Below are 115,343 nucleotides of genomic sequence, written 5' to 3' on the forward strand. Positions count from 1 at the left end.
TATTTCAAGGTTGACTCCACGATATCTAGCGACACCGCTTCATAGTCTCCCACCTATCCTACACAAATCTTGTCAAAGTCCAATGTAAAGCTACAGTAAAGGTTCATGGGGTCTTTCCGTCTAGCCGCGGGTAGATTGCATCTTCACAAACATTTCAACTTCGCTGAGTCCCGAGAGGAGACAGTGTGGCCATCGTTACGCCATTCGTGCGGGTCGGAACTTACCCGACAAGGAATTTCGCTACCTTAGGACCGTTATAGTTACGGCCGCCGTTTACTGGGACTTCAATCAAGAGCTTGCACCCCATCATTTAATCTTCCAGCACCGGGCAGGCGTCACACCCTATACGTCCACTTTCGTGTTTGCAGAGTGCTGTGTTTTTATTAAACAGTCGCAGCCACCTTTTCACTGCAACCCCATCGGCCTTCGAGAGTAAATCTCTACAACCTACCGGGGCGCACCTTCTCCCGAAGTTACGGTGCTAATTTGCCGAGTTCCTTCTCCCGGGTTCTCTCAAGCGCCTTAGAATTCTCATCCTACCCACCTGTGTCGGTTTGCGGTACGGTCTCTATACAACTGAAGCTTAGTGGCTTTTCTTGGAAGCATGGTATCAATCACTTCACGTACAAGTACGCTCGTTATCACGCCTCAGCATTGACTCTCCGGATTTGCCTAAAGAATCTGCCTACACGCTTGAACCGGGACATCCAACACCCGGCTGACCTAACCTTCTCCGTCCCCACATCGCATTGTATACAGGTACAGGAATATTAACCTGTTTCCCATCAGCTACGCATCTCTGCCTCACCTTAGGGGCCGACTCACCCTGCGCCGATGAACGTTGCGCAGGAAACCTTGGGTTTTCGGCGAGGGAGCTTTTCACTCCCTTTATCGCTACTCATGTCAGCATTCGCACTTCTGATACCTCCAGCATTCCTCACAGAACACCTTCGCAGGCCTACAGAACGCTCTCCTACCATGCATACATTCCGAAGAATGCAGCATCCGAAGCTTCGGTTACGTGCTTAGCCCCGTTACATCTTCCGCGCAGGACGACTCGACCAGTGAGCTATTACGCTTTCTTTAAATGATGGCTGCTTCTAAGCCAACATCCTGGCTGTCTATGCCTTCCCACTTCGTTTTCCACTTAGCACGTCATTTGGGACCTTAGCTGTCGGTCTGGGTTGTTTCCCTCTTGACCACGGACGTTAGCACCCATGGTCTGTCTCCCGTAATTGCATTTCTCAGTATTCGGAGTTTGCAATGGTTTGGTAAGTTCTTATGAACCCCCTAGCCATAACAGTGCTCTACCCCCGAGAATGATATACGAGGCACTACCTAAATAGTTTTCGGAGAGAACCAGCTATTTCCAAGTTTGTTTAGCCTTTCACCCCTATCCACAGCTCATCCCCAAATTTTTCAACATTTGTGGGTTCGGACCTCCAGTACCTGTTACGGCACCTTCATCCTGGCCATGGATAGATCACTTGGTTTCGGGTCTACACCCAGCAACTAGACGCCCTATTCGGACTCGCTTTCGCTACGCCTCCCCTATCGGTTAAGCTTGCTACTGAATGTAAGTCGCTGACCCATTATACAAAAGGTACGCAGTCACGGAACAAGTCCGCTCCCACTGTTTGTATGCATACGGTTTCAGGATCTATTTCACTCCCCTCCCGGGGTTCTTTTCGCCTTTCCCTCACGGTACTGGTTCACTATCGGTCGATTACGAGTATTTAGCCTTGGAGGATGGTCCCCCCATGTTCAGACAAGGTTTCTCGTGCCCCGCCCTACTTGTCGTTACCCTAGTTCCACACACGGGATTTCGTATAAGGGGCTATCACCCTCTATGGCCGGACTTTCCATTCCGTTCTACTATCGCATGTGCTAAAAATAACAGGCTATTCCATGTTCGCTCGCCACTACTTACGGAATCTCGGTTGATTTCTTTTCCTCGAGCTACTTAGATGTTTCAGTTCACTCGGTTTGCCACCATCTCCCTATATATTCAGGAGCGGTTACCCTTGCGGGTGGGTTTCCCCATTCGGACATTTCCGGATCAAAGCTTATTTGCCAGCTCCCCGAAACTTTACGCAGGCTATCACGTCCTTCATCGCCTGTAATCGCCAAGGCATCCACCATATGCACTTATTCGCTTGATCCTATAACGTTAAAACCTGAACCCTTTTTAAATTCAAATTCCATGATGCATGAGACATCCGTCATAGGTGTTTCTAAAGCAACTTCGTCATTATTCCAAGGTTATAGAATAATGACTGGTTTATCTTACTTCGCTTGTTTTGCTTAATTTAATAAGCTTAAGAACTTTCATTCTTGAAACTGAGCAGAAGCAAAATGTTTCGATTTTGCAATCAATTACTACCCATTTTGAATACACACATATCATCACAATAATGTGTATTCACTTTACTTCTTCCATTTTGTTAAAGAACAGTCTAGTTAAAAACTAGAAGCAAAGATTGTTTTTACAAACAACACTTGCTTCTAATTTCTTACTTACAACATCAATACTTGGTGGAGGATAACGGGATCGAACCGTTGACCCCCTGCTTGCAAAGCAGGTGCTCTCCCAGCTGAGCTAATCCCCCATTTTCAGGTGAATCTGGTGGGTCTGGATGGACTCGAACCATCGACCCCCGCCTTATCAAGACGGTGCTCTAACCAGCTGAGCTACAGACCCTCAAGGTTTACTAGCGTTTCCGCCAATGTTTGGTCAATCATTGATGCTGCTGACTACTAACAACTGATAAGTGTGAATGCTTGCAAAGTAAAGACGTCTCTAGAAAGGAGGTGATCCAGCCGCACCTTCCGATACGGCTACCTTGTTACGACTTCACCCCAGTCATGAATACTACCGTGGTAATCGTCCTCCTTGCGGTTAGACTAACTACTTCTGGTAAAACCCACTCCCATGGTGTGACGGGCGGTGTGTACAAGGCCCGGGAACGTATTCACCGCGACATGCTGATCCGCGATTACTAGCGATTCCGACTTCATGTAGTCGAGTTGCAGACTACAATCCGGACTACGATCGGCTTTCTGAGATTGGCTCCCCCTCGCGGGTTGGCAACTCTCTGTACCGACCATTGTATTACGTGTGAAGCCCTGGCCATAAGGGCCATGAGGACTTGACGTCATCCCCACCTTCCTCCGGTTTGTCACCGGCAGTCCCATTAAAGTGCCCAACTAAATGATGGCAATTAATGGCAAGGGTTGCGCTCGTTGCGGGACTTAACCCAACATCTCACGACACGAGCTGACGACAGCCATGCAGCACCTGTGTTAACGTTCTCTTTCGAGCACCAATCCATCTCTGGAAAGTTCGTTACATGTCAAGGCCAGGTAAGGTTTTTCGCGTTGCATCGAATTAATCCACATAATCCACCGCTTGTGCGGGCCCCCGTCAATTCCTTTGAGTTTTAATCTTGCGACCGTACTCCCCAGGCGGTCTACTTCACGCGTTAGCTGCGTTACTCATGGATTTTACTCCACCAACAACTAGTAGACATCGTTTAGGGCGTGGACTACCAGGGTATCTAATCCTGTTTGCTCCCCACGCTTTCGTGCATGAGCGTCAATATTATCCCAGGGGGCTGCCTTCGCCATTGGTATTCCTCCACATCTCTACGCATTTCACTGCTACACGTGGAATTCTACCCCCCTCTGACATATTCTAGTCTTGTAGTTTCAAACGCAGTTCCCAAGTTGAGCTCGGGGATTTCACATCTGACTTACAAAACCGCCTGCGCACGCTTTACGCCCAGTAATTCCGATTAACGCTTGCACCCTACGTATTACCGCGGCTGCTGGCACGTAGTTAGCCGGTGCTTCTTATCAAGGTACCGTCATTAACACAGTTTATTCGACTGCATCGTTTCTTCCCTTGCGAAAGAGCTTTACAACCCGAAGGCCTTCTTCACTCACGCGGAATGGCTGGATCAGGCTTTCGCCCATTGTCCAAAATTCCCCACTGCTGCCTCCCGTAGGAGTCTGGACCGTGTCTCAGTTCCAGTGTGGCTGGTCGTCCTCTCAGACCAGCTACTGATCGTCGCCTTGGTGAGCTTTTACCTCACCAACTAGCTAATCAGATATCGGCCGCTCCATTAACGCAAGGTCCGAAGATCCCCTGCTTTCCCCCGTAGGGCGTATGCGGTATTAGCCAACCTTTCGATTAGTTATCCCCCATTATTGGATACGTTCCGATACATTACTCACCCGTTCGCCACTAATCATTCTAGCAAGCTAGAAATCATCGTTCGACTTGCATGTGTAAAGCATTCCGCCAGCGTTCAATCTGAGCCAGGATCAAACTCTTCAGTTTAATTTCTGACTATTACTTTTTCCTCTTGCGAGGTGGTTATTTCGCTTTTGCTTTATTACTTAAGATAATTAAGTAATGACTCAAATTCATTTCAAGGTCTGTGTGATTCTTGTTACCAAGAACCGTTACATATTTGTCATAAATTTAAGTGTAAGCACTTGTTTTTCTGAGTCTGAACTTAATGCCAATCAACTAAGTTAAATTTTAATGTAAACACTAAAACAAGTTAGTTGCGATTAAGTCAGCTGCTTTATTCACAAGCACCCACACTTATCAGTTGTTATATTGTTAAAGAACTTTTTGTTTCCGTCGTTACGCTTTGCGTTAACGAGGTGCGCATTATACAGAGCTTTTAACGCTCGTCAACCTTAATTTCGTAATATTTACTAATTAAAATTAACCGTACTTTTTACTACGCCTTCTACTACATTCTACTTTTCGCTAACGTTGTTTCGTCAGCGAGGTGCGCATTCTACAGCGCTTTAAACTTTGGTCAACCCCTATTTTGAATCTGTTACATAATTGTTACATTTGCGAATTTACGCTTACCTACTTGCGCAACCACAGCACTACCTTTTTTGACTGTCAAAGCCTTATCTGTCACTTTTTCACCGTCTAATTTAACACCACCTTGTTCAATAGACCTGAAGGCTTCAGAAGTACTCACTACCAGTCCGGCTAACTTCAACAGTTGAGCAATACCTATAGCATCCGACTCTGCGACAACCTCTACTTGCGGAATATCGTCTGGTATGCCGCCTTTTGACCGCGTTTGGAAATCCAGCAAGGCTTTATCTGCGTCTTCTTTACTGTGGAAGCGCGTAACTACTTCTTGCGCAAACTGAACCTTAACGTTTCTAGGGTTTGCACCTGCCGCCACATCAGCTTTCCATTGCGCAATGGTTTCCAATGACTCAAACGAAAGCAACTCTATATAGCGCCACATTAATTCATCAGAGATTGACATGATTTTAGCGAAGATGATTTCTGGGGCTTCTGCGATACCTATATAGTTACCTAAAGATTTAGACATTTTATTAACGCCATCCAAACCTTCTAGCAGAGGCATCGTAAGTACACATTGCGGACTCTGTCCTGCTTGCTTCTGTAGTTCACGTCCCATCAGCAAGTTAAATTTTTGGTCTGTACCACCCAACTCAAGATCAGCACTCAATGCAACAGAGTCATAGCCTTGTAATAAGGGATAAAGGAACTCATGAATCGCAATTGGCTGGTTACCTTTAAAGCGCTTAGAAAAGTCGTCGCGCTCTAACATACGTGCAACGGTGTGACTGGCTGCCAACTTAAGCATGCCAGCAGCACCAAGCTCAGTGAGCCATTTAGAGTTAAATACAACTTCTGTTTGCTCTGGCTTTAATATCTTAAATACTTGAGCAGTGTATGACTTTGCGTTTTCCTGCACCTGTTCAGCAGTCAACGGCGGACGCGTTGCGCTCTTACCTGTTGGGTCGCCAATCATCCCAGTGAAGTCGCCAATCAAAAACAATACATGATGCCCAAGCTCCTGCAGCTGACGAAGCTTATTAATAAGTACAGTATGTCCGAGATGCAAGTCTGGCGCCGTAGGGTCAAAGCCAGCTTTAACTCTTAATGGCTGACCTTTTTTAAGCTTCTCGACCAACTCGGCTTCGATTAACAGTTCATCTGCTCCGCGTTTGATTACTGCGAGCTGTTGGCTGATTTCAATATTCACGTTTTAACGTCCTTAAACTCTATTATTTTTTACCGCTAGTTTATTTGTATAAACTTAATTTTCTGTTAGTATCAAGAGCTGAAATAATTAAGTAAAGGTTAGCCCGTGTATATCAACGAGCCCAATCATCACCAATCAACCCAAGATTCTATTTTAACGCAAAACGCCAATAAAGCTGAACGCAAGTTGCAGCGCCTTACAGAGCGTAAATTTAAGTTGCGCTGGATATTGGCGATTTCTTGCTTACCATTATTTGGTATTTACACAGCTTTTGGTATTGCACCTCAAACCTTAACCACGAATATCGCCACTTCTATGGTGGTTGAAGAAGTGAGCTTACCAACACTTGACCAAGCATTAAATGATGAGGCCAACTTAGCAGAAAAATTTTGGTATAAAGATTATGTACGTAGAGATGACACATTACAGAGTGTTCTAACCAGACTCAACATTCGCAATCGTGATGCACTTGAGTTTATTCGCTCAGATAGCGTTGCTAGTGAAATTGCACGATCAATCATCCCTGGCCGCCAAGTAAAATCGGAAACCGATACGGATGGAAATCTGTTTCATTTTGAATATCAAATCAGTGCCGATCAGTTTTTAACGATTACTAAAACTGCTGATGGCTACGAGGCTCATCAAGATGAGCGCATTTTAGAAATTCGCCCAGTATTAAAATCAGCAAAAATCAATAGCTCATTATTTGGCGCAACCGATGCCGCCAACATTCCAGACCATATTGCTATCCAGCTCGCAGATATTTTTGAAAGTGAAATTAACTTTCATACTGATTTACGTCGTGGTGACCGATTCAATGTCATTTATGAAGGTAGTTACGATCAAGGTGAGTTGATTAAATCAGGTGAGGTGTTAGCTGCTGAATTTGTGAACAACGGCAAAGTGTACCGAGCTGTGGGCTTCCGAGATAGCAATAATCAAATGCAATACTACACACCAGAAGGTAAAAGTATTCATAAATCGTTTTTACGTTCACCTTTAGAGTTCAGCCGAGTGAGCTCTGGCTTTAGCGTAGCTAGGTTTCACCCTGTGCTGCAAAGAATGCGTGCACACAAGGGGGTAGACTTTGCGGCACCCACTGGCACACGTATCAAAGCCTCGGCTGATGCGGTTGTTGATTTTGTAGGCACTAAAGGTGGTTACGGCAATGTCATCATCCTCAAACATGATAATGGCATCAGTACAGTTTACGGCCATCTTTCACGCTTTGCGCCAGAGCTACGTCGCGGATCAAAAGTCACACAAGGTCAAATGATTGGTTTTGTGGGCATGAGCGGTGTGGCGACTGGCCCACATTTGCATTATGAGTTTTTAATCAATGGTAAGCATCAAGACCCAATGAAAGTGGCATTACCAAAGAACAATACAATTCAGGGCGGCAATAAGGCTCAATTTGAGACTATTAGCAACCAAATGATGGCTCAGCTTAGACTACTAGGCACAAGCAACATCGCCGCATTAGAATAGTTCACCTTAGTTAGACACCATCATGGCTAGCCAGCTTTTCATCGGGTTGATGTCGGGCACTAGCCTAGATGGTGTTGACGTTGCGTTGGTCACGTTCAACCACCTGCAACAACCCCAGCTACTTAAAACTCACTTTGTTGATTACTCAGCAGATTTACGCACACAAATTCTCGCATTACAACACCCAACAGATAACGAGTTAGAAAAAACAGCACTTATCGGCAATACGCTTGCTCATTTGTATGCGACGGCAGTCAATGAGCTATTGTCGGCAGCAAAAATTGATGCGACGTCTGTGAACGCGATTGGTTGTCACGGACAAACCATTAGGCATCGTCCAGAGCTAGGCTTTACCATGCAAATTGGAAATGCCGCATTACTAAGCGAACTCACGGGGATTACTGTTGTGAGCGACTTTAGAAGTAGAGATATTGCCGCTGGGGGCCAAGGTGCACCCTTAGTACCCGCATTTCATCAAGATGCTTTTGCTCACAATAAGCATAATCGAGCAATTATCAATATAGGTGGCATCGCCAACATTACCTACCTGAGCAATACTGGTGAGATATTCGGTTTTGATTCTGGTCCAGGCAATATGCTATTAGATGCATGGATTAAACAACATTTAGGCTTAAACTACGATGCCGATGGTCAATGGTCTAGCACTGGCAATATCATTGAACCTTTATTATCTACCATGTTAAGTGAACCTTATTTCTCGGCACAGCCACCTAAGAGTACAGGCCGCGATTTATTTAACGATGCATGGCTAAGCCGTTGGCTAGCCACACAAGAATATGCGCATAATGATGTTGCTCGCACATTGGTTGCATTAAGTGCGCACTCTATTGCAAATGCCGTCAAACAATACTGCGGTCAAGCAGACGAAATATACCTTTGTGGCGGTGGTGCTAAGAATAAACTACTGACTAGCGACCTGCAGTCACTCATGGGGTCAGTGCGCATAGAAACGACAGATAAACTAGGCATGGGCATTGACTGGGTTGAGGCAATTGCCTTTGCATGGCTGGCGAAAAAGTGTCTATCTCAAGAAAGCGCCAACTTACCAGAAGTCACTGGCGCAAGAGGCTTACGCATTTTAGGTGCGATTTACCAAGCATAGTAAGCTTTTATCATTCATCTGCCTGCGTTGATAAAGTATAATCACAGTAAATGATGATTAGAACTACAAAAACACCATGAAAAATAATACAAGTACAGCGACACTCAGCTTTGACAATGGCAAATCACCAATTGAATTACCTATGCTCTCAGGAACACTAGGTAATGATGTCGTTGATATCCGCACATTAGGCAAACATGGGGTATACACTTACGACCCTGGTTTTATGTCTACCGCTGCGTGCAACTCTAACATTACGTTCATTGATGGAGAGCAAGGTTTACTGTATCACCGTGGCTATCCGATTGAAGAGCTTGCTGAGCACTGTGATTACTTAGAAGTTGCGTACTTGCTGATGCATGGCGAACTACCAAACGTGACAGAAAAAAAACAATTTACTGACACGATTACTGGCAGCACCATGCTGCATGACCAACTCAGTAATATTTTCCGCGGATTCAGACGCGACGCACATCCGATGGCTGTCATGGTGGGCGTAGTTGGTTCACTATCAGCGTTTTATTTTGATTCGATGGATATTTTGAATCCAAAGCACCGTGAGATATCTGCGCATCGCTTACTAGCAAAAGTACCAACGATTGCTGCGTGGAGCTATAAATACAATATTGGCCAACCATTTATGTACCCGCAAAATCACTTGAATTATGCGGAAAACTTTATGTATATGATGTTTGCCACGCCATGTGAGCAATACGTGCCTAACCCTGTCTTAGCAAAAGCATTTGAGCGGATTTTAATCTTACATGCTGATCACGAGCAAAATGCGTCTACTTCAACCGTGCGTTTAGTTGGCTCTAGTGGTGCAAATCCATTTGCTTGTATTTCAGCAGGTATTGCATCGCTGTGGGGTCCAGCACATGGCGGTGCTAATGAAGCAACACTTAACATGCTTGAAGAGATTGGTGACGTTTCACGTATTGGTGAATTTATTAATCGCGCAAAAGACAAATCTGACAGTTTCAGGCTCATGGGCTTTGGCCATCGCGTTTACCGCAATATGGACCCAAGAGCTGCCATCATGAGAAAAACGTGCCATGAAGTGTTGGATGTACTAGGCCTAAACAATGACCCTATGTTTAAACTGGCATTAGCCCTAGAGAAGATTGCGCTGGAAGACGAATACTTCGTGTCACGTAAACTTTATCCTAACGTAGATTTCTACAGTGGCATTGTGATGCGTGCAATGGGTATTCCAAACAGTATGTTTACAGCGATTTTTGCGCTTGCAAGAACTGCAGGTTGGATTGCACAATGGTCCGAAATGCATTCAGACCCTGAAGCTAAAATTGGCAGACCGCGCCAACTGTACACTGGCTCAGCAAAAAGACCATTCGTTGAATTAAATAAAAGATAGCCACTCAACAGAATCAAGGTGCACTTTCGTCAATGCACCTTGAATTTATATAACTTAAGACCGTTCTAAGTCTAGATGAATGCTAGGCTAGATCACTAAGTCTGCTTATCTGCTCTACCAGCACCAGCTGTGATATGCAGTGCAGTTTTTGTAAGCAAATGTGCGCTAACTGGCGCAGTGATAAATAGAAATACTGTGGCTATTATTTCATGCAAACTAACCCCATCACCTGTGACACTAAAATAGATGGCCGATGCAATCACCATCGAGCCTACCCCTAGCGTAGTAGTTTTAGTTGGTCCATGCACTCGCATAAAAAAATCTGGTAGCCTTGCTAGGCCTATTGATCCTAGTAGCGTGAAGCCAGCCCCGACTATTATCAGAAACGAGATAAAATACTCTAGCCAGATACTCATTCGATTATGTTCCCACGCAACATATATTTGGATAAAGCAACTGTGCCTACAAAACCCATGATGGCAATCAGTAGAGCAGATTCAAAGTAAGCACTATTATTCATATCGATTCCAATGAGCACTATCAGCGCAACAGTGTTAATGTATAGGGTATCTAACGCAAGCAAACGGTCTGTCATATCTGGCCCAATTACCATTCGATAAAGGCTGAGCATCATCGCTAATCCAATCATCACAAATGCGATGGGTATGGCGGTATTTAGCATGAAAATATCTCCTTTAGAGGTTGTTCATAACGAGTCTTGATTGAGTGAATCAATGCCTCAGTGTCATCAACATTGAGCGCATGTACTTGTAGCACCCAGCGTGAACGATCTATATCAATAGAAACTGTACCTGGTGTCAACGAGACAATACTAGCGAGCAGAGTACCGACAAATGGGTCTTGCATATCTAGGGGAATCTCGACGAAGGCAGGTTTAATTTTATCTAATGGACCAAGCACCAACTTTGCCACATCAATGCTGGCCATCAAAATATCCCAAAGCACAATACCGAACAAACGAATAGCTGGTAATAATTTTATTTTCTCTGACCGCTCTGGCCAAAATCGCTGCGTTAATACTGGTAAGCCAACTGCTAAGATGAGCGCTAAAATAAAATGTGCGCGGGAAGATGCGTTATTCAGTGCTGTCCATACCAAAAAAATCACCACCGATAACGCTGGTCGAGGAATTAGTCGCCTCATGGCCTGACACCCCTTTGAATATCCGCATGGTGAGGAATGACTGCGTGAATATATTGCTCCGGGGCATGTAGTTGCTGTGCCGCGCGCAGTGTAAGGTCAGACAAAGGCTTTGCAAATACAATCAACAACAGAGAAATCGCTATTAAACCAAATGTTGCAAAATGCTGTCGTTTATTGTTTGGAGGTAAGCGCTCTTGCGACAATGGATCCCCATCAATTGGCATTTCCCAAAATAAACGACTACCCGCTTTAACAAGTGCGATAGTGGTAACAAGGCTGGCTATCAAAACAACTGCCCATATTGCCGGCATCATTACACTTTCCTTCACGGCGAAAAGCAACATGAGCTTGCCAATAAATCCAGAGAACGGTGGCAAGCCAGCCGCTGTTGCTGCAAGTATGAAGTACCCAAGCTTAAGTTTATTATCAGACACCCAAGTTGTCATCACAAACGCATCGCCAACTCGACCACGTGCATTGCTAATCAACCCAGCCATCATAAAGAATGCCGCGCCAACAATCGCTGATTGCACTAAATAATAAAGGCCAGCCGCTGTTATCACGACATTATTCAATGACGGTACAATCAATAACAGCCCTGCTGAACCCAAAATGAGCCAAGCAACCAACGACTGTAAACTTTTTGCGCTTAATATGCCTAATGCTGCAAACACTATCGTTACTAATGCCGCGACAATTAACCAGCTACCCAGCAAGCCATGCATCACTGGTGCTGCATTAAAAGCGATCATCTGTACATGCAGAATAGCGACAATCCCTACTTTAGTCATGATTGCAAACAAAGCGGCTACTGGCGCACCTGCCGCGCTGTAAGCATGTGGTAGCCAGAACGATAGTGGTAATACCGCAGCTTTGAGCAAGAACACAGTCATCAGCAACGCTCCAGAAAGCCTGACAAGCGAAGCTTCTGAAGCAGGCACAGTTTTAAGCTGTATTGCAATATCAGCTAGATTAAGCGTACCTAGCGTCCCGTAGATCAAGCCCAGTGCGATTAGAAAGACGGCAGAGCCTGCTAGATTAAGTATGACATAAGCAAAACCCGCGCGACTTTTAATAAGGCCACCACCATGCGCTAATAGAATATATGAGGCTAGCAACATAATCTCAAAGAATACAAACAGGTTAAAAACATCTCCTGTCAAAAATGCGCCATTAATACCAACTAACTGCAATTGAAATACGGCATGAAAGTGCCTACCTTTGCTGTCAAAACCACCACTAGCATATAGCAAGACCGATGCTGAAAGTACTGCCGTAGTTAGAACGGCCAAGGCTGCCAACCGATCAGCCACTAGCACTATGCCAAAAGGTGCTTGCCACTCACCCAATGCATAAACAAGTGGTGCAGACTGATCAGCAAGTAGTAACAAATTTATGGATACGGCCAACAATAGCGTGACTGACAATGCACTCACACCTCTCTGCCAGCTTAGCTGAGTAGCATTCATCATCAATAGCATAATGCTAGCAATGAACGGCACTATTATTGGCAAAATTGGACTGTGATTCATCAGTGACGCTTTTTTACTTGTGTAGACGAAGTGCTCTCAGCCTTTTCTACCATGTCGATATGATCATCACCAGACTCTGACAACCCACGTAATGCTAGCGTTAAAATATAAGCCGTCATACCGAATCCAATCACAATAGCCGTTAGCACCAATGCCTGAGGGATAGGGTCAGTATAGTGCTTAATATCCGCATGGATGATAGGCGGCGCATTTATCACTAATCTGCCGCTAGCAAAAAGAAATAAATTAACTGCATAAGAGATGAGCGCCAAACCAAGGATCACTGGGAGCGTGCGCGCACGCAACATGAGATAGACACCACACCCAAAGAGCAATCCAATTGCTACTGCTAGCATCGCCTCCATTAACCCCTCTCCCCTCTCACATTTAATCTTCCTAACTCAGTCAGAATTAGCAGGACTGTCGCAACGACCACTAAATAAACACCTAAATCGAAGATCATCACTGAAGCCAACTCAATATCACCTAGCAATGGAATTGCAATATGGCCGTGTGTACTGGTCAAAAAGGGCCGAGCAAAAAGCCAACTGAGAAGACCTACCCCAGCAGCAAAAGCAAGGCCTAGCCCTAGTGCAGGAGCGTAGGATCGCGGTAAACGATCTTCAGCGAATGAGAATCCGCCAGCCAATGATTGTAGAATCAATGCAACGCCAGTCACCAAGCCCGCTACAAAGCCACCACCAGGCAGATGATGTCCTCTCAAGAAAATATAGACTGCCACCGCTAACGCTAATGGTAATAATGGTCGCATTAGCATCTTCAAAAACAATGGATGTACATCATCAGCCCATAAACGGCCTGCACTATCACGTGCGGGTTGGACCATACGTAACTGATCAAGCAAAGCATGCGCACCTAGGGCCGCCATTGCTAACACGGATATCTCACCCAAGGTATCAAAACCACGAAAGTCGACTAAGATGACATTCACTACATTATGCCCACCACCCTCAGGTACTGACTGCTGAAGATAGAAATCAGAAATTGTACTAAATGAGCTTGTTAGCAGCGCAAAACTTACAAACGCCATCGCTAGGCCAACACCAACTGCAAGCAACACATCCCTCATCACACGTAAACTGATCGATTCTTTCGGTGTAGATTGCGGCAAATAATGCAGTGCAAGCAGCATTAGCACCGTAGTAACGACCTCTACTGAAAGCTGGGTCAATGCCAAATCTGGCGCAGAAAAACGTAAAAAGACTAAGGCCACGACCAAGCCTACAACACTAATTAAAATAATACTTAATAAGCGTCGATGATGCATAAACGTTGCGCCCAGCGCGCCTAACGCTAATGCAGATAAAGCGATGATGCTGGCAATGTCTAATCGCATGTGAGAAACACCACTGACTCTACTGCCGCCACTCACATACGCCCAACTGCCGTAAATTAACACGAAGACTAAGAACACAGCAATGTAACGCTGCAATGATCTATTATCAATCACAGACATAACCTTTTCAGCATTAATAACTAAGTGCTGGTGGGCTCGTTCAAAAAGCATACGGCTACTAAGCGTTGGTAATTGGTTATTCCAATGTACCAATGTACTACGCATCATATATAGGCCAACGCCGCCAACCAACGCTATCAAACTCATCAATAATGCGAGATTAAATCCATGCCATATTTTTAAATCATAAATTGGCAAAGACGATTGCAAGCTAGCACCTGCAGCAGAGGCTAACAAAGCACCCACAGACCAAGCGGGGAAAATACCAACAAGCAGACACAACACAACCAATATCTCCACTGGCACACGCATCCAGCGTGAGGGCTCATGAGGCTGACGCGGCAAATCGACAGGCTCTCCATTGAAGAACACGTCGTGAATAAAACGTGCTGAATAGGCTACCGCTAGAACTCCAGCGATGGTCGCAAATATTGGCAAAATCCAGTGCGAACCTCCGAATCCATCAAACACAATTGATTCAGTAAAAAACATTTCCTTGCTTAAAAAACCATTCAGCAATGGCACACCGGCCATCGAACCTGCTGCAAGCATTGCTAAGGTTGCAGTAATAGGCATCAACTTAAACAAGCCATTCACACGCCGCATATCACGCGTGCCACACTCATGGTCAATAATGCCGGCGGCCATAAAAAGTGATGCTTTAAATATTGCATGATTGATCGTGTGGAACACTGCCGCAACCACTGACATTGGCGTACTTAAACCAAAAAGCAAAGTAATTAAACCAAGATGACTAATCGTTGAGTAAGCTAATAGGCCCTTAAAATCATTACGATACATTGCCACATAAGCACCATAAACCAATGTAACACCACCGATGACACTCACGCTAAACAGCCACAAATCAGTTCCAGACAGCACTGGATAAAATCGTGCAAGCAAAAATACACCAGCCTTAACCATCGTAGCCGAGTGCAAATAAGCCGAAACTGGTGTAGGTGCTACCATTGCATTCGGCAACCAAAAATGAAATGGAAATTGCGCCGATTTCGTAAAAGCACCTAGCAAGACCAAGATGAGGATAGCAGGATATAAAGGGTCAGATTTAATTTGCGCAGCGGCTTCAATCACTTGCGTCAGCTCATAACTACCAGCAACCTTACCTAATAGTAAAATGCCCGCAAGCAGGGCCAAACCACCAGCACCTGTGACGACTAGCGCCATCCGCGCAGCAATTCTAGATTCATGTGAGGCTGACTTATAAGCGATTAACAAAAATGACGAGAGGCTGGTTACTTCCCAAAACACCACCATCATCAGCAGGTTTTCTGAGAGCACAATCCCTAGCATTGCAGCCATAAACAAAAGCAACTGTGCGTAAAAACGCCCTAATTTGTCATTATCTGGTAAATAGTAGTGTGCATACAGCACTACCAGCATGCCAATGCCAAGAATTAGTATAGAAAACAGCATACCCAAGCCATCGAGTCGGAACGAAAGGTTTAAACCAAAACTTGGCATCCAGTCATAATGTGCAATCACAGGCTGTCCACTCATTGCAAAAGAAAAAAGTGGAACTAGCAGTACAAGACAGGTCGCCATGACCGCACCCGCTGTAATAGCAGTTGCTTTACGACCAAAGCGCTCAACGATTAAGGGCAAAGCTAGCCCAAAGAATGCAGTAAAAAGCGTTAACGGCAACAATATAGGCAAGTATGCACTTTCAGTCATTACAATAATCAATCAAAAATATCATGCGCGATTATGTTCTCATGCCTAAAGTGCGAAGGTTGGCGGGATTCAAATGCAGAGCATCAATCAGGATGCCTATGTATTATTAGTATTTATTAGCGTTGATACTATTCAACACTCATTATTATTTAAGCTATATGTTTAGCCCATCAACAAAAAGTCTGGGCCAAGTGCAAACTAAAGCTATTAGCACTCTAGATAAACAAACACGCTTAGTCAATCGGAGCTCGTACTGACAAGCATCCCAATTAACACAAGCGTGTAAATTTGCGTTTAATTAAAGCTTAAGCGGAAAAAGATGAACCACAACCGCAAGTTGTTTGTGCATTTGGGTTACGAATCACGAATTGTGAACCTTGTAAGCTATCTTGATAATCGATCTCTGCACCCATCAAGTACTGCAAGCTCATCGGATCAATTAACAATGTCACGCTGTCTTTTTGCACTTGCGTGTCATCGTCGTTCACTTCCTCTTCAAACGTAAAGCCGTATTGAAAACCTGAACAGCCGCCACCGCTTACAAAAACACGTAATTTAAGATCTGGTGAACCTTCCTCTTCTATTAACTCTTTCACCTTTTTAGCCGCATTATCGGTAAAAACTAAAGGTGAAGGAATGTCTAATTCCTGAACTTCTGCAACTGTACTCATGGTGTACTCCTAAAATTTCAATTAAATATCTCTACTAATATGCGACCTATCGCAATAAATTTCAATAGCAAATGCTGTATAGCTTTACTTTACTCTGCTTTATCGTCCAAATAAACCAACTTTCCCTCAATCACCGCACCTGTGTGCATTTCAAGGGTGTTGTAATAAACATCGCCAGTGACACGCGCTTTAGTTTGCAGTTCTATAAACTGCGCAGCTTTTACTGGGCCGATGACTGCGCCATTAATCACCACTTTTGAAGCCGTGATTGCACCTTCTATTCTTCCTAGCTCACTAAGGATTAGTGTGCTAGGTTGGTCATTAGGTTCAGCAACTGCACCGATGACTGTACCATCAATGCGCAAACCGCCTGAAAAATGAATATTACCTTCAACACGGGTGCCCACGCCAATCAAAGTGTCTATCGTATTTTGAACGCGATTACTTTTTTTAAAAAACATCTTAAATCCTCTAAACTTTGGTAGCTTACTTACAGACAACAACTACTCATGGGACAACAATATAAAGATAATAGCTATTATCTTTTACCGTTCATCATATTTTTATAAAAAGCTAAATCCTCTTTAATATGAATATTTTCATCTTGAACCTCACGCAGCTCTTTAGTTAAAACACTCTGTGCTGCCTGTTCAATTTGTAACTGCCGTTCTACTTGGATCACCTTTGTATTTAAAGCCTGATTATCAAGCACAGTCTGCCGTAAACTCTCGCTGCCAGTCGCAAACTGCCAATAAGCAACTAAATAGCCGACACCCATAAATAGAAACGTAGCACCTAGCTGAAAATACCACGGGCGCTTAGACCTCACTGCAACTTGTTTAGCAGTTAATCCAAAGTGACGACGTATTCTACGGCGAACTGGCTTCATTTGATCAAGGCAGCAACGGTAAAACTTCTAAACCGCTGCGCTCATCAAAATCAAACATGATATTCATATTTTGCACAGCCTGCCCAGCAGCTCCTTTTACCAAATTATCCTGTACCACCACTAAGGTTAAGTAACCCGTCGTTTGCTGTTTATGCAAGGCAATACGTAATTGGTTGGAACCACGTACTGAGCGTGTTTCTGGCAAAGCACCTGCTGGCATCACATCTACAAAACGCTCATGTTGATAACGTTGCTCATACAAAGCTTGTAAATCTACCGTGTTACCAACATCAGTCAGTTTAACGTAAATAGTTGAAAGCATGCCACGTATCATCGGTATTAAATGCGGCACAAATATCAATTGCACATCAGCACCTGCCAATTGCGTAAGGTGTGCATGAATCTCTGGGTGATGACGATGTCCAGCCACGCCATATGCCTTCATACTATCACTCGCTTCTGCAAACAAAGTAGCCACTTCGGCTTTTCTGCCGGCGCCTGAAACTCCAGACTTAGCATCCGCGACAATAGGCGCAGAAAAATCAATGTAACCTTTCTCCAGTAGAGGCGCCAACCCTAACAACACTGTTGTTGGATAACATCCAGGGTTACCAATGACTTTAGCTGATTTAATTTTCTCACGATAAAGCTCAGGTATGCCATAAACAGCATCACGCAAAACATCTGGACAGCTATGTGGCAACTTGTACCACTTTTCAAAAACACTCGTGTCTTGCAAACGAAAATCTGCTGCCAAATCAATCACTTTAACGTTAGCATCCAACAGCGCTTGTGCCTGACTCATCGCAACACCATGCGGTGTTGCAAAGAACACCACATCACATGCACTTAAATTTGCCGTTGCTGGATCAGAAAATGCTAAATCAACATAGCCACGTAAACTAGGAAACATATCAGCAACCGGTAACCCTACTTCACCTCTTGAGGTGATCACCGTTAACTCTGCATGTGGGTGCATTGCTAATAGGCGCAACAACTCAACACCCGTGTATCCTGTGCCACCAACAATCCCTATTTTAATTTTCTTAGATACCATTTTATTTAATTTATTGACCAAGTGTTCTGATTATAAGCGCTCTATCTTTTTCATCCAATAAAAAAGGCCGCCAAAGCGACCTTTTTCAAATCCAACCGCCAAATAGCGTTTAACGTATTAGCGTTTAGAGAATTGTTTACGACGACGCGCTTTACGTAGACCAACTTTTTTACGCTCAACTTCACGTGCATCACGTGTCACGAAGCCAGCGTGTGACAATGCACTTTTCAATGTAGCATCAAAATCGATCAAAGCACGTGTAATACCGTGGCGAACAGCACCAGCTTGACCAGACTCACCGCCACCGATTACGTTAACCATGATGTCGAAGCTAGCTGTGTTGTTTGTTAACTCTAATGGTTGACGCAAAATCATGCGTGATGTCACGCGTGAAAAATATTCATCAACTGGCTTGTCATTAACAATGATGTTGCCTTTACCTGATTTTAAGAATACGCGCGCTACAGAACTTTTGCGGCGACCCGTACCATAATTGTATTTACCGATCATTTTTTATCCTTAGATGGTCAATGGTTGCGGTTGTTGTGCCGCGTGGTCATGCTCACTACCTGCATAAACCTTCATTTTTTTGATCATTGCATAGCCTAAAGGACCTTTAGGCAACATGCCTTTAACCGCTTTTTCTAAAGCGCGACCTGGGAAACGATCTTGCATTTTAGAGAATGTTGTTGTGCTGATACCGCCTGGGTAACCAGAGTGGCTATGGTAAAGTTTACCATCGGCTTTATTACCAGTTACTTTTAATTTGTCGGCATTAATAACAACTATATAATCACCTGTATCAACGTGAGGCGTATAAATTGTTTTATGTTTGCCGCGTAAACGGTGTGCAACTGCGCTAGCTAGACGGCCTAGCACTAGGTCTGTGGCATCAACCACAAACCAATCGCGCTTCACTTCGTGTGATTTTGCTGAAAAGGTTTTCATTGTGTTACCAATACTATGAGCTAAAAAAATTAAGAGGCGGATTTTATGCTAAAGAAATATGTTTTGTCAAACAGTATTATACTGATGACTTAATATTTTTAAGTTTATTACCAACTTGCAACCATATGCTTTAAGAACTATATCAAACAAATGGCATCCATATATTTGTTTGGTATCCATACCAATATCTATTGGCATGAATTGTGCTTTTTATTTATGGTAAAGTAGCATTGATTCACAATAGCTTTACCGCATTAATAAGCAAGTACAAGATTCTAACAGACCAGATTAACAATGCAATCAAAATTTAGTATAACAATTTGAAAACAAACATATTTTGAGACTATTTATACCCCTTATTTTAGCCTTCTACGCCAATGCGAGCTTTGCACTCAGCTTTGGGGACGCTACGCTTAAATCATATTTGGGTGAGTCACTGATTGTTAAATTAAATGTCACTGACGTCGAGAAATCACCAGATTCCAATTGTTTTACAATCACAGACACCAATGAGACCTCTGCTTTCAGAAAAGCGTTCTCGACCTTAACGCCTTACAAAGATGGCTATCAACTCACCATCACAACACAATCTGTTATTACTGAGCCTATTCTTGGCCTGCGTGTTTCATATCATTGCAAACCCCAGCTGGACCGTGATTACGTTTTATTGTTAGACCCAGCACCTCATCATGGCGAAGCCCTGGGCAACACAAACCATGCTACTCAATCTGACGAGCTTGGCAGGCAGCCAAGTGATAGCATCGATAAACCGAATTTAGCTAGCCAACCTAACAACATTGCTAATGTTGGCTTAGCTGACAAGGCCACTGGCAAAACACTGAGCAAAGCAAAACGGAAGTCAAAAAAACGCCCAACTAGCCTATCTAATAACACTGACACAAGTAGTGCTGACGATAAATTAATGGATGCTTATATTGGCAAACAAACAAGCGCTACCAAGCAAACAACATCGTCGACTGCAACGGATAAGACTGCGGAACAAACTCCGATCCAACCGAGTAGCTCTAGCAAGCCTTATCTGAGCATTTCTGGGGGAAGCGCGACATCTAACGCGCTCAACGGGCAAGCAAACTTAGGACTAAAATTTGAAACGCAAATTGATCTTAATCGCGCACCGCCTATTGCACCTATTGATAGTGCTGAAATGATGGATGAAGTGACGGTCATGTCAAACCGATTATCGCATCTAGAAAAGCAGATTATCAGCTTGCAGGCTCAAAATATCCAATTAAGAAACGAAGCAGCCCTTGCTAAAAATGAGTTAGAGAGTCAAAAATCCGGCTGGTTTGATTACTTATTACTTGTGATTGGCGTAGGTTTGCTGATAGTTGCGCTTGAGTGGTTACGCAGAACTTGGACTGCAAGACGGTCCATGAAGCAAGAAATGAACTGGCTGAATGCTGAAGACACAGAAGCGAGCGATGATGATGAGCAGTCGCTTTCCGCAACATCAACGTTACCTTCATATAATAGCAAACAAGCCAAAAATGACAGTTTCTCGCCATCTTTTCTTGATGATCAATCATATGATGATGAAAAAATTGAACCATCTAGGCCTACTTCGTTGTCCGTCACAGAGCATGTAAGTGACGAGCATGACAGCATCATCGACAATGCTGATGTTTTTATAGAGCACGAGCGTCCATTACTAGCGATTCAATTGTTACAAAATCATTTGAACGATTTCCCCAGAGAGTCACCCAAAGTTTGGCTTAAATTGTTATCACTGATTGCCTCCGAAGGTACAGAGGCCGAATATGAGGCTGCGGTGATTGAAGCAAAAAAACACTTTAACATCAGAGTACCTCACTATTTTGATGCTAAAAATGAGGATCTCTCTTCAATCGAAGATTATTCTAATATCGTTGCCAGACTTGAGGGTGTCTGGGGCTCGCCATTTGCAGTTAAGTTTTTAAATGACTTAATTTACGACCAACATGCACAGCCGGCCGAAGGCTTCTCTGCCAACAATTTTGAAGAGTTATTTTTCCTGAAAAAGATCGCAGAACTACTGAGCACTGGCGTTTCAACAAGCCAACGTACGCTATATAGAACAGCGACTGCAACGCTCACTAGCGGAGTTGAAAGCACTCCAACGACTACTAATTTAGATAACTTGGCGTTTAACGAAGCAGCTTTTGGTGAGGATATTTCTTTTGATCAAGCGTCTCCATCTGAAATGACAGAAAAGCCAAGCAACAATGCAATCAGTGATGAAGACTTCACCGTTGCATCACTTCTTGATACACCTGAGCAGGCAAAGTTAAATAAGCCGACCAAAGAAGAGTCGTATTCACAGTTTGAGAACTCTCCTTTCCAGAAAGTACCTTCTTATGATGTAGATATGCTAGTAGACTTTGATGATCATATTGAAAATGCTGAACCTGTAGTAGAGGCGTCAATGCCGCATGATGTCGCAGACACTGTCATCGCAGAAGACATCAAGCAAGCATTTTTGGAGAAAGATGATGACTCTCACGAAGTGGCAGAAGAGTTTCACTTCCCTTTAAATGTCTACCCTGAGGAAGCAGCAGCTGAAGACATCTCCTCAACAGAAACTAATGAAAAACCAACACCGAACAAGAGCAAAGATTCCAACATTATTGAATGGGATTTGCCAAAACTAGGCTCTTAGAAACCTAGCAATCAAGACTCATTTGGCATCTCTCGATGCTCCAGATTTTATTGAATGGAAAGATTTGGTACGTTTGTATATAGCTTGTTTAATAAGCTTTTATTAAATAGTGTGCCAATAGGCCAGCAAACACAGAAAAGCCAAACCAATTATTACCCAAAAATGCTTGAAAGCATTTTGCCCTATTGCGGCCTCTGATGAGGTAATAATGATAAACCGCGACAAGACCTGCAACAACCAAACCAGCGTAATAAGGGAACGATAGTTTTAGTTGATACCCCACGGTGCCAAGTAGCAGCAACGTAGCGCCATAACATAGCATAATGGCAACAACATCAAAGCGACCAAACGTGATGGCGGAGGATTTAACCCCTATGTTCAGGTCGTCGTCTCTATCCACCATTGCATATTCAGTATCGTACGCAATTGCCCAAAATACATTCGCCAGCAAAAGCAGCCAAGCAATGGTAGGTACATGATTGTCAATCGCAGCAAATGCCATTGGGATACCAAAACCAAAAGCGACACCTAAATAAGCTTGAGGTATCGCGAAAAACCGTTTCGTCAATGGATAGGTCAGCGCTAAAAATAAGGCAAGCACGGATAACTGTATCGTCAACGTGTTCAATAAACAGACTAATCCAAACGCTATCACGCTTAACCCTAAGGCTAAGCTATAAGCTTCTTTCTTAGTGACCTCTTGATTGGGTAAAGGGCGATTTTTGGTGCGCTCAACCAATCCATCATACTGACTGTCTGCAATATCGTTCACCACACAGCCAGCACTACGCATCAGCACTGTACCTGTAACAAATATCAATACAATAATCCAGTCAGGCTTTCCACCACCCGCAATCAGTAACGCCCATAATGTTGGCCAAAGTAATAACAAAATGCCAATTGGCTTATCTAAACGCATCAGGCGCTCATAACTGTTTATTTTTTTGACGATGTCTTGTGTATTCATGGGAGAAGGATATTGGGGAGAAAAACTTCAGTGACCATAATAGTAGCGCAGTTCAGGCTGAACACCGAACGCCTAGCCCATAAGCTTGCTGGTTTAGTCGTCAAATATTTGACTGCATGATGATATAGAGTATGGTTGGGTGATAGCTTCTTATAACTTAACGTTGTGCGCTTAACTCTAGGATTGGCAAATAAGGTTGCACCAAGTGGTTTATTACCAAGTTTACCTAAACCATGCCACACACCACGCAAACTTTTTCTGGGTAGAATGCTGTGTGCAAACACCACAGGACGTTGCCCTCCATATAACAATACGTCGCGAACCAGTACAATTTTATCTGCTGACACATTGAGTGGCGCCGCTTCATCATGGATTGGCTTGAGGAAGTTAACTGTTAATGGCGCTACGTAAAAGTCTAAGTAACGCTGCTGTAGCCTAGCCGTTAACGATTGATTATTAATCAGCCAGGTGCGATATGCATGACTTAGCAATGGCTTTGCTAACCAGCGATAACGAGCTTGGGAGTTATGCTTACGAGTCTTCACAGCCAGAATTATCGCATGTTGTTAATGAATTCGACTGTCATATCGCTAGACCTTCACCAACTCACCTGCACTACTCATCCAGCGCTCTAAATGTTGCTCTACTTCTGTTGGATAGTTTTTAAGTAGCGCGTCTGCCATGGTTTTTGCAGCTTCTAGCAAATCCACATCGCGTTCTAAATCAGCAATTTTCAACATCGGCACTCCACTTTGGCGCACGCCTAGCAATTCTCCGGGCCCACGAATCTGTAAATCAGCCTGTGCAATCACAAAACCATCATTACTTTCATAAATCACTTTTAATCTGGCACGTGCGGTATCCGATAGCTTATTTTGGTATAGCAAGATACATGTACTTTTTGCCGAGCCCCTACCCACACGCCCGCGTAGCTGATGCAGCTGAGACAATCCCATCCGCTCGGCATGCTCAATCACCATCAAGCTAGCATTAGGAACATCCACACCAACCTCGATTACAGTGGTAGCAACCAGAAGTTGTAAATGCCCTGCGCTGAACTCAGCCATGACGGCCTGCTTTTCTGATGGTTTCATGCGACCATGTACTAGGCCGACTTTCAATTCAGGGAACTCGTCTTGCATCAGCGTATAAGTGTCATTGGCCGTTGCTAACTGCAATGCTTCAGACTCTTCAATCAAAGGACAGACCCAATAGGCCTGATTGCCCTGCAAGCAGGCCTCACGCACACGCTGCAAGATTTCATCACGCCTAGCATCGGAAACTATCTTTGTGACGATAGGCGAGCGGCCAGGAGGCAACTCGTCAATCACGGAAACATCAAGATCAGCGTAGTAGCTCATCGATAAGGTGCGTGGAATTGGAGTAGCAGACATCATCAACTGATGTGGCTCTGGCTGGCCTTTTTGGCGTAACGCTAAGCGCTGATGTACGCCAAATCGGTGCTGTTCATCAATAATCGCTAAGCCAAGGTTTTTAAAACGTACCGCTTCTTGAAATAAGGCATGTGTGCCAACCACTAATCTTGCCTCACCGCTAGCAATAGATTGGAGTGCAGCCTCGCGATCTTTTTTGTTTTGACTGCCAGTGAGCCACGCAATCTTGATATTTAATGGCATGAGCCAACTTAGCATCTTACGATAATGCTGCTCCGCCAATATTTCAGTAGGTGCCATTAATGCCACTTGCCAACCATTTTCTATGCATTGCAATGCAGCCATACAAGCTACTATCGTTTTGCCACTTCCTACATCGCCCTGCAATAAGCGTTGCATAGGATGCGCTTGTGTTAAATCACGTTCGATTTCTAAAGCCACTTTTTGCTGTGCGCCAGTTAAAGCAAACGGCAAGCTCTTCAGTAGAGCAGACACTAGTTGTTTGGATGGTTTAAATTGCGGAGCGCTTACACTACGCCGCCGTGCATAATGTTTACGCATGGATAACTGCTGTGCGAGTAGCTCATCAAATGCCAAACGCCGCCAATGTACTGTGATCTTGTTATCTAAAGCGCGCAGATTGACATCAGGGCTTGGGTGATGCAACGCGATGAGGCTTGCTTTGAAGCTGGGCAAGTCTAAATGTGCGTACACTTGCGCAGGTAAAGTTTCATGCATATCAGCCTGCTGCAATGCAATGCGTATCGCTTTACGCAAACTTGCCTGACCAAGCCCTGCAACTGTTGGATAAACTGGCGTTAGGGTTTCAGCCACCTCCGACTTTTCACCTACAGCCTTACAGGTAGGGTGCACCATTTCATAACCAAAAAAGCCGTTGCGTACCTCACCATAAACACGTACCTTAGCACCAACTTTAAGTGCATTGATTTGGCTAGGATAAAAATGTAAAAAACGCAACGTGAGCTGGCCACTTGCGTCTTCTAATCTGGCAATGAGTGCTTTGCGGGGCTTATAGGTGACCTCTGCATGAACAATCTCGCCCTCTACCTGCGCGGATTCTCCCATGTGCAAATCTCGAACAGCTGTCACATGCGTTTCATCAATATAGCGCAATGGCAAATGCAACAACAGGCCCTGACAGCTGGCGATACCAAGCTTAGCCAAATTGGCGATTAAAGGCTTACTGAATGCTTTAATTTGACTGAGCTGTGTCACATTGAGATGTCTAGCCAAGAATAACTACATAATTTAAATACATATCACGCCTAATTAAATTAGCGTCAATCTGAATTTACTCTTGGCAAGGATGAGAAGTTAAAGCACCATCACAGCATCAGCCTCAACTAGCGCAGCGCGTGGCAATGAAGCGACACCAACCGCAGCACGTGCTGGGTATGGTTGGCTAAAGTATTCAGCCATAATGGTATTCACTAAGGCAAAGTGAGTTAGGTCTGTCAAAAAAATATTCAGTTTAACGACATCGGCCAAACTACCACCGGCAGCCTCAGCCACCGCTTTAAGGTTTTGAAATACGCGATGAATTTGCGCTTCAATACTATCCACCATTTGCATGGTTTCCGGGTCTAGGCCAATTTGACCAGACATATAAACGGTGTTGCCTACTTTTACTGCTTGAGAATAAGTACCAATAGCTGCTGGTGCACCTTGTGTTTGAATAATTTGTTTTGTATTAGCTGTCATTTAATAACCCACTCTTTGTTAAAAAAATAATGCGTAGCAATTATTGTGCTTTTGCATTCGAATTTTTGCCATTACCGGCAACATTACCTTTAGTACGATTAATACGCACCACATCAGGAATTTTACGCAGGCCTCGCATAAGCTCGGCTAAATGCACGCGATTCTTTACTTGCACGGTAAAGTACAAGTTGGCGTAGGCGCTGCCATCAGCCTCTTCAACACTGACGTTATCAATATTTGAACCAGCATCAGCAATGCCTGAGGCGATTTGAGCCAGCATACCAGGCTGATTCGCCACCGTTAAATTCAAATTGGTTTTGAATAGACGTGAGCTTTCCGGCTCCCATTCAACATCTAACCACTTATCTGGATCTAATTTAAACTTACGCACGCTAGGGCAATCGTGCGTATGAATCACCAAGCCCTTGTCTTTATTGATAAAGCCTAAAATTGGGTCGCCTGGGATAGGTCTGCAACAAGGTGCAAATTGTACAGCCATACCCTCTGTGCCTCGAATAGTAATCGTATCCAATGAGGCGGCTGGCAACTTGGTATGCTTCTCAGCATGGTCATCAGTCATCGCTACTAACTGGTGCGCCACCATCACATTCTGACGTTTACCAAGGCCGATGTCAGAAAGTATTTCAACTTTCTTTTTAACACCATAGTCACGAATCAGTTTCTGCCAATGTTCTTCCGAAATCTGGTTAGGGTCAACATGCAGGGCACGTAATGCCTGATTAAGCATGCGTTCGCCTAAGTGAGCAGACTCCGTAGATTGCTGTGATTTCAAGAAATGTCGGATGTGTGCACGTGCGCGCCCTGTGACGACGTAATTGAGCCAAGCTGGGTTAGGTTTAGCTAATGAACCAGTAATAATTTCAACGTGATCACCGTTATGTAGCTCCGTACGCAATGGCGCTAAATCGTGGTTAATCCTAACGGCAACACAACTATTGCCAATGTCCGAATGAACAGCGTACGCAAAATCAACAGCTGTCGCCCGCTTAGGCAATGCCAAAATTGAGCCTTTAGGCGTGAACACATAGACCTCATCTGGGAACAAATCAATTTTAAGATGCTCAAGAAAATCTAATGAATCGATGCTTTCACTTTGAATATCCAGCAAGCGCTGCAACCACTGATGCGTTTGTTGCTGCAATGCAGTAAGTTGGGCATCAGTCGCTTTATAAAGCCAATGCGCAGCTACACCCGCATCTGCAATGTTATGCATATCAGCGCTACGTATCTGCACCTCTATCGGCGTGCCAAATGGACCAAATAAAGTGGTATGCAATGACTGATAGCCATTGGCTTTGGGAATCGCTATGTAATCTTTAAATTTGCTAGGTATTGGCTTATAGAGTGCATGCAAGGCACCTAGAGCAAGGTAGCAGTTAGGCAAATCTTTAACTACCACTCTAAAACCATAAATATCATAAACCTGTGAGAACGGGGTTGCCTTACTTGTCATCTTTTTATAGATGCTATAAAGATGCTTTTCGCGCCCAGACACTTCTGCTTCGATATTAAAACCACTTAACTGCTGTTTGATTGAATCTAATATTTTGCTAATGACCTCTTTACGATTGCCACGCGCGGCCATAATCGCTTTGGAAATCGCGTTGTAGCGCATAGGGTAGAGGTATTTAAAGCTTAAATCTTCTAATGCTTGGTAGACTTCATTCAGGCCTAGCCGATTGGCAATCGGCGCGTAAATATCCAGCGTTTCTTTCGCGATGATTCTCTGCTTTTCAGGTCGCATGGCTTCCAGTGTTTGCATATTGTGCAAACGATCTGCCAACTTCACTAAAATCACGCGCACATCTTGCGACATTGCCAATAACATTTTGCGGAAGTTCTCAGCTTGCGCTTGGCTAGCGCTCTGAAATTCAATTTTGTCTAGCTTAGTGACGCCATCCACCAACTCAGCCACTTGTTGGCCGAACTTCTCTTTAATATCCAGTGTGGTAATGGCGGTATCTTCTACTACATCATGTAGTAGCGCAGCAAGAATGGTAGGCACATCCATGTGCAGATCGGCCAAGATACAAGCAACGGAGACAGGGTGTGTGATGTAAGGCTCACCCGTTTTCCGGACAACGCCATCATGGGCGGCATAGGCATAGCGATAGCCATCCCAGACTTGTTCGATATCTTGAGGTTTTAAATACTGTAAAAGACGTATGCTTAAGGCCGAGTCCTTGCTGTCCGCAGGCAGCAAGGGAGCCGATGTTAACTTTGATAATTCCGCTTTAAGATTGTTTGCGGTTTTTGGCATGCTAGTTTCACTATTTGTATGAAAAAATTAATAAATGCCAAGGTCAAACAGACTAAGCATGTCCGCGCGCTAAGATTTCCACACCAATTTTGCCTGCAGCAATTTCACGCAATGCGATTACCGTTGTTTTATCGCGTGTGTTTTGCACGTTAACTTGTGGCTCTGCGCCGTTATGTAACTGACGAGCGCGATAAGCAGCCACTAGAGTTAATTGAAAGCGATTTGGGATTTTTTCTAAACAGTCATCTACCGTGATACGTGCCATGATGGTATTTCCTAATGATAAACAAAATTAATAACTAAAGACTAAACAAACGCAATGAATTATGTGAGCGCTTGAATCAAACTGGCATAACGTTGCAACTGTGCAGTGCCTACTAAGCGCTGTGCGCGGATAATAGCGCGAATGTCCTGCAACGCTACGTCAAAATAGTTGTTAATTGTAACATAATCGAACTCGCTCACATGGCGCATTTCGGCACGTGCGGCTGCAACCCGTTTAGAGATTGTCTCTTGGCTGTCTTGGCCTCTGCTATTCAAGCGCTGCTCTAGTGTCTCAATAGAAGGCGGCAACACAAAGATGCTGATTGCATTTGGAAATAAACGACGAACTTGCTCCGCGCCTTGCCAATCAATCTCTAAAATCACATCATGGCCAGCTTGTAATGGTGCATCTACGGCAGACTGCGAAGTACCATAGCGTGCGCCATGCACCTCTGCACTCTCTAAGAATTTTGCTTCGCCTAACATCTGCAAAAACATGGCATCATCTACAAAATGATAGTCGACACCATCTTGCTCACCTGGCCGCGGCTTGCGCGTGGTGTGCGAGATAGACAGTTTTAAATGCGCATCTTCAGCAAGTAATGCCTTAATCAGACTAGTTTTACCTGCGCCTGATGCTGCGGTGATGATAAAAAGATTACCTGGAACCATTCAATTAAAGCTCTCTGTTATGTTCTGAAGATTAAAATAATCTAGTGAGCTAGATTAACACCAATCCGGACTTGGTAATGCGCTAAATACGGAGCGCAATCCATCTGCCCAGCCTTGGCGGATTTGTAAGTAATACGGGTCGGTTTCTGTAATACGCTGATGACAGTCAGCATGTAGGCTATCTACCCGATAAATCAGTAAATCAATGGGTGTTGCCACAGACACATTGCTGCGAATAGTAGAATCAAAAGAAATCAGCACACACTTCACCGTCTCCATGATATCGCTGTTTTGCTGTACCACACGATCAATAATCGGCTTCCCATATTTAGTTTCACCTATCTGGAAATAAGGCGTTTCTTGTGTGGACTCAATAAAATTACCTGCGGCGTACACATTAAAGAGCCGTGGTTTCTCACCTTTAATTTGGCCGCCGACTAGAATGCTGGCATTAAAATCAATGTTATGATTTTTAAAATGCTCTCCATCGCGCTCAAAAGCCGCTCTCAACTCAGCACCTACCAGCCCTGCCGCATCAAGCAAACTACCGACATTATGTAAGTGCTTACTATCCGTCTCGTTTTTTTCAACCTTAGCCTTAAGCGCATTGACTACTGATTGCGTAATCGCGAGATTACCAGCCGTTAACAACACGATAACACGCTCGTTTTTAAGCTCAAAAATATGCATTTTAGGCGTAGAGGCCACTTGATCCACGCCTGCATTAGTACGCGTATCAGAAGCAAACACTAATCCTTGTTTCAGCAATAAACCGACACAATAAGTCATAATTTTTGTTTAATTTGGAAGAAAGGTAATCATACCATTTTGCGTAATCGCTCGCCAAAAAACTACAGCGAAGAAATACATGCCTAAACATCATTAGACATGGGCAATATGCGCTGTTTATTAAACAAAAACGAAATTTACATAAAACCAGCCGCTTCAGTCAGTTTTGCCACATTCTCTTTAGTAAAGAATCCATCAAATCCGCCATAGCGTTGTACGTATTCGATGATGAGTGAAGAATGTTCAGAAGCGTTGGAGAATATCTGCTTTAGCCCCTGCTCTTTGGAGCCAATCACATCTAACAAAAAGCCTTTACCGTTCTGCGAAATCGCATCGACGACAATATCAATATGCTCTTTTCCATGACGTTCACCATCTTTTACTGAAATTGCCATGTGGTGCAAGCGCGGGCCATAGTTCCGTACAAAAGTCTCGGTGGGTGATGGCAAGTGTTCTAAATGATTAATAAAATAGGGTGTATTGTTAGCAGTAAACACTTTTGCTGGGCTTTTAGACTCTGGTATCGCATGCGTGCTTTTTGTCACGTTAGTCGATGAGTTTTGGTCTTTAATGTTATACGCACCCCAGAAGTAATAGCTAGACCATGATAGATATTCCAAAATGGCAACTTCGCGATTTTGGCTATACACGCGCGTTGCCAGATGGTCCAGCGGTAATAGTAAGTCGCTGATACCTAGTTTATTTTGCAAAGTTTTTGCTTTTTCGTAGGCAGCTTGCGCCTCGGGTGAAATAGTACTTAGCCCTAACGAATAGACACGCATTTCATCAGGCGCCCTTTCTAAATAGGCCACAATATTATGCGTATAGGGCGAGGGTTTGCTCACAGCAAGGTTGCCAGGAAAATCTAATTTACGTACTTCATCTTGGCTGAAAAATCTGAAATCACGCGCTTTTTGCAAATCTACTACGCTATGCAAGTTACTTACACGCAGAATCTCACCCATATAACGGCTATTAGGTTTTTTAGCGCCTATCGGATAAATTTCATTCAGGCTTCTAAAAATACCGCGGATATTAGGATCTTTTACCTCACGCAATAAAATGTCTGGTGAATTTAAATCAATCCGCAATATATGCGTTAAATGCTGCTCACTTTCTAGTGTGACTAGATAATGATAAGGCGTCATGAGGGCTAACTCAGCGATATACTGAATTGCATGACCAGGATCGACTGAAATCATGAGCGCATCAATTTCATGAATCATTGCGGTTAACCCTAAGGCATCACGCTCTTCTAATAAGCGGATCAGGTTTTCTTCAAAAAATGTGGAATTTTCTTTGTCGCCATGCCGTTCAAAGGCTAGCGACTTAACAGGGCTATTCATTCGTTGACTCATGCTTTCAATTGAAATTTTGTTTATTCAACACTTTAATCACTGTTGTTGCGCGTGCTGAGATTGCTTTGCTAATGCGGCTTGAGCAAGCGACTCTCGGCTTAATTGCGCCTGCGCTAACAATTGCGCTGCATTCATTTTTCGCTGCTGACTAGCCGCCAACCCTGCCTGATTAACAATCACACTCGATGCCATGCCTTCAACACCGCCACCAGAGCGCATACCGCTAACAGGGCTGGCGCTCCTGTAATCTAGCCCTGTCGCTAGACGCACATGTGTCTCACCCGCGCGGCAACCGTTAGACACATCAAAGCTCTGCCAACCTTCACCAGCCACATACACATCAGCCCACGCATGGGTTTGCATTAAACTGCCATCTTCTGTAAACAAATATCCGCTGACATAACGCGCTGGTAGACCTATGGCACGACAACAGGCAATAAACACATGTGCGTGATCTTGACAGACACCTTGACCTAAGGAGAATGCCTCAACAGCTGACGTGGTGACTTGTGTTGCACCTTTGATATATTGCACACGCGATAATAAAGCGTGCATCATTTCTTCTAGCGCATCATTTTGGCGATGCGCTTGTTGATATTGCTTGGCAAACGTGAGCATCTCTTCACTGCTTTGCGTAAGGGGGGTATCTCGCAAATAGATAGGTAAAGGCAGTGCCAAGTGCTGCGAAACTACATCAAGCCCTGTTTCAATCTGCCCCATCGCAATAATCAGTATTTCTGTATGCGGCTCATCCACTACCAGAGTATGTGTGGTGTTTCCATAAGCATCTTCTGATGGTTGCAACTCACCATTTACCTTAATTTCCCAGTGCCTGACATGCTGACCAAAACCATGTTGTGGCGTTAAGCGTAGCTCCTGTATGGTGTAATTCACATCTTCGCTATATGCATAACGTGTGTGATGTTCGATATTGAGTAACATGTTGAGCGCCTAAATTGGGTTAAGAAATGCTTAAAAAGGTTTTATGCACTTCGACACCAAGCTTGTTGTTTGCGGTGACAAACTCACTTAAAAACTCATGCAGACCATGCTGAAAAATGTCGCGCATCTTACCAAAGCGTAACTTGGCGTGTAGCTCACCTGCCATCCTTCTGCACTCGGTTGCACGCGAGCTAGAGAGTTGCTCTAAAATTGAAGTGATTTCATCAAAACAAGCGTGTAAAGACCTTGGCATATCGCGCCTCAGCACCAATAACTCTGCGACACGCCAAGGCTCAATCGTATCACTAAATATTTTCTGATATGCCTGAAAGGCAGACACTGAACGGAGTACCGCACTCCATTCGTAATAATCGACTGCCCCACCTACCTCTTCCTGCTCTGGCAACAATAAATGGTATTTCACATCTAGTAGACGCGCCGTGTTATCGGCACGTTCAATAAAAGTACCTAAACGCACAAAACTGAATGCATCATCACGCAACATCGTGCCAAAACACACGCCTCTAAATAAATGCGAGCGTGCTTTCACCCAATCACAAAACTCACTCAAACCGCTTTGCGATAAGTCTTGACCAAAGAACTGACCAAACTCTAACCACAATGAATTGATGTTCTCCCATGTTTCAGATGTCATCGCCACCCGCACTGCGCGAGCGTTCTCTCTAGCGCTACGCAATGAGCTATAAATACTGGATGGATTATTCATATCCATCGCAAGATAATGTATAACCCCTGCGGCCGTATATTCTTGCTGTGTTTCGTTAAAATAATCACGTTCATATGCCTCAACATTACCCGATATCTCTAGCGCGGGTAGCCACAAAGCTGCTTCGCTTTCTGCGGCGTTCGGCACTAAAGACATGTTATAGGTAACATCCAGCACACGCGCCATGTTCTCTGCGCGCTCAATGTAACGCGCCATCCAATAAAGATGATCTGCCGTTCGACTTAACATACCATCTCCTCTACTTGATTGACTTTAGCCTTACTGGGTGCTTCAACCTCTTCTTCCAGCACCCAAGTATCTTTGGTGCCACCACCCTGTGACGAGTTCACCACCAGAGAGCCTTCTTTCATGGCTACACGACACAAGGCGCCTGGTACTAAAGTGCAAGTTTTTCCAGAAAGTACAAACGGCCTTAAGTCCACATGCCGTGGTGCAATGCCCTCTTCTACCAAGGTTGGGCAAGTAGAAAGTGCCAATGTAGGCTGTGCAATATAACTGGCGGGGCTAGAGATAATACGCAAGCGGAACTCGTCTAACTCCTGCTTGCTAGCCGCAGGGCCTACCAACATGCCATAACCACCAGAACCTTGCACCTCTTTCACGACCAACTCATCTAGGTGCGCTAAGGTATAAGCTAAATCATCCTCCTTGCTGAGTTCGTAGGTCGGCACGTTTTCAAGTAACGGCTCTTCACCTAAATAGAATCGAATCATGGCGGGCACATGAATATACGTCGCTTTATCATCTGCAACACCAGTACCCACGGCATTAGCCAGTGTCACGCCGCCGTTTCGATACACTGAAAGCAAGCCTGGAACACCTAGCATAGAGTTCGAATTGAACACCAGCGGATCTAGATAATCGTCATCAATGCGGCGATAAATCACATCCACACGTTGCGGCCCTTCGGTAGTGCGCATATACACGGCATTGTTACGCACAAATAAATCTTGGCCTTCCACCAGCTCAATACCCATTTGTTGCGCTAAAAACGCATGCTCAAAATAAGCACTGTTGTATGCCCCTGGCGATAACACCACTACCGTTGGTTCTTGTACATTGGTTTGTGCAACGGCACGCAGATTATTAAGCAACACTTGCGGATAATGCTCAACAGGGGCAATCGGATACTGACGGAACAGCTCAGGAAACAAGCGCATCATCATTTTGCGATCTTCTAACATATAAGACACGCCAGATGGTGTGCGTAAATTGTCTTCCAACACATAAAACTGCGATTCACTGGTACGTACCAAATCAACCCCCGCAATATGCGCATAAATTTGATTAGGCACATCCACCCCAAACATTTCTGGGCGATATTGGCTGTTCGCTAAAATGGTCGCAGGCATTATGCCTGCCTTGATAATATCCTGATCATGATAAATATCGTGCAAGAACATATTGAGCGCACGTACCCGCTGAATAGAGCCGGTAGACAAATGTCGCCATTCTTTTGCGGACAAAATCCGCGGCAACACATCAAATGGGATCAAGCGCTCAGCGCCGTCATTTTCACCATAAACATTAAAGGTAATCCCCACACGGCGAAATAACAACTCGGCTTCCATGCGCTTACTATTCAACTGATGATGCGGCACATTTTTAAGCCACTGGTGATAAGCCTTATAAATCTCACGAACGCCGTCTGGGCTACTTGCAGCGAGGTCCAATTGCATTTCATTAAAAAATTGCGGTTGTGATTTTTTCATGATGTAAGCCTTCCCTTGATAGTTAAGACTTAAGCAAGGGTCGTACCAGATAATTAATGCAAAAAAATCATAAGGTTACAAAGCACGCCAAGAATTTATAGGCGACACCGCCCATAATAGGTGCATGAATAAATGGTGGATACAGATTACGCAATATAAATGTGCGAAATTTTTATGTAAAACAATGAAGTGGTGATGAAATAAAGCCTAGCGCCTGAGAATATAGGTAGTAAGTGACTAGATTAATCAACTGAATAAGGTGTGATTGTAGCAAGCCTGCTTGTACGGACATGGTGCCCGTACAAACAAACAAACGCAAGCTAGCTAAGGTATAGCTGAGCGTTTAGATAGTGCCCAGCTTTCATGCTTTACTCAATATTTTGAATCTGCTCGCGCATTTGCTCGATCAGCACTTTAAGCTCCATGGATACTTGTGTCGTATGCACTGACACTGATTTTGAACCTAAGGTATTCGCCTCACGATTCAGTTCCTGCATCAAGAAGTCTAAGCGTTTACCAGCAGGCACATTACTATTTAAAATACGTTTCACTTCTGAGATGTGCGCCGTTAAACGGCTAAGCTCTTCATCGACATCAATACGTTGTGCGAACAGCACTAACTCTTGCGCAATACGGTCTTGATCGATGGTCTTTAAAGTTTCATGCAATTTAGTTTCGAGCTTTAACTGATACTCTTTATTCAGCTCAGGTAATAGCGGCTTCACCTTAGCCACCAAGACTTCAATTTGCTGCAATCGATCTAAAATCAACGCTTTTAACTTTTCACCCTCGCGCTGACGAGATGCGTTCAGGTCTTGCAAACCACGTTCTACTAATTGTTTTACATCTTCGATCAATGATGCTTGGCTTAACTCATCATGCATCACTACACCAGGCCAACGCAAAATGTCTGCCACACTCAATGGACGACTTTCTGGGAACAATGTCTGCGTTCTTGCTTGCAAAGCTGCCAATTGCTGCATGAGTTGCTCGTCAAGCTTAGGAGCGTGATTTGATTGCGAGCGCTGTATTAAGTGCACTTTACATTCTAGCTTTCCACGGCTTAAATGCGCAGAGAGAAGCTCTCTTATCGTAGGCTCTAAGCTTCGAAGGCTTTCATCTAATTTGAAATGCACATCCAAATAGCGGCTATTCACGGCCCTTAACTCTAATAAAAGTGTGGCATTTTCTATCGGCTGTTCTAATGCGGCAAAACCCGTCATGCTAAAAATCATATTAAGATTTTCCAATGAATAAAATAAATTGGCACCATGGTATCAAATACTGGTCATTAATCACTAAAAAATGCAATCTCACCGCTGTTTATATGTGCAAAATACTGATGTTTAATCAAAACAATCTATCAAAAAACTTTAATTTCAGTCGATTACGCGCTATATTGCTGTAGTCAATCAGGACAAAAAGTTAGCTATCATTAAAATGTAAGATTGCGCGCAAGCTGCGTATAGGTTTAATGGTAAATATCATTAAAGAAATCAACTTAAAGTGACCTCTACAAAGAATTTAACCTCAGCGAATTTAGCGTTAACGGCTGGCTACCAGTTGCATGACTATGAAATTACCAAAGTGTTAAGCTCTGGTGGCTTTAGCTTTGTCTATTTAGCGCGTGATAAAGAAAAAAATGTGGTTGCGATTAAAGAGTATCTACCTACTTCTATCGCGGTACGTGCCGATAGTGCCACGGTGCAGCCTAATGCAGAAGATATTGCTTTATTTAGGCACGGTTTGAAGTGTTTTTTTGACGAAGGTCTAGCATTGGCTAAGATTGAGCATAAAAATATCGTGCGGGTGCTTAATTTTTTCAGAGCTAATGAAACCGTCTACATGGTGATGCAATACGAGCGAGGCAAATCCTTACAGGAGTATATACTCAGCCAATCAGAACCTGTTTCTGAAAAATTTATACGCCGAGTGTTTAGCGAGCTATCGAATGGCCTGCGTGAAGTCCACACACAAAAGCTACTGCATTTAGATATCAAGCCAGCAAATATCTATATTCGGCTAGATGGCTCCCCAGTATTGTTAGACTTTGGTTCATCTCGTCAGGCACTGAGTGAGAATCAAGCTAAAATCTCACCCAGTTACACCCCTGGATTTGCACCGCCAGAGCAATATTACGATAGAAAACTTTTAGGGCCGTGGAGCGACATTTACAGTATTGGCGCCACCATGTACTCATGCTTGACACGCACATCACCACTTGCCGCTAATCAACGGATCAAAAATGATTTACTCGTGCCTGCTGTTAAAATAGGTAAAGACCATTATTCGCAAGACTTACTGCAAACCATCGATAAATGCTTAAGTCTAGATTATCTTAAACGCCCTCAAAGTGTGTTTTCACTACAAAAATCGTTGTTGGAAAACATGCCCAAGACCGATAAAAAAGCAGGCATCGTCCATAGAGTGATGAATGTTCTCAATAAATCGATATCGCTTAACAGCAATAAATCACAATGAAATTTACAATTTTCCAGAATAGCCGCCAAGGCCCTCGGCCGTACAATCAAGATCGACTCGCTTACTCATATAGCAAGGATGCATTACTTTTAGTGGTCGCAGATGGAATGGGCGGTTATCGCCACGGCGAGGTGGCGGCACAACTTGCTGTTACTACCATGACAGATGCTTTTCAACGGCTAGCCATGCCTTCGCTATCTAGCCCGGCCAAGTTCTTAACCGATCATATTCAGCAAGTGCACGATATGATCGACCAGATTACACAAGAGCGAGAGATGTTGGAAGCACCGCGCACTACCATTGTGGCGGCAATCGTTCAACGCGGCATGCTGTATTGCGCCCATGTAGGCGACTCACGGCTTTATCATTTCCGCGATGGTCATTTACTCTATCGTACCGAAGATCACTCGGTGGTGCAGTCTTTATACAATCGTGGCATGATCGATAAAAGTGACATGTCAACGCATCCATACCGACATAAAGTTTATAGCTGTCTAGGTGGCGACGTGCCGCCAAAAATCACGCTGTCAGACAGACAAGAACTGTTAGAGGGTGACACAGTACTGCTCTGTACAGATGGCGTATGGGGTGCAATTACTGACGAACAAATCAAACACTTGTTGAATGGTCCTTCAATTTCAGACAACGTAACACTGTTACTTGATGAAGCCGAGGAAATCAGTAAAGAACAAGGCGATAATATGAGCGCAATTGGCTTGCAATGGGGCGACAAACTTCATAGCCAATTAGCAGTCTCAACCATTACTATGCCGATGGGCTCAACTACCACTATCATGAACCCCATCACGCGTCCGAACAACCCAGAAAACCTTGATCTTTCTGATGATGACATCGAAAGAACCATCGCAGAAATTCAGCAAGCACTACGCAAAACCAAACGCGTTTAAATATTTATACACTACTAGAAATCCAGGATTTACATCATGCAAGATAACATTAGACCAAGCCAACGCGCTTGCGACCAACTTAGACCTGTTGAAATCATCCGCCAATACACCAAACATGCAGAAGGCTCCGTCATGGTTAAATTTGGCGATACACACGTGTTATGCACAGCCAGTGTGGAGGAGAAGGTACCAGGCTTTTTAAAAGGCAAAGGTCAAGGTTGGGTCACGGCAGAATATGGCATGTTGCCACGCTCAACTGGCAGCCGCATGGACAGAGAAGCAGCACGTGGCAAGCAGTCTGGCCGTACCCAAGAAATTCAGCGACTAATCGGCCGTTCTTTACGTGCGATTATTGATTTAGAGAAACTGGGCGAACGTAGCATTCAAATTGATTGCGACGTGATTCAGGCCGATGGCGGCACCCGCACTGCCAGTATCACGGGCGCTTACGTTGCGTTACATGATGCGATTTCATTTTTGTTAAAAAGCGGTAAAATCAACGAATCACCATTAAAAGACGCTGTGGCTGCCATTTCTGTGGGTGTTTATAAAGGCACCCCAGTACTAGACCTAGACTACATTGAAGACTCTGACTGCGATACAGACATGAACGTGGTCATGACTGGCAAAGGCGGCTTTGTGGAAATTCAGGGCACCGCAGAAGGCGAACCTTTTGAACGTGATGCGATGAATGCTATGCTTGATTTAGCAGCACACGGTATTCAACAATTGATTATTGAACAAAACAAAGCACTCGGTTAAACACATGGCGCTACCATTTAATCAACTTGTGATTGCCACTGGCAACAAAGGCAAATTACGAGAAATTCAGCACTTACTTGGCTCACTAGAGCTTGAGATCATTCCGCAATCAACGCTCAATGTAACAGAGTGTGAAGAACCATTCTGCACCTTTATAGAAAATGCCTTGGCCAAAGCCAGACATGCCAGCAAACATACAGGCTTACCAGCGTTGGCGGATGATTCTGGCCTATGTGTTGATGCCTTACTCGGCGCACCTGGTGTACGTTCAGCCAGATACGCAGAAGCAGATGCACTTTCTACGCTTAGCCAAGATGCCCGTAACAACCTGAAATTACTAGATGCGTTACAGAACGAAACCAATCGTCATGCCCATTTCTATTGCGTCATGGTGCTGGTGCGTCATGAGCACGATCCTGAGCCTATCATTGCAGAAGGCCAATGGATTGGAGAGATTTTAAGTGAACTGCGTGGCACAGATGGCTTTGGTTACGACCCTTTGTTTTTAGATGCAAAAACTGACAAAACTGTGGCCGAACTGCCATTAGACATTAAAAGCCGTATTAGTCACCGCGGCCATGCCATGGTAAAACTGCTACAAAAGTTAGAAAGGCTCAGTCATGACTAAGCCAGAGCAAGCATGGCCTAAATGGTTACGGGATGATGGCAGCGTTGTCTCATGCACAGAAAAAGTAAAAGTGATGACTGAAAACTTTGATGAACTAAAGCAAATTGCGCAAGATGCGCTTGAAGATGGTTTACTCATGGAAGTATCAGAGCAACAAATGCGTGATGCACTCCATCAATTAGTCGATGCGCTCATCAACCCTTATCAAAAGTAATGCTGTACTTAAAAGAAACTTCCATTTAGAGAAGTTTCCATTCAAGGTGATTTTCCATTAAAAAGATTATTGAAATTAAAGCGGCTAGCGAGTTCAAGCCTCAATTAATTAACACCGTAGCGCCGCTAGCTGGCGCCGCAACCCTTTCTGGCTTAAGTAATCCGCCACCGCTTTCTTTATACATCCATATCCCTTGGTGTGTGCAGAAATGTCCTTATTGTGACTTTAACTCACACGAAAGTCGCCATAAAAACGGCGAACTCCCCGAAGCCGCCTACGTAGAAGCGCTCATTAAAGACCTAGAACTTGCTACGCCAAAAGTGTGGGGCAGAAAAATCAAAAGCATATTCTTTGGTGGTGGCACACCAAGCTTATTTTCACCTGAAGCGATTGATACCATTTTAAGCCAGGTTCGCGCACTGACGCCCTTGGAATACGATGCAGAAATCACGCTTGAAGCCAACCCAGGCACAGTGGACATAGCCAACTTCGCTGGTTATAAACAAGCAGGCGTTAATCGGCTGTCGCTAGGCATACAAAGCTTCAATGCTGGCTATTTAAAAGCGTTGGGGCGGATTCATGATGACAAACAAGCGATTTATGCAGCAGAGTTAGCACTTACTACCTTTGATCGCGTTAACCTAGATGTGATGTATGGCCTACCCAACCAATCACTAGCGGATGCTTTAGCCGATGCAAAGCAGGCCGTTGCCCTCAACCCCGACCACCTCTCTTTTTATCATTTAACCCTAGAGCCCAATACTCCGTTTTATCATACGCCACCGAGCCTGCCCGATGATGACACCAGCGCTGAAATGCAAATCGAGATTGAAAACTTATTGGCTCAACATAGTTACGAACATTACGAAACCTCCGCATTTGCCAAAAAGGGCAAACAAGCTAGACACAATCTTAATTACTGGCAGTTTGGCGATTACCTAGGCATTGGCGCAGGCGCCCACAGCAAATTAAGCTACCACGATAAAATCACCAGAGAAACTCGTCCCAAACACCCTAAAGCCTATATGGAGCAGGCGATTCAGGGCAACCCTGTTGAGCGTGAGTCTGTTATTAGCCGAGATGCGCTAGGGTTTGAGTTTATGATGAATGCGCTCAGGCTAACTGACGGGGTGCCAATAGGCTTATTTCAACAGCACACTGGGCTTAACCTCATGTCTCTACAGCCAGCCATCAAGCAAGCACAAGCTAAGCAACTGCTGATTATTCAAGATGGCTATATGAAGCCCACGCTATTGGGTCAGCGCTATTTAAACGAATTACTAACGCTTTTCTTAAATGATGAGTAAAAAAACTAACCTCGTCTCTAGCCACCCTAATAAAAATCATCTGTTAGTTCACTGAAGCCTATCTAAATCAAATTTTTTACAGCCAAAAGCGACAATATTGAAATCACTAAAGCTAACACTGAGCACATCAACGCTAGATTGGCCCTTACTTGACCGGAATGCTGAACTGTAGCACTCTCAACATCTGCTCTTGGTAGCAATGACCCTCCCTTAGCATTTGTTGGGTCATCTGCATAAAACAATTCATCCAAAAACTTACTGACCGTTTCTTCTGAAAACAAATATGGATCAAAACGCTCAAACCCATTTGCTTTAAGAAAACGTCCAATCTTTGCGTCAATCGGTGCAAACTTCATTGCCCAATCAGCAAACGATAGTTGATTAATATATTTCTTCGAAACCACTTTTAAATCTTGATGGCGTGGGTCTGCCTCTAATTTACTCATGAGCTGGTTAATCGTTGCCTCATCGCCTTCAAGACATTGAAAGAACACTCCATCACCAAAATACAATACACCCACTAAGCCATTTTTACGATTGTTGATTCTAGACTTTGCCAGAATTCTTGCGACGTTTGGCTCAATTTTGTTCAATGAATCAGTTGAATTAAATGTAGAACGGCTAATATAAATGATCTGCAAAAGTGTGCTCATCGTGGTTATTTCACTCTTATGATTAAGTTATTCAATTGTATAAAGACCAATCATCATGTTCAGTTGTTCAAAAATATAAATGATTATTTAAAATTATTGCGATTAGGATTTAGTCACCATCGCATTTTCAACAAATAATATTCCGCTGAGCATCGGTATCAGAGGTAAACACCCCCATTACCCCCACATAATCCATGGCATATATATTGCTTTGTATGAAATACAAAAAATTACAACCATTTATGCCATAGGTTATTTATGCAAAGAAATACTTGTTTAACCATCCTCACTATTTTGGGCCTTTCTTTAGGTCTGCTTAGCCCATCAGCATCTTTAGCAGGAGCGGTCACTAGCCAAGTCAGCAATGAAACGGTTTCGATATTGGCAATCAATAGTGTATGGGTAGTATTAGCTGGCGCTCTAGTATTTCTGATGCAAGCAGGCTTTGCCATGCTAGAAACCGGGATGTCTCGCTCCAAAAATGCGGTGAACATTATGATGAAAAACTACATGGATTTATGTGTAGGCACTGTACTTTTTTGGCTGGTAGGCTATGGCTTAATGTTTGGCACTAACGTAACTGGGTGGATAGGTACAGATCACTTTGCACTAGGCGATGGAGATGACTGGGAGTTCACCTTATTATTCTTTCATATCATGTTTGCCTCTACCGCCGCCACCATCGTGAGTGGCGCCATGGCAGAACGCACCAACTATCTCTCCTACTTATTTGGCGCTATTGGTATTACAGCGGTCATTTATCCAGTCTTAGGTAGCTGGATTTGGAATGATCACGGCTGGTTAAAACAAATGGGATTCATTGATTTTGCAGGGTCTACTGTTGTACATTCCCTAGGTGGCTGGTGTGCGCTTGCTGGCGTTATTTTATTAGGACCGCGCCTTGGTCGGTTCAGCGAAAGTGGTAAAGTCCATAGCATTCCTGGCCATAACATCGGCATGCTCGGTCTTGGTGGCTTTATTTTATGGTTTGGTTGGTTTGGTTTTAATGCCGGCAGTACATTAGAAGCAAGCACTAATATTGGGCTGATTGTGCTTAACACGCAACTATCTGGGGCAGCAGGTGCTATTGGTGCGGTGCTCATCAGCGTCATAATGCGTAAGCCTATTCTAATTAGCAATACCGTGAATGGCAGTATTGCTGGCTTAGTTGCCATTACTGCAGGTTGCGCCACCATGGATGTACCCTATGCGGCACTCACCGGTTTTATAGGCGGCATCATTTCTGTGCTGGGTGTACTTTTACTAGAAAAAGTAAGAATTGACGATGTTGTGGGTGCCATTTCTGTACATGGCTTTGCTGGGGTATGGGGCACATTAGCCGCTGGGATATTCCTGAAAGGTAATATGTTCAACAGTGACCAAATCGTCGTACAGCTAATAGGCATTAGCGCTACCTTCATTTGGGTTTTCTTTGCGGCACTCATCATGTATGGCTTAATTAAGGTAACCTTTGGTTTACGTGTTAGCACTATGCATGAGCAGCGTGGTTTAGATATTACCGAGCACGGTGAGATTGCCTACCCAGAATTTAGTCAAAATGTAGCTTATAGAGCTGAAAACCTAGAACAACTACAGAAAATATAAGAAGTATCAGATGAACTTACCATTAAGACGCCGCGCCATTTACACTGGGCTAAAACCATATTTAAATACGACAGAGATGGCGCAGGCATTAAGCATGTGGGAAACTGAGTTTTCATTGAAACCTCCCTATGCCTTAGCAAGCTTTGTTACCCGCTGCTGCACCACAGATGAGCTAAGAAGAGTTCGCACTCAAATTCTAAGGGCACTAATCACCGCAATAGAATCTCCCGAGAGTTTACTCCTTAGCGACCCTGGCTCTCAGGTTGGCAAACGTACATTAACTGATGAGGATAGCGACACTATCGTACTTGATGCAAAAAATTCCATATTTGTGGCACTGTCTGGTGCCTTATGGAATGCGGTCGATGAAGCGACTGAGAAAAGCATCATCGACTTTATCTTAAGAAACCTAACGCATCTCAAACTAAATGCTAAACAGTCGCAAAAAATCAAAGATTGGTTTATCAGCAGAAATATTGCATTTCCATGTAATTTTGAATTAGCAACCTTACAGAAGCTGACTAATCTAAACTACATTGCACTGTGCGAATATTACGGGCCAGTAAAAGCAGACAAGCTTTTATCACAAGCAACGCATGCAGTTGAAGCCGAAGCCGCTCGGCAACAGTTCAACTTACATGATTTGCTTTAATCAAGATGCGCCATTAAACATCATGTTAAATCCAACTAGGTAGGCTTGAAATAGCAGCACCCATACATACCTAGGAAATATCTGCTACTTATTTTCGATGAGCTTTCTTGCTCTGGCAATAGCCGCCTTTACCTGCTGAGGTGCGGTACCACCAATATGGTTACGGCTATTCAGTGATCCATCCAAAGTAAGTACTGCATATACGTCATCACTAATCTCTTTAGCAAACGATTGCAGTTTAGCTAAAGGCAAATCACTTAAATCTACTTTTTGGTCTACGGCATAACGGACAGCCAAGGCGACTGCCTCGTGCGCATCTCTAAATGGCATGCCCTTTTTAACCAAGTAATCGGCCAAATCTGTTGCAGTAGCAAAACCTTCGCTCGCTGCTTTACGCATATTTTCTTTATTGACGGTAAAGCCTGCTTTGACCACTACGCCATTTTCTAGCACTGGCAAACGTAGCATGTCTGCATAGATTTCCAATGTCACTAATAGCGTATCAGCAGTGTCAAACAATGGCTCTTTATCTTCTTGATTGTCTTTATTGTAAGCAAGTGGCTGCCCTTTCATTAAGGTCAACAACGCAGTTAAATGCCCATAAACTCGACCGGTTTTGCCTCGCACCAACTCTGGTACGTCTGGGTTTTTCTTCTGCGGCATAATGGATGAACCGGTACAGAAACGGTCAGCAATATCGATAAACGCAAACCTTGGCGAGCTCCATAAAATAAGCTCCTCTGAAAGTCGTGATAAATGCATCATCACTGTAGAGGCGGCAAAAGTAAATTCAATGGCAAAGTCACGGTCTGACACTGCATCTAATGAGTTCTCACATACGCCTGCAAAGCCTAAACTTGAAGCTACGTTTTCACGATCAATTGGGTAACTCGTACCAGCCAAAGCGGCTGCACCCAAGGGCAACATATTCAGACGTTTTTGACAGTCTTCAAAACGTGAAATATCACGTTTCAACATTTCATAATAGGCCATCAAATGATGGCCAAAAGTCACCGGTTGCGCTACTTGCAAATGGGTAAAACCAGGCATCACCGTATCAAAATTAGCTTCCGCCAAATCAAGTAAACTAGTTTGCAAGTTAAACAAACCTGCAATCACTTGCTGGCAAGTCGTCCGTAGCCAAAGCCTTACATCAGTGGCCACTTGGTCGTTACGGCTTCTCCCTGTATGTAAGCGCTTACCTGCATCACCGATTTTATCGGTTAAACGTTTCTCTATATTTAGGTGCACATCCTCTAAATCTAGCGACCACTCAAACTGGCCCGCATTGATTTCTCCAAGAATCTCATTTAAACCAGCTTCAATCGCATTGAAATCCTCCTGAGAGATAATGCTCTGTGCACTTAGCATGCGCGCATGGGCAATTGAACCCTCAATATCATAAGAGGCCAACCGATAATCAAAACCAATAGATGCCGTATATTTTTTCACCAACTCAGCCACTGGCTCGTTAAAACGCCCAGACCAACTGGTATCTTTTTTATTGAGCGCGCTTATTTTCTGTGTCACTTTATTTGCCTATCTAGTATTAACTTTTTTATGCCTATTCAGAGATAAAGTGTTAAAGAAAGGGCTAGCCCTTGCCTTAACCTCAAACGTTAACCTGAAATGGTTACGCCATTTTTCTCTGTCTAAAAGGAATTTAATTGCGATTGTCGTAAAAATTTTATTCAACATTAAAAAATGCTTAATAACAAACTACTTATATGCATTAGTATAATGCAAAATAAAGTCATTTAAGAAAAAGCGATTGCGCCAGACTACATAAATGCAGATAAAAACCCGATGAGAAAAACGAGCTGCCTGCCTAATTTACGCAATTTAGGGGTTGCCCTACGCATACTGATTATCGCTAACTCGGCGCTAATATTAGGCGCGCTTATTTTAAGTGACAGTATGGAGTCATTTACCCATCAACTGACAGGTATTTCTACGTTTGCTCAACCAACCCTGCTTGTTTGCCTGTTTTTACTCTACGGCTGCTATCACTTACTTGTGAGCATGTCTTACCGCAACGCCATTGTCTTTATTTTTATACTTATCACGCTAGGCACCGCAATTGTTCATGGTTTCTTCTCACAGTTCTGGATATTCAGTGACCTACCGTCATTCACACGTATTGTTGTTTATGCATGGCTGATGAGTGCAATTGTTCTGTATTACTTTAACTTACATCATCGCGCTTACTCTCCTGCAGTCACCGAAGCTAGGCTGCAAGCTTTGCAAGCACGGATTCGCCCCCACTTTTTGTTCAATAGTCTAAATGCCGTGTTGTCGTTGATTCGTGACCAGCCTAAACAAGCTGAAACTGCACTGGAAGACATGGCTGACCTGTTTCGGGTATTGATGGCTGAAAATCGAGAGTTAGTGCCGATCGCGCAAGAGATTGCCCTATGTCGCCAATATTTGGCACTAGAGAAACTACGCTTAGATGAAAGACTGAACGTAGAGTGGCTGATTGACGATGTACCTCCTGATGTCCTCATCCCACCCTTGTTGTTACAACCCTTGATTGAAAACGCTGTATATCATGGCATAGAGCCATTAACCGATGGTGGCACAATTACGATTCAGGTATACACCAAGCAAAATGAGGTGCACCTAATCCTCAAAAACCCATATACAGCACAAAGTAAGCATCTCAATGGCAACAACATGGCACTCAAAAATATTAAAGAACGCCTGACGCTCCATTTTGACCTCGAAGCCTCATTGAAATGCAAACAGGTAAACAACACTTACGAAGTACATATTTCATTGCCTAATCACACAAAAAAGATCAATGCTCAATCAATCTAAACTCAACATTGTGATTGCAGATGACGAAGCACCAGCTCGAAATCGGCTACGAGATTTACTAGGTGATATTGATAACACCCACGTACTCGCCGAGGCTAAAAACGGCAGAGAACTTCTGGAGCTAATCAATCGCACACAAAATGAGACAACGTCAGCAGACATTGTATTGCTGGATATACGCATGCCGGAAATGGACGGCATAGAAGCAGCACAACATTTACAAAAGCTGCCTAAACCACCAGCTATTATCTTCACCACTGCGTATGACAACTATGCAATACAGGCGTTTGATATGAGCGCTGTGGACTACCTATTAAAACCTATTCGTCTGGAACGACTGCAAACCGCTTTACAAAAAGCGCGCGCGCTTATACCAAGTCAACTTGAAGCGCTAACGCCATTAAGCCCAAAACGCAGTCACTTAAGCATTAACGAGCGTGGCCGTATTCTATTGGTGCCAATTAGCGATGTGATTTACCTGCGTGCGGAGCTGAAATACATTACGGTACGCACCGCCGAACGCGAATACTTAATAGAAGAGTCACTCTCACATCTAGAGCAAGAGTTCAGCAATCTTTTCACGCGACTACACCGAAACTGCCTAGCCGCCAACGCCTATATATTGGGTTATGAGAAACGCAATCATGATGAACATGCTGAAAAGCAATGGGTTGCCTTACTCAAACATGTGCCTGAAACAATTACTGTTAGCCGAAGGCAACAACATTTGATTCGCCAGAATACTCTTTGAGCATTATTGGACCAATGCAAGAACACCAAAACCGCATTGTGAAGTCAGTACAACTGAGTGCTAGTGCGGTTTGGTGCCAGAGCAACTAAACCTACTTACTTTTATTCCTGTTTGCATCCAATTCTGCAATCGTTTTAGCAGCCCAATCTTTACCACCTAAACCAAACGCCAAAGCCAAAGCTAAGAAAATTGCCCCAAACACAATGACAAATAACGAGTGAATCAACTGCATACCAATACCCAGTTGCTCTAACGCAACAAATATTGCCAATATTTGGATGCCATACTCAGCTGAGGTGCTGACGGTGAGTGCTGCGGAGAACTTAATACTGTGTAGCCATGCAAACATCAATTTATTGACAAATCGAGCAAGTAAAGTACCAAAGATAATCACAAGAATCGCTAGAATAATGCGTGGCAAATAGCCTGCTAGCTGCTGTAGCAGATTAGCTACTTCACTTAACCCTAAAGTGCTAGCACCTGTGGTAATAAACAAAATAATCACTAGCCAATAAACTACTTGGCTAATAATACCGCTCAGTGTCACATGCAAGCTACCGCTATTCATAAAAGCCTCTAGACCGGATCGTTGCGCAAATTTATCAAATTGCGTGAGCTCTAATAAACGTTTAACAGCAAGCCTGACCAATTTCGCAACGATCCAACCGAAAAACAAAATCACCACCACTGCCAGTAATTTAGGTACAAAACTAGCAAGTTGCAGCCAGAATTGATTAAGCGATGCCATAAAAACTTCAAATTGATATTGCATGTTAGCCTCCTTAACACTACTAAAAATTTAAATTTAATTTCAGCTTAAACCTAATTAAGCCATAAGCTTAACTCATCAATAAACACCATTTAAACACTAAACTGAAAATTTAGGTGCTTAATGCTTGCAAGCAAGCCCTGTGATAAAATCACCATATGCAAAATTTAGACCAACACACCAGCCCTAAAAAACTCGTCATCGCATCGCGTGAAAGCGCGCTTGCTATGTGGCAGGCTCGCCATATTCAAAGCCGTTTGCAATCACTCTACCCGGATACTGAAGTCACGATTCTGGGCATGACGACGACAGGCGACCAGATACTAGATACGCCTTTAGCCAAAGTGGGCGGCAAAGGTTTGTTTGTGAAAGAGCTGGAAACAGCGCTGGCCGATGGCAGAGCTGATCTGGCTGTACACAGCATGAAAGATGTACCAATGAATCTGCCAGAAGGCTTTATTTTGGCAGCCACAGGTGAGCGTGAAGACCCTCGCGATGCCTTTGTTTCAAACGACCACGCCTCACTGGAAGACTTGCCTGCAAACAGCATCGTTGGTACTTCAAGCTTACGTCGCCAGAGCCAGTTACAAGCACGCTTCCCTCATCTTAAAATTGAATCGCTACGTGGCAATCTACAAACACGCTTGCGCAAATTAGATGAAGGCCAGTATGCGGCGATTATTCTCGCAGCGGCAGGACTTATTAGGTTGGAGCTTGGCGACAGAATTCGCCAATTTATCGCACCAGAACATAGCATTCCAGCCGTAGGGCAAGGTGCTTTAGGCATAGAAATCAGCGCAGACCGCCCAGACCTAATTGCGATACTCGCACCACTGAACCACCCAGACACACAAGTATGTGTAGAGGCCGAACGCGGCATGAGCCGCACGCTGGCTGGCAGTTGTACGGTTCCACTTGGTGCTTATGCCGTGTGCGAAGCTGATAGCATCCGCATGACAGGATTTGTTGCGAGTGTTGATGGTAAACAAATGTTGGTAGAAACTGCGGTTGGCAGTAGAGTAAACGCTGAGGCGTTAGGCAAAGCGCTAGCTAATCAACTGATCTCAAAAGGTGCGGATAAGATTCTCGCTGCTTTGTAATCACATTACCTTAGGCTTACCCATGCGCGCCGACCATCTACTTAGCAACTTATGTATTGCGGTCACTCGGCCAGTCGATCAGGCAACAAGCCTGAATCTTGCCATTACGCAGCATGGCGGTACCACAATTCCGTTCCCTTTAATCGCCATCTCCGCGTTAGATGATTATCAACCATTTCAGCAACAACTTAACCGTATTGATACCACCGACTGGGCAATCTTTATCAGCTCAAATGCGGTTGATTACTCAATGCCGCTTTTAATCAAGAAGTTTGGCAGGATTCCAGATCATTTAAAGTTCGCGGCGATTGGTCATCAAACAGCCAAAGCGCTAGCAGTTTATGGCGTACATGAGGTACTGGTTCCGCACACCCGTTTTGATAGTGAAACACTACTTGCACTGCCTGAGATGCAGGATGTGTCCGCAAAAACTATCGCCATATTTCGTGGGGTTGGCGGACGGGAACTGATGGCAGAAACCCTTAAAGCAAGGGGTGCAAATGTCTACTTTGCAGAAAGCTACCGTCGCATTAACCCGCAAAAAAATGCTGAGTTGCTCGAAATGCAATGGCAACAAAACAAACTGGATGCAGTGATCGTGACCAGCAGTGAAGCCATGCGTCATTTGTTACAGATGTCTGAACATGCAGAATGGTTACGCCATGTTACATTATGTGTAAATCATGAGAGAATCGCAGAAGAACCACAACAGCTTGGTTTAAAAGTGCTAGTAGCAAAAGCACCAGGGGATGAAGCTATGCTGCAATGCTTATCACAACTTGTAAAACATCATGACTAATTCAACAGATTCAGAATTTGTAGCCAGACAAAAACCCTCGATGCTCACCATCGGCACGATGGTACTAGTGGTTATCGCCATTTTGACACTAGCTTGGCAATGGCTAAACACGCGCCATCGATTCAATGAAATTGAAAAATCACTTAGTTTTAAACTAGAGGAATACCATACGCTCAACCAACAAAGCTTAGCATTGGCCAAGCAAGCAGAAGAGCGTAGCACGCAAGCTAATGCGCGCACCGTGATTCTAGAACAAAAGTTGGCAGAATCACGCGACCAGCAAGAGGCATTACAAACGCTTTACACTCAACTCGCAGAGAACCGTGAAGCCACTGCTGTTGCAGAAGTAGAACAATTGCTAACGATTGCAAAACAACAGTTACAACTAGCTAGCAATGTTAAATCTGCACTCCTTGCACTTGAAGCAGCAGACCATCGATTACAGCCGCTAGACTTACCAAGAGCCGTGCAACTACGCGAAATCTTACAAGTTGAAATCGAAACTTTGCGCGACCTGCCACAAATAGATATGATTGCAATGAGTACGCAACTCACTTATCTTGCTGAGCTATGCAATACCATCCCACTCATTAGCGAGCGCCAACCAACACTCAACGTGAACGCCAATCTCAATCCAGCGCCAGTTCAATCGTTACAAGGCGTCCAAAAATTCTGGTGGGCAATCTGGGATGACATTAAGAACTTGGTCACAGTAGAGCGTATTGATAAACCAGAGCCACCTCTGCTTGCTGCAGAGCACGCATTATATTTACGTGAAAACCTTAAACTGAGGCTACTCACTGCCCGAATCGCCTTACTACAACATGATGAAAGCACCTACAAAGCCGACCTCAACATGGTGAACACTTGGCTTAATCAATATTTTGATACAAAACACCCAGATACCATCAAAGCCCTCGTATTGTTGAAAAAGCTCTCTAGTAACAACATTAGCCTAGAGCTTCCACAGTTAAGCGATAGCTTAGCGGCGGTAAGTAGTTACAAACTCATGCTTGAGAAGAGCGAGTAAGCGTCATGCTTAAAAACAGATTTTTTTGGTGGGCTTTAACATTATTCGGCATTATCCTAATCCTGTGGTTAGCCAGTAATAATCAAGGATATGTGCTGATTATTCGCTCACCTTACCGCATTCAAATCTCGTTTAACTTCTTTTTAGTTGTCTTCGTGCTAAGTGTTTTTGGCTTACATCACCTTCTCAGATTTTTAAGGTTTTTAAGGCACTTACCGGCGATCAGAAAAAATAAAAAAGAATCCCTGCGCCTAAAAGCAGGCAACACTGCCCTTTTAGAGGGTATGCATGCACTTGCAGAGGGAGACTTTGAGAAAGCAGAGGCTGCTGCCAAGTTAGCTCAGGACTTGATTCAAAATTCAGATCTTGAAACGCTGATACAGAAACTTGCTGCTGAAAAGAATAAACAATCGCTACTTTTCAAATAAGCTAACTATCTGCATATTAAAATACGCTTTATAAAATTAAACGCCACTATAAAAGTGGCGTTTAATTTTTAATTTATAGGTACTACGCTAAAAAACTCAAGCGTATCTATACACTTGTCGCAACGCTTGGCACTGGTTTCGCATAATTAAAAGCATCTGAATAGAATGCACCTTCAGGTAAACCAGCCTGCGCGAAGCTGGCATGTGCCACCTCCACCATGGCGGGTGCGCCACAGCAATAGACTTCAACATCGCTTAAATCACTAAAGTCATCCAACACGGCCTGATGCACCAGACCAGCACGACCTTGCCAATTATTCTCTGGCAACGCGTCTGACAGCACAGGGATAAACTCAATATTTGAGTGCGCTTCAGCCCATGCCTCAGGGAGTGCTGGCATATATAAACCCTCTAAGGTTCTAGCTCCCCAATACAAAGTTACTTTACGCTTAATATCATTGTGTATCATATGCTCAATAATCGCTTTAATTGGCGCAAAGCCAGTACCGCCAGCCACCATCACCATCGGCTTTTCTGAGTCGCTTCTGTAATAAAAGCTGCCAAATGGTGCTTCGATACGCAAAATAGCTTTATCTGGCATCTCATTAAAGACATACTCAGTAAACTGTCCACCCGGGATCAACCGTAAATGTATCTCTAATAAGCTATCTGCATGTGGTGCATTTGCCAATGAGAAGGCACGGCGCTTACCATCTTTAAGTAGAAACTCAACGTATTGCCCAGCCATAAACTGCAAACGCTCACTGCTCGGCAGTTTTAGAAATAACGCCATTACATCATGCGACAACTGCTCTTTACGCTCTACACGTGTAGGGAGAATACGTGGCGGAATCACCCCTGCATTAATTTCTCGACACTCGATGGTCAAGTCGGTCAACGGCCTGGCACAACAAAACAATGCTTTACCTGCGGCTTTATCAGCCTCAGTCAATGCGCTACTAGCATAATCACCATGGTCCACATCACCGCTTAATACTGTACCTTTACAGCTACCACAAGCACCATTTCGACAGCCGTAAGGAATATTAAAACCAGCCTCTATGGCTGACTCAAGAACTGTTTCATAAGCTTTTGCTTGATAAGTATGGCCACTAGGCTGAATAGTAATTTGATAAGTCATGTCGTATATTTCTGTTTATTTTCAATAAATTATTTTTAAATCTTGTGCAACTTAGTCTTCTCGGCGGAATTCGCCTTCAATTACGTCATCATTCGCAGCTTGTCTGGCTTGGTATGGTGACTGCGTGTTTGACGCTTGATTGTTTTTAATCGGAACCAGCAACAGAATCACTGCAATCATATCAGTAATCACACCCGGCAATATCAGCAACACGCCCGCAATAATATTACGTGCACTGCCAAATATCGCCTTAATCGGATGATCTCCTGTGCGCATACTTTGCAACATACGACCAGTAAATAACGACTTTTCATCCCGAATCAGTCGTAAGCCTAACAGGGCAATCCCGACTAAGTAAACTAACAACCACCAACCATACTCTTGGCCAAGCTCAATCAATAGCCATATCTCAGCGATTGGAAAAGCGAGTAAAATCAAACCTATCAATAAACGCATGTATTGCTATCCTAAAATAATGTCGAATCCAGAAAATATTTTACTAGTACTCACCAACGTACCGGATACTACGACTGCAAGCCAGTTGGCCGAAACATTGGTCACACAAAAATTAGCGGCGTGTGTCAACATCTTAAGCCCATGCCTATCCGTATATATGTGGGAAGGCAAGTTAGAACACACGAACGAAATACCAATGCTTATTAAAACAACTCAATTACAGTATGATGCACTTCAAGCGGCGATTATAAAAGTGCATCCTTATGAACTTCCTGAAATAATCTCTATCAACGTAGATGGTGGCTTACCTCAATATTTACAATGGGTAACTACGCAATTATCTGCTTAAGGAACACAATGTTTAAAAGATTTTCGTACTTCTTACTATTCGGCTTCTTCATATTATCTGCATCTGTCAGCAATGCAGGCAATGTCACCAGTGGTATCAAGAACTTGTTCACAGATGAATCTGCAGAAGATGAGTTTTTATCACCAGATGCCGCTTTTGGTTTGTCTATCAAACAAAATGGGCAAAGCGTTGACGCTAGTTTTACTGTCGCACCAGGATATTACCTTTATAAAACACGTACAAAGTTTGAGCTCACCCCCACGCAAACGTTCGAAATAAAATTACCAAAAGCAGACATTAAGAATGACCCAAACTTTGGCGAAATGGAGGTCTACCATACAGACTTTACCGCCACTTTGCTGATAAAAGATAAAATTAGCACGCCTGTTGATATTAAAATCACCTATCAGGGCTGTAGCGAGAAAGGTCTTTGCTATGCGCCTCAACAAAAAAACTTCACTGTTACGCCAGACACTAGCACCAGCCCAAGTCAAGCAACGACAACCGCTAACAACATAGCAGCGAATAACAATGCCTCAGAAAGTGACAGCCAAGCAGCCAATTTGCTGAAAAGTGGAAAATGGTGGCTGATTATTCTAGGCTTCTTTACAGCTGGGTTATTGCTCGCATTCACACCATGCGTATTTCCCATGATTCCAATCCTATCTTCCATCATCATCGGCAAAAATGCGCACGTTTCGCGCTTACACGCGTTTAACTTATCCCTCGCTTACACCTTGGGGATGTGCTTAACCTACACGCTAGCAGGCATCGCAGCAGGACTTTCAGGGCAAATGCTCAGTAGTGCATTACAAACGCCATGGGCATTGGGATTTGGTGCACTTATCTTTGCCCTGCTGGCACTTTCTATGTTTGGTTTCTACGAACTTAAGCTACCAAGTGGTATAGAAAATGGCCTAATGAACTTAAGCCGTCGTATTAAGGGCGGACGCTTTTTTAGTGATTTTCTCATGGGCGTACTATCTGCACTTATTATTAGCCCCTGTGTGGCAGCGCCATTGGCTGGCGCATTACTTTACATCAGCAAAACTAACGACGTTTTACTAGGTGGAGTCGCTTTATTTTCACTATCCGTAGGGATGGGTACCCCACTACTGCTCATTGGCGCATCGGCAGGCACACTTCTGCCCAAAGTAGGCAGTTGGATGAATGCGGTCCGTAATTTATTCGGCGTACTCATGCTAGCGGTAGCGATATGGCTGATTGCACCGGTCATTCCCATGCAAGTGCAACTGGCGCTATGGGCTGCGCTGTTAATTGTGCCAGCCATTTATATGCATGCACTAGATAGCCTGCCTACTGATGCAAAACCAGCACTCAAGTTCTGGAAAGGCATCGGAGTAATGATGGTCGTCATCGGTTTAGCCATGCTGATTGGCGCGCTCTCTAATGCAAAATCACCATTACAACCACTCAGTGGATTAGTTGCTAGTGCATCTAATGCTCAACAGCAGCATAAAAACCTGAACTTCCGATCCATCAAAAACATTAGTGAGTTAGACAATGCGCTTCAAAATGCACTAGGGAAACCCGTCATGCTCGATTTTTATGCAGACTGGTGCGTGGCTTGCAAAGAGATGGAACAATTTACGTTTAGCGATGCGCGCGTCCAATCAGCACTAAAAGACACATTATTATTGCAAGTAGATGTCACTAATAATACAGATGATGACAAAGCACTCATGCAGAGATTTAACCTATTTGGCCCGCCAGGTATTCTGTTTTTTAGCGCAAAAGCGACCGAAGAAACTCACTTAAAAGTGGTCGGCTATAAAAATGCAGACGCCTTTCTACAAATTCTAGATCAACGTGGTAGTTGCCTACCAGAAACCATTCAATGCTAAACAAGATACTAAAACCACTTTTCTTTATTGCTCTAATTGTTAGTGTAGTAGCCACAACGCTGGTATTAGTGAAAGGGCAATTTTCGAACGCCGACGCTGATAGCAAAATTAGCAGCTCGCCGCTGTATGCATCTAACTTGCCAGATATCTCTGGAAAAATGCAAAACTTCGGGGAATATCAAAACAAAATCATTATTGTTAACTTTTGGGCAACTTGGTGCCCTCCTTGCAAAGAGGAAATGCCTGAATTAATTGCACTGCAGCAATCTTATAAAGATAAAAATGTCATCGTATTAGGTATCGCCATTGATGATCCAGCAATGGTTGCCGAATATTTAAAAACATCGCCAGTTAATTACCCTGTTTTTGCAGACGAAAGCAAAGGCAGTTTGTTAGGAGAGCAGTTAGGTAATGATAAGGGCGTTTTACCCTACACCGTCATCATTAATGCAGATGGTAAAGTAGTTAATACGCACTTTGGGCGCATTAACAAAACAATCTTAGAAGCAGCGATCACCCCCTTACTCTCACTTTAATCGCTCTAGGCACAAATGCCATCTAGTCATTTGCAAGCGAATTCAAGACCATACTTTAGTGATGGGATTAGTAGAATTGAGCAAGGTAAATTCGCTTAAATTCTCTAAAGTTGCTGGACAAAACCCTTTAACTTCGGCAAACTCGCGTTTATGAATTATCGTAATTTATGCAAAAATCGTTTAAATCAGGTGAGTCGTCATGGCTACTAAGCACATTTTGGTATTACATGGCCCTAACCTGAACCTATTAGGACTGCGTGAGCCACAGCATTATGGTAACGCTACACTTGATAGCATTAATCAAACACTCGTTAATAAGGCAAAATCTGCCAATATCACATTAGAAGCTTTTCAGAGCAATGCGGAGGCTGATCTTGTCGATAAAATTCAGTCTATTGCCACTAAAAGTGTAGATTTTGTCATCATCAATCCGGCAGCGTTCACTCACACATCCGTTGCAATGCGCGATGCGTTGAGCGCGGTCAAAGTTCCATTTATAGAAGTACACTTGTCAAATGTGTTTGCGCGAGAATCATTTCGTCATCATTCATATTTTACAGATATCGCTGTTGGCATTATTAGCGGACTAGGTGCAAAAGGTTATGAGCTTGCTCTAGATTTCGCTATTGAAAAAATTAATCATTCTTAAAATAATAATTTATATCGAATTAGTTAGGGGTCGTCATGGATTTACGTAAACTTAAAAAGCTTATTGATCTAGTAGAAGAATCAGGCATTTCAGAATTAGAACTCACAGAAGACGGCGAAAAAGTACGTATCAGCCGCAACTTCACTGCCAGTATGCCTGCGCAAAATTACAATCACTACATGCCGCAACATGCGCCAGCACCTCAAGCAACACCTGCTGTAGCAGTTGAAGCAGCACCTGTTGCCGAAGAAGGTCATGCAGTTAAATCACCAATGGTAGGTACGTTCTACCGCTCACCATCTCCAGATGCCAAATCTTTTGTTGAAGTCGGCGATACGGTTGCTGTAGGCGACACACTATGTATTATCGAAGCGATGAAGTTATTAAACGAGATTGAATCAGATAAAGCTGGCGTCATCAAAAAAATCTTAGTTGATAACGGCCAAGCCATTGAATATGGTGAGCCACTGTTTATTATCGGCTAATCGTTTTAGCTTATTAAATTACCGCTTAATTAATTAGGTCTTACTTCAATACTAAGATATCAATTACTAAGGCCTAAATACTAGGATCTCACTTTCATGGCAATGTTTGACAAAATTTTAATCGCCAATCGCGGCGAAATAGCGTTACGCGTACAGCGCGCATGTCGCGAACTCGGTATCAGAACGGTTGCTGTTCACTCAGAAGCTGACCGTGAAGCTAAATACGTAAAGTTAGCAGATGAGTCAGTTTGTATCGGCCCTGCTCCTTCCAGCCAAAGTTACTTAAATGTGCCTGCGGTCATCAGTGCTGCTGAAGTCACAGATGCACAGGCAATTCACCCTGGTTATGGTTTCTTATCAGAAAACGCTGACTTCGCAGAACGTGTAGAACAAAGCGGCTTTGTGTTTATTGGCCCACGCGCTGAGACTATCCGCTTAATGGGCGACAAAGTATCTGCTAAAGATGCGATGCGAAAAGCTGGTGTTCCTTGCGTACCTGGCTCAGAAGGTGCGTTACCAGATGACCCTAGCGAAATCATTAAAATCGCCAAACAAATTGGCTACCCAGTGATTATTAAGGCGGCTGGCGGCGGCGGCGGTCGTGGTATGCGTGTAGTGCATACCGAAGCTGCGTTACTGACGTCAGTCAACATGACCAAAGCTGAAGCACAAGCAGCGTTTAGCAACCCCATGGTTTACATGGAAAAATACCTAGAAAAGCCTCGTCATATTGAGATTCAGGTACTAGCTGATCAACATGGTAATGCAGTGTTCTTGGGTGAGCGCGATTGCTCTATGCAACGTCGTCATCAAAAAATTCTCGAAGAAGCGCCAGCCCCATTACTCAATGCTCGCTTACGCGACAAAATTGGTGAACGCTGTGCTGAAGCCTGCCGTAAAATCAAATATCGCGGTGCAGGTACTTTTGAGTTCTTATATGAAAACAATGAGTTCTATTTCATTGAAATGAACACGCGCCTGCAAGTAGAACATACGGTGACAGAAATGGTCACCGGTATTGATTTAGTGCAACAACAGATTTTTGTAGCAGCAGGTGAAAAGCTGAAGTTCCGCCAAAAAGACATTCAATTACGCGGACATGCGATTGAATGTCGCCTAAATGCAGAAGATCCTTATAACTTTGTACCTTCTCCAGGCAAAATCACTAAATTCCATATGCCAGGTGGCCCTGGTGTACGTATCGATACGCACGCGTATGCTGGCTACACGGTTCCACCACATTACGACTCAATGATCGGTAAGTTAATTACTTACGGCGATACCCGCGAACAAGCCATTGCTCGTATGCGTATTGCATTGTCTGAAATGATGATTGATGGCATTAGCACCAACATTGCATTACATGCTGATTTAATGGCAGATGCAGCTTTTCATTTAGGTGGTACAAGCATTCACTACCTAGAGCAAAAGCTTGGTATTTATAACAAATAATTATCACTTTAAAGTAGCAATCTCAGATACGCGTTACCGTAAGTTTTGTACGGTTAACGCGTATTTGCATTAATATTGTTTAAATAAGATAAGTAACAGATAGGTTGAGTATGGCTTGGGTATCATTAAAAATTGAAGCACAGGATAATAATGCTGATTTAATTAGCGATACACTCATGGAGCTAGGCGCGCTGTCAGCCATTATTGAAGATGCAAATGCTGAGACCATTGATGAGCAGCCGATTTTTGGTGAGCCAGGCGACCCTCCTCCAGGTATTTGGCAGCAAAATCTGGTAAGTGCTTTGTTTGACGAAGGTGTTGATGTCACGGCAGTGGTTAAAGAGTTAGAGCAACTCGCGAAACTTAGCAAACTTAACTACACCACCGAAACGATTCAAGAACAAGATTGGGTGCGCGCTACCCAATCACAATTCGAGCCAATCAAAATTACAGATAACCTATGGATTGTACCTACATGGCATGTATCGCCAAATCCTGAGGCAATCAATATCGTATTAGACCCTGGTCTTGCCTTTGGTACTGGTAGCCACCCAACCACACACTTATGCTTGGGCTGGCTGACACAGACTGTGAACGCAGGAAACTCCGTGCTCGATTACGGTTGTGGATCAGGCATTTTAGCAATTGCGGCTAAAAAACTAGGTGCGGAAGAAGTTGTGGGTACTGACATCGACACGCAAGCTATTCAATCTAGCCTATACAACGCTGAGCAAAATCAAGTAGAAGCTAAGTTCTATGATGCGAACCAATATCAATCTAAAGAGTTTGATATTGTAGTTGCCAATATTTTATCCAGTGCATTGAGTGTTCTGGCGCCTGCATTAGCAAAGTCATGCAAGGCTGGGGGAAAAATTGCACTTTCTGGTATTTTACGTGAACAAGAATCCGCTGTTTCTGCCATTTATTCTGAATGGTTTGATATGGGCACACCACAGCATATGGATGCTTGGGTATTGCTCACAGGCACGAAAAAATGCGCGACATAACCCATTGCCCTAATTGTCAAACTCAATTCTTTGTTAGTGAAGCACAGCTCAATCAGCATGGTGGGCTAGTACGTTGCGGCCAATGTCTGCATGTATTTAATGCTAAAGAGCAATTTATCGCTCAAGCACAAGCTGATCAACCAATACACGAAAGTAGCACAGTCACAGAAGATACGAGCACTTCATCAGCACCATTCATTACCGAACAATCTAACACACCGCATTCATCCTCTTGGCCTACCCTTGACCATAGCACCATCGCAGAGGTCGCGTCATCAAATGATATTCAAAACCAAAACCATACACCAGAGAAGGTGCAACAATCCTTCTCTAGTACGCAAAATCAGACGGTAGAAGCGATTGAGTCAACGACAGCGCAACAAGAAGCGGTCTCCCATGGCTTAGAACGTTCAGAAGCGATACAAGCAGATTTGAATCAGCTTAGTACTGATGCTGACACGATTACTGACAAGTCAGACAGTCTTGCTCATCTAGAAGAACAGCCAGTCAATGACGTGACAAATCTGAGCTTCATCCCTGGAAATCAATCTCACTACTTTAATGATCTTGCAAAACACGCAAAGCTTGACGGAAAAAAGATTGCCAATAAGCGTCTTCGCTGGCTATGGATTTTGGGTGTGCTTCTTCTACTATTAATTGCTGCGAGCCAGAGCGTCTACTTTTTACGCAATACGATTGCCATTTATTATCCAAATTTAAAACCGCATTTGCTAGCCGCTTGCCAACAGCTACATTGCAGTATTGAGCTTCCTAAGCAAATAGAATGGATTATCATTGATGACTCTGATATGCAGGAAGATTTAGAACATACAGGCGTCATGCATCTTAGCAGCAGCCTTTTTAACAAGGCTAGCTTTGTACAGGCTTACCCAAACGTAGAGCTCACACTAACAGACACCAATGACAGTGCTGTGTTAAGACGTATATTTAAACCAGCAGAGTATTTACCACCAAAGACAGATATCGCTGCAGGATTCAGCGCTGGTAGAGAAATTAAGATTAAACTTGCCATTACCACGCAAGATGTGAGCGTTGCTGGATACCGGCTTTACGTTACTTATTAGCCTGCAAGCCTGCACATTAAAATCTGTGTTATAGATGTAGACTTGTCAAAGTAGACATTCTGTTTATGTTGCTATACCGCCAGCCCTTTTGATTTTAATCAAAAGATTTTGTAGTCTTAGGTATAGGATATGAATACAAAGTATTGAAAGCTAGGACTCACTTGAAACATACTTTAATCCCAATATTGCTCGGTAAGAAGAAATGGCATTTATGGCTGATATCTGTCATATCAGCCATTGCACTTACTTTACCTACTGTAGCAACAATGCAATTTCTGCTAGAAGGTAAAGTAACCACAAATTATCTCATTACTGGGTTTGTAAGTGCTGTGTTAGCCGCTTCTATTGTGAGTGGGCTTTTGATCTATCTGTTAAAAACCCTTCATCAACTCCATCAGCACAATGAACATCTAAATGCAATTATCGATGTATGTCCGGTGCCAATTGCTGTTTTTAAAGATACAGGCCAACTAATCAGGCTTAATCCACAATTCACTAAATCATTTGGTTATACGCATGCAGATATAACGACAATCAGCGATTGGTGGCTGAAGGCATACCCTGAGGAGCACTATAGAGCTTCAGTCATAGCATCATGGAACAATCATTTAAATGATTGTGCAATTAATCAAAGTTCGTTTGTACCTTTAGATCTAAAAATTCATTGTAAAAATCAAGCAGTGAAATCAATCATCGCCACCACTACCCCACTAGACAAAGGACTTTCAGGCTCTCAACTACTCGTGCTATTTGATGTTTCTGAAAAAGCTAATCTATTTGATGCGCTCACAGAATCTAGCAATATCTTGCAATCTATTATTGAAACGATTCCTATGCGAATCTTTTGGAAGGATAAAAACTCAAGATATATCGGCTGCAATAGCAATTTTGCAAGGGATGCCGGCTTCAATAATGTTAACGAAATTATCGGAAAATACGATGATGATTTAGCTTGGCAAGCACGCGCAGACTACTATCGTGCAATTGATCTTGAGGTGATGCAACGTGCAGTACCGAAAGCCTCTTATGAAGAGCTTGAGAAATCAGTAGATGGCTATGAAATGATTCTTAAATCCTCTAAAATTCCGCTACGTCAAGATTCTGGAGAAGTAATCGGCGTATTGGGGATTTACGAAGATATTACCCAAATAAAGAAATCTGAAGCTGAACAAATCATCAATCGTGAACGCTTAAACTTTGCATTAAAAGGTGCCAACGATGGCTTATGGGATTGGAATCTAGACACTAACGAGGTGTATTATTCCCCTCGTTGGAAGTCAATGCTTGGCTATCGTGATGACGAATTAGGTAACACCCTCGACACATGGTCCTCACTAGTCGACCCTAAAGACAGTGCAGCTACATTAGCGCATGCGCAGTCTTATATCAATGGTGATTGTGTGAGCTTTGAAACAGAGTTTCGTATGAAGCATAAGGATGGACATTGGGTTGATATACTTTCTCGCGCAAAGTTAGCCCTCGATGTAAATGGAGTAGTACTTAAACCAAAAAGACTCATTGGCACTCATGTCGATATCAGTCATTTAAAAAGTGTCGAGTCAGAGTTACGGAAAAAAGAGGGCTATCAACGTGCATTGTTAGATAACTTTCCTTTCATGGTCTGGCTTAAAGACCTGGAAAGTCGCTTTTTATCAGTTAATAAAGTACACGCCAATAACTTTGGTGAAAATAACCCTGAGAGCTTGGTTGGCAAGACAGACTTTGACTACTCGCCAATAGAGATTGCTGAAAACTATCGTAAGGATGACTTATCCGTATTACAGACAAGGCAACCAAAATCCGTTGAAGAAACTTATGTTGATACCAAAGGTAATCAACACTGGATTGAAACTTTTAAAGCACCAGTGACTGATCAGGATGGTAACTTATTGGGAACTGTTGGCTTCGCACGGGATATTTCAGACCGAAAGAAAATTGAAACCGAACTTCAAATTGCCGCGACTGCTTTCGAATCACAAGAAGGCATGATAGTGACGGATGCAAATGCCAATATATTAAAAATTAATCATTCTTTCACTAGAATTACAGGCTTTACGGCAGACGAAGCTGTCGGTAAAAAAATGAAATTGTTAAAATCTGGCGTACACGATGCAGCTTTCTATAAAGAAATGTGGGATAGCATCCAAAGCCAAGGCTCTTGGCAAGGCGAAATCTGGAACAAACGTAAATGCGGTGAGATCTATCCAGAGTGGCTGACAATTACTGCAGTGAAAAATAGGGACAATATTGTCACGCATTATGTTGGTACGATGATTGATATTACTGCGAGAAAGTCGATTGAAGAACGAGTCCACCATCTTGCACATTACGACCCGCTCACAGACCTGCCAAATCGGACATTACTGACAGACCGCTTGCATCAGGCATTAGCACAAGTTCGGAGAGAGAAAACGAAACTGGCGCTCATGTTTTTAGACTTAGACAAGTTCAAACCAGTCAACGACTTACTAGGTCATGACATTGGAGATTTATTACTCAAAGCAGTTGCAGAACGTCTGACTGCGCGCATAAAAAGACAAACCGACACTGTTGCCCGTATAGGTGGTGATGAGTTTGTCATTGTACTCTCGCAAATTGAGTCAAACCAAGATGCTGCGATGGTCGCTAACGAAGTGGTATTTGCTTTGACACAGCCTTTTCTGATTGAGCAACATAAGATTCATATTTCTTGTAGCATAGGCATTGGTATATACCCTCTTCATGGCAGTGATGTAGTCTCACTGATGCGTGTTGCAGACCAAGCAATGTATGAAGCAAAACGTGCCGGCAGAGGATGCTTTAGATTTTATACAGATGAGACCACTAATCAATCATCTCTAGACAGTCCGACGCAATCGCCTTAATTGCATCGGCTACACACATCACAGCAAGCTCTCTTGCATAACTCTTGCGCCATGCAATCGCCACCCTACGCACAGGAACAGGCTCAGAAAATGGAATGACTTTTACTAGTGGGTTTAAATACCGGTCTGTTGCGGCACTACATGGCAACACGGTAATGCCTAAATTGGAAGCTACCATATTGCGAATAGTTTCTAATGAGTTTCCTTGTAACACCTGACCTTTACGAGACAAATCTGGACAGGCCTGTAACACTTGATGACTATAACAATGCCCGCTATTGAGCAATAGGACATTTTCATCTGCAAGCTCGTCTGCACTTACTGACTTGCGGCTTGCCCATGGGTGGCTCACTGGCACCATCACCAAATATTTTTCATCATATAAAGGTAAGGTATTAATTCCTGGCACATCAAAAGGCAGTGCAACCACTGCCGCATCGATTATCCCGTTTTTCAATTGAGCTTCTAATTGAACCGTCAAATTCTCTTCAATATCCAGTGGCATTTCTGGTGCGCTCTGGCGGAGTATTGGAATGATCTCTGGCAGTAAATACGGTCCTACAGAGTAAATCAAGCCTAGTCGGAAAGAGCCACTTAATTGATTATTGCCTTGCTTAGCTAGCTCTCGAATATAGTTAACTTCTTCTATCGCTTTAATTGCCTGCTCGATTATTTTCTCACCGATGGGTGTTGGATTGATATCAGTTCGACTACGCTCAAAAATTTGTACGCCCAAATCCTCTTCTAGCTTTTTAATCGCTAAGCTCAAGGCCGGTTGGCTGACATAGCATTTCTCAGACGCGCGTCTGAAATTACGCTCTTTCGCTACGGCAACAACAAAACGCAGTTCACTTAAAGTCATGATTGATACTCCACTTATCTACTAATTACCTACCATTGATAAGTTTAGCATATCAATGGCATTTCGATATTCAATTATACAAATCAATATTCACGCTATACACTGCTCTAACTTGCTACACTAAATTGTTTTTCCAATATTCTGAAGTAGCAATCTGAATGGAGACTGAAATGAAAAACTATTTATACGAACTACAGGATATTTTTATTGAGCTATTTGCGCAATATGGATTAAGCCAATAGCAAAAAGCAATCTTACTTAGCACTTACATGCCTAAGTAAGTTGGCCCACTGCCACCCTCTGGCGGTACCCAAACAATATTCTGAGTTGGATCTTTAATATCGCATGTTTTGCAATGAATGCAGTTTTGAGCATTGATTTGTAAATAGCTCACCTCCTGCTGCCTAATAATCTCATACACACCTGCTGGGCAATAACGCTGCTCAGGTGCATCATAGTTTGCTAAATTAATACTGATAGGTACATTTTTGTCTATCAACTTCAAATGGCAAGGCTGATTTGCATCATGTGCAATATTGCTTAGGCTGATTGAACTTAAACGATCAAAGCTATAAACACCGTCTGGTTTAGGGTAATCGATTACGGGCATTTCCGATGCAGATTTTGTGCAGTCGTGGTCTGCCTTTTTATGCACCAAAGTCCATGGCAGACGAATTTTAAAAGCACTCAGCCACATCTCAACACCACCTAACAGTGTGCCACCCCAGCTACCAAACATTGATAGAAGCGGTTTCACATTGCGCACAGCGTCTAAATCTTTCCAAACCCATGAGTTTTTTAACGCATTCGGATAATCTAGTAGCACAGGTATTCTCTGCGTGCCTGATTGTATTAATGCGTGAAATACAGTCTCAGCCGCCAACATGCCAGACTTCATCGCGTTATGGCTGCCTTTGATACGTGGCACATTCACCATGCCCGCACTACAACCAATCAATGCACCACCAGGAAACACCAAATCAGGTAAAGACTGTAAGCCTCCTTCACTAATGGCCCTTGCACCATAACTCAAGCGCTTAGCGCCTTTCAGTAAAGATTTAAGCTGTGGATGAGTCTTGAAACGTTGGAACTCATCAAAAGGAGAAAGGTGTGGGTTGGCATAATCTAAATGCACCACAAATCCGATAGAAACCAATTGCTCACCATAATGATAAATAAAAGAGCCACCCCCAGTATCAGCAGTCAATGGCCAGCCAATACTATGTTGCACCAAGCCTATTTGGTGCTGCTCAGTTGGCACTCGCCATACTTCTTTGAAGCCTAAGCCATATTTCTGGGGTGAAGATTGTTTACGCAGACTAAATTTATTTTCCAGCTCGCGCGTTAATGACCCACGCGTACCTTCTGCCACCAATGTATATTGCGCCCTTATTTCAATGCCCTGCGTAAACTGTACGGTTTCCCCGCCTTGCGCATCACGCCCCATATCCCCCGTGATGACACCCACTACTTGTTGATGCTCATCATAAAGCATCTCTTGTGCGGAAAAGCCAGCATAAATCTCAACACCCAATGCTTCTGCCTGCTCACCTAGCCAACGGCAAACATCACCTAGGCTCGCGATATAGTTACCTTGATTATTCATTAAAGGTGGCATCAGCCAATGTGGAATTGACCAAGCTTTAGCTTGCCCTAGAATCAAGAACTCATCTTTAGTCACATGGGTCTTGAGTGGCGCACCTTTATCTCGCCAATCAGGAATAAGCTCATTCAAGGCGATGGGGTCTATTACTGCACCTGACAAAATGTGTGCGCCAACCTCTGCCGCCTTTTCAAGCACACATACGCTGATTTCTTGACCTTGGTCATTAGCAAGTTGTTTAAGTTTAATTGCTGCGGCCAAGCCAGACGGCCCTGCGCCTACAATCAACACATCATAATTCATTACATCACGTTGCACATTTATCATTTAAAGTCGGTCCTTTAAGGTATTTCTGGCAAATTAACTTGGTCACTGCGCTCGGCGCCAATGACCATTGCTTTACATAAAGCGATAAATTCACGCATTCCCGTTGTTTGATACTTCTGTTTATGCCAAAGAAAATAGAAATACCTTCCTAAGTTCAGGGATGGCGTAGCCAATTGCACTAGGCTACCACGACGAAAGGCATCTTTAAGGGCCAGACGCGATATGCATCCGATGCCAAGTCCAGACTCAACTGCGCGTTTAATCGCCTCGGTATGCTCTAATTCAAGCCTGATATGCAGTTTTGCATGATTGTTCTGAAAAGCGCGATCAAAAGTTGCCCGAGTACCAGAACCTTTTTCTCTTAAAATCCACTGTTCTTGTAAGAGCTGTTCCATAGTAATTTTCTTTACTGCCGCTAATGGATGATGAGGGGAAGCAAACACCACAAGTTCATCTGCCACCCACTGCTGCACCTCTATATCAGGATGATTACAATCTCCCTCAATCAACCCTAAGTCCAGTTCATGATTTGCAATCTGTTGTACCACTGTGCTTGTATTGTGCACTTGTAGTTGAATACTACTTTCAGGATGCTCTTGCAAGAACTTGGCAACAAGTATCGTGGCAAGATAATTGCCAACGGTTAATGTCGCACCAATTTTCATATAACCAAAGCCAGCATGTCCGCGCAAAAGATTTTCTATTTCATTGGCACGGTCTAATAAATCGACAGCTTTTGGCAACAATTGGCGCCCTGTTTCATTAATGCGTAGCGTTTTACCTACACGATCAAAAAGCTGCAGGTCGAATTGCCGCTCAAACTCACTCAACGCAGTGCTGGTTGCTGATTGTGATAACGACAACGCCTCGGCCGCACGCGAAACACTCTCCGTACGACTGATTGCCACAAAAATCTCTAGTTGCCTTAAGGTATATTTCATACATCCTCATATCTACAATACAGATATATATTATCTTAATAATCCATTTTATATATATTATATGCCGATGTAGAATGCACAGCAATTGCAGAGGAAACTGTCATGAAAATATTGGTCGCAATCAAGCGTGTAGTAGATTACAACATTAAAGTACGCATTAAGCCAGATGGCTCAAATGTAGATATCGATGGCGTCAAAATGAGCATTAATCCATTTGACGAGAACGCCATTGAAGAAGCCGTACGCCTAAAAGAAAAAGGCATTGCTTCAGAAATCGTTGTCGTTTCATTAGGCGGCGCCGCTAATCAGGATGTATTAAGACATGCCTTAGCAATGGGGGCAGACCGCGCCATATTAGTTGAAAGTGACCAAGACCTACAACCATTAGCCGTTTCGAAACTACTCAAATCTCTAGTTGATCGTGAACAACCAGCACTTACCATACTTGGCAAGCAAGCGATTGATGATGACGCAGGCCAAACAGGGCAAATGCTGGCCGCATTGCTTGACTACCCACAAGCAACCTTTACATCAACAATCAGCATCAACGGCAACGAAGTGGTCGCAATACGTGAAGTAGATGGCGGGACAGAAACCATAGGTTTCAATCTGCCTGCGGTGATTACAGCAGATCTGCGTTTAAACGAACCGCGCTTTGTAAAGCTGCCAAACTTAATGATGGCTAGAAAGAAATCTATTGAAACAATCAATGCTACAGATCTTGGTGTAGATACCAAGCCGCGTCTTCAGTTATTAAAAGTGTCAGAGCCGCCAGCAAGAAAATCAGGCATCAAAGTAGGTAGCGTACAAGAGTTACTTGCTAAGCTGCGTGCTCATGAAGGAATACAACTATGAAAACCCTAATTTTAGCCGAACATAATGGCGAGGCGTTAAATGCTTCAGTTTACCAAGCAGTGACAGCGGCCCAGTTTTGGAACGCGCCCGTTGAGATTCTAGTCACGGGCAACAATACCGACAGCATTGCGCAACAGGCCGCGTTAATTGCTGGCGTTGCTCGTGTTATCCACGTCAAAGCTGAGTATTTAGCACACCCATTGGCTGAAGATGTTGCCCAGATTATTGTCGACATAGCCAATGAGTATGCCGTCATTCTAGCTGCGCACTCATCATATAGCCGCAATATATTACCGCGAGCTGCGGCTTTACTTGATATCGCAATGATCTCTGATGTCCTGGAGATTCAGCCTAACAATACCTATGTGCGCGCCATCTACGCTGGCAATATACATACATCGATACAAAGTACGGATCGCATACAGCTGATTACCATACACAGTAGCAACTATAGTGCGGCAGATATTATTACTAACCATGCAGAAGTCGCCGTATTTCAAGCACCTGCACCACAGCAAAAATCACGTTGGATCTCTGAAACACGCACACTATCAGACCGACCTGCTCTGAGCACAGCAAAAGTGGTCATCTCAGGCGGCCGATCATTGGGCAGTGCAGAAACGTTTGAGCAAGTGCTATCACCACTTGCGGCAAGACTTAACGCGGCACTAGGAGCAACGCGTGCAGCAGTCGATGCAGGCTATGCACCTAATGACATTCAAGTCGGTCAAACTGGTGTAACTGTCGCACCTGATTTATATATCGCAGTGGGTGTGTCTGGTGCTACACAGCACACTTATGGCATGAAGGATAGTAAAGTTGTGGTTGCCATCAACCAAGACCCTGATGCGCCTATCTTCCAGATTGCAGACTATGGGCTAGTGGCTGACTTGTTCGAAGCCATTCCCGAGCTAACTGCCGCCATTCAAAAAAATTAAACTAAAGAAAAATCCATCATGAGCAAATATTCTACTGAACGTGTACTAAGTGTCCATCACTGGAACGACAGCCTTTTCAGCTTTAAAACAACGCGTGAAGAAAGCCTGCGTTTTGAAAACGGGCAATTTGTTATGATTGGCCTAGAAGTCGATGGTCGCCCACTGACACGCGCCTACAGTATCGCTAGCCCAAACTATGAAGAGCATCTAGAGTTCTTTAGCATTAAAGTCCCGAATGGCCCATTAACATCAATATTACAACACCTACAAGTGGGCGATGAGATATTAGTCAGCAGAAAACCAACGGGCACTTTAGTGATTCACGATTTAAAGCCGGCAAAAAACCTTTATCTACTTTCAACAGGTACAGGGCTAGCGCCATTCATGAGCTTAATTCAAGACATAGAAGTCTATGACCGTTTTGAAAAAGTAGTGTTAATACACGGTGTTCGTCACGTAAATGAGCTTGCTTATGCTGACTTTATTGAAAATGAGCTACCGAATAATGAGTTCTTTGGTGAGGAAGTGCGTAACAAACTGATTTACTACCCGACGGTGACCAGAGAGCATTTCCGCAACCAAGGACGATTAACAGACCTCATTAACTCAGGTAAATTATTTGAAGACATTGGCTTGCCACCGCTTGACCCTGCCAATGACAAAGCCATGATTTGCGGTAGTCCTCAAATGCTTAAAGACACCGAAGAACTGCTAGACTCAAGAGGCTTTATCGTTTCGCCGCGCGTAGGCTCACCAGGTGACTATGTAATTGAGCGCGCTTTTGTTGAAAAATAATCTGAACTATCTTCATCGCGTGATTGCTTAATCGCATTAATTCTCAAGCACGTGATTGCATCATATGCTTGAGAAACACCCAAACCGCAGGCAGGCTAGGAATAATAATCAAGGCCAAGGCCACCAGAGAAAAGTTGGCCTTTACCCACGGATGATTACCCACCAAGTACCCGATGCCAGTTAATCCACAGACCCAAATTAAACCACCAATCACGTTATAAAAAGCAAATCTCGGATAGGTCATCTGTGCAACACCCGCCACAAAAGGCGTAAACGTACGAATAAACGGTAAAAACCTCCCCACCACTATCGTAATCGGCCCGTGTTTCTCATAGAACGCATGAGTCTTATTAAAAGCGTCTTTATTAAACCATCGAGAGTTTTCCCACGCAAATACCTGATTACCCGTCCACCTGCCAATTGAATAATTCAAGGCGTCACCTGCAATGGCGGCAATTGATAGCAATGTCATTAAAACAGGCAAGCTCATACCACCAACAGCAGCAATCGCACCCGCCACAAATAATAAAGAATCACCAGGCAAAAAAGGCATGGCCACTAGGCCCGTTTCTATAAAAATAATAAGAAACAACAGCGCGTAAATCCATACACCCCAAGTGGCAGTCACAACAGCCAAATGCTTATCTAAGTGCAAAAATAGATCAATCATGTTTTGTAAATCCATACCTAATTTTTAGCCTTATTTTCTCTAAATATCAGCAAAGTAAAATACCTTACTCAACCCTATAACGCCGCTATCCCGTGCTAATAAAGCAGCGACATATCATCAAAAAACCTTTGAATCAACAACAATAGCTAGTTGAGTAACACAGCATGACATTGAATACACAAAATTAAAGGTGTCTGCATTATAGCGTTCGGATAATAAAAAACCCGCTAAAAGCGGGCTTTTTATTATTTAAAACTAACGACCAATATTACACTTCTAATTGCGGACGACCAGCTTCAGGCCAATCCAAGTGGTAGAACTGACCACGTGGCTGATCTTTACGCTCATAGGTATGTGCGCCGAAGTAGTCACGTTGACCTTGCAACAAGTTTGCAGGTAGGTCTGCACTGCGGTAGCCATCGTAATAAGCCATTGCAGAAGCAAAACCTTGCGCAGGAATACCGTTGGTAACTGCTAAAGCAATCACTTTACGCCAGCCTGCTTGACCTTCGTTCATCGCTTGTGTGAAATATGGATCTAACATCAAGTTTTTCAAACGTGAGTTCAACGCATAAGCATCAGTGATTTTTTGCAAGAAACGTGCACGAATAATACAACCACCGCGCCAGATTTGAGCAATCTCACCGAAGTTCAATTTCCAGTTGTAAGCTACTTGTGCTTTGTCGATCAATTGGAAACCTTGAGCGTATGCACAAATTTTAGAGCAATAAAGAGCATTTTTAATCGCTTCAATAATTGCTTTCTTGTCAGACTCAACTTTAATCACTGGGCCTTTAAGAATTTTGCTCGCTTCAACGCGCTCTTCTTTTAAGCTTGATAATGCACGTGCGTACACTGCAGCTGCAATCGCGTTAGCTGGTGCGCCTAACTCAAGCGCATTCGCTGCTGTCCATTGGCCTGTACCTTTTTGACCAGCAGTGTCCAAGATTTGATCAACCAAGAAACCTTTACCCATTGGGTCTTTTTGTTGCAGAATATCAGCCGTAATTTCAATCAAGAAGCTTGATAATTCGCCTTTATTCCACTCAGCAAATACTTTACCGATTTCATCTGCTTGCATGCCAAGCAGATTTTTCATCAACCAGTAAGCTTCGCAAATCAATTGCATGTCGATGTATTCAATACCGTTGTGCACCATTTTTACGTAGTGACCAGCACCGTCAGGACCGATGTATTCAGCACATGAGAAGCCGCCTTCTACTGGTTTACCAGGTTTGCCGCCTTCTAAAGGCTCGCCTGTGACAGGGTCTACTTTAGCTGCGATATCACGCCAGATTGGCTCTAAACTCGCCCAAGCTTTACGTGTACCTGATGGCATTAATGATGGGCCGAAACGTGCACCTGTCTCACCGCCTGAAACGCCAGAACCGATGAAATCAATACCTTTAGCCGCTAATTCTTTTTCGCGACGGATGGTATCTGTCCACAATGCATTACCACCGTCAATGATGATGTCGCCTTGCTCAAGGAATGGTAATAAAGCGTTGATAGTCACATCAGTTGCGCTACCAGCTTTAACTAGTAAAATAATTTTACGTGGGCGTTTGATACTTAAAACAAATGAAGCTAAATCAGCATGACCAACAACGTTAGCATGTGAAGGTTCATTTTTTTTGCATTCTTCGATGAAATTCACCATTTTTTTTGGGTCACGGTTATAAACCGCAATGGTGTAGCCATGATCGGCAATATTCAGAGCCAAGTTTTGGCCCATAACAGCTAGGCCAACTAGGCCAATATCAGCATTTTTCGTAGTCATTTATCTTCTCTTTTGGAGTTGTTTAATGGAAAGGTTTTTTGGTAGGCAAGATTATAGAACTTTTTCATGAATAAATTGCTGAAAATTGACGTAGATCAGAGAATTATTTTAAATATGTGACAATATCCATAACAAGCGATCCAATCTGCTTTACAGAAAGCAGTCGGCTGAGCTCAGTCCATAGTTAGAACCGATTGAATTTTTAATAAGAAAATAGATGATATTTGCGCTTTATATCACCAAGCGAAATACAAGACCTTAAAGAATATGGTCAGAGAGTACTATGGGAGTAATACTTTGGCGGTAATGATGGTGTATTCTAATAATCACTACTTCTGCCGGTTGAGTAACCAGCAGGCACATCATTTTGCCATGTTCCACAATCAGCACAACAGTGATCATGCATGGTTGGGCTTAACACAAGATGCGTGCTCTTGCAGACTCTGCAATGTGGAGCATCTTCATCAGTGAGCTTGTGATGCAGACGATGATGCTCTGTCGCAACCTTACTACTTCCTAATCCGTATTTATTATCCATGGCTAACTCCACGTTACTTCTGAACTGAATTTTTCAAACAGACTTCAGAACTTGGAATAACCAAGTTACGCCTTTTTTATAAAATCGGCAAGTACTTAATAAATGAGAATGATTAAGTATTAATAAGCTTAAATTTAATGGCAGGGTCCATTTCAACCTCTCAAAATAGACTAAAACTTACACAAAACCTTATTAAACTAACCCTTGAGTCCAACTAGGATCTTGCTGGTAAGCCTCTACCCAATTTAACACAGCATCGGCATGCATAGGGCGTGCAATACCGTAACCTTGAACGACAGAGCATCCCATCCGTAATAACCAAACACCCTGCTCAGAAGTCTCAACGCCTTCTGCAACAACTTTACGTTTAAAGTCTCGACTTAAGCTAATGACGCCAGCAACCACAGCCAAATCATCAACGTCTTGTAACATATCCCGCACAAATGACTGGTCGATTTTAATGGTCTCTACTGGCAAGCGGCGCAGATAAGTAAGCGATGAATAACCCACACCAAAATCGTCGAGAGCAAAGCTTACACCCAGTTGCTTGCAGCTATTAATGGTATTCGCCACCCCTGAAACATCTTCAATCGCAGCAGTTTCTGTAATTTCGAGCTCCAGCTTACGAGGCTCTACCTCAGGAAATTCGGCTAACAATAAGATCAATCGCTCTGTAAAGTTAGATTGCACGATATGTCTTGCTGCAATATTCACACTCACCTGAAAGTCTAGGCCAGCTGCTTGCCAAATCTTAATTTGACCTAAGGCTTCGCGGATTACCCACTCGCCTAATGGAATAGAAAAATCGGTATCTTCAATAATGGGCAAGAAGGTGATAGGGCCACGCAAGCCTAACTCAGGATGTTCCCAGCGAATTAAAGCCTCCATGCCAACCACTTTACCTTGGCGTAAATCTACTTTAGGTTGGTAATGCAAACGGAATTCGTCATTAGGTAGCGCAGCTTCAACACGCTCCCTGTCTTGACGCAAGCCTCTAAACTGACGATCATGATGCGAGTCAAATTGTTGTACGCGGCTACCGCCATTCAGTTTTGCTTGATACATCGCGTGATCTGCGTGCCGGAGTAAAGTGTCTGGCTCACAACCATCATCAGGGAAAATAGTATATCCAATACTGGAAGACACCGTCACGGTCTTGTCACCTAGGCTATATGGCGTTTTAATCACACTCAGTAAACGCTCTAAAGTTTGCGTACACTCATCGACACTTTGCAAGCCGCATAACAGCACCGCAAACTCATCGCCACCCAAGCGCGCAACGGTATCACTATCACGCAAGCAAGCACTCATACGAACTGCCAATTGAACTAGCAGGTAATCTCCAGCTTCATGCCCTAAGGTGTCATTGACAGGCTTAAATCCATCTAGATCCAGACAGCAAACTGCCAACAACTCGCCTGAACGTTCCGCCCTCGCTAGCGCTTGCTGCAAACGATCAGACAACAAAGCACGATTAGGCAATTGCGTAAGCGGATCATGATAAGCCATCCGCTCTAAGTTTTGCTGCTGCTCTTTGGCTTGGGTAATATCGGAAAATAGGCCAACAAAGTTTTTAATATGATTAGCTTCGTCTCGCACACAGAATATATCTAGCCATGCTGCGTAAACATCACCATTCATGCGGCGATTCCAAGTCTCACCACGCCATTCGCTGTTACTTTCAGCCTGTAGCCACAGCAGGTCAAGCAGACTTTCATCGTAAGTCACAAACCCCAGCGCTTGAGGCACATGGCCTAACGCCTCTTCTCTTGAATAGCCGGTAATTTGAGTAAATGCGTAATTAACTTCAACGATGTTTGCGTTGGCATCCGTAATAAAAATACCATCATGTGCATGGTCAAATACACTTGCAGATAAGCGCATACGCTCAGCATTTAACTGTAAAGTATCAATGGACTCGCGTAACTTTTGGCGCATCTCCAATACACTCGCCATTAAAGTATCAGGCTTTGCATTCAGCCCATCTTGCGCTAAATCGCCAGCGGCAATGCGCTTTACAACATCAATTGCTAATGCAGGATCGCCCCCTATCGGGTTAAGAATCAATCGTCTTAATTGCCACAGGATAATAAAGATTAACAAAGTACCAAGCAATATGCCGGCGAATACAACAAACCATGCATTAGCCAAACTGACTGCACGCGCCTCACTGATAGGATAAGCAACAACCACCTTAAAGCCCCATGTCGGCACACTTTCTGTGACGAACTCCCAGTTACCTGGCCGAGACTTCAACAGCTTCTCTGCTTTAGCATGGTCTACATGAGATGACAAAAAGCGAACATTATTTGTCTCATCTATTATCACGGCAAAACCTGTAGTGAGTTGACGCATATTTTCTACAGTGTCACGGAGTATCTTAATGTCTACTTTATAGCCAATATAGTAAGCACCAATCACCTGACCATTTTCATCGAATACTGGGTCATATCTCGTAATATAAGGCTGGCCAAGGATATCAACCACACCATGGTATTCCTTACCAGCTAGCAGTGCGCCGATCACTTTACCTTTGGGGTTAAGTACAGTCCCTACCGCGCGCGCGCCATCATCTTGTTTAACATTGGTCGCTATTCGAACAAAACCATCACCAGAACGCACAAACATGGTGGCAGTACCACCAAACAAATCGCTGACCCCATCAACCAAATTGAAATGGCCAGCAACTTCTGTTTCACCCATTTTAAGATTAGGTAAAGTCATGGCCTGGAACTGAACTAAACCGTCTATGTGAACTTTGCCTAGTTCCTGACTACGCTGTTTTAACAAGCGCATAGCTGCGTTTGCCTGCTCACTCACCAGCTCTTCTGTGACATCTAAAAGACGAACTAATGTATGCGCCTGCTCGCTTGCACCGGCATGAATATTATCTAGCTGCTGTGAAGCTTGCTGGCCCGTGAGTACAAAAGGCGCAACCGCCAACAGCACTAGTACGGGCAATAGGAAACGCCAAATTGTGGAAATCTTTTTCTGCATATGGAAACAATAAGGCTAGAGTGAAATTATCCTATCACAATTTAATAAGGGTTTAGACTAGGAGCAGCCTGAATTAACAACAAATTACATTTAACAACCCGTGCAAATATCAAAAACACATCACCTCTACTGGATGATTAAGTACTTTTGAATAGACTATTTCTTCAATTGCGGCTTGCAATTAAGGTAAGCTATTTTTTCGCCGTCATTAAGGGTGGTAGCGTCTCCATTAATCACCAGTGCTATCACGCCACTTGCGTAACGTCGATGATCGTCACTTGATTTTGGTAAGTTAACTTCATGGTCAGGATAAATTAACCAAGCATCATTACCATTGTTCAACATACGCACATGGAAGTGTTTATTACCGTCACAAATGTATTCTGTCGCATCTTTAGGATACTGCGATATTTCACTACTATCATCACGAAAGGGATTGGGCAACCCAATAGAACTACATGCTGGAATTGCTGCCACTAATAATGAGGCTAAAACAAACTGTTGTAATTTAATCATCATATTTCTAACCTAAATTGTGCGGACAAGTCGCTTAAACAAAGTTAAGCAATCAGTAATATACAACAAATCACCGGTATCCCGCGCGACTTAATCTATCCAACACCGCCAGCCATTCAGGCAATACAGGAGGCAACTCCACCAATAAACGATCCACTTTCATCGCATCTAGGTCATGTAGACTGCTATACAACAGCTCTGCAACCTTATCTGGGGAGTTTGGCAAATTGATAGTTTGGCAATTTAACTCAACATGATCAGAATCGCCAATCAGCATGATTGCAAAAGATAGCCCCATCGCTTGTAAAGCTTTGCTTTCTTGAATCAATGACAGCCTGTCTTTAAATAACATTAAGGGTGTGCGCGGTGAGTAATGCAAAGCATGCTGACCAGGCACTTTAGGTACCACTTGGCTTGCATCTGTACTCTCTGTAAATGGCGCTTGATGATGAGTGGTCGCTACCTTAGCAATCTCTTCTTCACTAATCATACCTGGGCGTAGTAATTGCCATAGTCCATTGGCTGATACGCTGACGATAGTTGACTCTATCCCTACATTACAAGGGCCGCCATCTAACACTGGAATTGATTCGCCCAAGCCTGCTTCAACATGTGCTGCGGTTGTAGGACTGAGCTGAGTGAATAAATTAGCAGAAGGTGCAGCCACACTTAAATTACCGTGCTTAAGCAATGCCAGGGCAACAGGATGATTAGGTACTCTGAGCGCGACAGTTGGCTCATCTCCACGCACGACACGTGAAACCTGTGGTTGCGCAGGTAGTACTAATGTTAATGGGCCGGGCCAAAAGGCTTCTGCCAACTTGATGGCAACTTCAGGAAAGCTCGTTGCCCAATCGCTCACTTGATTCACATCACCGATATGCACAATCAAAGGATGGTCTGCTGGACGTTGTTTAATCTCGAATATTTTTCTAAGCGCGCTATCATTGGTGGCATCTGCGGCTAAGCCATAGACTGTTTCGGTAGGAATCGCAACGACACCACCGTTTTTGAGCTCGGCAATTGCCTGTTCTAAACTAACACGCATAATATTTAATGATGACTAAGCAATGACTAAAAGTAATATTTTACTACTTTACGCGCATCAGCACTCAAATTAGAACATTTCAGCTTTATTGCTTCATGGGATAAAATACATTTTTTAAAAGGAATACTCATGACTCAAATCACTGTTGAAAAAAACCCAAGTCAGCAACGTTTAGATGCGCTAAATGTAAGTAAATGGCCAACATGGGAGAAAGAAGTTTCTGTTTTTCCATGGACATTTCCTGAGCAAGAAATTGCCTACATTTTAGAGGGTGAATGTGTGATTACGCCAACTGGCGGCACACCAGTGACTTTTGGCAAGGGTGATTTAGTGACTTTTCCAGCAGGCATGACCGCAAGCTGGGAAGTAAAAAAACCACTACATAAACATTACCAGTTAGATGGCTCTAAGCTTTGCCAGATCTACCGTCGTATTAAGCTTGCGTTAAAACTGTAAGGTTTTTCGTTACCCAGCTTTACGAAAAGTAAGATTGATTCGAACTGCGCCTAAAGCTGGGTGCATATTTGCCTTCAGTGGCAGTACGCCGTGATAGCGCAAACGCGCCTCCCCGCCCCACACCACCACATCTCCATGATAAAGCGGAACATTCAAGGCTTTATCAGTACGCTTTAAACCACCAAACTGAAATGTTGCAGGCACACCTAAAGAGACCGAAACAATAGGTTGCGTGAAATCACGTTCGTTTTTGTCTTGATGCAACCCCATACGCGCACCACTTTGATAACGATTAATTAAACAAGCGTCTGGCTTAAAGTCAGCGTATCCCGCCGCTAAAGCAGCCGCACGTGACAATACTAAAAAACTATCTGGGATTGGCGGCCAAGGCATATCTGTAAGCGGGTCTAAATTGGCATAGCGATAGCCTTGGCGATCCGTCACCCAACCTAATTCACCACAATTAGTCATGGCGACAGACATCGTAAAGCCACTAGGGACGACCATATGACGAAACGGCGCCTGTGTGATAATACTTTCTAAATCTGCGAGTAGCGTTGCTTCATCTTTAAGCGCAAATCCCTTAAGTAAATTCACTCCGGCCAGTGCGGTTTCGATAGGTGTTATGTTGCTAAATAAATCCAAGCTAAATCACTCCATCCATATATGACAGGTTTGTTTAATCAGAATACTGGCAATATTGAACAATATTACATTCAGATGCTTATAATCACTGCATGAAAGTCCCTTACCAACAAGCTGAAGAATTTTTGCGCGCGATAGACGATGACTGGTCACAATTGATTGACCACATTGGTGAATGCAAGTTTACAACAAAAAGTGAACGTGACCCTTACGAGGCATTAGTCCGCGCAGTGGCATATCAACAGCTAAGCACTAAGGCTGGTGACGCTATTCTAAAAAAGCTGATTAATCATTATGGGCAGTTTCCGGCGCCTCCACAGTTGCTAGCCTCAACATTTGAAGAACTACGTGCTGTGGGATTTTCTGGTAGAAAGGTAGAAACACTCCAAGGTATAGCCAATGCCGCGGTATCAGGATTAGTACCGCCTCAAGCAGTTGCTGACAGCATGAGCAATGAAACGTTAATTCAACAAATCACGACCATTAAAGGTATTGGTCAATGGACGGTAGAAATGATGCTGATGTTTACGCTAGCGCGCATGGATGTTCTGCCTGCCGATGATTTTGGTATTGTAGAGGGTTACAAAAGGCTTAAAAAACTTGAGATTGCGCCTAAACGCAAACAAATGGCAGAAATTGGCTTAGCTTGGAGCCCTTACCGAACAGTCGCCAGCTGGTATTTGTGGCGTGTACCTAAATAAGCAGCACTAATGACTTACCCAGTCGATAGTGATGCCCTGCTCCCTTGCGATTTCTTCATACAAAGGTATCGCATCTTGCAAATGTTTTAAATAAGAGAAGGCCGTTTCTTGGTGAAAACCCAACACTAGCACCCGCTTGTCATGTGAAATGAGTGTTTTAAATATCGTTAATAATTGTTGCGTATCTGTGTAATCAGCCAAGCTTCCATTATTGGGATACTCCATCACAGAGGCTGTTAACTGATACGGCTGATCCAACACCGAGGCCTCTGGGTGCAAGGCTTTCACCATCTGCACCAAACCGCTGCTCTCCGCCCACTTAGTCGTCAGCAAGTTGGCATCGGTACGTGAGCTATCAAACACAAATTGATTCGCTTCCAACGCGCTCGCTAATTTGGGCCCTAATTGCCAGCCACCTGCCCGAAAATATCGAGGACGAGCAAAACCCTGCGCTACTAACAAATTAGCGCTACAAGCTATTAATTTTGTTAAATCCTGTGCTGAGTACGCATATTCTAAGCTTACTGCGTATCCACAATCACCCGCCTCACACACGTCAGTTTGTGCTGTAAATGATGGAGCATTTTGAAAGGGTACCTCACATGCGTCGAGCAAAGACTTCCAACCGTGAACATGTAGCCCCATGCTATCTGAGGGTAAAAAAGTGGAACGTATCTTTTCAGCCTCCACTTTCGTATCAGCGCTAGGCCGTAACAGATAAACTGGATTTAATAACTGCATCATCGGGATGTGTGGATATTGCTTGCGAAAAGCCTGCATCACTTCGATGTTTTCCTCATCGAGTGACCATCCTTCCCAATCTACAGTGACGAATATTTTAATCGTAGGCTTGGCATTGGTTTCAGCATAGCTATTTAAATTAGCGAAGAAGCATACAGAGGCCATTAAGCAAAGACTCAGCAGTTTGAAGTAAGGATAAAAATGAATCATTAAACGCATCAATGGTTATCACTATTTGCTGAAAAATGCGAAGTTGAAAGCGGCGCATCATCACGAGGGATGCTCTCGATTGGTGGTTAGTGCGCCTAATCTATATCGGTAGAATCACACTAGGTCAATGATGACTCATCGGCAAGGTAAGATAAATCTTCAGCTTGCTTACTACCTTATTCACTGCACTAACTCGTGCATTCTATCCGTTTACATTCAAGTATTAAATGTTTTTATACGCGTGTAAGCGCCAATTCTAAACCACAAGCGTTAAAGCAATATGACGTTTGCACTTATAATGGGAGTCTATGGAATTATTTAAATATCATCAATTTGCATTCGCTAAACTTCTCGCATTCCGCATTCAGATCGTACTAGCTTACCAAATAATAGCAGTGGTCGTCGGCTGGCATATTTATCAGATAACCCACAACCCATTGTCTTTAGGGTTAATTGGTTTAGCCGAAGTGATTCCTTACTTCGCTTCTGCATTATTTGCTGGCCATGCGGTGGATCATTATTATTCACGCCGCATCTTTGCTGGTTTAGCCGCAGTGTTACTCACCATTAATGCAATCACGCTCACGGTAGTAGCGCTAGGTTGGCTAGATGGGAATATCACTTTCTGGATTTACGGCTCCATTGCATTTACTGGGGTGGCACGCGCCTTTATTGCACCTAGCTACAATACTTTATTTGCTATTATCTTGCCGCGTGAACAATATGCACGTGCTGCGGGCATCGGCACCTCTACATTTCAGGTAGGGTTAGTATTAGGCCCAGCGATTGGCGGACTATTAGTAGGATTTGGCAGTAAGTCTCTAGCTTATAGTGTTGCGACAGTATTATGTTTAGGTGCTGCCATTTCGATTGCTCTCCTTAAACTAAAAGAACCAGATAAAGCGGAAAGCATCCCTGTATTTACCAGCATTGCACAAGGCTTGCGCTTTGTATTTAGCAACCAAATTGTACTTGGTGCATTATCACTAGACATGTTTGCCGTCTTATTTGGTGGTGCAGTTGCCATGCTTCCAGCATTTATTCATGACGTTTATCACATGGGTCCTGAGAGCTTAGGTATTCTACGTGCAGCGCCTGCACTAGGTGCCATCGTCACTGGGATTTGGCTCACCAAACACCCCATTCACCTTAATACTGGGCGCTGGTTGTTAGGCACTGTAGCTGGCTTTGGGTTCTGCATCATCGGGTTTGGACTTAGTACTAGCTTTTGGATGGCAGCCATTATGTTGTTACTTTCTGGTGTGTTTGATGGTGTTTCTGTCATTACGCGACAAACTATTATGCAGCTTGCCACACCAGATGCCATGCGCGGACGCGTTTCAGCCATCAATGGCATTTTCATCGGCTCATCCAATGAACTAGGTGCATTTGAATCAGGCGTAACCGCACGCTTAATGGGCTTAGTACCGTCCGTTATTTTTGGCGGCTTCATGACGTTAAGTGTTGTAGGTATCACAGCCAAACTGGCACCCAAACTACGCACACTGCATTTGCACCAATTACACTGAGTTAAATAAAGCAACCATGAAAGATCTAGATAAGCTATTTGCAGCACTGGCTCAATCTACTTTCAGAAACAGCTTTCAATTACGTGATAAGGATTTAGCCTATTTGCAGCAGAAAGGCTTATCCACCGTACTGGATCATGCTGAAGATTTTATTGGCAAACGCTTAGCGCCCGCCATCATTAATAATGATGGCAAACAAACACCGATGCGTGGTCATCCAGTGTTTGTTGCGCAACACGCCACTGCTTGCTGTTGCCGTGGCTGTTTAGCCCAATGGCACCAAATACCGCAAGGGCGTGAGCTAACGTTGGCAGAGCAAGCTTATATTGTAGTGGTGCTAGAAAAGTGGCTACGCATCAGACTTGAAAGTAATTAAGGCTTATGATGCTTGAATACATAAAACAGATTCGGCTCACTCATAATGTAGATACTGCCATCAGGGCCGATGGCAATCCCCTCGGCTTGCGGCACATGACGACTTAAACCATGAAATCCTTTCCACAAAGCAAGCGCCCCTACCGCATGACCATGCTCATCATATTCTTTAATCAAGCGTGACTCGTCACTTAAGAGCACTAAACTGCCTGTTTCGTCGTGATAGGTGACTGAAGATAAGTCTCTTAATGACCATTTAATGGCGGCATCGTATTTGTCTAATCGCTTAATTTCTAAGGGTTCACCCACTTTTGCTTCAAAAAAACCTTGTACCGACAATATATATTTAGGATCACGCTCTTTCACGACCAATAGCCGATTATTTTTACCGTCCCAAGACACGCCTTCGAAATTCTTATTGCTTGTAAAATTAAGTCCTAGTTTAAGCTTGGGTGCGTTGGTGACATCAATACTTGTCGCATCATCATCCATTGTCACCAACACCAATCGATTGTCACTTTCATCGGCAATCACATAACGATTCTCTGTAACATGGGTAATGCCTTCCATATCTGAAACACCTGTGACATCTACCCTACGAATCACTTTGCCGGTTAAGCTCAACTCAATAATCTGCGCTTCTTTATTTAATACAGTAAAAAGCGTATTGCTTCGGGTGTTATATGTAAATCCTGATGCATTAGCTAAATCTGGAATTGACAATCCGTCGATTTCTACACGATAGTTTTTTAAGTCTAGCGTTTTGGCAGGAAGTGTAGAAGCTGACTGGTTGTTATGCCAAACATACCAACCTAGGGCCTCTAGCCTAAAGTAGTAAATGTTAGCGAATATCAGAATAAGCAGTGCGAATAGCCAACGACGTTTGTTTTTCTGAGACATGTGTAGATAATGATTAATCGGCATTGCGCCAACTTATCACATATAAATTTAAGAAGAACTAAACAGACTAAAGCTTAGAATAATAGTTCAGCAATGAATTCGACATTAAGTGCTCTGTTCTTTTAATATCAGCACTTTATCAACTCGTTCAGACAATGCAATTCATTCAATGAAGGTTAGCCAGGCGTACCATCGACCCTAGGCATCCATAATATGGGCGTATAAATCCACACAAAAACTGCAAACCCAACTATCCAGCATACAGCAGAAACAAATATCCAGCTGGTATAAAGTTGCATGCTAAACATCGGTGCAAATACCCGAAACAACACACTCAGCGTCATTGCAATAAACAGCAACACCAGCCAGCTAGATGATTTTCTGATATCCCGGCCAGTGTGCCCTAATGCCACGCGGGCCATCATCGCCACGCTCATTAAGCCAATCCCACCTATTGTAAAGAGGTGTAGCACCAATACTAACGGGATAGAAAACAACGCTTGCAAACCATACACCAAAAAACCCACATTAATCATCCATGCAGACAGATATAAGCTCCACAATAATGGTACACGCCATAGGCCACTGGTATGCCAGTGATACAAACGATAACCATTCATTAGAAACAAGCCACAAGCCAAATAAGGCGTTAGCTGATGGTTTCTATAAAAAATCTCATTTACAAACAAAGCGAGAAATGTCACTAAGATACTGATATCCACCCATTGATGATGGGTGATTTTAATTTTGTCTTGCACGCCGCGCTCAATAAAGAACGGAATCACGCGACGGCCTATCATTAAAATCAAACTAATCAGTAATAAAACAGCGCCGTTGATGGCGTACAGCATGCCATCTTGCAATATCCCGTAATAACCCAAGTAAAACACCGCATTACCTGTCCAAAGCAACGCTACTTTAACAATCACCGCAAGCTGCGGCCATTGTCTTGCACGGATAATCGGGTAACCAATAGACAGAATCAACACTAGACCAAATAGTAAATCTAAGATTGCAGCCCACAGCATCAAACTTGTACCAAACAAAAACAACACACGCGCCCCAACCCACAATGCAAACAATCCCATTAAGGGCTTGCCATGCAACGTTTGTATGCCAGTCCAATTTCTTACCGCCGTCAGCAAAAAACCTGCAACCACAGCCAAACTGTAACCATATAACATCTCATGCGCATGCCATTGAGCACTAGTAATCGATTGAATTTTCACAACGCTATGCGCGCTATAAATCAGCATCCACCAAACAATAGATACGATCGCAAAAATACCTGCGCCTAAGAAGAAGGGACGAAAACCAAGATTGAATAACGCGCAACCCTTTGCCGGGCTGGACTGACGCATCTGAATTTGCACAACGGCCATCGTGATATGCCTTTAATGAAGAAGTAAAGTCTATCCTAGCCTAACTTCAATATTATTAAATTGATTTAGCGCATTTTTTAAATTAAAAACTCAAATTAATTTAATGACTGTTTACTCCGCATTTCAAATAAAAACTGCATAAAGTCGTTAAAAGACTTTGGTCTAGATATCAAATATCCCTGACCATAATCACACGCAAAACTATTTAATAAATTTTGCTGTGCTTCTGTCTCAATCCCTTCAGCAATCACTTTCATACCAAGCTTGTGTGCCATGCTGATGATGGCTTCACAAAGAATGGCATCATAATTATTGGGCTGAAGATTTTGAGTAAACGACTGATCTATTTTTACATACTCAATATCAAATTTATTTAAGTAAGCAAGCGCAGAGTAACCAGTACCGAAATCATCAATAGAGAATTGAACACCAGCCTCCCGTAAATCAGAGATTGTATTGACCACATTAACACTCGGTTGCAGCAACAAACCCTCTGTGATTTCAATACAAATAGCACGGCCAGCGACTCCTTGCTTGGCTAACAACGCTTTCCAAGCCAGTAAACGTTCAGATTTAAGAAATTGATTAGGTGAAACATTCACGCTAATTTGAAACTCTGTCGAATATTGTGTGTGAATATGTTTGATATCACGAAGCGTTTGATTAAACACCCACGCGCCAATTTCATCGATCAACCCAATTTCTTCAGCTAGAGAAATAAACTCTATGGGGCTAATCAACCCTTTCACCGGATGGTTCCACCTGATTAACGCTTCAGCTTTTAATATTTCTTGCGTGCTTAAACTGATAATTGGCTGATAATAAAGCTCAAACTGTTGATGCGCGATAGCATTTCTTAAGTCATTTGTCAGTTCCAGTCTTTTAGTAGAGTCAGACTGCATAGATGCTTTGAAAAACTGAAACCTGTTTCGACCTAATTTTTTAGCCTCATACATGGCCTGATCAGCATAGCTAATTAACGCCTCAGGATTAGATGTGTCATTTGGATAGATTGTTAGCCCAATACTTGCAGAAATATAAAAAAGCTCACCACCAATTTGAAACGGTTTTTTAATTTCTGCCAAAATTTTCTGCGATGTTTTTTCCAGTGCCTGTTCGTTATCAAAATCAGACATGATGACCATAAACTCATCGCCACCGAATCGCGCGACTGTGTCGTAAGACCTCACACAATGTGTGATTCTACTAGCGGCCTCTTTAATCAACTTATCACCAATAGAGTGCCCAGCAGTGTCATTCACCTGTTTAAAGTTATCTAAATCAATAAACAAAATACCGACCGATGACAAAGATTCATCCGCTTTTCCCATCGCCTGCATTAGTCGAGTATCTAACAAGTGGCGGTTCGGTAAATCAGTTAAATAATCATAATTTGCCTGATGCCAAATTGTTTTTTTGGCTTCAACTCTCTGTCGCCTTAAAGTTTGCTTGAGCTTGAACACTCCAATCAGCCCAACAAGTAAAAACAGACTTGTAACAATAATGATTGGGATTAACCATCGACTATAATGGCTATCTGTAATCTGCCATTTCTCAAGTATCTCCTGATTGTTCTTGCCAATCGCCTGCAAGCCCTTATCCAATATTGAAGCGAGTTCAGGAAGGTCTCCCCTGACAGCCATTGATACATCAGTACTAAAAGGTGTCATCCCCACTTTTTCAACAAAATTTAGCCGGTGCACCACTATATGATAATCGATAATGATTTGGTTACCGACGTATGCGTCAACTCGCCCTAACCTAAGCTCTTCAAAAGCTTCATCTGCAATATCCACATGTAACAACTTAATGTTTGGGTAGTTATTCGCGATTTCTTTTGCAATTGGCCCGTTTTTAAATATCGCTACACGCTTATCATCAAGATCGCTCATGGATGTCACTTCGGGGCCATCATTTAATTTCTTATTCACATAGATTGCGAAGGGGACATTGAGGAACGGATAAGGTTGTTTCTTAAACTCGGGATGCTTAAGATTAGAGCTCACCACTCCTGAGATAACGTCTACAGAAGAGATGCTCATTGATTCTGAGTAATCTATAGGGATAAAACGAATATTAAAAATAGTACCGAGCGCATGTAAATAATCCACACTAATACCACGATGCTGATTACTTTCCAATTTAAACTCTATCGGCATCCAGCCATGTTTAACTGCAACACGTACTTCAGGATGCTCTTTAATCCACGCAAGCTCATTAGGTGTCAACTGAATATCGCCATACTTGCTATTAACTTTGAGACTGTCTTCGCTTTTAATTCCAACAGGGATAAGCATTACGCTCAATGCGATAAGAAGTATCAACACCCTGAGTTGCTTAACGCTGAGACGAAATCGCTCAATATAGCGCTGATGAATGAATGACTTTTTTATCACTTTCAGAGACTACTTTCTCAGTGGGTCTAGCAGACCCGACAAACCATTATGGTCTATTTCCTGCATTAATTGTAATAAACGACCCAAGTCACCAGCAGGAAAACCTTCGCGCGCAAACCAATTTAAGTAGTTACCTGGTAAGTCAGCAATTACCCTCCCTTTGTATTTTCCATAAGGCATGACTAATGCAACTAGTCGTTGTAAGTCATCCGGATTCATATTGATAGCGATTTTATTGCAAAATAATGGGCAGTTAACTGTCTTGCAGTTTGCCTCCGCTTAAGAGCAGATCTAACTCTTCTACCGGCAAAGGTTTACTGAAGAGATACCCCTGGAAGTAATCACAACGTCGCTCACGCAAGAAGTCAGCCTGTTGTGCGTTCTCAACACCTTCCGCGATACTGGTAAAGTTCATTGCCTGCGCTAAACCAAGTACCGCACTTGCAATCGCATTATCATCATTGTTATGCGGTAGGTTAAGCACGAAAGATTGGCATATTTTAAGTGTATCCACAGGAAAGTCTTTAAGATAAGCCAGCGATGATGCTCCAGTACCAAAGTCATCAATGGCAAGAGATACGCCCAAAGCTTTAAGCTGCGTGAGTTTATTTACGTCACTGGTCGCGCTGTCCATGAACATACTTTCGGTGAGTTCCAACTCCAACAGCGCTGGTGGCAGGCCACTTTCTGCCAAAATCTGTGCAACATCATCAACAAGACCCGGGTGTTTAAACTGTCGCACAGAAAGATTCACTGCTACACGGACTGGTGTGCCTGCGTCATACCAAACACGTCCTTGCTGACATGCTGTCTTTAATACCCACTTACCTACCGGAACAATTAAACCACTTTCTTCAAGTAGCGAAATAAACTCCCCTGGTGCCACTAATCCACGTTCTGGGTGCTGCCAGCGTATCAAGGTTTCAACGGCAGTGACACTGCCTCCTTCAACTGCAATTTGTGGCTGATAATATAAGATGAATTCGTTTCTATCTAAGGCATGCCGCAAATGATTTTCCATCACCAGCCGCTCATAAGCGACGGCATCCATCTCAGAAGAATAAAACTGGTAGTTATTACGACCACGTTCTTTTGCGTGGTACATCGCTACATCGGCTTTTTCCAACAAAACATCTCGATCACCATGGCCCGGGCGATAAAGTGTAATGCCGATACTAGCGCCAACAAACACCTCATGATCACCCACTACAAACGGTAAGCGCAAGGCATCGATAATCTTTTCTGCCACTATCGCGGCGTCACTTTCTTCTCTCACATCCACCAAAACGACGGCAAACTCATCACCACCCATTCTTGCTACGGTATCTGACTCTCGAATACAAAGTGCGATACGATTGCCGACCTGCTGCAATAATTTATCGCCGATCCCATGCCCTAAAGTATCATTGATATTTTTAAAGCGGTCGAGATCGATAAACATCACCGCAATCGTGTCACTGGTTCGATTAGCGTGCGTCTGTGCTTGGTGCAAGCTTTCATTAAACAATAGTCGGTTTGGTAGCCCTGTCAGCGTGTCATAGTGCGCAAGAAAATGTAGCTGCTGTTGTGTACGCTTGCTCTCACTGATATCACGGACAATGCACAGCACTTGCTCTTCACTAGCACGAATAAAACGGGATTCGTAGTTAGAAATACCCTGAGGTAAGGTCATCTGATATTCAAAAGAGGCAATGCCTTTACCTACAACGGCTTTTTCCAAACAGAGCATGGCCTGATCGGCTACCCCCTGTGGCAAAGCTTCATGTATCGTTTTACCCAGAAAATGCTCAGGCTCTATATGCGTTTGAAAGTCTTTAGCAGGCTTACACTCTAAAAAACGGCCTTCTAAATCAAGAAATAAAAGTAGATCTGGTACGGCTTCATATAGGGCACGAACTTTGGCTTCACTCTGACGTAATTGCAGTTCTGCGCGCTTACGTTCAATCGCATAGCGCATCACGCGTAGCAACCAGCGCCCATCTACACTACCTTTTACCAAGTAGTCTTGTGCACCCGCTTGTGCTAACTCATTCGCCAGCACCTCATCATCATGGCCGGTCATCACCACAATAGGCACATCCGAGACAACCTCATGCAAGCGCCAGAAAGTACCACTGCCTTGCGAATCTGGTAGTGACAGGTCAAGCAAAATGATGTCAAACTGCACTAAGCAGGCATGCGAAATGGCTTTCCCGAGCGTATCAGCGTGCGTAAGCGTGCATGCTGTCAGCACCTCGCGTAGCATGATATCTAATAAACGCGCATCACCTTGATTATCTTCTACCAGTAAGATTTTCATACAGAAGCTACCGCGACCGGGCCAAGATGCTGCCCGCGCTCGAGTAATGCTGTGGCTGCATCAGAAGGTAACGGATGGCAATAGAGATACCCTTGAGCGTCATCATAAGCAAGATTACGCAAAGTATTCAGTTGTGCTGCCGTTTCTACGCCACCCGCTAAGCCTTTCATGCGGAATACATGCGCCACCTGAATCACCGCACGCGCCATATCGGCACCGTCAGTTGAGGATGAAGCCGCCTGTGTCAGTCTGCGATCAAGCTTAATGGCGTGGAAAGGAAACTTGCGTAGGTAGTAGAATGAAGCGCGACCATTACCAAAGTTATCAAGGGCTAATCTAACGCCTAATTGATTAAGCTTAGTCACTTGTTTAAAAGCACATGCTTCGTCTTCCCATAAGGCATGTTCAGAAATATCAAGCTCCAAACAATGAGGTGGCAATCCTGTTTCAGCTAACACTGCAGCAACCTGCTCAGCAAAATCGTCCTGCAACAACTGACGTGGTGATAAATTAACTGACAGCACTAAAGGCGTGTCAGAATAAGCTAGCCACGCTTGGCCTTGCATGCAAACACTACGTAATACCCACAATCCGACTTCAAGAATGAGCGGGGAGCTTTCCAACACATTCATAAACGCTCCTGGCAACAGTAAACCACGTGTCGGGTGCTGCCAACGCAACAATGATTCCATGCCATTAATTTGGCTGGTCTTCACATCCACTTGAGGTTGGTAGTTAATGACAAACTCGCCCTGGTTAACAGCAGTTGCTAACTCCCCTAGCAATACTCGATCTTCAGTAGCCCTGTCATTCATATTCGCCGAGAAAAAACGGTAATTACTTTGCAAGCCGGTTTCTGCCTTGGCCTGATACATGGCAACATCTGCATTCCGTACTAAAGACTCTATGTGATCTGTATCAGTAGGATAAATGCTTATTCCGACACTCACGCCAATATCCAATGAACGCCCATCAATCAAGAAAGGTGGTCTCACGGCATCTATAATTTTACTGGCCGCCGTTGCTGCATCTTCTTCATCATAGATATCAGTTAATATCAGGGTAAATTCATCTCCCCCAATTCTGGCGACACAATCCGTTTCACGCATACATTCACGCAAGCGCAGAGCGACGCCCTGTAGTAGCAAATCACCCACATAATGACCTAATGTGTCATTAATGGACTTAAACCCATTCAAATCTAATAACAATAAGGCTAGCTTGGTTTCGTGCCTGCGTGCTAAGGCAATTGAATTTTTAAGCGTATCGTAAAAATGCTTACGATTGGATAAGCCAGTCAGACTGTCATAATGAGCAAGGTGATTTAACCGTTCTTCAGTGCGCTTGCGCTCAATTGCATAGCGTAAAGAGCGAGTCAGTTGGTGTGCGTCAACATGACCTTTGACCAGAAAATCTTGAGCACCCTGCTGTACGGATCGGACTGCCAACCCCTCATCAGCAATGCTACTGAGTACAACAATCGGTATCCCTGGCGCATTTGCATGTATTTTAAGTAGCGTATTAAGGCCACTGCTATCTGGTAGCTCTATATCGAGCAAAATGGCCGTAATGTCGTGGCTATCTAAGATGGCCAGTGCTGTTTCTTGGCGATCCGCCGTGACTAAAGTAAAACTTTCACTTTGGTCAGCAGCCAATAGCTCTCGTACCAAGCGGATATCACCTGGATTGTCTTCAACCAGTAAAATGGTCAGTGAAGTGCCACTCATACAGCCCCCATAACGCAGTTAATCTTTGACGTCTGATGGTAATTTAACGATGGTCAGCCAGAAGCTCTCTATCGCTTGAATTACTTTGATAAACTGATCTAAATCTACAGGTTTGCTTACGTAGCAATTGGCATGTAAATCGTAAGTGCGCAGGATATCTTTTTCTGCTTCGGAAGAAGTGACGATCACCACCGGAATGCGCTTAAGTTGAGGGTCTGATTTAATTTCAGCCAGCACTTCACGCCCATCTTTTTTAGGTAAATTAAGGTCTAATAGCACCACATCAGGAGTAGGCGCATTCACGTACTGCCCTTCTTTACGTAAGAATGCTAATGCCTCCACACCGTCTTTAACCACATTCAGGTTATTGCTTATCTTACTTTCGCGCAATGCTTCCTGCGTTAATCTAACGTCGCCAGGGTTATCCTCAGCCAATAAAAACTCAACCTGCCTGCTCACTTCACTCTCCATGATGTTTCCTTTCCCCATGATGTATAGGTAAAGTAAAATAAAAAACTGCTCCCTTGCCGACTTCTGATTCTATCCAAATCTTTCCGCCGTGTCGCTCAACGATTTTCTTGCATACAGAGAGGCCAATACCCGTTCCCGGATATTCATGCTTGCCATGCAAGCGTTGAAAAATAATGAAAATACGCTCAAAGAAATCTGGCGCGATACCGATGCCGTTATCACGTACTGAGAATAACCATTCACCCTCTTTTTTCTCTGCACCTACGTGGATAATTGGTGAGCTGTCTCCACGGAACTTGATACCGTTGCCGATTAAATTCTGAAACAACTGAGTCAGCTGCGAAACATCAGCCTCCAGTCTAGGCATCGGATCACGAGTCACGACTGCGCCTGACTCCTCTATTGCTAGACGTAGATTAGACTCAGCCCGCTCTAATGCAACGGAAGTCTCGCACATCTCCATCCGCTTACCATGCGTACCAATACGCGACATGGTCAATAGATCAATAATCAGTGCCTGCATCCGCGTTGCGCCATCTACCGCATAGCCAATAAACTCATTCGCATCCTGATCCAGCTTATCTTTATAGCGCCTTGCCAACAATTGTGTATAGCTAGCCACCATGCGTAGCGGCTCTTGCAAATCATGTGATGCCACATAAGCAAACTGCTCTAATTCACGATTAGAATTAGCAAGCTCTTCCGTACGCTCTGCCAACGCCTCTTGTGTCTGCTTAAAGGCTGTAATATCTGAAAACTCGGCAATCACTTGTGTTACTTTTCCAGCAGAGTCTTTAACGGCATTCATATTCATCCATGCCAGATAATCATCACCTTGCTGGTTCTTTAGCCAGATTTCCCCTTGCCACTGGCCACCAGCAGTCACCGTGGTCCAAAGGTCTTGATATAGTGTTGGCTCCAATTCTGCAAGTAAACCTTGCATCGGTTTGCCAATTAAAGCGTCTGAAGCATACCCCGTAATCTTTGCCACCGATTTATTCACGTGAAGCATATGGCCTTTCACGTCAGCAATAATCACCGCCTCTAAATTACTCTCAAACACCTGTGCCAATAAGCGCAACATTTCATGGTCGGCATGGAAATATGCAGAGAGTGAAAGCTCAGAGTCAAACATAGCGATTTTATTAATCGCTTTTGAATAGGCGAGAAAACGTTCAGCATCGTTATCCACCAAACGCATCACTTCTGGAAGCACCCAAGATAAATATTTGTTATACGCACCTAGATACCAGCGTGGCTCTAACCCTATTTGCTGATAGATGACACCCACGCGGAGACGGCTCTTGATGTAGTCAGGGCCGTAATCACCCGCAAATACTTGTTTAAAATACTCCCGCTGTTTTTGTTTAAGCTGTGATAATTGCTCAGGATTACTGAGGCTAGCAACTATTTGCGGATAGGAGTCTAAGTGCTGATATAGCAGATCGGCAAAAGTATCTTCAAGTGGCGCAAGTAAAGGCCCCAACTCTTTGAGCAGTCTGGAATCCTGCTCGCTGAACTCAAGAAAATCCTTACGCGACTGAACCTCATCGGCGCTCGGGGTCATGCTGTCGATCAAAGCATCAACGGTAGGCTGGTGCAATAACATGTTATCTCCCACAAAAGTACTAATCTCGCTCCTAAATCACTAAGGGAAACTGGCGATAGAATGGGAGTTACTGAAAGAAATACGGGGGATCCGCACATCTGGCACTCCCGCTATCCTAGAACTGACGCCCCTTAGACCGGTGATTTTGCGCCCTCGCTTTTCAGCAGAGTTTGCCTTTTACAAATGTAATGCTGCATGAGTATCAGTACATTTATAAAATCAGTCAACCACCCATTCCAGTGAATGGCTATCATGCGAATTTGATGCCAACATCACAATTGACCGATGTAAACCCACCTGACTTGATGCTTGCCATCACGCCAGATGATATGATGTATCCGTATCAACACTTAAGATGACATAACAAAGATAGGTGTGACTTTTGCCAGATAACGGGTACCGAATGATGTGGTACTAAAATCAGAAGTGTCCAGCACCCAGTGTTAATCACCGGCGGCGTCACAATCCATCAGGAAAAATCCATGCTCAACAAAATAGACCGCTTTGAAATGCTAAGGAAGCTTGATGAAAGCAAGCAAAATGCTGTTTATTTAGCGCGTGATCCGCATATGGGTCGTGAGGTGATGATTAAACTTCTGTTACAAAACGACCTGAGCTTAGACACCCTGCTACCGCAGGTACGTATTGTTGGCAAATTACAACATAAGCACATTGTTACTTTGTTAGATGCAGGTGAACATGATGGCGCTCCTTATCTAGTCTATGCATTTGTCAACGGCATCACTTTATCCCAGCAACTAAAATCATCACTACCATTCGCAGGGACTCAAGCAGCACAAATGATAGCGGACGTGCTTGAAGCAGTAAGCTATGCGCACGCCCAAGGTGTCATGCCTTTAGACTTGAACCCAGAAAATTTTATGCTTGCCGAAGATCAAACACCTATGCTGTTGGGCATCGGCATGGCTAATCTTGGAACAAAAAACCATCAGGCTCAGTTGGCTACTCCATACACAGCGCCCGAGCTAATCTCTGGTGACAAAGCCACCGCATCTGCAGACATTTTTTCACTAGGCGTAATGTTGAACGAAATGGTCACAGGGTTACCATTTATCGAAAAAGCAAAAAAACCAACAGCGCTCCCAACGACTGGTGTTACCCCTAAAAGCATACAGATTCATCTTGATGAAGCACTAGAAAGCATTATTCTTAAAGCAACGAGTAAGGCGCCAGAAGATAGATATGCTAACGCCAACACCATGCGACAAGCGCTGCAAGACTACCTAACACCAGTCCATGGTGAGCATAAGCCAGTGGATGCACACAGCACGATGGATTTCTTGCTGCGTCGCATGCGAAGCAAAAGCGATTTTCCAGCATTGTCCCATACCATTAGCGAAATCAACCGATTGGCAGATGACGACTCAGCCAGTAACAACGCACTAGCACAGAGCATTTTGAATGACTTTGCGCTGACTAATAAATTATTAAAACTGGTGAACACAGTCACTTATGGTCAATTTGGCGGCCATATTAATACCATCTCTAAAGCCGTGGTGATTTTAGGTTTCGAAACGGTACGCAATGTGGCAATGTCATTGATATTACTTGATTTTTTGCAAAACAAAGCACAAGCATCTCAACTTAAAGACGACGTACTAGCGTCATTCTTTGCGGGTATTGTGGCAGCACAATTAGCGCCATCCAGCCATGTTAAAAATGCAGAAGAAGCCATTATTTGCTCAATGTTCCGCAACTTAGGCAAGCTACTCGCGAGCTTTTACTTTTTTGAAGAAAGCCAGCAAGTTTCGCGCTTAGTTGATCAGGGCGACAGCGAAGACAAAGCTTCGGTAAAAGTATTGGGCATGAGCTATAACGAGCTGGGAATCGGCGTTGCCAAAAGCTGGAACTTTCCACCACGATTAATCGCGGGCATGCGCAAATTAAGTGGTGATAGAGTCATCAAACCGAATGGTGAGCTAGAAAGTTTGTCCCTGACAGTTAACCTGGCTAATGAATTATGTACGATTGCCAGTAACGGTAATATTGCTGACAAATCCAAAGCGCTTAAGCAACTAGCAACTCGTTACGAAAATGCGCTTAGCGTTTCAGAGCAACAGCTACGTCAATCAATGGAAAGCGCTTTAGATGAGCTCGCAGCACGCGCTAGAATCGTCGGCATCAACACCTCGCAAAGTATGCTAATGACGCGAGTTAACGCTTGGATAGGCGCTAGAGCAGAGGTATCACACAAGTCTGCTGAAGAGACTGAACTGGCATCATTAGGCATCAGCCTTGAAAAGCCTGATGAAAAAAGTAGCGAAACGGCAAAACTTGATTCTGAGTCTATCCTCACCGAGGGTATTCAAGAGGTCACCAACACCCTGATTGAAGAACATCAACTTAACGATATTATGCAGATGGTGCTTGAAACCATGCACCGCGGCATGGGCTTTAACCGCACTCTGCTATTCGTAAGAGATATCAAAAACAATCAAATGGCAGCGCGCTTTGGGTTTGGTCATGACATTGATGTTGCACTTAAGAAGTTTAAGTTTAGTTTAGATTTTGCGCCAGATGTGTTCCACCTTGCTATTAGCAAAGGCGCGGACTTAATGTTGGAAGATATTACGGCAGACAACGTGACTGCTAAAATTCCACAGTGGTACAGACAGACCGTTTCATCACAAAGCTTTTTACTATTGCCGATTATGGTCAACAACAAAGCATTGGGCATGTTTTACGCAGATATGGAGCAACCTAATAGCATGCAGGTTTCAGCTAGGCAGCTTTCCCTGTTACGTACTTTGAGAAACCAATCTGTACTTGCCATCAAACAAAAAGGCTAAGTTTAAGCCTCATCACTTTACTGTAGCGGCATGCAAATCACCTAAACTAGCCTTAAAACTATGACTGATTGACCTGAGTCAATGTCGGCGCCTGCGTTTACCGCAATCATAAGCAATATTTCTAACCCCAATATTTCTTGGTCAAATCATGATGAACTTCGATATTGTCATTGTTGGCGCGGGTCCAGCTGGCCTATGTTTTGCACAAGCTGTTGCAGGATGCGGCTTACGGATTGCTATACTTGAGCGCCAGCCAGAATCTATGTTAGCCAACCCAGCTTTTGATGGGCGTGAAATTGCACTGACACACCATTCTGCACAACTAATGCAATCCCTTGGCTTGTTGGAGCGCATTGATCAGCATGCCATCTCACCATTACGCGATGCGAGAGTGCTCAATGGGCCATCGCTTTATGCCATGAATATCGAACACGGCGACAGCAAAAAAGCATCATTAGGCTATTTGATCGCTAATCACCTTATCCGTCAATCTGCTTATGAAGCGGTAAAATCATCACCAGATATCACGCTTCTCACCGAGTCAGACATGACAGGCGTTAGCACAGATAATGAGGGCGCCTACATCAGCCTTGCTAGTGGAGAAAAAGTAAAATCACAACTTTTGGTCGCAGCAGACAGCCGATTTTCTGAAACAAGACGAGCGATGGGCATCCCCGCCAGCATGCATGACTTTGGCAAAACCATGATGGTCTGCGTCATGGAGCATAGTATCCCGCATCATCATGTGGCTTGGGAATGGTTTGACTACGGCCAAACCTTAGCACTATTACCGATGAATGGTATGCGCTCCTCTGTTGTCATCACCCTTCCCGCTAACGATATTCAACGGCTAATGTCGTTAAGCGAACCAGCGTTTAATGAGGATATCGCCATGCGCTTTAAGCATCGACTAGGTGCAATGCAATTAGCATCCACCCGACATGCTTACCCACTGGTAACAGCCTATGCCAGCCAACTTGTTGCAAAGCGCTTTGCACTGGTTGGCGATGCTGCCGTGGGCATGCACCCAGTGACCGCACACGGATTTAATTTTGGGCTATCTGGGATTGATGTACTTGCCCAAGAAATCAAAACTGCAAAGTCACGGGGTAGCAATATCGCTGCCACGGCGCTGCTCGAACGTTACGAAAGAAAACATCGCATCAAAACACGTCCTCTGTTTATTGCTACACATGCTATTGCAAAACTGTATGGAAACGACTCGATGCCTGCACGCCTCATTAGATCAGCATCGCTACGCATCGGTAATCGTGTCTCTCCCTTTAAACGTGCGGTGGCACATATGCTGACCGAAGCGCGTTAATGTCCTGTCAAATACATCTGTGATTTAACTAATAGATTGTAAAGTGAACCTGCATCAGGTTTAATTGACTATATATAAGTGCTCACAACACGACCAAGTCAATTAATTGCAAAGGAAACAGGATGGCGACAGCGTCTAAAACATTACGCGAAATTTCGGGCTTAGGACTATCGGCTACATCACTGGCATCTTCTGCCCTGGTGATGATTGATTGCCAAAATACCTATCGAAAAGGGCTAATGCAATTAACGAATGTGGAACCAGCAATCATTGAAGCAAAAAAACTACTTACACGCGCAAGAGTGCTCAACATTCCAATCATTCACATTCAACATGATGCTGGCGTGGGTTCGCCGTATGACATTACCGCCGAAATAGGCGCAATCTGTGATGAAGTGGCCCCTATCAATGGTGAAACTGTTATCGTTAAAAACTACCCTAACGCGTTTATCCACACAACACTTGATCAACATTTAAAAACACTAGGCATCAACAACATTGTGTTAGCAGGATTTATGACACACATGTGCATCAACTCAACCGCCCATGGTGGTTTTAATTTAGGCTATACAGTCACCGTAGTTGCAAGTGCCACCGCCACACGGCCACTAGAAGCCGCTAACGGAAAAGTATTGACTGCTGAAGAGGTGCATGAAGCCGCCATTGCCTCAACGCGTGATTTATATGCGGCTATTGTAGATAATGTAGATGCACTGAGTTGATTCAACCAACACTTAGCTAAATCTCCACAGCTTACTAAGCACTTAATTGGTAAGCTGTGATTCCGTGCTTCACGATTAAACCAGCTTAGTGATATCCACAACCGATCCATAATGCTTCATGAGCGCATCAAACTGCTCAATAGGTAATGGCTTACTAAATAAATACCCTTGATATGCCATACAGTCATGCTGCTTCAAGAAGGCCAATTGCGCTTCGGTTTCAACACCTTCAGCAATCACGTTTAAGCTAAAGTTCTGTGCCATATCAATAATGGTTTTTACCATCACTGCATCACTTTTATCGGTGGTGATATCTCGCACAAAACTTTGATCAATCTTGATCTGATCCAGTGGCAAACGTTTTAAATAAGAGAGTGAAGAAAACCCAGTGCCAAAATCATCTAAAGACAACGTAACCCCTACTTCTTGTCTTAATAGATTCTTTTTTGCAATCACATCAGCAATATCATCCAGCGCGACACTTTCTGTCAGCTCTAACTTAAGTCGTGATGGATCTATCCCATGTTTACGAATAGCCGATACGACCTGCTCAACAAAGTTTGCTTGCTTAAACTGCTGCGCGCTAATATTAACAGCTAACACCAAATTGCCCATTTTCTCATGCGCACTCCACACAGCAATCTGCCGGCAGGCCTCGTCTAGCACCCAATCACCAATATTTAGAATCAATCCACTTTCTTCTGCCACTGGAATAAAATGTGCTGGTGAAACCATGCCTCTTTGCGGGTGTATCCAACGAATCAGTGCCTCTGCACCTATTGGCTGATTTTCGTGGTCAACTTGTAGTTGGTAGTGCAACTCAAATTGTTCGGTTTCTAGTGCATGATGTAAATCAGACTCTAGCAAAGCACGCACTTCAACTAGCTTCTGCATTCGGGGGTCAAAAAAGCGGACTCTATTTCGGCCGCCATCTTTTGCCTGATACATTGCCATATCGGCACGTTTGATTAATTCCTCTACACTTTTATCCTGTCCGCAAAAAACCGACACTCCAATGCTTGATGAGCTATGTATATTCAATTGGTTGATTTGATAAGGCTCGGCAAGTGCTGCACGTATGTTTTCAGCAATTTTTGCCGCCATACGGGAAGCGTCTTCTAAATTTGCACCTAATCTTTCTACCAGTACAACAAACTCATCACCACCCTGACGGGCAACAGTATCCACCTCCCGCACACAGGCGTTGATTCTTTTTGCCACCTCAATCAGCAACAAATCACCATCACTATGGCCTTGCGTATCGTTAATGACTTTAAACTTATCTAAATCAAGAAACAACAAAGCCCCATATTGCATACTACGCGCAGAGGCTGCCAAAGCAATGTGCAGCCTGTCCAGTAAGTGTCTTCTATTAAATAAGCCAGTTAACGCATCTTTATAAGCTAGGTTCTGAATTTCCTCTTCTGCCCGTTTGCGGTCACTAATATCACGACCCACCGATTGAATTTCTGTCAGTTGTCCATGCTCGTCAAAAATCCCTCGGTTACTAAACTGCATCCAGTGAACCTGACCACTTGCAGACAACACTCTATTTTCAATTATCACCACAGGGTTAGCCTGAGACATCGTGGATAATTCAGCAATCACACGCTGCACATCTTCAGGGTAAACAACGGGTGTCCATGTGGAGCCAATCATCTCCTCTTCGGTTTTACCAAAGAACCGACAATAAACATCATTCACAAAAATATAGGTGCCATCAGCACGCAATCTCGAGATGACTTCCGTTTGATCTTGCACCACGGAACGAAAGCGCTCTTCACTTTGCCTCAGCACGGCTTCTGCCTCTTTAATGGCGCTGATATCAGTCACTAGAACAAAGAATCCATGCACCTCGCCATCTCTAATATCTGGAATGTAATGCGCTAATGAGTGACGCGAGCGGCTACTATCTGCATTAGGGATAATCCGCTCAAACTCCTGAAACTCGCCCCTTAAGGCACCTTCAATATAGGGCAGGTTTAAGCGATATAGATCTTCACCCAGTAGCTCCCAAATATATTTACCAACAATCTGACTAATATCTACACCAAACCATAGTTCATAAGCCTTATTTACAAAGCGATTCTTCAGGTCTTTGTCCCAATACCCTACCATCGAAGGTAAATAATCGAGTACAGTTTGAATCACTGAACTTGATAACATTGAGTCAGCGATCTGATCAGAGGCTTTAGAAAGTTTTGATAATTCTTCAGGCAAAATAAGATTGTCGGTAACACTAGCTTTTACATCTTCTGAATTAGCGAATACTGGCGGAATTGATGGAGATTTCATAAGCGAATAGTGCCATAACTTATTAAGGTTAAAAAGTAATTAGTTAACAATATCAATCATATGAGAATAAAAACTTTTGTTTATCATCGGGCTTGTTTCAAACAGTTCCATCTACTCACTAAAGTGTAAGTTAGCCGCGAAAAGCGCTTAATTGCTCAATCAATAAGCCGACAAAAACTAAAAAGGAGCCTGAGCTCCTTAAAAAATAAAACGCCTAAACTTTAGCGCTCAGACTAAATAACAAGTCTGCTTTATTAGAAGCTAGCGAGATACTTATTTCTTTGGTGCAGGTTTACTAGGAATGAGAGTAGAGCCCGACACAACAACTACTTTTTTGTCCTGTTTAGGCTTTTTCGTCTCTTTGTTTTTATGTAACTGCCCTTTTGCCATGATGTTTCTCCTAAAGTTTTCAACATCAAACTGATTAATCAATCATTAAACACTACGTGCTTAAAAATCACTCAGATATGTTTGATTCATATGGTGAATTGGACTGGTATCCTCACCAATGGTTTCATCATAGGCTGATGCGAAAATATAGGGTGATTATTTTTAACTAAGGCTATACAAGGCTATGTGAAGTAGCGCCTGCAAACTTAAATAAAACGCTAGCTAGAACAAGCAGTAAAGATAAGATTGGTCTGTGAGCCAATCATTGAAACCAATTAAATTGGTCGGCGTGGAGAGATTCGAACTCCCGACATCCTGCTCCCAAAGCAGGCGCGCTACCAGGCTACGCTACACGCCGAAGGTCGGCACTATACTGCTAACAAGCATACCCGTCAACTATTAACGCTTAGTTAACTACTACCACCTGATTTAATTGTATTGTTTTACACTAACAAGTGCCCAAGCTTGTATTGGCAGTGATTAAGCCGGCCGTTAGCTCTTGTCAGCTCGCCACTGTGCATTCAACAAGCGATCTTGGCGCTCATCTCCTAAGCGCCGAATAAAAGTACAAGTCTGGCGATGAATAGTCACGCCCCGATCGCATGTCACATAACCGACGATGGCATCTGGAAAAACTGGCTTGCAGCATTTAGCCATATTGGTCTGTAAGTTACCGATACCCTCTATCGTCACTTCTGTTGTGCTTAAATTTGTGGGTACTCTTTTTACCGCTACATGACTGACCTTCTCGGCATTTGGGTGCAACAACTCTTGAATAGCCGTGGCCATTTGATATTCGCTTACATCTCCTCGACCAATCGCATTTAAACAATCTTCAAGTTTATTAAAATGTAGCTTTTGGGCGATTTTTTCCTGATTCAACGAACCAGCACCCGCACGATGAATCTCCTTATCTAACCTTGCACGTCCGTGCGTGATATTTTCTTCTGCGTGCTGATGTTTAAACCAGTGTCTTACTTTCGCTCGTCCGCTTGCACTCTTTAAGTAGCCAAGTGTCGGGCTTAACCAATCGCGGCTAGGCGCACCATGCTTAGTGGTCAGAATTTCTACCCGCTCCGCATTCTGTAGTTTGTAATTAAGCGGTACGATATGACCATCCACTTTAGCCCCGCGCGTGCGGTGCCCTAAATCTGTATGTAAGGCATAGGCAAAATCAATAGGCGTCGCGTCTTTAGGTAAATCAACCACTCGCCCTTGTGGGGTAAATACATAGACATTGTCCTGAAACAATTCAGTCTTAAACTGCTCAAGTATGTCACCACTGTCTTTGGGCGCCTCTTTCCACGCCAATATTTGGCGTAACCATGCGATTTTCTCATCGAGTACGATGTCAGACTTGCCACCTTCTTTGTAGCGCCAATGGGCAGCGACACCAAGCTCAGAATATTCATGCATTTCAAAGGTTCGAATCTGCACCTCTAACGCCAAGCCTTCTGGCCCATTCACTGCAGTATGTAACGAGCGATAATTATTGCTTTTGGGGCGTGCAATGTAATCATCAAACTCACCTGGAATAGCCTGCCATAGCGTTTGCACCAAACTGAGTGCGGTGTAGCAGTCTTTCACGTCATCCACCAAAATACGCACAGCACGCACATCGAACAACTGCTCAAAATCAAGATTTTTGCGCCGCATTTTGTTGATAATGCTGTAGATATGTTTTGGGCGACCCGATACTTCAGCTTTGATACCAGCCTGCGCTAATTTTTGCTTAAGCGTATCCTCAACGTGCTTAATATATTGTTCACGGTCAACACGACGTGAATCCAGTAGCTTGGCGACTTCTTTGTAGAGTTGCGGCTCTAAATAACGCAGTGACAGGTCTTCCATCTCCCACTTAAGCTGCCATACTCCTAAACGATTTGCCAGTGGGGAAAAAACACCTTGGATACCCCGTGCAATCTGCTTTTGTTGTGTTTCACTAGCACCCGCTAAGTAGCGAAGCGTTTGCGTGCGTTCGGCTAGCTTAATCAACACCACACGAATATCTTGCACCATTGCCAACAGCATCTTGCGTAAGCTTTCAATCTGCTTGCTGTAGTCGCCATTTTCTTTATCCTGCGCTTGCAGATCTTCAAACTCACTGAACTCCTGCACTTGCTCTATGCGCAAAATACCTTCCACCAAACTGACGATATTACTACCAAACCTTGCTTTTAAAGTTTCCTGCCAGTTGTCGATATGCGCAGGTGCCGCATATAAAATGGTCGCGATAATGGTCTCCGCATCCATATTTAAACTAATCAGTATGGCGGCTGTGCCTGTTGCATGTTGCAACAAGGGCACGCCTGTTAATTCAGTATGTGATGCATAGGCCAAAGTCGCAAGCTCACAAGCTTGGCGAACTAACTCAACCTCACTAGGAGATAAATGCTTCGATAATGAATCTATCCATACTTGCGTATCATGATCAGATAAAGCTGGAATTTGTAATGAGCTGGAGCCATGAATCATTGTTATTTAATCTTCTATTCTAAAACCAACCTTAATAGTTACTTGATAATGCGCAATCTGACCATTCACAATATGGCCTCTAGTTTCCACAACTTCAAACCAATCCATATGTTTAACAGTTAACGCTGCTTTGGCAATTGCGTTACGAATAGCGTCATCTGAGCCAACTGTAGAGCTACCAACAAGTTCAATCAGTTTATAGGTATGTGCAGACATGTCATTCTCCTTGATTAAAAAATCTTAAATAAACCCTGATAATTATCATCATCTGCTTTTTAATGGAATATTACCAATTTAATTTGGTGCCATTTAATTGGCTTTCAAGATGGTTAATCAATATGCGATCGTTTAACTTGTAGCATCAACGCTAGATTAACATCCATCATTCTGTGAAAAGCTGCCTGTGGTAAGATTCCGTCACATTCAACTTGCTTAACCAACTCAATATCACCATGACAAATACAGAACAACTAACAGACGGCCTAAAAAGCATCACAGGCCTGACAGATCAAGAGTACGAAGCACTTAGCGCCGCGCTTGCAAAAATGAGAGCACCTAAATTGGAGGCTGGAGATAGCGGTGTTCATTCAAAAATGCTATCCGCAGTACGCCACCAACTTCAACAACGCTTAAATAACGGCAGCCATTTAAGTGACGATGAAAAAACAAAACTTATGCATGATATTGCAGAGCTTGATCGTAAAATGTACGCACTCTAACGCTTACAAACTCACTTATCCCTTAAATCATCATGACTCATTCAAGCATAACCATTGGAGTATAAAATGAAGCAATTTTTCATCACACTAAGCCTGACGTTGATCAGCTTTAACGTAGTGGCTGGATGGACTGAATTTGGTGGATCAAGCAGTGATGGCAATGTTAAGACGTATTTTGAACAAGTGACGGCTCGTAACAAAGACCATGTGATCAGAGTGTGGCAAATTAAAGACTACGCAAAACCTCAAGTAATCAACAATATGTCTTCTCTATCAGTGAAATCTCTGCTTGAAGTCAATTGTAAAACCAGAATGATCAGAACCTTGGCTTACACGCACTACAACCAAAATTTGGGTCGTGGCGAGCCTGTAATTAAGAACAGCAACCCTGACGAGTGGGGCAATATTGCACCAGACATTACCAATGAAGCGATGCGCAAGCGGTATTGTGGTCAATAATGCAGCCAGTGATGAAGTGCTAATCGTTAATCCTAACGAATAAGGCGCGATTCCTGAATGGCTAAACTTGGATAATTTTGACTGCCGCTAGCTTAAACGCCACACTCATCTCTTGCTAGCAACAGCAGTGTCTTCAATCGTTTAGACACGCCAACTTCTGATAATCAAATTACCTCAGTTCGGTTAACCACATATCAAGATAAATAATTAATATCTTTTGTGTGAATATGTGTATATTCAATCATGTGTATATCTCCATTGTGATTCTACAATGCTGAAAATTAATGGCAGTAGTTTTTCCCCTTAACGCTACACTTTTATTTTTCTTCGTATTATCAAAGTACAGCTTGCTGGAGATACCGATGTTGTTACAAAAAGTTTGGTATTTCAAGTTTCAGCAACTACTAGCAATGCTTAGCATTACATTGCTAGGCGGGTGCAGTGCAATCCCCACCATGGTGCCCGATATGGCAATGCATCCTGCCAAAGCGGTGCAACTGGACGGCGCACACGGCCCACTCTCCCCTAAACAGACTAAACAGATTCTCGCCAAACTAGAAAAGAATGGTGCAGACACCAATATATTTGATAAACACTTAGCCTTAGAAGCTGAGATTGTCGGCAGCCCATTAGTCGTTGGTAATCAGGTACAGCTACTGGTGGATGGCCCAAGCACCTATAACGCCATGTTTGCAGCGATTGAATCTGCAAAAGATCATATCAATATGGAAACTTTTATTATTGAAAATGATGAAATCGGGCAACACTTTATTGACATACTAGTCAGCAAGCAACGGAGTGGCGTTCAAGTCAATCTGATTTACGACAGTGTAGGCTCCATGAATACACCCAAAGAGTTTTTTGTTCCGTTGATAGAAAGTGGTGGCAACGTGCTGGAGTTTAATCCTATCAACCCGCTTAATTCGCGCAAAAGTTGGGAAGTCAGCCTGCGCGATCACCGTAAATTACTAATCGTAGATGGTGGAACCGCGTTTGCGGGTGGTATCAATATTAGCAGCGTTTATTCCAGTGGTTCGCGTGGCAGTGGCTCATTCAGAAAATCCAAATCAGGCGAAGGAAAAGTGCCTTGGCGTGACACTCACTTACGCATGTCAGGCCCAGTGGTGAGCGAATTCCAGAAACTGTTTATCGCCACATGGAATCAGCAAAAAGGCGAGCCACTAACCGTTAAAAAGTATTTCCCTGAAACAGGCAGTCAAGGTAACGAGGTGGTACGAGCGATCGGAAGCTCTCCCGATGAACCCTATAGTCAGATTTATTCCACCCTGCTATCTGCCATCAACAGTGCAGAAACTCAGGTCTTTTTAACTAACGCTTACTTTGTGCCTGATCCGCAACTGCTAGCATCCTTGAAAGATGCTGTTGAACGTGGTGTAGATGTAAGACTACTATTACCTGCAAAAACAGATTCAGCGTTGGTATTTTATGCCTCACGTTCTTACTACGACGAACTACTGAGTGCAAAAGTCAAAATATATGAACGACAAGACGCGCTATTACACGCAAAAACCGCGCTGATCGATGGTGTATGGTCAACGGTAGGCTCAACTAATCTAGATTGGCGTAGTTTCGTCCACAATCAGGAAATTAACGCCGTCATACTGGGCCAAAGCTTCGGCACACAAATGCAGGTGTTGTTTGAAAAAGACCTACAATCTTCAAAAGAAATCACGCTGGAAACATGGAGAAAGCGCTCAATCAGCACGCGCATTAAAGAAAGAGCTGCACGCTTATGGGCACGCTGGCTTTAAGCTGATAGCGGTTATTGGGTTTTCAATCTACAAGACATTAGACAAACCATCATCCGTCATTTAGCTTTACCCAAGCGATTGGGCTTGATTTGTCATTACTCGCCTTGCTCCTTTAGCCAGTCTAATGTGATGCCACATCAAATGGATGTTATGAGTATCGCTTGGCGACAAAGACGATATCTTGTCTACATCTCCACGTCTGGTTGGATAATTTGTATCGGACGAGAGCCAATTTTTGCCCCTGTCACTTCATCTAGCAGGACAGGTTTAATCTCTGTCCCTGCTTCTGCATCGAGGAAGCGCACTAATTTACCATCGCCACGGTATTTCCGCCCCCAGTCCCCTATCATAAAAAGTACAGGAAGGAAGTCTCTGCCTGCTGTTGTCAGCACATATTCATCACGCGGCGGGTGTTCTGAATAGACCCTTTTTTCAAGGATACCTTCCTCGGTGAGCGTCGCCAAACGTTTGGTGAGTATTGTCGGCGCAATACTGAGATTTTTACGAAACTGCTCAAAGCGCGTGAGGCCAGCATGCGCATCTCTAAGTATTAATATACTCCACGCATCACCAAGAAAATCGAGGCTCCTAGCGATTGGACAAGAATTTTTAGCATTAATTTTCGAGTTCATATCATTTTGATAGTGACATAGTATTCAACCAGTAGTAACATACTATCAAATTGATAGTGACAGTTACTTTCAGTTCGATAGTATCACTATCAAGTTAGATAATCCATCCTAAGGAGATTGATATGAGCAAGAAAGAATTAGGCGTTGCCATTGTGACAGGTGCGTCTTCAGGTATTGGCCAAGCTACAGCAGAGTTACTCGCCAATTCCGGGTATAAGGTGTACGGAACAAGCCGTAAAGAAGTGCAACCAGCTCAACGCTCTTATAAGATGATTACGCTAGATGTGAACAGTGAAGCATCGATTGAAGCTGCCATCAAAGAAATAGTCAACATTGAAGGCCGGATTGATCTAGTTGTAAACAACGCAGGATTTGGCGTAGCGCCTGGTGGTGCCGAAGAGAGCTCAATGGAACAAACCAAGATGATTTTTGACACCAATTTTTTGGGGATTGTCCGCATGACGCGTGCCGTAGTACCCTATATGAGAAAACAGGGTAAAGGGCGAATCATCAACATCGGCTCCATCCTTGGGTTGATACCAGCACCTTACATGGCCACCTATGCCGCCACTAAGCATGCAGTAGAAGGTTACTCAGAATCTTTAGACCATGAGTTGCGAACAAGAGGCATCCGTGTTTCTGTGGTTGAACCAGGCTATACCAATACGCATTTTGAAGCCAACACTTTAGAAGTAGACGCCAAAATAGATGAATACAATATTGCGCGGAAAGCACTCGCAAAATTGATGAAACTGGCTATTGCGGCAGGCGACGATCCCAAAGTGGTTGCCAACGTTGTATTAAAAGCTGCCAACGCTAAACATCCTAAGTTACGTTACGCTGCTGGTAAATTAGCGTGCCGGCTAAGTTTACTGAGAAGATTTGCCCCTGCGGCCTTAGTTGATATCGGCATTCGTCAAGAGCTAAAACTTGATTCACTTGAAAAAATAGCGAGTCAACCCTAGGCAACCATCATGAAATTATTCACCTTCTATCGCCTTTCAGTGTTCAGTTCAATCTTGTTTATATTGCTGGCCATCATCTTAATGTTTGCGCCGTCCCAAATGTTAGCCAGTTGGGGAGTGGAATTAACAACCTCAGTAGGGTTGATGGCAAGACGAATCGCAGCACTCTATATAGGTATCGCCGCGATGTTTTTCTTTGCAAGAAATGCAGAACATTCGGCAACCCGTACAGCACTTATTCACGGAACCATCATCTCTTGCTTGATATTGGCGGCGCTTGGCGCTTACGAGCTTTATGTAGGGCATGCATCTAGCGGCATATTGCCTGCCATCTTTGTTGAAATCGGTCTTGCGCTGGCGTTTACGTATGTAGGGTGCGCATGCAACAATACAAAAAGCCTCAATAAAAACCAGAGGAAAAAATGATGAAAGCACTTATCTTAAAGCGTTATGGCAAGTCTGATCAGCTCGCGTTTGCAGACATTTCCCCGCCTGTAATCAAGCCCGATGAAATGCTCGTCCAAGTGCATGCCGTGGGACTGAATCCGATCGACAATATGATTCCTAAGGGAACCTTCAAAGCCATTCTCAAATTAACACTACCCGCTACCATGGGCAGCGATGTAGCAGGTGTTGTGGTAGAGGTAGGAAGTCGCGTGACCCGCTTTAAAACGGGAGATGCAGTATTCGCCAGCATTTTCGATTTAGGTACCGGCGCACTTGCTGAGTTTGCTGTTGTGCCCGAGAACGTCGCCGCCATCAAACCAACCAACCTAGATTTCGTGCAAGCAGCGTCTATCCCAATGGTAGGGCTCACGTCTTGGCAAGCCCTCAAAGAGCGGGCAAATCTCAAGCCTGGTCAGAAAGTATTCATACCTGCGGGTTCTGGCGGGATTGGCACGTTCGCGATTCAGCTCGCAAAACATCTCGGCGCAAAAGTGGGAACAACAACCAGCACGGGTAACGTAGATCTAGTAAAACGCCTCGGCGCTGATGAAGTAATCGATTACAAGAAGCAAGCATTTGAAGATGTACTACAGGGTTACGACGCAGTGCTAGGCACTGTGAGAGGTGATGGAATCGAGAAATCACTTCGTATATTAAAACCAGAGAGTAAGGTCGTGTCGCTCATCGGCCCACCAGACGCTGCGTTCGCTCATGCCCGAGGCATGAACTTCCTCATGAAGTTTATATTTGGGCTGATTAGCTACAAGATAATTCGCCAAGCCAAGAAGCGGAATGTCGAGTATTCATTCTTGTTTGCACATCCTGATGGCCAGCAACTAGGAGAGATAGGAAAGCTTCTAGAGGCAGGCGTCATACAACCAGTCATCGATAAAATATTTCCGTTTAATCAAGCAAAAGAAGCACTTGCCTACCTTGAAGCAGGCAGAGCCAAGGGAAAAGTCGTGGTTAAAATTATTTGAATACGTCTACACTCAGTGGAACCCATCGCCACGCGACTTAGCTTCGTCATGATAAACTGGCTCCAGTCTATCAACTAAGATCAAATATCAAACAATGATTCAATACAACCCAAAAGACTGGATTATCTTTATCTTCCGTTTTCACGAGTCGGATACCTTTCGACGGCTCATCCCCATGATGATATTCATTGGGCTGTACGCTGGCGGCATTGCCTACTTAGAGTTAGAGTTTTGGCAACTTTCCGATAAAAGTCATGTGAAGAATATCCCGTTAATGCACACCACGGTCGGGTTTGTTTTGTCCTTACTATTGGCTTACAGAACCAACACCGCTTATGAACGCTGGTGGGAAGGCAGAAAAACATTTGGCGCACTCGTCAACAACAGCCGCAATCTGGCGCTCAAACTTTCCGCTTACTTATCTGAAGAAAGTGACCGCAACTTCTTTAGAAAAGCCATCCCGACCTATGCCTCAGTGCTCTCTAATCACCTATCCAACGAAGAAGTCGGCCAAATGCTGTTTGAAGGTTTAGCGTTACAAATCAACCAGCACAATCACGCCCCCAACCAAGTGGCTAAAATCCTGTTTCAAAAAGCCAACGAGCTATACACATCAGGCAAAATCACAGGCGACCAGTTCTATATCATCAACGACGAACTACAATCGTTTACCAGTATTTGCGGCATTTGTGAACGAATTAAAAACACCCCAATCCCCTACTCTTATAGTGCATTTATTAAGAAATTTATCTTCTTTTATGTCATGACACTGCCATTTGGCTACGTGTTCAGCTTGGGCTATTACGTGATACCCGTTGTCGTGTTTATTTTCTATGTGCTAGCCAGCTTAGAACTGATTGCCGAAGAGATTGAAGACCCATTTGGTAATGATGATAACGATTTACCTACCAAGAAAATTGCGGCGAATATTAAAAAGCATGTAGAAGAGTTGCTGTAAGCACCGATAGCCCATACAATTAGGGTGGGTGGGCAATGATTGCCCACGTAGCGCTTTATATTCATGCATGGGTAGCGAGTTATCCACCGACCTTAACTAAGCACGAATATACCCAATAATAAATGGTAATAACACGGCACTCAATACGCCATTTAAGCCCATTGCCATACTCGCATATGTGCCAGCTTCATCATTAATGCTAAACGCACGGGTAATGCCTAAACCGTGCGCACCCACACCAATGGCAGTGCCGCGCATCCACCAATGTTGGATATTGAGCGCATTGAAAATATACGGCGCTAAGATAGAACCCAACATGCCCGTAATCACCGTAAACACAGCGGTGAGGGTGGGTGATACATGAATGCGCTCGGCAATGCCCATGGCAATAGGTGCGGTGACGGATTTTGCATACATGCTGCCGACAATCGTACTACCAGCCCCCATGCTTTTCGCAATCATTACCCCTACAAAAATCGACACTGCACTGCCAATAGTTAATGCGAGTGTAATGGGGAATAGCTTACCTTTTAAATCATTAAAGCCACGATAAATGGGCACAGCTAACGCCACCGTTGCTGTCCCCAATAAAAAATGCACAAACTGCGCGCCTTCAAAGTATTTTTGGTAAGGCATATCCATGAATGAAATAATGCAAGTGACCAATAACACCGAAATGGCGACAGGGCTAAAAACAGGGTGGCGATTCACTTTAACGTAAATCATGTAACCTAGTTGGTAGGTCGCTAACGTGAGCACCAGCGCAAATAATGGGTCACCGGAAAGATACACCCAAATTTCAGAGATCGGTAAGCGGTCATTCGTCATGGGTCGCCTTCCAGAAAAACTTAAGCACCAATGCGGTGACAGCAATCGTCAGCACCACACTCACTAATAATGCCAAAGTGACCGCTAATCCATGCGTTTTCAGGTCGGGTAAAAATAACACTACACCCACAGATGCCGGCACAAACAGCAAACCCAAGTGTTGACGGAACGTATCAGCCACCATCCCCAACGGCTGGTTAACCTCGCCTTTAATCACCAAAAAGCTGAGTAATAACAGCAAACCAATCACAGGGCCCGGAATATCAGGAATAAAGAATTTAGAGATTAACTCCCCCATTCCTTGCCAGATTAAGATTTGTACTAGGCCGTCTATCACTGTTGAGAATTTCTTAAAAATAATTGTAGATAGATTGTAATGGGTTACTGATTTTTTTCAATGTAACCATCCCTATTTTAAGGGATGGTTACACGGGAAACATTAAAAAATGGTGGAGTTTTTTATATTCAAAGCAATTTTTTACCAATCAATGTCACTCTATCAAACGAATAAACATGCTCTCTTGGGCTCTCACCACACCTACCAACTATTCTTCTTGGAAATTCTGGCTCACCGTTTTCTAAATAAACCTTCGCACCACAGATATTGCATGTTGACACATACTTGGTTAATCGAACTTCTTTATGAGATAGCTCATCCTTTTCATTTTTAATAGTAACAAGTTCTTGAAGCACATTGGATTCTTTATACTTAACAAACCAATCAGAGGCCATGATGACTTTGTCCTCAACAAATCTATCCGCTCTGTCTTTATAAGATTTTGCAATTAAATACCCAATAAAAAATGATACTAATAAAGCCAATGTCTTAGTTGTAATTATGCTTGGATTTAAAAACCAATTTAAATAAACCAAATAGGCAACTGAGGTGATTACAATAATTGAAATGATTGGATAAAGAATCATTAACCATTTCCTTAACCCTGACATTGCCAACTCTCTGCTTAACATTATTTTTGCAAAAATTGTCGCTTGAATTTCTTTTACTGGGGTATATTCGATCTCCCCTTCCTTAGCTTCATATTTTTTTAAAAGATTACTTTTGGTTTCAAGTATAGGCAGCCCAACAAGTTTGTACTTTGAGGCGTTCCCCTGACCGCCGATAGTTGATGTCTTTTCAATCCATGGATAGCAATTTAATCCTTCTTGTTGGGCAAAACGTGAGAGAGGGCTCTCGATTTGAACTTTAATTTTATCTTCTAATTTTGTATAAATTGGATTTAACCAATTACTTGCTTTACTCTCCTCAGCTTCTGGCAAAACTCCTTTTTGTATCTCTTTTGATGTGAATGTGGGCTGGCTAAAAACTTCCTGACTTGAAATTCTTCTTAGCGTTTCTGTAGCAATAAATTGAAGAACATTGTAGTCATAGGTATTTGGATTGTCCTTAGATATAAATTTGATTAAACAATTTGCAAGTTGTTTTAATTGTTCTTGATTTTTCAACTCATCCATAACCTACACAACCTCCAATTAACATGTTTAAGGATTTTTGCCATCTCTAAAAAGACCTAACCTAACCCTACTTAATTATTAGGAGGGTAAAAATGGTACTTTCTAAATACTACTACATCAATAATGTCCCTGTTCAAATTAGGTACTTGCCATCAGGAGACATCGCAATATGGCATCCATGCAACCAAGAGATTGCATACATTATTGATGGTGTTTGTCGTAATCGCGGGCGCTGGAATAGTCATTACAACAATTGGATTGTATTTAGCCAATTCAAGCATAAAGTCATAAATGATATTAAAAGTAGAGGTAGTAATAATGGCTAATACCTCTCAGAATATTCCGTATGCTATTAATGTTGAAACTGGCCGAAGAATTAAGCCTGAAGAAGGTTCGAATAATGCAAGAAAGGGTTTGTATGAGTGCTTTAACCCAGAATGTAGAAATCATGTATTTGTTTCTATAAGTAAAAATGGGCGAGCATTTTTTAAACATTACCCAAATAAAAATGATGTAATTGATTATAAAAACGCACATTCAAAATCGCAGGATACTCACACACGAGCCATCGAATTACTTAGTCATTTTTTTAAGAATGGGCTGGAGAGAAAGTCACCCATGCCACTGCTATTGTTCGAGACACCAGATGGTGTACAAAAGATTTTACCTTTTTTACCTAAATGTATCATTAAAAAGGAGTTCACAATTGAAGCAATAAATAAACGAATTGACCTTGCGATTGTGGACGAAAATAACAACCCTATATTATTAATAGAAGTTAATCATAAACACCCAGTCCCGTTAGAAAAGGAGATTGCCTTGAAGCAATTTTGGTGGATAGAGGTCAATGCGAAAGATGTAATAAATGACCCGAGCAATCTTGTGGTTAGGAAGCACAGAAATTTCCCATACGAGTTTGACTTACTTGGAGCACAAGATATTCTTTTTTAATTTACGTTTGAGTTGCATATTTAATGCGAGTTTATCCGAGATTAACTCGTGTTGTAATCAAAATGATATTGCAAAAAATTAAGGTGTTTACGCCGTTAAGTTTTCGTGCTCGCATGGTTTGTATAACCCCTTTGCCGCACGTAGGCTTGAGCAAGCAAAAGTAAAGTAACTCAGCGAGAGGGAATGGTGAAGATTTAGATTATTACGCATCATACTTGGCTACGAGCTTGGCTTATTTTTGTTTACTCACCCCAAATGTGTGAAATAGTTACAACATGGAATAAATTGTAACAATTATTGACTTTAAAGTTGACATAAATTTTCTTTCCGTTTTTCAGGGTTATCGAGGCTACAAAAACTATCTGATAACCCTCTGGTATATCCAACGGCAACTTAAGTTGGCTCATTTGGCTTCACCCCCTTTCTGTTGCTTAAATTTTCGAGTTCCCGCTCGAATGCAACGGTTAAGGTTAATAAAACCAACAGCGTCCTAACAACAAACCTGAAATTTTCCCCTTAAGAAAATGCATTATCAAAACTAACTGGTTTTGATAGGAAAAATTTATTCAATTAAACTTTACTTCTCTTTACGCACACCTTTAAAAGGTGTGCCATTGGCTTTTTGATCCATAAACTGACCATTATTTAAATCTCGTTTAGTCCATTTATCATTTTGAGGGTTATAGACTTGTGAGCGGTCACGTACGGCACCATTTCTATGCCCATCACCTTTAGGTGGATTAGTAGCCATACAACTGTGGTTTAAGGCATAAGCTGCGATTTTAAACCGAGTGAAAACAACTATTCTTACAATCATATTTAACCAAATGTCGCTACTAGGTATAGGCAAATGTTGCGATTTTATAATGCACTGATATGCATAAATTGCGATTTTAATTTTTATATAAAACTTCCGCTTTGGGGGACAAAGCGGCTATTCCATTTTTGTGAATTGATCTCTATAGACTATCCAAAGCAGACGTTCAAAATACACTAGATATTGATTGAATAATTGTATTACCTCAAACGTAATGCATTGGTAATCACTGATACAGAACTCAAACTCATGGCGAGAGCTGCAATCATCGGTGATAGTAACCATCCAGTCAGTGGGTAAAGCAGACCAGCTGCCAAAGGTACACCTAGCGAATTGTAAACGAAGGCAAAGGTAAGGTTTTGCTTCATATTAATAATCGTCTGCTCCGAGATTGCTCTCGCTTGAGCGATGCCGCGCAGGTCACCTTTTACAAGAGTCACTTGGGCACTATTCATTGCAACGTCTGTTCCAGTCCCCATTGCGACACCTACATTCGCTTTAGCTAGCGCAGGTGCGTCGTTGATACCATCGCCCGCCATTGCAACGAAACGGCCCTCACGTTGTAATTTATCTACCAGCGCTAATTTGTCAGCAGGCCTGACTTCGCCATAGACCTCATCAATACCAAGTTTGGCAGCTACTGATTTTGCTGTTGCAAGACCATCTCCGGTTGCCATGATTACCCGAATATCAAACGATCTGAGAATGCTCAATGCTTCTAATGAACTTGCCTTAATTGGGTCAGAAACAGCTAGTAATCCGGCCATTTTCCGATCTACCGCCAATATCATGACACTAGCCCCCTCGGCTCTTAATGCTTCTGCCTGTGGCTTCAAATCTTCTACAAATACACCAATTTGCGTCATCAGTGCAGTATTGCCTAACGCAAGTGCTTTGCCGGTCACAATCCCTTTAACACCGATACCAGAAATTGAATCAAATGCTTCTACCTTATCCAGTACAAGCCCCTTTTCTCGCGCGGCTTGCACAATAGCATCTGCCAGAGGATGTTCACTTCCCTGATCTAAACTAGCCGCCAGACGCAGCACTTCATCCTCGGTGAACCCTTTGTTAGCAATAATACGGTCAAATCTAGGTTTGCCTTCTGTTAACGTCCCTGTCTTATCGACAATAATGGTGTCAATTTTTCGGAAGTTCTCTATAGCTGCAGCATCACGGAATAACACACCCTGAGAAGCCGCCTTACCCGTAGCAACCATAATAGACATCGGCGTTGCCAAT

At 43.5% G+C, this 115,343-nt stretch carries 106 protein-coding genes, 3 tRNA genes, 2 rRNA genes and 1 riboswitch (1 of these 112 running past the window's edge); of the genes, 47 read left to right on the forward strand and 64 right to left on the reverse strand.

Annotation, left to right across the window (positions count from 1 at the left end):
- The 5 genes from A391_RS0100005 to tyrS all read right to left on the reverse strand — a co-directional run.
- A 23S ribosomal RNA gene (locus tag A391_RS0100005) occupies positions 1 to 2,162 on the reverse strand; the annotation flags it as partial.
- Between the two features lie 371 nt (positions 2,163 to 2,533).
- A tRNA-Ala gene (locus A391_RS0100010) sits at positions 2,534 to 2,609 on the reverse strand.
- Positions 2,610 to 2,624: 15 nt separating this feature from the next.
- Positions 2,625 to 2,701 (reverse strand) — tRNA-Ile (locus A391_RS0100015).
- Positions 2,702 to 2,804: 103 nt separating this feature from the next.
- Positions 2,805 to 4,342: ribosomal RNA gene (locus A391_RS13515) — 16S ribosomal RNA — on the reverse strand.
- Between the two features lie 514 nt (positions 4,343 to 4,856).
- Positions 4,857 to 6,056 carry a tyrosine--tRNA ligase gene (gene tyrS / locus A391_RS0100025; protein WP_019896520.1) on the reverse strand — a complete coding sequence of 400 codons (1,200 nt, stop codon included), beginning with the start codon at positions 6,054 to 6,056 and terminating at the stop codon, positions 4,857 to 4,859.
- 105 nt (positions 6,057 to 6,161) lie between these two features.
- Here tyrS and A391_RS0100030 point away from each other — a divergent pair, with 105 nt between their 5' ends.
- From A391_RS0100030 to gltA, 3 genes are all read left to right on the forward strand, one after another.
- A complete protein-coding gene (locus tag A391_RS0100030; protein ID WP_019896522.1) occupies positions 6,162 to 7,544 on the forward strand; it encodes a M23 family metallopeptidase in 1,383 nt (460 codons plus the stop codon).
- Between the two features lie 22 nt (positions 7,545 to 7,566).
- Positions 7,567 to 8,667, forward strand: a complete 1,101-nt coding sequence (locus A391_RS0100035) for an anhydro-N-acetylmuramic acid kinase (protein ID WP_019896523.1) — start codon at positions 7,567 to 7,569, stop codon at positions 8,665 to 8,667.
- A gap of 76 nt (positions 8,668 to 8,743) precedes the next feature.
- Positions 8,744 to 10,042 (forward strand): citrate synthase, encoded by a 1,299-nt coding sequence (gene gltA, locus A391_RS0100040; protein ID WP_019896524.1) that lies wholly within the window; start codon positions 8,744 to 8,746, stop codon positions 10,040 to 10,042.
- A 95-nt stretch (positions 10,043 to 10,137) separates the two neighbouring features.
- Here gltA and A391_RS0100045 read toward each other — a convergent pair whose 3' ends face one another.
- From A391_RS0100045 to rplM, 12 genes are all read right to left on the reverse strand, one after another.
- On the reverse strand, positions 10,138 to 10,458 hold the full coding sequence (locus A391_RS0100045; protein ID WP_019896525.1) for a Na+/H+ antiporter subunit G: 321 nt from the start codon (positions 10,456 to 10,458) through the stop codon (positions 10,138 to 10,140).
- Complete coding sequence (locus tag A391_RS0100050) at positions 10,455 to 10,724, reverse strand: K+/H+ antiporter subunit F (RefSeq protein WP_019896526.1); 270 nt, start codon at positions 10,722 to 10,724, stop codon at positions 10,455 to 10,457. The genes A391_RS0100045 and A391_RS0100050 overlap by 4 nt, the downstream gene beginning before the upstream one ends.
- Positions 10,718 to 11,206: a Na+/H+ antiporter subunit E gene (locus tag A391_RS0100055; protein WP_019896527.1), complete on the reverse strand. Its 489-nt coding sequence runs from the start codon at positions 11,204 to 11,206 to the stop codon at positions 10,718 to 10,720. Before A391_RS0100055 ends, A391_RS0100050 begins: the two co-directional genes overlap by 7 nt.
- Positions 11,203 to 12,738, reverse strand: a complete 1,536-nt coding sequence (locus A391_RS0100060; RefSeq protein WP_019896528.1) for a monovalent cation/H+ antiporter subunit D — start codon at positions 12,736 to 12,738, stop codon at positions 11,203 to 11,205. Before A391_RS0100060 ends, A391_RS0100055 begins: the two co-directional genes overlap by 4 nt.
- Positions 12,738 to 13,103: a Na+/H+ antiporter subunit C gene (locus A391_RS0100065; protein ID WP_019896530.1), complete on the reverse strand. Its 366-nt coding sequence runs from the start codon at positions 13,101 to 13,103 to the stop codon at positions 12,738 to 12,740. The genes A391_RS0100060 and A391_RS0100065 overlap by 1 nt, the downstream gene beginning before the upstream one ends.
- A complete protein-coding gene (locus A391_RS0100070) occupies positions 13,103 to 15,907 on the reverse strand; it encodes a monovalent cation/H+ antiporter subunit A (RefSeq protein WP_157261307.1) in 2,805 nt (934 codons plus the stop codon). The genes A391_RS0100065 and A391_RS0100070 overlap by 1 nt, the downstream gene beginning before the upstream one ends.
- Positions 15,908 to 16,212: 305 nt before the next feature.
- Positions 16,213 to 16,578, reverse strand: a complete 366-nt coding sequence (erpA, locus tag A391_RS0100075) for an iron-sulfur cluster insertion protein ErpA (protein ID WP_019896533.1) — start codon at positions 16,576 to 16,578, stop codon at positions 16,213 to 16,215.
- An 89-nt stretch (positions 16,579 to 16,667) separates the two neighbouring features.
- A complete protein-coding gene (locus tag A391_RS0100080) occupies positions 16,668 to 17,039 on the reverse strand; it encodes a bactofilin family protein (RefSeq protein WP_019896534.1) in 372 nt (123 codons plus the stop codon).
- 77 nt (positions 17,040 to 17,116) lie between these two features.
- Complete coding sequence (locus tag A391_RS0100085) at positions 17,117 to 17,467, reverse strand: DUF6776 family protein (protein WP_019896535.1); 351 nt, start codon at positions 17,465 to 17,467, stop codon at positions 17,117 to 17,119.
- 4 nt (positions 17,468 to 17,471) lie between these two features.
- On the reverse strand, positions 17,472 to 18,524 hold the full coding sequence (gene argC / locus A391_RS0100090; RefSeq protein WP_029143899.1) for an N-acetyl-gamma-glutamyl-phosphate reductase: 1,053 nt from the start codon (positions 18,522 to 18,524) through the stop codon (positions 17,472 to 17,474).
- 117 nt (positions 18,525 to 18,641) lie between these two features.
- Entirely contained in the window at positions 18,642 to 19,034 is a 393-nt protein-coding gene (gene rpsI, locus A391_RS0100095; RefSeq protein ID WP_019896537.1) for a 30S ribosomal protein S9, read from the reverse strand.
- A gap of 9 nt (positions 19,035 to 19,043) precedes the next feature.
- Positions 19,044 to 19,472 carry a 50S ribosomal protein L13 gene (gene rplM, locus A391_RS0100100; RefSeq protein ID WP_019896538.1) on the reverse strand — a complete coding sequence of 143 codons (429 nt, stop codon included), beginning with the start codon at positions 19,470 to 19,472 and terminating at the stop codon, positions 19,044 to 19,046.
- Positions 19,473 to 19,809: 337 nt separating this feature from the next.
- On the opposite strand from rplM, the gene A391_RS0100105 reads away from it, so the two are divergent.
- Positions 19,810 to 22,128 (forward strand): type IV pilus assembly protein FimV, encoded by a 2,319-nt coding sequence (locus tag A391_RS0100105; protein ID WP_019896539.1) that lies wholly within the window; start codon positions 19,810 to 19,812, stop codon positions 22,126 to 22,128.
- Between the two features lie 88 nt (positions 22,129 to 22,216).
- On the opposite strand, the gene ubiA is transcribed toward A391_RS0100105, so the two are convergent.
- From ubiA to A391_RS0100170, 13 genes are all read right to left on the reverse strand, one after another.
- A complete protein-coding gene (gene ubiA / locus A391_RS0100110; protein ID WP_019896540.1) occupies positions 22,217 to 23,095 on the reverse strand; it encodes a 4-hydroxybenzoate octaprenyltransferase in 879 nt (292 codons plus the stop codon).
- Positions 23,092 to 23,640 carry a chorismate--pyruvate lyase family protein gene (locus tag A391_RS0100115; protein ID WP_019896541.1) on the reverse strand — a complete coding sequence of 183 codons (549 nt, stop codon included), beginning with the start codon at positions 23,638 to 23,640 and terminating at the stop codon, positions 23,092 to 23,094. Before A391_RS0100115 ends, ubiA begins: the two co-directional genes overlap by 4 nt.
- Positions 23,641 to 23,685: 45 nt before the next feature.
- Positions 23,686 to 25,725: an ATP-dependent DNA helicase RecG gene (gene recG / locus A391_RS0100120; RefSeq protein WP_029143900.1), complete on the reverse strand. Its 2,040-nt coding sequence runs from the start codon at positions 25,723 to 25,725 to the stop codon at positions 23,686 to 23,688.
- A gap of 99 nt (positions 25,726 to 25,824) precedes the next feature.
- Positions 25,825 to 26,211: a RidA family protein gene (locus A391_RS0100125; RefSeq protein WP_019896544.1), complete on the reverse strand. Its 387-nt coding sequence runs from the start codon at positions 26,209 to 26,211 to the stop codon at positions 25,825 to 25,827.
- A 40-nt stretch (positions 26,212 to 26,251) separates the two neighbouring features.
- Positions 26,252 to 28,492, reverse strand: a complete 2,241-nt coding sequence (locus tag A391_RS0100130; protein WP_019896546.1) for a RelA/SpoT family protein — start codon at positions 28,490 to 28,492, stop codon at positions 26,252 to 26,254.
- 52 nt (positions 28,493 to 28,544) lie between these two features.
- Complete coding sequence (gene rpoZ, locus A391_RS0100135; protein WP_019896547.1) at positions 28,545 to 28,757, reverse strand: DNA-directed RNA polymerase subunit omega; 213 nt, start codon at positions 28,755 to 28,757, stop codon at positions 28,545 to 28,547.
- A gap of 59 nt (positions 28,758 to 28,816) precedes the next feature.
- Entirely contained in the window at positions 28,817 to 29,428 is a 612-nt protein-coding gene (gmk, locus tag A391_RS0100140) for a guanylate kinase (protein ID WP_019896548.1), read from the reverse strand.
- Positions 29,429 to 29,482: 54 nt separating this feature from the next.
- The gene (locus tag A391_RS0100145; protein WP_019896549.1) at positions 29,483 to 30,217 is read right to left on the reverse strand and encodes a proteasome-type protease; all 735 of its coding nucleotides are present in this window, start codon (positions 30,215 to 30,217) and stop codon (positions 29,483 to 29,485) included.
- Positions 30,218 to 30,354: 137 nt separating this feature from the next.
- Entirely contained in the window at positions 30,355 to 31,563 is a 1,209-nt protein-coding gene (locus A391_RS0100150) for a hypothetical protein (protein ID WP_019896550.1), read from the reverse strand.
- A gap of 48 nt (positions 31,564 to 31,611) precedes the next feature.
- A complete protein-coding gene (locus A391_RS0100155; protein WP_019896551.1) occupies positions 31,612 to 32,517 on the reverse strand; it encodes a transglutaminase family protein in 906 nt (301 codons plus the stop codon).
- 19 nt (positions 32,518 to 32,536) lie between these two features.
- A complete protein-coding gene (locus A391_RS0100160) occupies positions 32,537 to 33,493 on the reverse strand; it encodes an alpha-E domain-containing protein (protein ID WP_019896552.1) in 957 nt (318 codons plus the stop codon).
- Positions 33,487 to 34,977 (reverse strand): circularly permuted type 2 ATP-grasp protein, encoded by a 1,491-nt coding sequence (locus A391_RS0100165; RefSeq protein WP_019896553.1) that lies wholly within the window; start codon positions 34,975 to 34,977, stop codon positions 33,487 to 33,489. Before A391_RS0100165 ends, A391_RS0100160 begins: the two co-directional genes overlap by 7 nt.
- 368 nt (positions 34,978 to 35,345) lie before the next feature.
- Positions 35,346 to 36,212, reverse strand: a complete 867-nt coding sequence (locus A391_RS0100170; protein ID WP_019896554.1) for a YicC/YloC family endoribonuclease — start codon at positions 36,210 to 36,212, stop codon at positions 35,346 to 35,348.
- 271 nt (positions 36,213 to 36,483) lie between these two features.
- Here A391_RS0100170 and A391_RS0100175 point away from each other — a divergent pair, with 271 nt between their 5' ends.
- The 6 genes from A391_RS0100175 (at position 36,484) to hemW (ending at position 41,277) form a co-directional block, all read left to right on the forward strand.
- Positions 36,484 to 37,458: a serine/threonine protein kinase gene (locus tag A391_RS0100175; RefSeq protein WP_019896555.1), complete on the forward strand. Its 975-nt coding sequence runs from the start codon at positions 36,484 to 36,486 to the stop codon at positions 37,456 to 37,458.
- A complete protein-coding gene (locus tag A391_RS0100180) occupies positions 37,455 to 38,366 on the forward strand; it encodes a PP2C family protein-serine/threonine phosphatase (protein ID WP_019896556.1) in 912 nt (303 codons plus the stop codon). Before A391_RS0100175 ends, A391_RS0100180 begins: the two co-directional genes overlap by 4 nt.
- Before the next feature lie 36 nt (positions 38,367 to 38,402).
- Entirely contained in the window at positions 38,403 to 39,128 is a 726-nt protein-coding gene (gene rph, locus A391_RS0100185; RefSeq protein ID WP_019896557.1) for a ribonuclease PH, read from the forward strand.
- 4 nt (positions 39,129 to 39,132) lie between these two features.
- Positions 39,133 to 39,756 (forward strand): RdgB/HAM1 family non-canonical purine NTP pyrophosphatase, encoded by a 624-nt coding sequence (gene rdgB, locus A391_RS0100190; protein ID WP_019896558.1) that lies wholly within the window; start codon positions 39,133 to 39,135, stop codon positions 39,754 to 39,756.
- Positions 39,749 to 39,970 (forward strand): hypothetical protein, encoded by a 222-nt coding sequence (locus A391_RS0100195; protein WP_019896560.1) that lies wholly within the window; start codon positions 39,749 to 39,751, stop codon positions 39,968 to 39,970. Before rdgB ends, A391_RS0100195 begins: the two co-directional genes overlap by 8 nt.
- Before the next feature lie 107 nt (positions 39,971 to 40,077).
- Positions 40,078 to 41,277 (forward strand): radical SAM family heme chaperone HemW, encoded by a 1,200-nt coding sequence (hemW, locus tag A391_RS0100205; RefSeq protein WP_029143902.1) that lies wholly within the window; start codon positions 40,078 to 40,080, stop codon positions 41,275 to 41,277.
- 62 nt (positions 41,278 to 41,339) lie between these two features.
- Here the strand turns inward: hemW and A391_RS0100210 are convergent, their stop codons facing one another.
- Complete coding sequence (locus tag A391_RS0100210; RefSeq protein ID WP_019896562.1) at positions 41,340 to 41,930, reverse strand: BLUF domain-containing protein; 591 nt, start codon at positions 41,928 to 41,930, stop codon at positions 41,340 to 41,342.
- 258 nt (positions 41,931 to 42,188) lie between these two features.
- Here A391_RS0100210 and A391_RS0100215 point away from each other — a divergent pair, with 258 nt between their 5' ends.
- Both A391_RS0100215 and A391_RS0100220 read left to right on the forward strand, forming a co-directional pair.
- Positions 42,189 to 43,535: an ammonium transporter gene (locus A391_RS0100215; protein WP_019896563.1), complete on the forward strand. Its 1,347-nt coding sequence runs from the start codon at positions 42,189 to 42,191 to the stop codon at positions 43,533 to 43,535.
- A gap of 10 nt (positions 43,536 to 43,545) precedes the next feature.
- Positions 43,546 to 44,187, forward strand: a complete 642-nt coding sequence (locus A391_RS0100220; protein WP_019896564.1) for a hypothetical protein — start codon at positions 43,546 to 43,548, stop codon at positions 44,185 to 44,187.
- Positions 44,188 to 44,271: 84 nt separating this feature from the next.
- Here A391_RS0100220 and argH read toward each other — a convergent pair whose 3' ends face one another.
- Positions 44,272 to 45,717 (reverse strand): argininosuccinate lyase, encoded by a 1,446-nt coding sequence (argH, locus tag A391_RS0100225; protein ID WP_019896565.1) that lies wholly within the window; start codon positions 45,715 to 45,717, stop codon positions 44,272 to 44,274.
- 276 nt (positions 45,718 to 45,993) lie between these two features.
- On the opposite strand from argH, the gene A391_RS0100230 reads away from it, so the two are divergent.
- Together A391_RS0100230 and A391_RS0100235 are read left to right on the forward strand one after the other, a co-directional pair.
- A complete protein-coding gene (locus A391_RS0100230; RefSeq protein ID WP_019896566.1) occupies positions 45,994 to 47,007 on the forward strand; it encodes a sensor histidine kinase in 1,014 nt (337 codons plus the stop codon).
- Entirely contained in the window at positions 46,991 to 47,758 is a 768-nt protein-coding gene (locus A391_RS0100235; RefSeq protein WP_019896567.1) for a LytR/AlgR family response regulator transcription factor, read from the forward strand. The genes A391_RS0100230 and A391_RS0100235 overlap by 17 nt, the downstream gene beginning before the upstream one ends.
- A gap of 91 nt (positions 47,759 to 47,849) precedes the next feature.
- Here the strand turns inward: A391_RS0100235 and A391_RS0100240 are convergent, their stop codons facing one another.
- Entirely contained in the window at positions 47,850 to 48,530 is a 681-nt protein-coding gene (locus A391_RS0100240) for a mechanosensitive ion channel family protein (RefSeq protein ID WP_019896569.1), read from the reverse strand.
- A 155-nt stretch (positions 48,531 to 48,685) separates the two neighbouring features.
- On the opposite strand from A391_RS0100240, the gene hemC reads away from it, so the two are divergent.
- The 4 genes from hemC to A391_RS0100260 are packed head-to-tail and all read left to right on the forward strand — an operon-like array spanning position 48,686 to position 51,884.
- Entirely contained in the window at positions 48,686 to 49,627 is a 942-nt protein-coding gene (hemC, locus tag A391_RS0100245) for a hydroxymethylbilane synthase (protein WP_019896570.1), read from the forward strand.
- Between the two features lie 22 nt (positions 49,628 to 49,649).
- The gene (locus A391_RS0100250) at positions 49,650 to 50,426 is read left to right on the forward strand and encodes a uroporphyrinogen-III synthase (protein ID WP_019896572.1); all 777 of its coding nucleotides are present in this window, start codon (positions 49,650 to 49,652) and stop codon (positions 50,424 to 50,426) included.
- Complete coding sequence (locus A391_RS0100255; protein ID WP_019896574.1) at positions 50,419 to 51,456, forward strand: uroporphyrinogen-III C-methyltransferase; 1,038 nt, start codon at positions 50,419 to 50,421, stop codon at positions 51,454 to 51,456. Before A391_RS0100250 ends, A391_RS0100255 begins: the two co-directional genes overlap by 8 nt.
- A 5-nt stretch (positions 51,457 to 51,461) precedes the next feature.
- Positions 51,462 to 51,884 (forward strand): heme biosynthesis HemY N-terminal domain-containing protein, encoded by a 423-nt coding sequence (locus A391_RS0100260; RefSeq protein ID WP_019896575.1) that lies wholly within the window; start codon positions 51,462 to 51,464, stop codon positions 51,882 to 51,884.
- A 106-nt stretch (positions 51,885 to 51,990) separates the two neighbouring features.
- Here the strand turns inward: A391_RS0100260 and A391_RS0100265 are convergent, their stop codons facing one another.
- Together A391_RS0100265 and A391_RS0100270 are read right to left on the reverse strand one after the other, a co-directional pair.
- Positions 51,991 to 53,025 (reverse strand): CDP-6-deoxy-delta-3,4-glucoseen reductase, encoded by a 1,035-nt coding sequence (locus A391_RS0100265; RefSeq protein WP_019896576.1) that lies wholly within the window; start codon positions 53,023 to 53,025, stop codon positions 51,991 to 51,993.
- A 51-nt stretch (positions 53,026 to 53,076) separates the two neighbouring features.
- Positions 53,077 to 53,481: an FxsA family protein gene (locus A391_RS0100270; RefSeq protein ID WP_019896578.1), complete on the reverse strand. Its 405-nt coding sequence runs from the start codon at positions 53,479 to 53,481 to the stop codon at positions 53,077 to 53,079.
- Positions 53,482 to 53,500: 19 nt separating this feature from the next.
- On the opposite strand from A391_RS0100270, the gene cutA reads away from it, so the two are divergent.
- The 9 genes from cutA (at position 53,501) to A391_RS14080 (ending at position 63,773) form a co-directional block, all read left to right on the forward strand.
- Entirely contained in the window at positions 53,501 to 53,830 is a 330-nt protein-coding gene (gene cutA, locus A391_RS0100275) for a divalent-cation tolerance protein CutA (RefSeq protein ID WP_029143903.1), read from the forward strand.
- Positions 53,831 to 53,838: 8 nt separating this feature from the next.
- Positions 53,839 to 55,695: a protein-disulfide reductase DsbD gene (gene dsbD, locus A391_RS0100280; protein WP_019896580.1), complete on the forward strand. Its 1,857-nt coding sequence runs from the start codon at positions 53,839 to 53,841 to the stop codon at positions 55,693 to 55,695.
- Positions 55,689 to 56,231: a TlpA family protein disulfide reductase gene (locus A391_RS0100285; protein WP_019896581.1), complete on the forward strand. Its 543-nt coding sequence runs from the start codon at positions 55,689 to 55,691 to the stop codon at positions 56,229 to 56,231. Before dsbD ends, A391_RS0100285 begins: the two co-directional genes overlap by 7 nt.
- A 199-nt stretch (positions 56,232 to 56,430) precedes the next feature.
- The gene (aroQ, locus tag A391_RS0100290) at positions 56,431 to 56,880 is read left to right on the forward strand and encodes a type II 3-dehydroquinate dehydratase (RefSeq protein ID WP_019896583.1); all 450 of its coding nucleotides are present in this window, start codon (positions 56,431 to 56,433) and stop codon (positions 56,878 to 56,880) included.
- 35 nt (positions 56,881 to 56,915) lie between these two features.
- Positions 56,916 to 57,365 carry an acetyl-CoA carboxylase biotin carboxyl carrier protein gene (gene accB / locus A391_RS0100295; protein ID WP_019896584.1) on the forward strand — a complete coding sequence of 150 codons (450 nt, stop codon included), beginning with the start codon at positions 56,916 to 56,918 and terminating at the stop codon, positions 57,363 to 57,365.
- 102 nt (positions 57,366 to 57,467) lie between these two features.
- Positions 57,468 to 58,817, forward strand: coding sequence for an acetyl-CoA carboxylase biotin carboxylase subunit (accC, locus tag A391_RS0100300; protein ID WP_029143904.1), 1,350 nt, complete (start codon positions 57,468 to 57,470; stop codon positions 58,815 to 58,817).
- A gap of 110 nt (positions 58,818 to 58,927) precedes the next feature.
- On the forward strand, positions 58,928 to 59,824 hold the full coding sequence (prmA, locus tag A391_RS0100305) for a 50S ribosomal protein L11 methyltransferase (protein ID WP_019896586.1): 897 nt from the start codon (positions 58,928 to 58,930) through the stop codon (positions 59,822 to 59,824).
- Positions 59,812 to 60,909: a DUF3426 domain-containing protein gene (locus A391_RS0100310; protein ID WP_019896589.1), complete on the forward strand. Its 1,098-nt coding sequence runs from the start codon at positions 59,812 to 59,814 to the stop codon at positions 60,907 to 60,909. The genes prmA and A391_RS0100310 overlap by 13 nt, the downstream gene beginning before the upstream one ends.
- 161 nt (positions 60,910 to 61,070) lie before the next feature.
- Positions 61,071 to 63,773: a PAS domain S-box protein gene (locus tag A391_RS14080; protein ID WP_019896590.1), complete on the forward strand. Its 2,703-nt coding sequence runs from the start codon at positions 61,071 to 61,073 to the stop codon at positions 63,771 to 63,773.
- Here the strand turns inward: A391_RS14080 and A391_RS0100320 are convergent.
- The 3 genes from A391_RS0100320 to A391_RS0100335 form a co-directional block, all read right to left on the reverse strand.
- Positions 63,733 to 64,635, reverse strand: a complete 903-nt coding sequence (locus tag A391_RS0100320) for a hydrogen peroxide-inducible genes activator (RefSeq protein ID WP_019896591.1) — start codon at positions 64,633 to 64,635, stop codon at positions 63,733 to 63,735. The genes A391_RS14080 and A391_RS0100320 overlap by 41 nt on opposite strands.
- Positions 64,636 to 64,900: 265 nt before the next feature.
- Complete coding sequence (locus A391_RS0100330; protein WP_019896592.1) at positions 64,901 to 66,565, reverse strand: 4Fe-4S dicluster domain-containing protein; 1,665 nt, start codon at positions 66,563 to 66,565, stop codon at positions 64,901 to 64,903.
- 14 nt (positions 66,566 to 66,579) lie between these two features.
- Entirely contained in the window at positions 66,580 to 67,506 is a 927-nt protein-coding gene (locus A391_RS0100335) for a LysR family transcriptional regulator (protein ID WP_019896593.1), read from the reverse strand.
- A gap of 102 nt (positions 67,507 to 67,608) precedes the next feature.
- Here A391_RS0100335 and A391_RS0100340 point away from each other — a divergent pair, with 102 nt between their 5' ends.
- From A391_RS0100340 to A391_RS0100350, 3 genes are read left to right on the forward strand one after another with little or no spacing between them, the layout of a single operon-like run.
- Positions 67,609 to 68,361, forward strand: coding sequence for an electron transfer flavoprotein subunit beta/FixA family protein (locus tag A391_RS0100340; protein ID WP_019896594.1), 753 nt, complete (start codon positions 67,609 to 67,611; stop codon positions 68,359 to 68,361).
- The gene (locus A391_RS0100345; RefSeq protein ID WP_019896595.1) at positions 68,358 to 69,299 is read left to right on the forward strand and encodes an electron transfer flavoprotein subunit alpha/FixB family protein; all 942 of its coding nucleotides are present in this window, start codon (positions 68,358 to 68,360) and stop codon (positions 69,297 to 69,299) included. The genes A391_RS0100340 and A391_RS0100345 overlap by 4 nt, the downstream gene beginning before the upstream one ends.
- Positions 69,300 to 69,317: 18 nt before the next feature.
- On the forward strand, positions 69,318 to 70,094 hold the full coding sequence (locus tag A391_RS0100350; RefSeq protein ID WP_019896596.1) for a ferredoxin--NADP reductase: 777 nt from the start codon (positions 69,318 to 69,320) through the stop codon (positions 70,092 to 70,094).
- A gap of 43 nt (positions 70,095 to 70,137) precedes the next feature.
- Here A391_RS0100350 and A391_RS0100355 read toward each other — a convergent pair whose 3' ends face one another.
- The 6 genes from A391_RS0100355 to A391_RS0100380 all read right to left on the reverse strand — a co-directional run bounded on the left by A391_RS0100355 (position 70,138) and on the right by A391_RS0100380 (position 77,643).
- Positions 70,138 to 70,779: a DedA family protein gene (locus A391_RS0100355; RefSeq protein ID WP_019896597.1), complete on the reverse strand. Its 642-nt coding sequence runs from the start codon at positions 70,777 to 70,779 to the stop codon at positions 70,138 to 70,140.
- Positions 70,780 to 71,032: 253 nt separating this feature from the next.
- A complete protein-coding gene (gene gndA, locus A391_RS0100360; protein WP_019896598.1) occupies positions 71,033 to 72,544 on the reverse strand; it encodes an NADP-dependent phosphogluconate dehydrogenase in 1,512 nt (503 codons plus the stop codon).
- 319 nt (positions 72,545 to 72,863) lie between these two features.
- Complete coding sequence (locus tag A391_RS0100365; RefSeq protein ID WP_019896600.1) at positions 72,864 to 73,082, reverse strand: hypothetical protein; 219 nt, start codon at positions 73,080 to 73,082, stop codon at positions 72,864 to 72,866.
- A 192-nt stretch (positions 73,083 to 73,274) separates the two neighbouring features.
- Positions 73,275 to 76,079, reverse strand: a complete 2,805-nt coding sequence (locus A391_RS0100370) for a bifunctional diguanylate cyclase/phosphodiesterase (protein ID WP_019896601.1) — start codon at positions 76,077 to 76,079, stop codon at positions 73,275 to 73,277.
- 156 nt (positions 76,080 to 76,235) lie between these two features.
- On the reverse strand, positions 76,236 to 76,598 hold the full coding sequence (locus A391_RS0100375; protein WP_019896602.1) for a hypothetical protein: 363 nt from the start codon (positions 76,596 to 76,598) through the stop codon (positions 76,236 to 76,238).
- A 67-nt stretch (positions 76,599 to 76,665) separates the two neighbouring features.
- Entirely contained in the window at positions 76,666 to 77,643 is a 978-nt protein-coding gene (locus A391_RS0100380; RefSeq protein ID WP_019896603.1) for an L-threonylcarbamoyladenylate synthase, read from the reverse strand.
- 129 nt (positions 77,644 to 77,772) lie between these two features.
- Here A391_RS0100380 and A391_RS0100385 point away from each other — a divergent pair, with 129 nt between their 5' ends.
- The gene (locus tag A391_RS0100385; protein ID WP_019896604.1) at positions 77,773 to 78,099 is read left to right on the forward strand and encodes a cupin domain-containing protein; all 327 of its coding nucleotides are present in this window, start codon (positions 77,773 to 77,775) and stop codon (positions 78,097 to 78,099) included.
- Positions 78,100 to 78,108: 9 nt separating this feature from the next.
- Here the strand turns inward: A391_RS0100385 and alkB are convergent, their stop codons facing one another.
- Positions 78,109 to 78,744, reverse strand: coding sequence for a DNA oxidative demethylase AlkB (gene alkB, locus A391_RS0100390; RefSeq protein ID WP_019896605.1), 636 nt, complete (start codon positions 78,742 to 78,744; stop codon positions 78,109 to 78,111).
- Between the two features lie 92 nt (positions 78,745 to 78,836).
- Between alkB and A391_RS0100395 the strand changes: the two genes are divergently transcribed.
- The gene (locus tag A391_RS0100395; protein ID WP_019896606.1) at positions 78,837 to 79,445 is read left to right on the forward strand and encodes a DNA-3-methyladenine glycosylase family protein; all 609 of its coding nucleotides are present in this window, start codon (positions 78,837 to 78,839) and stop codon (positions 79,443 to 79,445) included.
- Between the two features lie 6 nt (positions 79,446 to 79,451).
- On the opposite strand, the gene A391_RS0100400 is transcribed toward A391_RS0100395, so the two are convergent.
- Positions 79,452 to 80,396, reverse strand: coding sequence for a hypothetical protein (locus A391_RS0100400; RefSeq protein WP_198291920.1), 945 nt, complete (start codon positions 80,394 to 80,396; stop codon positions 79,452 to 79,454).
- A gap of 308 nt (positions 80,397 to 80,704) precedes the next feature.
- Here A391_RS0100400 and A391_RS0100405 point away from each other — a divergent pair, with 308 nt between their 5' ends.
- Both A391_RS0100405 and A391_RS0100410 read left to right on the forward strand, forming a co-directional pair.
- On the forward strand, positions 80,705 to 81,925 hold the full coding sequence (locus A391_RS0100405) for an MFS transporter (protein WP_019896608.1): 1,221 nt from the start codon (positions 80,705 to 80,707) through the stop codon (positions 81,923 to 81,925).
- A 16-nt stretch (positions 81,926 to 81,941) separates the two neighbouring features.
- A complete protein-coding gene (locus A391_RS0100410) occupies positions 81,942 to 82,301 on the forward strand; it encodes a DUF4186 domain-containing protein (protein WP_019896609.1) in 360 nt (119 codons plus the stop codon).
- Here A391_RS0100410 and A391_RS0100415 read toward each other — a convergent pair.
- The 8 genes from A391_RS0100415 to A391_RS0100450 form a co-directional block, all read right to left on the reverse strand.
- Positions 82,298 to 83,200, reverse strand: a complete 903-nt coding sequence (locus A391_RS0100415; RefSeq protein ID WP_019896611.1) for an SdiA-regulated domain-containing protein — start codon at positions 83,198 to 83,200, stop codon at positions 82,298 to 82,300. The two genes, A391_RS0100410 and A391_RS0100415, sit on opposite strands and share 4 nt — an antisense overlap.
- A gap of 176 nt (positions 83,201 to 83,376) precedes the next feature.
- On the reverse strand, positions 83,377 to 84,582 hold the full coding sequence (locus tag A391_RS0100420) for an NnrS family protein (protein ID WP_019896613.1): 1,206 nt from the start codon (positions 84,580 to 84,582) through the stop codon (positions 83,377 to 83,379).
- Positions 84,583 to 84,677: 95 nt separating this feature from the next.
- On the reverse strand, positions 84,678 to 86,879 hold the full coding sequence (locus A391_RS13525) for an EAL domain-containing protein (protein ID WP_019896614.1): 2,202 nt from the start codon (positions 86,877 to 86,879) through the stop codon (positions 84,678 to 84,680).
- A 108-nt stretch (positions 86,880 to 86,987) separates the two neighbouring features.
- Positions 86,988 to 87,197, reverse strand: a complete 210-nt coding sequence (locus A391_RS0100430) for a DUF3820 family protein (RefSeq protein WP_019896615.1) — start codon at positions 87,195 to 87,197, stop codon at positions 86,988 to 86,990.
- A gap of 34 nt (positions 87,198 to 87,231) precedes the next feature.
- On the reverse strand, positions 87,232 to 89,277 hold the full coding sequence (locus A391_RS0100435; RefSeq protein WP_019896616.1) for a putative bifunctional diguanylate cyclase/phosphodiesterase: 2,046 nt from the start codon (positions 89,275 to 89,277) through the stop codon (positions 87,232 to 87,234).
- The gene (locus A391_RS0100440) at positions 89,274 to 91,004 is read right to left on the reverse strand and encodes a putative bifunctional diguanylate cyclase/phosphodiesterase (RefSeq protein ID WP_019896617.1); all 1,731 of its coding nucleotides are present in this window, start codon (positions 91,002 to 91,004) and stop codon (positions 89,274 to 89,276) included. The genes A391_RS0100435 and A391_RS0100440 overlap by 4 nt, the downstream gene beginning before the upstream one ends.
- A gap of 18 nt (positions 91,005 to 91,022) precedes the next feature.
- On the reverse strand, positions 91,023 to 91,475 hold the full coding sequence (locus A391_RS0100445) for a response regulator (RefSeq protein ID WP_019896618.1): 453 nt from the start codon (positions 91,473 to 91,475) through the stop codon (positions 91,023 to 91,025).
- On the reverse strand, positions 91,465 to 93,084 hold the full coding sequence (locus A391_RS0100450) for a sensor histidine kinase (protein WP_019896619.1): 1,620 nt from the start codon (positions 93,082 to 93,084) through the stop codon (positions 91,465 to 91,467). Before A391_RS0100450 ends, A391_RS0100445 begins: the two co-directional genes overlap by 11 nt.
- 97 nt (positions 93,085 to 93,181) lie before the next feature.
- A riboswitch (cyclic di-GMP riboswitch) is annotated at positions 93,182 to 93,269 on the reverse strand.
- Here A391_RS0100450 and A391_RS14410 point away from each other — a divergent pair.
- The 4 genes from A391_RS14410 to A391_RS0100470 all read left to right on the forward strand — a co-directional run bounded on the left by A391_RS14410 (position 93,255) and on the right by A391_RS0100470 (position 97,940).
- Positions 93,255 to 93,443 carry a hypothetical protein gene (locus tag A391_RS14410; protein ID WP_157261308.1) on the forward strand — a complete coding sequence of 63 codons (189 nt, stop codon included), beginning with the start codon at positions 93,255 to 93,257 and terminating at the stop codon, positions 93,441 to 93,443. Its footprint overlaps the riboswitch before it by 15 nt.
- A gap of 123 nt (positions 93,444 to 93,566) precedes the next feature.
- Complete coding sequence (locus tag A391_RS0100460; RefSeq protein ID WP_019896621.1) at positions 93,567 to 95,894, forward strand: HDOD domain-containing protein; 2,328 nt, start codon at positions 93,567 to 93,569, stop codon at positions 95,892 to 95,894.
- Positions 95,895 to 96,042: 148 nt separating this feature from the next.
- Positions 96,043 to 97,218, forward strand: coding sequence for a 5-demethoxyubiquinol-8 5-hydroxylase UbiM (ubiM, locus tag A391_RS0100465; protein WP_019896622.1), 1,176 nt, complete (start codon positions 96,043 to 96,045; stop codon positions 97,216 to 97,218).
- Positions 97,219 to 97,340: 122 nt separating this feature from the next.
- Complete coding sequence (locus tag A391_RS0100470; RefSeq protein ID WP_019896623.1) at positions 97,341 to 97,940, forward strand: cysteine hydrolase family protein; 600 nt, start codon at positions 97,341 to 97,343, stop codon at positions 97,938 to 97,940.
- Between the two features lie 75 nt (positions 97,941 to 98,015).
- Here A391_RS0100470 and A391_RS0100475 read toward each other — a convergent pair whose 3' ends face one another.
- The 4 genes from A391_RS0100475 to A391_RS0100495 all read right to left on the reverse strand — a co-directional run bounded on the left by A391_RS0100475 (position 98,016) and on the right by A391_RS0100495 (position 103,316).
- On the reverse strand, positions 98,016 to 100,235 hold the full coding sequence (locus A391_RS0100475) for a bifunctional diguanylate cyclase/phosphodiesterase (protein ID WP_019896625.1): 2,220 nt from the start codon (positions 100,233 to 100,235) through the stop codon (positions 98,016 to 98,018).
- A gap of 671 nt (positions 100,236 to 100,906) precedes the next feature.
- Positions 100,907 to 100,983: transfer RNA gene (locus tag A391_RS0100485), tRNA-Pro, on the reverse strand.
- A 134-nt stretch (positions 100,984 to 101,117) separates the two neighbouring features.
- Positions 101,118 to 103,100 (reverse strand): RelA/SpoT family protein, encoded by a 1,983-nt coding sequence (locus A391_RS0100490; RefSeq protein ID WP_019896627.1) that lies wholly within the window; start codon positions 103,098 to 103,100, stop codon positions 101,118 to 101,120.
- Between the two features lie 6 nt (positions 103,101 to 103,106).
- A complete protein-coding gene (locus tag A391_RS0100495; RefSeq protein ID WP_019896629.1) occupies positions 103,107 to 103,316 on the reverse strand; it encodes a dodecin in 210 nt (69 codons plus the stop codon).
- A 236-nt stretch (positions 103,317 to 103,552) separates the two neighbouring features.
- Here A391_RS0100495 and A391_RS0100500 point away from each other — a divergent pair, with 236 nt between their 5' ends.
- The 3 genes from A391_RS0100500 (at position 103,553) to cls (ending at position 106,050) form a co-directional block, all read left to right on the forward strand.
- Positions 103,553 to 103,819, forward strand: coding sequence for a hypothetical protein (locus tag A391_RS0100500; protein ID WP_019896630.1), 267 nt, complete (start codon positions 103,553 to 103,555; stop codon positions 103,817 to 103,819).
- A 66-nt stretch (positions 103,820 to 103,885) separates the two neighbouring features.
- Positions 103,886 to 104,278, forward strand: a complete 393-nt coding sequence (locus tag A391_RS0100505) for a surface-adhesin E family protein (RefSeq protein WP_019896631.1) — start codon at positions 103,886 to 103,888, stop codon at positions 104,276 to 104,278.
- Between the two features lie 362 nt (positions 104,279 to 104,640).
- Positions 104,641 to 106,050, forward strand: a complete 1,410-nt coding sequence (gene cls, locus A391_RS0100510; protein WP_019896632.1) for a cardiolipin synthase — start codon at positions 104,641 to 104,643, stop codon at positions 106,048 to 106,050.
- A gap of 185 nt (positions 106,051 to 106,235) precedes the next feature.
- Here the strand turns inward: cls and A391_RS0100515 are convergent, their stop codons facing one another.
- Complete coding sequence (locus tag A391_RS0100515) at positions 106,236 to 106,682, reverse strand: winged helix-turn-helix transcriptional regulator (protein ID WP_019896633.1); 447 nt, start codon at positions 106,680 to 106,682, stop codon at positions 106,236 to 106,238.
- 122 nt (positions 106,683 to 106,804) lie between these two features.
- Between A391_RS0100515 and A391_RS0100520 the strand changes: the two genes are divergently transcribed.
- The 4 genes from A391_RS0100520 (at position 106,805) to A391_RS0100535 (ending at position 110,032) form a co-directional block, all read left to right on the forward strand.
- Positions 106,805 to 107,647, forward strand: coding sequence for an oxidoreductase (locus A391_RS0100520; RefSeq protein ID WP_019896634.1), 843 nt, complete (start codon positions 106,805 to 106,807; stop codon positions 107,645 to 107,647).
- 9 nt (positions 107,648 to 107,656) lie between these two features.
- The gene (locus A391_RS0100525; protein ID WP_019896635.1) at positions 107,657 to 108,073 is read left to right on the forward strand and encodes a hypothetical protein; all 417 of its coding nucleotides are present in this window, start codon (positions 107,657 to 107,659) and stop codon (positions 108,071 to 108,073) included.
- On the forward strand, positions 108,070 to 109,074 hold the full coding sequence (locus tag A391_RS0100530) for an NADP-dependent oxidoreductase (RefSeq protein ID WP_232416121.1): 1,005 nt from the start codon (positions 108,070 to 108,072) through the stop codon (positions 109,072 to 109,074). Before A391_RS0100525 ends, A391_RS0100530 begins: the two co-directional genes overlap by 4 nt.
- Positions 109,075 to 109,168: 94 nt before the next feature.
- Entirely contained in the window at positions 109,169 to 110,032 is an 864-nt protein-coding gene (locus tag A391_RS0100535; RefSeq protein WP_029143906.1) for a bestrophin family protein, read from the forward strand.
- Between the two features lie 96 nt (positions 110,033 to 110,128).
- On the opposite strand, the gene A391_RS0100540 is transcribed toward A391_RS0100535, so the two are convergent.
- From A391_RS0100540 to A391_RS0100550, 3 genes are all read right to left on the reverse strand, one after another.
- Positions 110,129 to 110,860 (reverse strand): LrgB family protein, encoded by a 732-nt coding sequence (locus A391_RS0100540; protein WP_019896638.1) that lies wholly within the window; start codon positions 110,858 to 110,860, stop codon positions 110,129 to 110,131.
- Complete coding sequence (locus A391_RS0100545) at positions 110,850 to 111,197, reverse strand: CidA/LrgA family protein (RefSeq protein ID WP_029143907.1); 348 nt, start codon at positions 111,195 to 111,197, stop codon at positions 110,850 to 110,852. The genes A391_RS0100540 and A391_RS0100545 overlap by 11 nt, the downstream gene beginning before the upstream one ends.
- A 128-nt stretch (positions 111,198 to 111,325) precedes the next feature.
- Entirely contained in the window at positions 111,326 to 112,333 is a 1,008-nt protein-coding gene (locus A391_RS0100550; RefSeq protein WP_019896640.1) for a hypothetical protein, read from the reverse strand.
- Positions 112,334 to 112,425: 92 nt separating this feature from the next.
- Between A391_RS0100550 and A391_RS14530 the strand changes: the two genes are divergently transcribed.
- Positions 112,426 to 112,659 carry a hypothetical protein gene (locus A391_RS14530; RefSeq protein WP_019896642.1) on the forward strand — a complete coding sequence of 78 codons (234 nt, stop codon included), beginning with the start codon at positions 112,426 to 112,428 and terminating at the stop codon, positions 112,657 to 112,659.
- Entirely contained in the window at positions 112,652 to 113,284 is a 633-nt protein-coding gene (locus A391_RS0100560) for a hypothetical protein (protein WP_019896643.1), read from the forward strand. Before A391_RS14530 ends, A391_RS0100560 begins: the two co-directional genes overlap by 8 nt.
- A gap of 577 nt (positions 113,285 to 113,861) precedes the next feature.
- Here A391_RS0100560 and A391_RS14480 read toward each other — a convergent pair.
- Both A391_RS14480 and A391_RS0100570 read right to left on the reverse strand, forming a co-directional pair.
- Complete coding sequence (locus A391_RS14480; protein WP_088177629.1) at positions 113,862 to 114,035, reverse strand: hypothetical protein; 174 nt, start codon at positions 114,033 to 114,035, stop codon at positions 113,862 to 113,864.
- Between the two features lie 266 nt (positions 114,036 to 114,301).
- Positions 114,302 to 115,343, reverse strand: the 3' portion of a protein-coding gene (locus A391_RS0100570; RefSeq protein WP_370867186.1) for a heavy metal translocating P-type ATPase. The gene runs 1,208 nt beyond the window's last position; only the last 1,042 of its 2,250 coding nucleotides appear in the window; its start codon lies beyond the right edge, outside the window; its stop codon occupies positions 114,302 to 114,304.

The sequence above is a fragment of the Methylotenera mobilis 13 genome, from assembly GCF_000384255.1.
Classification (GTDB): domain Bacteria; phylum Pseudomonadota; class Gammaproteobacteria; order Burkholderiales; family Methylophilaceae; genus Methylotenera; species Methylotenera mobilis_B.

Excerpts from the sequence above, each read along its gene's own strand:
- A391_RS0100195 (WP_019896560.1), top strand. The coding sequence starts at position 39,749 with ATGACTAAGCCAGAGCAAGCATGGCCTAAATGGTTACGGGATGATGGC.
- A391_RS0100445 (WP_019896618.1), bottom strand. The coding sequence starts at position 91,475 with ATGGAGAGTGAAGTGAGCAGGCAGGTTGAGTTTTTATTGGCTGAGGAT.
- A391_RS0100060 (WP_019896528.1), bottom strand. The coding sequence starts at position 12,738 with ATGAATCACAGTCCAATTTTGCCAATAATAGTGCCGTTCATTGCTAGC.
- A391_RS0100450 (WP_019896619.1), bottom strand. The coding sequence starts at position 93,084 with ATGTTATTGCACCAGCCTACCGTTGATGCTTTGATCGACAGCATGACC.
- A391_RS0100055 (WP_019896527.1), bottom strand. The coding sequence starts at position 11,206 with ATGAGGCGACTAATTCCTCGACCAGCGTTATCGGTGGTGATTTTTTTG.
- A391_RS0100495 (WP_019896629.1), bottom strand. The coding sequence starts at position 103,316 with ATGTCTGCACATACCTATAAACTGATTGAACTTGTTGGTAGCTCTACA.
- A391_RS0100370 (WP_019896601.1), bottom strand. The coding sequence starts at position 76,079 with ATGCAGAAAAAGATTTCCACAATTTGGCGTTTCCTATTGCCCGTACTA.
- ubiA (WP_019896540.1), bottom strand. The coding sequence starts at position 23,095 with ATGAATACACAAGACATCGTCAAAAAAATAAACAGTTATGAGCGCCTG.
- A391_RS0100065 (WP_019896530.1), bottom strand. The coding sequence starts at position 13,103 with ATGGAGGCGATGCTAGCAGTAGCAATTGGATTGCTCTTTGGGTGTGGT.
- A391_RS0100070 (WP_157261307.1), bottom strand. The coding sequence starts at position 15,907 with ATGACTGAAAGTGCATACTTGCCTATATTGTTGCCGTTAACGCTTTTT.
- A391_RS0100490 (WP_019896627.1), bottom strand. The coding sequence starts at position 103,100 with ATGATTCATGGCTCCAGCTCATTACAAATTCCAGCTTTATCTGATCAT.
- cls (WP_019896632.1), top strand. The coding sequence starts at position 104,641 with ATGTTGTTACAAAAAGTTTGGTATTTCAAGTTTCAGCAACTACTAGCA.
- A391_RS0100130 (WP_019896546.1), bottom strand. The coding sequence starts at position 28,492 with ATGCCAAAAACCGCAAACAATCTTAAAGCGGAATTATCAAAGTTAACA.
- A391_RS0100240 (WP_019896569.1), bottom strand. The coding sequence starts at position 48,530 with ATGCAATATCAATTTGAAGTTTTTATGGCATCGCTTAATCAATTCTGG.
- A391_RS0100355 (WP_019896597.1), bottom strand. The coding sequence starts at position 70,779 with ATGGATTTACAAAACATGATTGATCTATTTTTGCACTTAGATAAGCAT.
- A391_RS0100460 (WP_019896621.1), top strand. The coding sequence starts at position 93,567 with ATGCTCAACAAAATAGACCGCTTTGAAATGCTAAGGAAGCTTGATGAA.
- A391_RS0100320 (WP_019896591.1), bottom strand. The coding sequence starts at position 64,635 with ATGACTTTAAGTGAACTGCGTTTTGTTGTTGCCGTAGCGAAAGAGCGT.
- A391_RS0100255 (WP_019896574.1), top strand. The coding sequence starts at position 50,419 with ATGACTAATTCAACAGATTCAGAATTTGTAGCCAGACAAAAACCCTCG.
- A391_RS0100440 (WP_019896617.1), bottom strand. The coding sequence starts at position 91,004 with ATGAGTGGCACTTCACTGACCATTTTACTGGTTGAAGACAATCCAGGT.
- dsbD (WP_019896580.1), top strand. The coding sequence starts at position 53,839 with ATGTTTAAAAGATTTTCGTACTTCTTACTATTCGGCTTCTTCATATTA.
- rdgB (WP_019896558.1), top strand. The coding sequence starts at position 39,133 with ATGGCGCTACCATTTAATCAACTTGTGATTGCCACTGGCAACAAAGGC.
- A391_RS0100430 (WP_019896615.1), bottom strand. The coding sequence starts at position 87,197 with ATGAATCCGGATGACTTACAACGACTAGTTGCATTAGTCATGCCTTAT.
- A391_RS0100220 (WP_019896564.1), top strand. The coding sequence starts at position 43,546 with ATGAACTTACCATTAAGACGCCGCGCCATTTACACTGGGCTAAAACCA.
- A391_RS0100505 (WP_019896631.1), top strand. The coding sequence starts at position 103,886 with ATGAAGCAATTTTTCATCACACTAAGCCTGACGTTGATCAGCTTTAAC.
- A391_RS13525 (WP_019896614.1), bottom strand. The coding sequence starts at position 86,879 with ATGCTTATCCCTGTTGGAATTAAAAGCGAAGACAGTCTCAAAGTTAAT.
- A391_RS0100150 (WP_019896550.1), bottom strand. The coding sequence starts at position 31,563 with ATGAATAGCCCTGTTAAGTCGCTAGCCTTTGAACGGCATGGCGACAAA.
- erpA (WP_019896533.1), bottom strand. The coding sequence starts at position 16,578 with ATGAGTACAGTTGCAGAAGTTCAGGAATTAGACATTCCTTCACCTTTA.
- accC (WP_029143904.1), top strand. The coding sequence starts at position 57,468 with ATGTTTGACAAAATTTTAATCGCCAATCGCGGCGAAATAGCGTTACGC.
- A391_RS0100250 (WP_019896572.1), top strand. The coding sequence starts at position 49,650 with ATGCGCGCCGACCATCTACTTAGCAACTTATGTATTGCGGTCACTCGG.
- rph (WP_019896557.1), top strand. The coding sequence starts at position 38,403 with ATGCAAGATAACATTAGACCAAGCCAACGCGCTTGCGACCAACTTAGA.
- A391_RS0100285 (WP_019896581.1), top strand. The coding sequence starts at position 55,689 with ATGCTAAACAAGATACTAAAACCACTTTTCTTTATTGCTCTAATTGTT.
- A391_RS0100180 (WP_019896556.1), top strand. The coding sequence starts at position 37,455 with ATGAAATTTACAATTTTCCAGAATAGCCGCCAAGGCCCTCGGCCGTAC.
- A391_RS14530 (WP_019896642.1), top strand. The coding sequence starts at position 112,426 with ATGGTACTTTCTAAATACTACTACATCAATAATGTCCCTGTTCAAATT.
- gltA (WP_019896524.1), top strand. The coding sequence starts at position 8,744 with ATGAAAAATAATACAAGTACAGCGACACTCAGCTTTGACAATGGCAAA.
- aroQ (WP_019896583.1), top strand. The coding sequence starts at position 56,431 with ATGGCTACTAAGCACATTTTGGTATTACATGGCCCTAACCTGAACCTA.
- A391_RS0100530 (WP_232416121.1), top strand. The coding sequence starts at position 108,070 with ATGATGAAAGCACTTATCTTAAAGCGTTATGGCAAGTCTGATCAGCTC.
- A391_RS0100045 (WP_019896525.1), bottom strand. The coding sequence starts at position 10,458 with ATGAGTATCTGGCTAGAGTATTTTATCTCGTTTCTGATAATAGTCGGG.
- A391_RS0100345 (WP_019896595.1), top strand. The coding sequence starts at position 68,358 with ATGAAAACCCTAATTTTAGCCGAACATAATGGCGAGGCGTTAAATGCT.
- A391_RS0100400 (WP_198291920.1), bottom strand. The coding sequence starts at position 80,396 with ATGATTCATTTTTATCCTTACTTCAAACTGCTGAGTCTTTGCTTAATG.
- A391_RS0100470 (WP_019896623.1), top strand. The coding sequence starts at position 97,341 with ATGGCGACAGCGTCTAAAACATTACGCGAAATTTCGGGCTTAGGACTA.
- A391_RS0100415 (WP_019896611.1), bottom strand. The coding sequence starts at position 83,200 with ATGTCTCAGAAAAACAAACGTCGTTGGCTATTCGCACTGCTTATTCTG.
- A391_RS0100270 (WP_019896578.1), bottom strand. The coding sequence starts at position 53,481 with ATGCGTTTATTGATAGGTTTGATTTTACTCGCTTTTCCAATCGCTGAG.
- A391_RS0100330 (WP_019896592.1), bottom strand. The coding sequence starts at position 66,565 with ATGATAAATGTGCAACGTGATGTAATGAATTATGATGTGTTGATTGTA.
- ubiM (WP_019896622.1), top strand. The coding sequence starts at position 96,043 with ATGATGAACTTCGATATTGTCATTGTTGGCGCGGGTCCAGCTGGCCTA.
- A391_RS0100210 (WP_019896562.1), bottom strand. The coding sequence starts at position 41,930 with ATGAGCACACTTTTGCAGATCATTTATATTAGCCGTTCTACATTTAAT.
- A391_RS0100525 (WP_019896635.1), top strand. The coding sequence starts at position 107,657 with ATGAAATTATTCACCTTCTATCGCCTTTCAGTGTTCAGTTCAATCTTG.
- rplM (WP_019896538.1), bottom strand. The coding sequence starts at position 19,472 with ATGAAAACCTTTTCAGCAAAATCACACGAAGTGAAGCGCGATTGGTTT.
- A391_RS0100350 (WP_019896596.1), top strand. The coding sequence starts at position 69,318 with ATGAGCAAATATTCTACTGAACGTGTACTAAGTGTCCATCACTGGAAC.
- A391_RS0100160 (WP_019896552.1), bottom strand. The coding sequence starts at position 33,493 with ATGTTAAGTCGAACGGCAGATCATCTTTATTGGATGGCGCGTTACATT.
- rpoZ (WP_019896547.1), bottom strand. The coding sequence starts at position 28,757 with ATGGCACGTATCACGGTAGATGACTGTTTAGAAAAAATCCCAAATCGC.
- rpsI (WP_019896537.1), bottom strand. The coding sequence starts at position 19,034 with ATGATCGGTAAATACAATTATGGTACGGGTCGCCGCAAAAGTTCTGTA.
- A391_RS0100145 (WP_019896549.1), bottom strand. The coding sequence starts at position 30,217 with ATGACTTATTGTGTCGGTTTATTGCTGAAACAAGGATTAGTGTTTGCT.
- A391_RS0100500 (WP_019896630.1), top strand. The coding sequence starts at position 103,553 with ATGACAAATACAGAACAACTAACAGACGGCCTAAAAAGCATCACAGGC.
- A391_RS0100235 (WP_019896567.1), top strand. The coding sequence starts at position 46,991 with ATGCTCAATCAATCTAAACTCAACATTGTGATTGCAGATGACGAAGCA.
- gndA (WP_019896598.1), bottom strand. The coding sequence starts at position 72,544 with ATGACTACGAAAAATGCTGATATTGGCCTAGTTGGCCTAGCTGTTATG.
- A391_RS0100085 (WP_019896535.1), bottom strand. The coding sequence starts at position 17,467 with ATGAAGCCAGTTCGCCGTAGAATACGTCGTCACTTTGGATTAACTGCT.
- A391_RS0100265 (WP_019896576.1), bottom strand. The coding sequence starts at position 53,025 with ATGACTTATCAAATTACTATTCAGCCTAGTGGCCATACTTATCAAGCA.
- A391_RS0100420 (WP_019896613.1), bottom strand. The coding sequence starts at position 84,582 with ATGGCCGTTGTGCAAATTCAGATGCGTCAGTCCAGCCCGGCAAAGGGT.
- A391_RS0100560 (WP_019896643.1), top strand. The coding sequence starts at position 112,652 with ATGGCTAATACCTCTCAGAATATTCCGTATGCTATTAATGTTGAAACT.
- A391_RS0100550 (WP_019896640.1), bottom strand. The coding sequence starts at position 112,333 with ATGGATGAGTTGAAAAATCAAGAACAATTAAAACAACTTGCAAATTGT.
- A391_RS0100335 (WP_019896593.1), bottom strand. The coding sequence starts at position 67,506 with ATGAAATATACCTTAAGGCAACTAGAGATTTTTGTGGCAATCAGTCGT.
- A391_RS0100365 (WP_019896600.1), bottom strand. The coding sequence starts at position 73,082 with ATGGATAATAAATACGGATTAGGAAGTAGTAAGGTTGCGACAGAGCAT.
- gmk (WP_019896548.1), bottom strand. The coding sequence starts at position 29,428 with ATGGTTCCAGGTAATCTTTTTATCATCACCGCAGCATCAGGCGCAGGT.
- A391_RS0100515 (WP_019896633.1), bottom strand. The coding sequence starts at position 106,682 with ATGAACTCGAAAATTAATGCTAAAAATTCTTGTCCAATCGCTAGGAGC.
- accB (WP_019896584.1), top strand. The coding sequence starts at position 56,916 with ATGGATTTACGTAAACTTAAAAAGCTTATTGATCTAGTAGAAGAATCA.
- A391_RS0100080 (WP_019896534.1), bottom strand. The coding sequence starts at position 17,039 with ATGTTTTTTAAAAAAAGTAATCGCGTTCAAAATACGATAGACACTTTG.
- A391_RS0100165 (WP_019896553.1), bottom strand. The coding sequence starts at position 34,977 with ATGAAAAAATCACAACCGCAATTTTTTAATGAAATGCAATTGGACCTC.
- A391_RS0100435 (WP_019896616.1), bottom strand. The coding sequence starts at position 89,277 with ATGAAAATCTTACTGGTAGAAGATAATCAAGGTGATGCGCGTTTATTA.
- A391_RS0100155 (WP_019896551.1), bottom strand. The coding sequence starts at position 32,517 with ATGTTACTCAATATCGAACATCACACACGTTATGCATATAGCGAAGAT.
- A391_RS0100260 (WP_019896575.1), top strand. The coding sequence starts at position 51,462 with ATGCTTAAAAACAGATTTTTTTGGTGGGCTTTAACATTATTCGGCATT.
- A391_RS0100475 (WP_019896625.1), bottom strand. The coding sequence starts at position 100,235 with ATGAAATCTCCATCAATTCCGCCAGTATTCGCTAATTCAGAAGATGTA.
- A391_RS0100385 (WP_019896604.1), top strand. The coding sequence starts at position 77,773 with ATGACTCAAATCACTGTTGAAAAAAACCCAAGTCAGCAACGTTTAGAT.
- A391_RS0100380 (WP_019896603.1), bottom strand. The coding sequence starts at position 77,643 with ATGCGTGTTAGTTTAGAACAGGCAATTGCCGAGCTCAAAAACGGTGGT.
- A391_RS0100340 (WP_019896594.1), top strand. The coding sequence starts at position 67,609 with ATGAAAATATTGGTCGCAATCAAGCGTGTAGTAGATTACAACATTAAA.
- hemC (WP_019896570.1), top strand. The coding sequence starts at position 48,686 with ATGCAAAATTTAGACCAACACACCAGCCCTAAAAAACTCGTCATCGCA.
- A391_RS0100215 (WP_019896563.1), top strand. The coding sequence starts at position 42,189 with ATGCAAAGAAATACTTGTTTAACCATCCTCACTATTTTGGGCCTTTCT.
- A391_RS0100230 (WP_019896566.1), top strand. The coding sequence starts at position 45,994 with ATGAGAAAAACGAGCTGCCTGCCTAATTTACGCAATTTAGGGGTTGCC.
- A391_RS14480 (WP_088177629.1), bottom strand. The coding sequence starts at position 114,035 with ATGGCTACTAATCCACCTAAAGGTGATGGGCATAGAAATGGTGCCGTA.
- cutA (WP_029143903.1), top strand. The coding sequence starts at position 53,501 with ATGTCGAATCCAGAAAATATTTTACTAGTACTCACCAACGTACCGGAT.
- A391_RS0100050 (WP_019896526.1), bottom strand. The coding sequence starts at position 10,724 with ATGCTAAATACCGCCATACCCATCGCATTTGTGATGATTGGATTAGCG.
- A391_RS0100170 (WP_019896554.1), bottom strand. The coding sequence starts at position 36,212 with ATGATTTTTAGCATGACGGGTTTTGCCGCATTAGAACAGCCGATAGAA.
- A391_RS0100125 (WP_019896544.1), bottom strand. The coding sequence starts at position 26,211 with ATGACAGCTAATACAAAACAAATTATTCAAACACAAGGTGCACCAGCA.
- A391_RS0100410 (WP_019896609.1), top strand. The coding sequence starts at position 81,942 with ATGAAAGATCTAGATAAGCTATTTGCAGCACTGGCTCAATCTACTTTC.
- A391_RS0100395 (WP_019896606.1), top strand. The coding sequence starts at position 78,837 with ATGAAAGTCCCTTACCAACAAGCTGAAGAATTTTTGCGCGCGATAGAC.
- argC (WP_029143899.1), bottom strand. The coding sequence starts at position 18,524 with ATGGTATCTAAGAAAATTAAAATAGGGATTGTTGGTGGCACAGGATAC.
- A391_RS0100520 (WP_019896634.1), top strand. The coding sequence starts at position 106,805 with ATGAGCAAGAAAGAATTAGGCGTTGCCATTGTGACAGGTGCGTCTTCA.
- A391_RS0100535 (WP_029143906.1), top strand. The coding sequence starts at position 109,169 with ATGATTCAATACAACCCAAAAGACTGGATTATCTTTATCTTCCGTTTT.
- A391_RS0100375 (WP_019896602.1), bottom strand. The coding sequence starts at position 76,598 with ATGATGATTAAATTACAACAGTTTGTTTTAGCCTCATTATTAGTGGCA.
- A391_RS0100540 (WP_019896638.1), bottom strand. The coding sequence starts at position 110,860 with ATGACGAATGACCGCTTACCGATCTCTGAAATTTGGGTGTATCTTTCC.
- A391_RS0100035 (WP_019896523.1), top strand. The coding sequence starts at position 7,567 with ATGGCTAGCCAGCTTTTCATCGGGTTGATGTCGGGCACTAGCCTAGAT.
- prmA (WP_019896586.1), top strand. The coding sequence starts at position 58,928 with ATGGCTTGGGTATCATTAAAAATTGAAGCACAGGATAATAATGCTGAT.
- A391_RS0100310 (WP_019896589.1), top strand. The coding sequence starts at position 59,812 with ATGCGCGACATAACCCATTGCCCTAATTGTCAAACTCAATTCTTTGTT.
- A391_RS0100405 (WP_019896608.1), top strand. The coding sequence starts at position 80,705 with ATGGAATTATTTAAATATCATCAATTTGCATTCGCTAAACTTCTCGCA.